The organism is Mesorhizobium ciceri biovar biserrulae WSM1271 (assembly GCF_000185905.1).
GTDB classification, from domain to species: Bacteria; Pseudomonadota; Alphaproteobacteria; order Rhizobiales; family Rhizobiaceae; genus Mesorhizobium; species Mesorhizobium ciceri.
This window is the reverse complement of record NC_014923.1, coordinates 2775593-2886005: the sequence shown is the minus strand read 5'-3', so window position 1 is coordinate 2886005 and position 110413 is coordinate 2775593. Positions and strand designations below refer to the sequence as shown.

Here is a 110413-nt window from a genome sequence, read left to right as displayed (position 1 = left end):
CCGTCAGCCGCACGCCGTTGGCGATCGGCAGATAGCGCGAGCGGTAGCCGGCGATGAAATGCTCGACGAAATCGCGCAGGAATTTCGGCAGGCCGGCATAGCGCTGGCCGGCACGCTCCAGCCGGCCGTGCACGCGCATCAGGGCAGCATCGTCGCGCACATCATAGCCGTAGATCAGCGCCGCCATCACCAGCCAGATCAGCGGCAGGAGCATGAAGAAGAACAGGTTGATCGCAGCCGTCGACGGCGCGATCGAGGAGATCTCGACCGGCACCATGGGTGCGGCCGAGGCCATCGGCACCGGGTTTGCCAGCCCGTCCACCGATGCCTGCAGGACCGACCAGAAATTGCGGCTCATCAGCCATTGCAGCGCCGAGTCCTTCCAGCGGCTGATCACGTAGAGACCGACGAAAATCCAGTTGGTCTCGCAGATCACCACCACGATCTGCCAGAACGACTCCGCACCTGTCTTAGCCTGCATGAATTTGGCCAGCCGGCGGATCAGCCAGGACACCGCCACGGAGACCAGCAGCCAGCGCGAGTCGAGCACGTCGAGCACATCAGCGCTCTGGCCGAAATCGGCCTGGTCGAGTGTTTCGCGCGAATACTGCCGCACGACGTCGCCCAGAAATCCCCAGGCGGCATAATAGGCGAAGAACGGCAGAAGCGCGATGGTGATCATCCGCACCAGCCGCGAGCCGCGCCGGTCAGCCTCGGCACCCGGCTTCGTTTGCGTCTCGGTGGTTGCGGCCTTGTCGGCGCCGCGCTGCGCGGCCACCACATGCGGCAGGCCGGGGCGCAGCACGTGGAACATTGCCACCGTCATCACCAGCTGCGCCAGCGCCACCAGCGTCAGCATCGCCAACCCGGCGAAGTGATTGGCCAGCGCCACCTTCGCCGCCAGCAGCATGAGGAGATCGCCGACCAGCACGCCGGCCAGCACGAGTGCCATGAGCTGCGGCCAGAACCGCCGCAGCAGCGAAAAACCTAGGGTGATCGGTCTGATGATATCGGCAAACATGAGGTTCTCTCACGATGCCACCCGCCAAAACCTTTCTAGCAAAGCATGATTGTTTTGCAAGGAATGGGGCTCCCTTCTCCCACTGTGGGAGAAGGGAGAACCGTCCCCCTCACCTTCTTACCCTCGACTTCAGCCACCGATCAAACGCCACCGCCAGGATCAGGATGAGCCCGATGACGATGCTTTGCGTGTAGGACGAGACATTGTTGAACTGCAGCCCGTTCTGCAGCACGCCGATCAGCGCCGCGCCCACCACCGTGCCGCCGACCGAGCCGATGCCGCCGAACAGCGAGGTCCCGCCGATGACGACGGCCGAAATGACGGTCAGTTCGTAGCCGATGCCCGCCACCGCTTCCGAGGAGTTCAGCCTGGCCGACAGCACGAAGGCCGCGAGCCCGGCGAAGAAGCCGACAATGACGTAGACCGAGACCAGGATGCGGTCGACGCGCAGGCCCGACAGCCGCGCTGCTTCCGCATTACCGCCGACGGCATAGACGGCGCGGCCATAGCGCGTGTAGCGCAGCACGATGTGGCACAGGATGGCGGCCGCCGCGAAGATCAGCGCCGGCACCGGCACCGGGCCGATCAGCCCGGTGCCGAACCAGCGCATCGAGGCGTCGAAGCCCGAGATCGGGCCGCCATTGGAGATGGTCAGCGTCAGCCCGCGAAACACCGTCAGCCCGCCCAGCGTGACGACGAAGGGCGGCACTTTCAGCCGGGTGATGACAAGTCCCTGCACGCCGCCGGCAGCGGCTCCGACGATGATGGCGGCCAGCAGCGCGGCGAACCAGCCGAACCCTTGCGTGCCGCTCGTCGACAGCGACAGCGTGTTGGCCGTGCCGCCCTTGGCGACCACGGCGGCGACCATGCCGCAGAAGGCGAGCAGCGAGCCGACCGACAGGTCGATGCCGGCGGTAAGGATGACGAAGGTCATGCCGAGCGCGATCAGCCCGGTGATCGAGATCTGCCTTGTGATGTTGAACAGGTTGATCGGGTCCATGAAGCTCGGCTTCAGCACCGTGAAGACGATGATCAGCGCCACCAGGAACAGCAGCGGCCCGAAGCTCATCAAAAGCCGCGCGAAGTTGATGCCGCCGCGCTGATCCTGCTCCCCCGCCACGCTCATAGTGTCTCCTTGCGGTCGAGTGCCATCAGTTCCATCAGTCTTTCCTCGTTTGCTTCGACGCCCGGCATCTGGCCGGTGATGCGTCCGCGGCGCATGGTGACGATGCGGTCCGAAACCGCCAGCACCTCGGGCAGTTCGGACGAGATCATCATCACCGCAATGCCGCGCGCCGCAAGCTGCACCAGGATCTGGTGCACCTCGGTCTTGGCGCCGACATCGACGCCGCGCGTCGGCTCGTCGACGATCAGCACTTTCGGATCGCGCGCCAGCCAGCGCGCCAGGATCACCTTTTGCTGGTTGCCGCCCGACAGGCCCTCGATCGCCTGCTCGGCCGAAGCCATGCGGATCGACAGCATCTTTCGAAACCCGGACAGCGCATCGCGCTCGCGCCGCTCGGCCATGAAGCCGAAACCGTTGCTGAAGCTGCCCAGCGAAGCGATGGAGAAATTCGGCAGGATGCCCAGCGCGGCAAAGATCGCCTGGTGCTTGCGGTCCTCCGGCACCAGGCCGATGCCGAGCGCAATGGCGTCCGCGGGTGATGACGGGGCGATCGGCTTGCCGTCGAGCGTGATGGTGCCGGCCGCGATGCGGTCGGCGCCGAAGATAGCGCGCGCCAGTTCGGTGCGGCCTGAGCCGACAAGCCCGGCAACGCCGAGGATTTCACCGGCCTTGAGGTCTATGTCGACGCCGTCGAGCACGATGGCGTGCGGCGCCTCGGGGTCGCGCACGGTGCGCAGGCCGCGCACCGACAGCACGACATCGCCGGCCACCGCGCGTTGCGCCGGCCGGGCGTAGAGCTCGGACGCCGCGCGGCCGACCATCTTCTCGATGATTTTGGGCAGCGCGATCGGCCCGCCTTCACGGTTAAGGTGGCCGGCAAGCCTGCCGTCGCGCAGCACCGTCATGCGATCGCATATGGCGGACGCTTCCTCCAGCCGGTGGGTGACGAACATGATGGCGACCTTATCCTTGCGCAGCCGGTCCATGATCGACAGCAGCCGCTGCACCTCGGTCTCGGTCAGCGCCGAGGTCGGCTCGTCCATGATGATCAGCCGGCTTTCCAGCGACAGCGCCCGAGCAATCTCGACCAGTTGCTGCTCGGCCACCGACAGTGCCGAGACCGGCGTCATCGGATCTATGGAGAGACCGACGCGGGCGATGATCGTGCGGGAATCTTCCTCCATCTTGCGCCAGTTCACCAGCCCGAGCGGGCCGATCGGCGCGCGGCCGATGAAAATGTTCTCCGCCACGGTCAGCGTCGGGATCAGGCTCAGTTCCTGATAGATGGTGACGATGCCAAGCCGCTTGGCATCCTGCGGGCTGGAGGGATGATAATCGGCACCGTCGAAAGTGATGCGGCCGCCCGACGGCGGCATCACACCCGAGAGGATTTTCAAGAGCGTCGATTTGCCGGCGCCGTTTTCGCCCAGCAGGCCGAGGATCTCGCCGGGGCGGATATCGAGCGAGACATCGCTGAGCGCCGTGACGCCCGAGAAATGCTTGGTGATGCCTTCGACGGCAAGCAGGATGGGTTCGGGCGAGGCGGCTTCAGCGGCTGGCGGCAAGGGTGGCTCCTTCCATGCAGTTGATGTCGCCTGTCAGCGCTTGAACGCCCCCCTCTGTCCTGCCGGACATCTCCCCCTCAAGGGAGATTGGCTGTGTCACCGGCGACACCTTTTCTTTCAACATTTGGGAACTGGCGAAAGCAGGAGGAACAGTCGATCTCCCCCCTTGAGGGGGAGATGTCCGGCAGGACAGAGGGGGGCGCTGTCCCGCCGGCTTTGCCAATCGGCCGATCCCCGCCAAACCCCTACTTCGTCTCGCCAATCCGCTCCGCCTTGTCGAGATTGTCCTTGCCGATGACGATTGGCGTCAGCAGCACCAGCTTCTCCTTCGGCTCGGTCTTGTCCTTGGCAAAGGCCACCGCGATGCGCACCGCAGTGCGCGACTGCTCGCCGGGGAATTGCTCGACCGTGCCCGCAAGCTTGCCGTCGCGCACGGCGACCAGCGCTTCGGGCAGTGCATCGAAGCCGTAGATCTTGACGTCGGTGAAGTTGCGCGCGGCACAAGCCTCCATGGCGCCCAGCGCCATGTCGTCATTGGCGCAGACGATGGCGTCGGGCTTGCCGTTGGCGGCAAGGCCAGCCTCGGTCACCGACAGCGCCTCGGCGCGGGCGAAGTTGGCGGTCTGCTCGAAGACGATCTGATACTTGTCCTTCAGAGGATCGAGGACATTGTGCACGCCCTTGTTGCGGTCGATCGCCGGGCCGGCGCCGGGCTGGCCCTGCAGATGGAACAGCTTGGCACCGTTGGGAAACGCCGCCACCACGGCGTTGGCTTCCGCCTCGCCGCCCTTCACATTGTCGGCGCCAACATGGGCGAGGATGCCCTCGACGCCGTCTACGCGGCGGTCGATCGTCACCACGGGAACGCCGGCCTTGACCGCTTCTTCGATGGCCGGCGCCAGGGCGTTGACGTCGAGCGGCGAGATGACGATGGCGTTGACCTTCTGCACCAGGGCGGCCTCGATGTCGGCGGTCTGCTTGGTGGCCGAGTTCTGGCCGTCGCTTTCGGTCAGATTGACGCCTTGCGTGGCGGCTTCCGCCTTGATCTCGTTCAGCATGTGCACGAAGAACGGAAAGCCGAGACTGGGCACCGAGCCAAGGATAGTGAGCTTGTCCTGCGCAAACACAGAAGGCGCGGCAACCATCATGGCGCCGAAAGCCGCGGACGACAGCAGGAATTCACGTCTGTTCATGGGATCCTCCTCCACAAGAACGCACGACCCGAAAACCGGGATCGGTTTCAGGAAGGATCATGCGTCGGTTCAAAGTGTGGAGCATCCTCCTTGCGCCCGAAAACGCATGCCGCTCCAGCTGGCCGCCGCTGTAAAAAGAGCCTCCCACCGACGCCTGCGCAGGGATGCTAACCCAGGGCCAACCATTTGTGCAACATCGATATAACAGCGGTGCCAGGCAAATTATCGGAATTGTCGGATTTTCGATTTCCGGCGTGGGGGCCGCTTGTCGGAAGACCTCCAATGCAAGGCCGCCCCCTCTGCTTCTCAATCCAGGAACGCCAGAACACGCTGCCAAAGCAGCGCCGCGGCTGTGTCGTTGTAGTCGGGCAGAGCTGGATCCGAGAAATAATGTCCCGAGTTTGGATAGCGGAAGATCCGCACATCGGTTTGCGCGGCCTCGGCGGCGTGCTGCCAGGCGCGGACATCCGGCTCGGGGAAGAACGGATCGGTGTCGGCGACATGCAATTGAACCGGCAGGCCGGGCCGGATGTTCGCAGGCACGGTTGCCAGCCCATGCAACAGCAGCACCTTGGCCGTCAGCGGCCGCAAGGCCCAGACTGACGCGACCACGCCTGCACCCATCGAAACCCCCGCCAGCACCGTATCGCCGGGCGTCGAGGCCAGGGCATCGCGCGCCCTTTGGCAAATGACCTCCCAGCCGATCCGCGCCTTGATCGCGAAGCCTTGCTCGAGATCGTCCGTCGCCACGCCCGCATAGAGGTCCGGCAGCGAAACGGCGTGACCGGCGGCGCCCAGCTTTCCCGCAAGATGCCGCTCGTGCTCGCGCAGCCCCAGAACCGAATGAAACAGGATTATGTTCGCGGACATCCGGTCATGATACCTGCCGGCACATGCCGTCTCAACGGCTGGGTACGTCATGAGGCGTGCGGCTTCCATTCTCCCGGCGTGGCACTACTTTGGACTGAACCCAAAGCACTCGACTGGAGAACAACATGAAGCCGCAAATCATCTGCCATATGCTGGCATCCCTTGACGGCAGCCTCCACCCCAGCCGCTATACCTCGAGCCCCGATGGCACCCGGGCCGAGTGGTCGAGCCTCTACGAGCATATCCATAATGATCTCGCGGCTGATGCCTGGATCGTCGGGCGCGTCACCATGGCCGAGATGAGCAAGGCCGGCGCGCATCCGCCGGCCAATGCCGGCAAGGTCGACCGGCCCTATCATTTCGCGCAAATAGGTGCGGGCAGTTATGCCGTGGCGCTCGATGCCTCGGGCAAGCTTCACTTTTCCAAACCCGACATCGGTGGCGACCATGTCGTGGTGCTGCTTGGGCGCGACGTTGCCGACAGCCATTTGGCAGAGCTTGCCGCCGACGGCGTGTCCTATATCGTCGCGGAAACCGGCGATATCGATCTCGCCGCCATGCTTGAGGTCCTCGGACGCGAACTCGGCATAAGCCGGCTGCTGCTCGAGGGCGGCGCCAGCATCAACGGTTCCTTCCTCGCCGCCGGGCTCGTCGATGAATTGAGCCTTCTCGTTGCACCCGCGATCGACGGGCGGGCCGCCAATCAGGGTTTCGTCGAGTTCGGCGAGAGCGGCCTGGCGGGCAAGACGCAGCTGTCCCTGAAGAGCTGCGAGGCGCTGGCGCATGGGCTCGTCCATCTGCGCTACGCGGTCAGCCCTGGAGCATAATCCCGAAAGGTCGCGGCGTGGCCCAGGGTCTCCGCGACGGAGCTGCGCTCCTGCTTCGTCCAGGGATGACGAAGTCAGAGACTTCGGCTCACCTCGAGCGTTGCTAAGCGCATCAATACCGCATGGCGTCGAGATCGGCGATCAGCGTCGGGCCGGTGGGGTGCCAGCCGAGCCGTGCCTGGGTCAGAGCGCTGGAGGACGGCAGATCCATCGGCGCGAACATCGCCATCCAGCCGAAATGCTCCGCCGCCTTTTCCGGCGCAATGGAAACCACCGGCAATTTCAAACCCCGGCCGAGCGCCTCGGCGATAGCGCGCACTTCGACACCTTCCTCGCCGACCGCGTGATAGCGCGCGCCCGGCTGCCGCTTTTCCACGGCGAGCCGGTAAAGCCGCGCCGCATCGAGGAGGTGGCCCGCGGAGTAGCGATTGCGGCCGTCGCCGACATAGGCCGAGACGCCCCTTTCACGCGCGATCTCGATGAGCGGCGTGATAAGGCCTTGCTTGACCGGATTGTGGACCTGCGGCAGCCGCACCACCGACACATTGATGCCGGCGTCCAGCAAGGCATTGCCGGCCAGCTCCGAGGCGATGCGCGGATTGGGATGACTGGCGTTGAAGACGTCCTCGATCGCCAACTGGCCATGCCCGGGGCTGCCCATGCCGACGCCGGAGGTGATCACCAGCGGCCGGCCGGAGCCGGCGAGCGCGGCGCCCAGTGCCGCGATGACGCGTTTGTCCTTTTCGCAATTCTCGGCAAACCGCGAAAAGTCGTGGTCGAATGCCGTGTGGATCACGCCGTCCGCCTTGGCCGCGCCATCGCACAGCCCTTCGGGCTCCTCGAGCGTTCCGCGATGCACTTCAGCACCGGCGGCGGCCAGCGCCTCGGCGCCGGCGTCGGAGCGGGTCACGCCGACCACCTGGTGGCCTGCCTTGATGAGTTCGGGAACGATCGCCGAACCGATGAAACCGGTCGCGCCGGTGAGAAAGATACGCATGCAAAATCTCCTGTACAGTTGCCTGCGTAATATTGCTGGTCTATTATTCTATTAAAGTAGTGATCTTATCGTGGTATAATGGCTAACAGGATGCCCTCCAATTCCGGCTCACTAGCAGCGTTCCTCAAAGACCGGCGCACCCGGCTTGATCCCGCATCATTCGGGTTTTCCGGACGCAGACGCACGCCGGGGCTGCGCCGCGAAGAGGTCGCGCAGCGCGCCAACATCAGCCCGACCTGGTACACATGGCTGGAACAGGGCCGCGGCGGCGCACCCTCGGCCGATGTCCTCAACCGCATCGCCAAGGGGCTGCTGCTGACCGAGGCGGAGCGCGAACATCTTTTCATGCTCGGGCTGGGGCGCCCGCCCGAGGTCCGCTACAGGGGCGTCGAAGGCGTCAGCCCCCGGCTGCAGCGCCTCATCGACACGCTCGATGCCAGCCCCGCCATAGTCAGGACCGCCACCTGGGACGTCGTTGCCTGGAACCGTGCCGCGAGGGTCGTGCTGACCGACTACAGCACCCTGCCCGAGGGCGAGCGCAACATTCTGCGCTTCATGTTCCTCAGTCCCCATATCCGCGCCAGGCAGCACGACTGGCAAAACCTCGCCCGTTTCGTGGTGGGCGCGTTCCGGGCCGATGCGGCACGCGCCGGCGCTGTCTCCGAGGTGCGTGAACTCGTCGACGAACTCTGCAGCGCCAGCCCCGAGTTTGCCGCCCTGTGGCGGGAAAACGGCGTGCTCAGCCATGGCGACGGGACAAAGCGCCTGAAGCACCCGGAACTTGGCGATATCGAACTGGAATATTCGGGCTTCGCGGTCGACGGCCGGCCGGATTTGAGCCTGACCGTCTACAACCCGGTCGACAGCGCCGTCGCCGACCGCATCCGCGCGCTGGCTCTCGCCCGATACCCCAAAGCGTAAGGGCGGGACGACCTATCCGCTGCGATGACTCCCGCCCGCCCTCAAGCGCGCTCGCAGACCGCCTTCAGGATCTGCAAGGTCGGCCCCCAGTAGAGATCGGCATGCGGCCGGATCGCCGGTTCGGCGAAGTCGCTGAGCGTCAGTGTCAACAGTGTTCCCCCATCCGCCGGCGCCAGGTCGAAGCTGACCACGGTGTGATTTTCGGGCACGTCCGCCAGACGCGAGGCCGACAGTGTGCTCCAGTAGCTGTAGGCGAAGCTCATTCCCGGCTCAAAAGTGCGGATGGTGCCGTGGTTTTCGAACGGCATTCCGTGCAGCAGTCCGCGCATCACGATCGCGCCGCCGGCCTGCCCTTGCAGGCTGACGGTCAACTCCTCGTCGGACATCCATTGCGGGATCATTTCTGGCGTCGTCAGTATCCGCCAGACCTTGGCCGGCTCGGCACCGATGACGACGGTCTTGGTTATCGGCGCAGCGGACTCACTCATGGGGTGCAGATTATAGCGGATGCGGCGGCGACAATATCGCTGTTCCAGGCGGTACGGATGCCGCCATTGCCCCTTGCCCTGTATAGGAAGACAGCACCACGCTTGCGAAGCCATTGCAGCCCGTGGCATCTGTCGGCTCCACCAGCGCAGACGGCACCATGACACCACGGCAGACACGGCAGAGCGGCAGGCAGGCGGCGCCCGGCGTCAGTCTCAACCGGGCGCTGTCGAAGCTCGGCCTGTGCTCGCGCACGCAGGCCGAGGTGCTGATCGCCGAAGGCCGCGTGCGTGTCGGCGGCAAGGTGGTGCGCGATGCGGCGCTGCGCGTCGACCTCGACCGCGACCGCATCGTCGTCGACGACAGGCCGGTGGTTGCCGAGCGCAAGGTCTACCTCATGCTCAACAAGCCGCGCGGGCTGGTCACCACCCGCGACGACCCGCAGCAGCGCGACACCGTCTATGCCTGCCTGGAAGGGCTCGACTTGCCCTTCGTCTCCCCGGTCGGCCGCCTCGACAAGGCGAGCGAAGGCCTGCTGCTGATGACCAACGACACCCGGTTTGCCAACCGGCTGATGGACCCGGCTTCGCATTTGCCGAAAACCTATCACGTGCAGATCGGCACGGTACCGGATGCTCCGATGCTGGAGACGTTGCGCGCCGGCGTGATCGTCGACGGCGAGGTGCTCACCGCGAACGCGATCGAACTTTTGCGCAGTGGCGGCCGCACCGCCTGGCTGGAGATCGTGCTCGACGAAGGCCGTAACCGCCACATCCGTCGCCTGCTCGCCGCGCACGGCGTCGAGGTCCTGCGCCTCATCCGCATCGCTATCGGCCGCCTGCCGCTCGGCGACCTCGCCAAGGGTACGGCACGGCATTTGACAGCAGAAGAGTTGGCGCTGCTGAGGGGGTAAGCAGGGCGTGCCGCTGGTGCAGCCGCACGGCGATCCTTCCTGACGGAAAGCTGTCAGGAGGCCTGGCCTATAGGTCGGATGGGAGCCGGCCACGGCTTCAACGATCAGGGAGCCAATGCAATGAATTTCGTCTCCGTCCGCATCATCACGTCGGACGTCCAGCGTCTCGTTCACTTCTACGGTGAGATCACCGGCATGCCCGTGACGGTATACACGGAAGACTTCGCCGAACTGGCGACGCCGACCTGCACGCTGGCGATCGGCAGCACACGCACCTTGATGCTGTTCGGCGGCGACATCGCCCGCCCCGCCGACAACCACACCGCCATCATCGAGTTCCGCGTCGGCGACGTCGATGCTGAATTCGCCAGGCTCTCGGACCTCCTCAGGAATATCACTGTGCAGAAGCCGACCACCATGCCCTGGGGCAACCGCTCGCTGCTGTTTCGCGACCCTGACGGCAATCTGGTGAATTTCTTCACGCCGGTAACCGCTGAGGCGATCAGGAAATTCGACAGATAGGCGTAAGCGGCGCCGCTGCCGAAGCTGCTCTATTTCTGGTTCCATTTCCGGATGACCGGCTCGCTCAAATCATGCTCGTAGCCGAGCACGCTGATGCTGGCCGTATCGAGCACCAGCAGCGCGCCGCCCTCCGGCGGCAGCCCGATCCAGCGCGCCGCCAGCACGCGCAGAAAATGCGCGCTGGAAAACACCAATATGCTGGCATTGGCCTCGCGCAGCCCAGCGATAATCCTGTCGGCCCGCGCGCCGACATCGGCCGCCATCTCGCCCTTTGGACACCCATCGCGAAACACATTCCAGCCGCGGCGCTCGGCCAGGATCTGTTTTGTCGTCAGCCCCTCATAGGCGCCATAGTCCCACTCCTGCAGATCGTCCTTCTTGACGCTCTGCGCGCCGAAGCCGGCCAGTACGCTGGTATTGTAGGCGCGCTGCGACGGGCTCGACCATACCGCCGAAAAAGACAGGCCCTCGAGCCTGTCCGCGACACCCCGCGCGGCGGCCTCGCCAACCGGGGTCAACGGCATGTCGGTGCGGCCGGTATGCTGCCCCGAAAGGCTCCATGCCGTCTCACCATGCCGGACCAGATGGATTTGCGGATACGAGTTGCTCATGGACTGCCTTTCAATGTCACCGGCACCTTAGGCGACGATGCGGCAAAGGGGAATCCGCTTGGTACAAGACTGCGTGGTCGCCTGGCCTTGATTCGCGGCGGGCCGGCCCTGTGATCGGCCCGAGGCCGCAACTATATCAAGGCCAGCCTCCACAAGGTTCCCGCCACCTCAAGGGCATTGGTCCTTGCGCAACAGGTCATGTCATCATGTACAAACATTTGCTCATCGCCACGGACGGATCGGAACTGGCCGACAAGGGCGTTACCCACGGCCTGACATTGGCCAAGGGTCTCGGCGCCTCTGTTACTTTCATCACCGTCTCCGAACAATTCCCGATCTTCGCCTGGGGCGGCGCCATGGCCGGCTACGCCGCCGGCGATGAACTGGCCGCCTATCAGGAAGAGGCGCGCAAATACGCCAAGGAAGTTCTCGACAAGTGCAAGGCATCGGCCGACGCCGCCGGCGTCTCGGCGGAGGTCGTGCATGTCGAGGACAAGCGGCCCGCCGAAGCCATTCTGGAACTGTCGCAGGCCCGGGGCTGCGACCTGATCGTCATGGCTTCGCACGGCCGCCGCGGGCTGGGCAAGCTGCTCCTCGGCAGCCAGACGGCGGAAGTGCTGTCCTACACGGAGATCCCGGTGCTGGTCGTGCGCTAGGGCTACTACGGATCGCATGCTCCATCGAACCGGGTAATGACAATGTCGTTACGCTGTGCTAGATATGTGCAACGAAGGAGCCGTCCATGCCAACGTCACATCATCCGGTGCCGAAGAGCGTTCCGCTCAACATCCGCGTCAAGCCGGAAGTTCGCAATCTGATCGACCGCGCAGCCGAATTGCTCGGTAAGAATCGCACCGACTTCATGCTTGAAGCCTCGCAACGCGCCGCTGAGGAAGCGTTGCTCAACCGTCTCGTGTTTACCGTCGAACCGGATGTCTACGCTGCGTTTCTGGCACGCCTCGACGCGCCGCCGCAGCCCAACGACCGATTGCGCCGCACGATGACGACAAAGGCTCCGTGGGAAGCTGCGTGACGCTGTCGGTCCCGGTTCCACTCGCGGATCATCACGAACTCGGGGAATTTTCGTCGGGCATTACAGCGCTCGACGATTGGTTGAAAAAACGTGCTCGCACCAATCAAGCGGGCGGTGCATCCCGGACCTATGTGACTTGCAAAGGCAACCGTGTGATTGGCTACTATGCCGTTGCCAGCGGCGCCGTGAAAATGGTCGAAGCTTCCAGCCGTTTCCGGCGCGACATGCCCGATCCGATCCCCGTCGCAGTGCTAGGCAGGTTGGCCGTAGACCAAGCCTATCACGGTCGGGGCATCGGTCGGGCGCTGGTAAGGGATGCCGGTCTACGAATTCTCCAGGCTGCTGAAATACTGGGCATCAAAGGCATAGTGGTGCATGCGATTTCCGACGATGCCCGAGCTTTCTACATCACCATCGGGTTCGAGCCCTCGCCGGTCGAGCCGTTGACACTCATGGTCACGCTCGCTGATCTCAGCGAAAGCATTGGCTGACGACTTCCTGCCAGTGCTCTGGGGAAGTCCGGCGCCTAGAACACCAACTCCCCCACGAGATAGACCCCAAGCGCCAGCAACCCCGCGAAGAACACTTTGCGGAAGGTCTCGACGCTCATCTTCTGGCGCAGCGCCTGGCCGGCGAACACGCCGGCCAGCGCCGGCACAAGGGCTGCGACCGACCCCACCAGTTGCGCACTCGGCGACGCCAGGGCGCCTGCCTTGAACAACCCGATGGCGAGCGCCGCCGTAGACACAGTGAAGGACAGGCCGAGCGCCTGGATCAGGTCTTCTTTCTCCAGCCGCAGCGACTGCAGATAGGGCACCGCCGGGATGACGAAGACGCCGGTGGCGCCGGTGACCAGCCCGGTCGCCACCCCGACCAGCGGTGACATCAAGGCTTCGCGGCGCGCCGGCGTGGTGAAGCCGGCTTTGGCGAGGCCGAAGATCGCATAAAGCACCAGTGCGGCGCCCAGCCCCGCTGAGGCCGCGCCCGTATGCGTGCCGGTCAGCAGGCCGGCGCCGGCAACGGTGCCGAGCATCACGCCGGCCATCATCGTCCACAGCCGCTTGCACAGCCGGCCGAAGGACGGGCCGGTCAGCAATTGCCAGAGGTTGGTAACCAGCGACGGGATCAGCAGCAGTGCCGCGGCCTGTGCTGGCGGCATCGTTACCGCCAGCAGGCCCATCGCCACGGTCGGCAGCCCCATGCCGACGACACCCTTGACGAAGCCGGCGGCGAGGAACACGGCGCCGATCCAGGCGAGGATGCCGGCGCTCAGCATGATCGTATCTTCAGGGCCGGATCAGTCATGCAGCAGCATATCGGTTGCGTCGGCATCCGGGCTGGCGGCCTTTGCCGGCGCCGCATCGCGGCTGGTGGATACGACCGTCGCCGCGCATCCCCGCAGGCCTGATCCCGCTCGCGCCATGGCAAGGCCGGCCACGGCAATGGCCAGCACGATCGCCGTGCTTTCAAGAATGCCTAGCCGGCCTGATGTTCGTTCGTTCATCACAAGATCTCCTTCGAAACTGTTTGACGAAGATCCCGGCCGATCACAATGTGGAAGTTGCGCTGCCAGCCTTCGGCCAGGGCGAAGGCTGGCTGGCCGACCGCCTTCCCGGCGCTGAATATTCGCAGGAGCAAGAGAATGCGCTTCGATCTGGTCGATCTCCGCCTGTTCCTGCTGGTGGCCGAACGCGGCAGCATCACCCATGGCGCCGAGCTTGCCGGACTGGCCCTGGCGTCGGCCAGCGCCCGCATCAAGGGCATGGAGGAGCGGCTTGGCGCGCCGCTGCTGGAGCGCCGCCGCCGTGGTGTGGTGCCGACGGCGGCGGGACAGGCGCTGCTGCATCATGCGCGCGCGGTGCAGAACCAGATCGAAGCGATGGCCGGCGACCTCGCCGCCTATGCCACCGGCCTGCGCGCCCGCGTCCGGCTGATGGCCAACACCGCCGCCACAGCCGAGTTGCTGCGCGAGATCCTGCCCGCCTTCCTTGTCGCGCACCCCGGCATCGACATCGAGCTCGACGAGCGCCCCAGCCATGAGATCGCGCAAGCCGTGGCCAGTGGTGCGGCCGATCTCGGCATCGCCGCCACCTGGGCCGGCCTTGCGCACCTCGAGCAGAAACCGTTCTTCATAGACCGGCTGGTGGTGATCGCCGCGCGAAACCGGCCCGGCCTTGAAGGCCGCACCGTCAACCTCACTGAGCTTCTCGGCGAATCTTTCGTCGGCCTCAGCACCGGCCATGCGCTGCAGGAGCACATCGCCCGCCAGGCGGCCCGCCTTGGCGGCCATCTGCATGTCCGCATCCGCGTTCCCGGCCTCGACAATGTCTGCCGGCTGGTCGCGCAAGGTGCCGGCATCGCCATCGTGCCGGAAAGTGCCGCCCGCCGCTCGGCGCGGACGCTACGCACACTGCGGCTGACCGATGACTGGGCAACGCGCCAGCTCAACCTCTGCGCCCGCCGCTTCGACGAGTTGACACCGCAGGCAAAATTGCTCGCGACAGCGCTGGCGTGAGCCGGACAGCGAGCACCTATCCCCATCAGCGCTGAATCATTGCCTTGCTTTTCAAATATTCGTGACGTAGCTTGTTTACACATTGGCAAAAAAATCGCCAAAGTTTTTTCCTTTTGTGAAAGACAGGGACTTTGCGGGAACATCTCGATCTGACCGATCGGCGGCTGGTCAAACAGCTGTCGCAGGACGCCCAGCCGGGCATCAACCGGATCGCCGAGATATTGGCGATTTCGGTGCCGACGGTGCGCTCGCGGCTGCGCAACCTGCTCGACCGCAACCTGCTCAAGATCGTCGGGCTGCTGAACCTGACCGAGCGCCCCGAGCTGATCTCTGCCATTGTCGGCATCAATGCCCAAGGGCGCGGCCGGGCCCGCGAACTGGCGCAGCGCATTTCGGAACTGCCTTTCGTCAATTCGGCCTCGGTGGTCACCGGACGCTTCGACATCATCGTCGACGTGACGGTGGCCGGTGACGTCGCCGATCTCTACCGCGTCACCAGCGAACTGATCCCCGGCGCCGGCGAGCCGGGCGAAGTGGTGCGCAGCGAGACCTTCGTCGTCATGGCGTCCTGCAACAAATGGGTCAGCCTGCCGGAAGGCTGCTGGTCGGATGACCGCAAGGAGCCGGCATGAAGATCGCGGTTCTCGGCGGCCTCGGCCTGCAAGGCCGGGCGGCAATCGCCGACCTCGTCGCCAGCGACGGCGTCGAGGAAATTGTCTGCGTCGACACCGCGCCGGACGGCCCGGCCCGGCTTGCCGGCCTGACCGATCTTGCCCGCGTGCGCTTCGTGGTGCCTGAGGGCGCGATCGGCCAGGCCCTGGCCACTGTGCTTGATGATGTCGACGCCGTCATCGACCTGTTGCCGCAGCCGCTGATGCGCGAGGCGGTAACGGCCGCGATTGCCACGCGCACGCCGCTGGTCACCACCAATTACGCCAAGTCGATCGCCGACCTGGCGCCGGCCGCCGAACAGGCCGGTGTCTCGATCATGACCGAATGCGGGCTCGACCCCGGCATCGACCTCGTGCTCTACGCGCGCGCCGCCAGGCAGTTCGACTCGATTTCTTCGATCGATTCCTATTGCGGCGGCATCCCCGAGCCGAAGGCGATGGCCAAGCCGCTGTGCTACAAGGTGAGCTGGAATTTCGACATGGTCCTGGTCAGCCAGAACCGCGACAGCGTGATGATCGAGGACGGGAACCGTGTCGCAGTGCCTGCCGGCCAGCAGCACGACAATCCGTTCATCCATGAAATCGAGGTTGCCGGCCTCGGCAGGCTCGAAGCCTTCCCCAATGGCGACGCGCTGCACTATGTCGAGATGCTGGACGCCGCAAAAGGGCTGCGCCGCTCCGGCCGCTACACACTGCGCTGGCCGGGATGGTCGGCCTTCTGGGCGCCGTTGAAGGAACTCGGTTTCCTCTCTGAGGACAAGGTGCCCGGCACCTCCAACAGCCCGCGCGAATTCCTTGGCCGGCTGCTCGGCCCGCAATTGCAATACGGCCCCGGCGAAAAGGATCTTTGCGTGATGCGCAATGTCTTTTCCGGCCTCGAAGGCGGCCGCGCCAAGACGGTGACGTCGGACCTGATCATCGAACGCGATCTCGTTTCCGGCCTGTTCGGCATGAGCCTCGGCGTCGGCTATCCCGCCAGCATCGTGGCGCAGATGCTGGCGAGGGGCGAGATCACCAGACCCGGCTTTTTGAACCCGCTGCTGGATGTGCCCGACATCAGGTTCTTCGATGAATTGGCCAGGCGTGGCATCACGGTTTCCGAGACGGTGGCACGGGACTGAGGCGAAAGATTTTCGAACGGTGGCTGCCGCCGGCAACGGCGCTGCCGCTCAAAAAGGAGCCCAAGGAGAACCGCGGGCACACATTAACGACAACAGGGAGGAATACCGAAATGAAGATTGCCAGACTTTTCATCGCCGGAAGACTTTTCATCGCCGGGCTTGCGCTCGCCGGGCTCACCGCTGCGGCCAGTGCGGGTACGCTCGACGACATCACCAAGCGCGGCGAATTGCGCGTCGCCGTGCAGACCCAGGGACCGCCCTTCTCGCTGGTCGGCGCCAATGGCGAACGCACCGGCAGTTCGGTCGAACTGGCCGAACTGATGGCCAAGGAAATGGGTGTGAAAATCACCTTCCTCGACTTCGACTGGGATGGTTTGATCCCGGCGCTGCTGTCGGGCAAGGCCGACCTGCTGGTCGCCGACATGACACCGACGCTGGCGCGCGGCATGAAGGTCGCGTTCACCACGCCTTACATGTACACGGGCAGCACCGTCTTCACCAAGGCCGACAGCAAGTTCAAGACCACCGAGGACTGCAAGGCCAAGGGCACCAAAATCGCCGTGCTGCTCGGCGCCACCGGCGAGAAGGAAGCCAAGAACGCCTTCCCCGATGCCGACATCAAGAGCTACAAGGGTGGCGGTCCGCTGCTACTTGACGCCGTCAACAACGGCCAGGCCGACTGCGGCGTCAACGACGTCTCGGCGGTCAAAGGCCAGTCGACCGCCTATCCGGCCGGCACCTTCACCATCATGCCGGACCTTCTGTCGAAGGAGCCGCTTGCCTTCGCCACCCGCTATGATGAGCCGGACCTGTTGATCTGGATGAACCTGTTCCTCAACCAGGTCACTATCGACGGCCGCCTGCAGAAGAACCTCGACTACTGGGTCAATTCCGACGCCTGGAAGAAGGATCACTAAGCAGCGATAAATCCAGGCGGTTTCGCGCGCATCTTAAACGCCGCGAAGCCGCCCGGAATTTCGTTTCATCTGTCGTTGCCTGCGCTCTGGGGATTTCACCCAACGATGCTCGAAAATTTCAGTTTCCGCACCATCGTCGAATACCTGCCGTTGTTCGGACAGGGCCTGGTCACGACCGTTTGGCTGTCGGCGCTGTCCTTTGTCGGCGCGCTCATCGTCGGCATCGTGCTGTGCGCCATGAATCTGCAGCGCGGCTGGCTGTTTCGCGCCCCGGCCAAGGCCTATATCGATGCGGTGCGTGCCACGCCCTTGCTGGCGCAGCTCTATTTTCTTTATTTCGGCCTGCCCCGGCTCGGCTTCGTTCTGCCGGAACTCGTCGTCGGCATCCTCGCGTTGTCGCTGAACAGCGGCGCCTATATCGCTGAAATCATTCGCGCCGGCATCCTGTCGATCCCGCGCGGCCAGGTCGAGGCCAGCGTCGCTTCGGGCATGACCTATGTCCAGCGCATGCGCCTTGTCGTCCTGCCGCAAGCCTTCAAGGTGACGATCCCGCCGCTGCTCGGGCAGGCGATCGTGCTGGTCAAGGATTCCGCCCTTTTGTCGCTGATCTCGGTTTCGGAACTGACACGCGCCGGTCAATTGCTCGCCTCCGACCGCTTCATGCCGGCGGAAGGCTTCCTCACCATCGCCGCCTTCTATCTGCTGCTCTATTACGGCCTGAAAGGACTGGCTGGGCTCTCCAGCCGCTGGCTCGGCACAGCGGGGGCGCGGACATGATCTGGCAACAACTGCAAAGCCTCGCCGGCTCCTATCCACTGGCCCTGCGCGGCCTCGGCATGACCGTGTTGCTGTCGCTGATCAGCCTGGTGCTCGGCACGCTGCTCGGCTTCGCCCTCGGCATCCTGCGCACCGGCGGCAACCGTCTGATCTCGGGCTTGATCGGCGCCTGGGTCGACCTGATCCGCGGCACGCCGTTCCTGGTGCAGATCTTCCTGATCTTCTTCATCCTGCCGGAGTTCGGCATCGAGCTCGACGCCTTCACCGCCGGCATCATCGCGCTGACCAATCTGGCTGCCTGCTTCATCTGCGAGATCGTCGTCGCCGGCATCCGCTCGGTGCCGACCGGCCAGGTCGAGGCGGCACTGGCGTCCGGCCTGTCGCGCTGGCAGCGCATGCGCCAGGTGGTGCTGCCGCAGGCCATGCGCATCGTGCTGCCGCCGCTGGTCGGGCAGTATGTGCTGCTGATCAAGGATTCTTCCGTCGTCTCGGCCATCGGCCTCACCGACCTCACCCGCGTCGGCTGGCTGGTGGTGCAGCGTGTGCCCAACGGCCTGCTGGTCTTCTTCCTTGTCGGCGCCGGCTATTTCATCGTCTGCTATCCGCTGATCATGCTGGCCCGCCGGCTGGAGCAGCGCATGGGCGCGGCGCATGGCGAGGTGCAGTTGTGACTTCCAACCCCAAAGGTCCAGAAAACATGACCAAAACGGGCCTTGCCAAAACCGGCATGATCGACTTTCGCGGCGTCAACAAATGGTTCGGCTCGCTCAATGTGCTCAAGGACATCACGCTCAGCGTCGAACCGCGCGAAGTGGTCGTCGTCTGCGGCCCGAGCGGCTCGGGCAAAAGCACTCTGATCCGCTGCGTCAACGGCCTGGAGGCGATCAAGAACGGCGACCTCGTCGTCGACGGCCAGCGCCTGGGCGACCCCGCCACCAACATGACTCAGCTGCGCACCGAGATCGGCTTCGTCTTCCAGTCGTTCAACCTCTACCCGCACAAAACCGCGCTCGAGAATGTGACGCTCGCTCCTATCCATGTCCGCAAGATCCCGCGCGCCGAAGCCGAAAAGGCCGGCCGCGAATTGCTGGCCAAGGTAGGCCTCGCCGACAAGGTCAATGCCTATCCAGCACAGCTCTCCGGCGGCCAGCAGCAGCGCGTGGCGATCGCGCGTTGCCTCGGCATGCGGCCCAAAATCATGCTGTTCGACGAGCCGACCTCGGCGCTCGATCCCGAGATGATTTCCGAAGTGCTCGACGTCATGGTCGCGGTCGCCGAGGAAGGCATGACCATGATGGTGGTGACGCACGAGATGGGCTTTGCCCGCAAGGTCGCCCAGCGCGTGGTGTTCATGGACGCCGGCGCCATCGTCGAAAGCGGCACGCCCGACGAGTTCTTCTCACACCCCAAGACCGACCGCAGCCGCGCTTTCCTGAGCAAGATTCTGCGGCACTAAAGGCGGGCGGTCAGGTCGCCTCTTCCGCGCTGCCGCCAATCGCAAACGCTGCCGGGCCACCGCGCCGCCTGAGCAGCGCGATGGCGAGGAAGGCGATGACCCCGCTCGCGGCGACGACCACCAGCACCCACAAGGAATTGGCGACCGATGTTCGTGTCATCATGAAGGCGAGCGCGAACGGCGCGAAGGCCGAGGTGAACTGACGGGCGGCGCTCGCCCATCCCAGCCGCGCGCCATAGCCTTCGCGGCCGAAGAGTTCGAGCGGCAAGGTGCCGCCGACGATGCTGGTGAGGCCGGAGCCGAGGCCGAACAGGAACACGAACACGAAGGCGCCGGGCAGCCATGGCGTGGTCAGCAACAGCGCACACAGCCCGGCCGTGAGCAGTGACGCGGCAATGACGGCAAGGTGCGTCTGCTGCAGCCGCCCGCCAAACAGCATGTTGATCAACCGGCTGGCGACCTGCGCCGGCCCGAACAGGGTCGAGACGAACAGGCCTGCGGTGCCGAGCCCAAGGGCCGCCGTCAGCGGCACCATGTGGATGAGGATCGCCGACAGCACGAAGCCCTCGGTGGCGAACCCCGCCAGCATCAGCAGGAATGCGGCCCGGCCGCGCCGCGCATCGAGCGGCATTCCCGCTTCATCGGGAGCGGAACCGCGCTCATGCGGCGTGACCGTTGCGTGGCGACGCGACAGGCGCATCAGCCAGGCGTGGATCGGCAGGCATAGGCCGAGATTGAGAGCGGCGAACAAAAGGTAGACCTCGCGCCATGTGAGATGCGCATGCAGCGCCGAGGTCAGCGGCCAGAACAGGGTAGAGGCAAACCCGGCGATCAGCGTCAGATGGGTGATGCTGCGTTGCGGCCGGGGAACCCCGACCTGCACGATCGCCACGAAGGCAGCGCTGTAGAGGACGAAGCTGGAGGCCAGTTCCATCGCCAGCAATCCCAGAACGAAGCTCACGCGGCCGGGTGCGACGGCGCACAGCGCCAGCGCCACAGCCGCCGCGACCGAGCCGACGGTCATGATGCGACCGGCGCCGAAGCGGTCGGCCCACCGCCCGGCAGTCGGCGCGAACAGGCTGCCGGCAAACAGCGAGGCCGACAGGGCTGCGAATACCCAGCCTTCCGTGAGCCCGAACTCGCGTGCCATTGCCGGCGCCAGCATCGAGAAGCTGTAATAGAGCGTGCCGTAGCCGATGATCTGGGTCAGCCCAAGCGCCCAGATCGCCTTGCGCAGGACGGACCGGTCAGGCATCGATGCCGGCCGATACGGCTCTTCTCGGCTCGGCATCGGTTGCGCAGCCGCAACCCGACGCGCCCGTTGCCTTGGCGGCCGCATCCCTGACGCAGCAGGCATCGACAGCGGCGGGAGCAGGCCCGCCACAGCAGCCGGCGCTTTCCGATACCGTCGCGACACCGACGGCGCTGCACACGCCGGTCTCCGGCAGCATCAGCCGCACCTCGCGGGCCGCGGCATGGTCTCCGGCAATATCGGCCACCACCGAGCGGACCTGCTCGTAGCCGGTCGCCATCAGGAAGGTCGGGGCACGGCCGTAGGATTTCGAGCCGACGATGGTGAAACCGGGTTCGGGATGCGCGAGTTCCGCAATGCCATGCGCGGGAACCGTGCCGCATGAGTGGAAGTTCGGATCGATCAGCGGCGCCAGTGCCGGCGGCGCTTCGACGACGGGATCGAGCGCGATGCGGATTTCGCCGAGGAACGACAGGTCTGGCCTGAAGCCGGTGGTGACGACGATGCGGTCCACGGCCATGCTGAACGGCTTGCCGGCGAGGTGGGCGTCGACGGCAAGCTTCTCGCCTTGCGTCTCGATGCGGTCGACGGCGAAGCCCGTCAGCATGTTCAGCCTGCCGTCCGCCATCGCCTGCCTTGCGGCCAGCCCAAGCGCACCACGTTCCGGCAACTGGTCGTTCAGCCCGCCGCCGAGCAATCTCTCGATGTTGGCGTGCCGCAGCGCCCAGAAGATTTCGGTGCCAGGCGCGCCATCCTGCAACTCCATCAGCGCCAGCGCGACGTTGATGGCCGAGTGCCCGCCGCCGATGACCAGGATGCGCTTGCCCGCATAGTCTTCTCTCGCCTTGCCGACCACGTCGGGAATGCCATAGGCGATGCGTGCCGACGCCTTGCCTTCGCCGGCAACCGGCAGCCCGTCGATGCCGATCGGGTTTGGCCGCCACCATGTTCCGGATGCGTCGATGACGGCGCGTGCGAGAAAGCGGTGCTCACCGCCGCCATCGCGGTAGCGGATGACGAAGGGCGCGTCCTTGCGGCCCTCATTGGCGACCTTGTCATGCCCCTGACGGGTGATCGCGGTGACCTCGGCGCCGAGCTTCAGATTGGCGGCGATCGCCGGAAGCCGGCCAAGCGGCGCCAGATAGTCGCGCACGATCTCGCCGCCGGTCGGCAGGCCCTGGCTGTCCGGCGCCGTCCAGCCGGAGCGGTCGAGCAGCGCCCGCGCCGCCGCGTCGATGTTGTATTCCCAAGGCGAGAACACCCGCACATGGCCCCATTCGAGCAGTGCGGCCCCAACACTTTCGCCGCGCTCCAGGATGAGTGGACGGATGCCGCGCTCGACCAGATGCGCCGCGGCGGCAAGGCCGACCGGGCCGGCGCCAATTACCGCGACGGGAAGGTTTGCCATCATGTCCATAGATTCGATCCTTCCGGTATGTTCGAATTATAAGCGCAAAAAAATCAGGCCAGTGCTTTGCCGACGGCGGGCGCGCAGACAGCATCCGCGCAGCACTCGTCGGCGAGATAGCCGATCAGCGCATTCATGCCGGGATAGTTGGCGCGGCAGATCAGCGTCGTCGCTTGCCGTTCCTGCGTGACAAGCCCGGTATCGACCAGCCGTTTGAGGTGATGCGACAGCGTGGAGGACGGAATGTCGAGCCTGCCCTGGACGCTGCCGACGGCAAGCCCGTCATCACCGGCCCGCACCAGGATGCGATAGAGCTGAAGCCGCGTCGGATTGCCGAGCGCTTCAAGCTGCGCGGCTGCTTTTTCGAGTTTCATGGAAATAAGCTACGCGGCACTTTTCGCGCCGTCAACCCAATTTCGAAAATTATGGAAATAGCATCAGCCGGCGCGCTTGCCCGAGGCGTAAATGACCACCTCGCCATCCTCCTTGGTGAACGCGCCGATCTCCGGGTTGGGCAGGATGTCCAGCACCTTTTCCGACGGCCGCGCCAGCACGACGCCGAGCGGACTGACCACGATCGGCCGGTTGATCAGGATCGGATGTGCCAGCATGAAATCGAGGATCTGCTGGTCGGACCATTTCGGGTCGGCAAGGCCGAGTTCGGCATAGGGTGTGCCCTTCTCGCGCAGCAGGTCGCGCGGTGTGATGCCCATCGCCGCGATCAGTTCGACCAACCTTTCGCGCGATGGCGGCGTCTTCAGATATTCGATCACCTCCGGCTCCTCGCCCGACTGGCGGATCATGGCCAACGTGTTGCGCGACGTGCCGCAATCGGGATTGTGGTAGATGGTGATGGTCATTTCGAGGTCCTCTCAGCCGACATGGTATTCCGGACGGCGCCGCCCATCTCGTACCAGCCCTTGCTGCGGTTCACGATCCACACCACCGACAGCATGACCGGAACCTCGATGAGCACCCCGACCACAGTGGCAAGGGCCGCGCCAGAATTCAGCCCGAACAGCGCGATCGCGGCGGCCACCGCCAGCTCGAAGAAGTTCGACGCGCCGATCAGCGCCGATGGCCCAGCCACGCAGTGCCGTTCGCCGCTGAGGCGGTTGAGCAGATAGGCAAGACCGGAATTGAAATAGACCTGGATCAGGATCGGCACCGCCAGCAGCACGATCACCAATGGTTGCGCGATGATCTGCTCGCCCTGGAAGCCGAACAGCAGCACCAGTGTCGCCAGCAAGGCAACCAGCGACAGGGGCTGCAGCGTGGCAAGCAGGGCCTCAAGCCCGGCCTGTCCCCTCGCTGCCAGCAGCCGGCCACGAACCAGTTGCGCGACGATCACCGGCGCGACGATGTAGAGTGCGACCGACAGCATCAGCGTGCCCCATGGCACGGTGATCGCCGACAGGCCGAGCAGCAGGCCGACGATTGGCGCGAAGGCGACGATCATGATAGCGTCGTTGAGCGCCACCTGCGACAGCGTGAAATTCGGCTCGCCGCGCGTCAGGTTCGACCAGACGAAAACCATCGCCGTGCAGGGCGCCGCGGCAAGGATGATCAGCCCGGCAATGTAGGAATCGATCTGCACGGCGGGCAGCCACGGCCGGAACAACCAGCCGATGAACAGCCAGCCCAGCAGCGCCATCGAGAACGGCTTCACCGCCCAGTTGATGAACAGCGTCACGCCGATGCCGCGCCAATAGGTGCCGACCTTGGCCAGCGAGGCGAAATCGACGCGCAAGAGCATCGGCACGATCATCAGCCAGATCAGTACGGCGACAGGAATGTTGACCCTGGCGATCTCGGCCAACGCGATGGCGCCGAACACGCCCGGCAGCAGATGGCCAAGCGCGATGCCCGCGACGATGCACAGTGCCACCCACACCGTCAGATATTTCTCGACGAAGCCGATGCCGGGCCGCACCGCCTCAGCTGCGTTCAGAGCATGATCGGTCATGATGGCTTCCTTGTTCGAACGGCGCGCGGCGGACAGTCACAAGCCCCTCAGCAGTCACAGGTCACGGCATTGATGACCGGGCGGCAGAGCTCCGGCGCGCCATTGCAGCAATCTTCCATCAGATAGGCCAGCAGGTCGCGCAAGCCGGTCATGTCGGCGACATAGCGCACGGTCCTTCCGTCGCGTTCGGGACGGATCAGCCCGGCATGGGCGAGCACCTTCAGATGCGCCGACATGGTGTTCTGGACCGTGTCCAGCCTCGTTGCGATCTCGCCGGCTGGAATGCCTTCCGGGCCGGCACGCACGAGCAGCCGGAAGACATCCAGCCGCGTCTCCTGGCCAAGTGCGGCCAGCGCGTTCAAAGTACCCTTCCTATTCATATATCCGAATCCTTGGATTTATGGATTCGTGAATACCGACTCCCCCACGATCTGTAAAGGGTCCGCCCACCATCACGTGACGGCCAGCACCTTTCCCGTATCGTGCTGGCGCACGAAGTCGACGCGGGCGCCGTCCCAGTGGTAGCTGTAGTGGCGGCCCTGCACTGGAATGGCAATGACATCGGGCCAGAAGATGCCGATGCAGCCGCCGCCCGGCATGCGCACGCTGTTCCACACCAGCCCGTCGCTGCCGGCTGCCCGCAGCGCCCGCCCTTCCTCCTGCGAGGCGGAATAGTCGTCCGGGTCGAGCACGCCGGGCACGGCGTTGACGTCATCGAGGTCGCGGTCGACGTTGCCGATCAGCACGCGGAAATCCGCCGTCCAGCCCGGCCCTTCGTTTGTGGCGCGCATGAATTTCTGATGGTGGTGGATGGTCTCGGCAAGCGCGACGTCCTCGCTGTCGCCGGCATAGTAGATGCCGTAGCTGCCATCCGAGAAGCGTCCCGGCCGCAGCGTCGAACAGTGCACGAAAGGCGCCATCACGAAGCTGGCGCCGGGGCCGGAAACCCGCCTTGCGGCCGAAACCTTGCCGAGATCGCCAATCTCGAACCTTATGCGCGGGTTGGTCTTCGCCTCGACGGCGGCCAGCGCCTCCCAGTCGCGCGGGTCGGCAATGTCTTCGAACAGGTCGATCGGTGGGTGGATGGAACGGATGATGCGGAAGGTCTGGTGCCAGTCGACGCGGCGACGGACCGCAAGCCCACTCACCATGCACCACGCTCCGCATCGAGCCATTCGCGCATCGCCGAGAGATCGGAGATTTCGCCGCGCAGCATCAGGTCGAGCGCCGACTGGCCGCCAAAGGTGGCATTGGGCTTGCGGATCCAGGCATAGCCGCGCGCCGGCTCCGTGAAAAGGTAACGCAGGCCCTTATGGATGCCCATCAGGTGCGCCATGCGGGTGCGCAGGTCGCGGTCGATCCTGCCGATGCCACCTTCCTTCGCCCCAGTCTTCCAGCGTGCCCAGGTGCGCGCCGACATACCGCCAAGCAGGATGCAGGCCTCCAGGTCGGTGAGGTTCCAGGCCTTGAACAGATTGACCGTGGTGCGCGCCAGCGCGCCCGCTTCTTCATCCGAGATAGCGGCTCCGAACGTGGCCGGCGTGGTGACGATGGACTGAAGCTGCATTGCGTTCACCTTGCTGATTGGCAGATATATAGCATGTATTTGCCAATTGGCAAGAATGCGGGAGATGGCAAGGCTTGGCTGCAAAATGAAAGGGCGCGGCCCACACCGCAGGCCGCGCCCTTTATTGCATCACACTGTACGGTGCCTACTCCGCCGCCTCATATCCCGCGATGCCCTTGATCTCGAGGAAATCCTCAAGTCCGTATTCGGCATATTCGCGGCCATTGCCCGACTGCTTGTAGCCGCCGAACGGCAGGCCGGCGTCCCACTGGGGATAGTTGATGTAGACATTGCCGGTGCGCATGCGCGTCGCGACTTCGCGCGCCTTCTTCATGTCCTTGGCCTGGATGTAGGAGGCGAGGCCATAGACGGTGTTGTTGGCGGTCTCGACCACCTCGTCGACGCTGTCATAGGGCATGATCGCCAGTACCGGCCCAAAGATCTCCTCGCGCGCGATGCGCATGTCGTGGGTAACGTCGGCGAACACTGTCGGCCTGACATAGTAGCCGCGGTTGAGTTCGGCCGGACGGCCGGGGCCGCCGGCGACCAACGTCGCACCCTCGTCGATGCCGGCCTGGATCAGGTCCTGGATCTTGTCGAACTGAACTTGGCTGACGACCGGGCCGAGCTTGGTGCCGGCAGCATCGGCCGGACCGACGGTGAATTTTTCCGCCGCAACCTTGGCATAGCCGGCCGCCTCGTCATGGCGCTCGCGCGGCACGAACATGCGCGTTGGCGCGTTGCAGGACTGGCCGCTGTTGCTGAAGCAACCGGCCACGCCCTTGCTGACCGCGCTTGCGAGGTCGACGTCGGGGAACAGAATGTTGGCCGACTTGCCACCAAGCTCCTGATGCACGCGCTTGACCGTGTCGGCGGCGGCCTTGGCCACCAGGATGCCGGCGCGGGTCGAACCGGTGAACGACATCATGTCGATGTCAGGATGGCTGGACAACGCCTGGCCGACGCCCGGTCCGTCGCCATTGACGAGGTTGAAGACGCCCTTCGGCACGCCGGCCTCGTCGAGGATCTCGGCGAAGATGATGGCGTCGAGCGGCGCGATCTCGGATGGCTTGAGCACCATGGTGCAGCCGGCGGCGAGCGCCGAACCCACCTTGCAGGTGATCTGGTTGAGCGGCCAGTTCCACGGCGTGATCAGCCCGACGACACCGATCGGCTCCTTGACCACGAGATGATTGCCCTTCACGTGGCGGAATTCGAAAGCCTTCAGCGTCTCGGCCATTTTGGTCAGATGCGCCAGCCCAATGCCGACCTGGCTGTCCAACGCCATCTGGCGCGGCGCGCCCATCTCGCGCGACACGGCAACCGCAAGATCGCCACTGCGCTTCTTGTAGACCGCGATGATGCGATTCAACAGGTCGAGCCGCTCGCTAACTTCGGTGAAACCAAAGCTGTTGAAGGCGCGCTTGGCGGCAGCCACCGCCTTGTCGACATCGGCCTTTGAGCCGAGCGAAATCTGCGCAAAAGCGTCCTCATTCGAGGGATCGATGACGTCCAATGTGTTGGGCACAACAGGATCGACCCACGCGCCATCGATGTAGAACTGCAGATTGTGTGACATGGTTTTCTCCTTGGCCGCATGGTCGCGCCGGGCCGTCATATCTGGCTGGAGATAACGATGCACAAACGCCGCTGTCAAACACAACCCCCGAAGTGGTTGAGCCAGTGCGGCAGTGATTGAGCCAGAGCGGTTGGGCAGCAACCGGCTTGGTGAGGATGGACTACAGCAAGGTATGCCCGGCCTCGACCAGAAACCGCCTCGCCGCGGCCTGATCCGTGGCTTTCACCAGGAGATGGTCGCCATCGAAAGTGGACACCACGAAGATGCCCAACCCGTTTTCCGACAACGGCCTGATGACCGACAGCACGATACCGGTTTCGTCGAAGGCGAACGGGCCCAGGAGCTTGAGGGCCACCCAGTCGATATCCTGCTTGACGGCATGCGGCACGCGGTCCTGCAGGCAAACGATCGAAAGCTCGTCGTCGGTCCTTGTGATGCTGACGAAGCCTGGTCCGTCCGCCCAACCGGGAATGGTTTCGCCCGCCGCCAGCCGGGAAACCGCGTAAGACCCCGGGAGTTGCTTAAGCCTGACCTTGGCAGCCATTATCGAAATCCTTCCTCAGATCGCCGGTGATCCCGCTAGCCTCTTGCTCATATAGACCGTCATGCCGCCCATGAACGGCTCGTCCCGATCCACGATATAGCCCTGCCTCTTGTAGAGCGATACGTTCGCCTCGAACGCGCCATTGGTCAGCAGGCGAAGCTCGTCGCGGCCCGACTCGATCGCCTTGCGCTCGGCCCACTCCAGCAACAGCCGGCCAATCCCCCTGCCCTGCGCATCCGGTGCGACACAGACATTCTCGATCCACAGGTGATCCTCGGCCAGCATGGTTTCAATCAGTCCCACGATCCGATCATCCTCGACGGCGAGATCGAACGGATGCTCGGCAACAGCCTTCTCGTAGTCGGCGCGCATCGGCAGAGGCTCGCGGCCGATCACCGCTACCCATTTGGCATAGGCGGCGCGCACGATATCCCGGATCGCGGCGGCGTCAGCGGGCGCGGCCGGCCGAAGCCGGATGGAAGAATTGTTTGTCATCAAACTGCTCCAGACATGAAAAATCCCGCCGGCGGTTTCGCGGGCGGGGCTGGAAACGAAAGAACCGGGTCTATCCTGCCGGTCTTTGTCGTCGCGCAGTCAGCTTGCCGCTCCGCACTGTGCAGGGGCGACGTCGCTTGGTGTTGGCAGGCGCGAAAACGAACATGGCGCCAAGTTGGAACAGGAAGCGCGGCGATGTCAAGGCGACCGCTCGATCGACAGTGTCTCGCATGGCGACAAGATCCTGGTCCTCGCGCCGCAGGGCATAGAATCGCTATATGCTTTGTGCCAACGGCAGCTAATCGATGGGCGAACTATGACCGGGACGCTGAACAAAGCGGTGCGGATGGTGGCCATCCTGAACCTGGCCTATTTCGGGATCGAATTTGCCGTAGCCGTTTGGATCGGATCGGTATCGCTGTTCGCGGACAGCATCGATTTTCTGGAGGACGCATCCGTCAATCTCCTGATCATGGTCGCGTTGGGCTGGACCGTCCGCAATCGAGCGCGGCTCGGAATGGCGCTGGCCGGGATACTTCTGATCCCCGCTTTGGCGACCCTTTGGACAGCCTGGGAGAAATTCAACATTCCAATTCCGCCAGCTCCCGTTCCGCTAACGCTCACAGCGGCTGGCGCGATGCTCGTCAACCTGTCGTGCGCGCTCATGCTCGCTCGCTATCGCCATCACAGCGGCAGCCTCACCCGCGCCGCCTTCCTGTCGGCGCGCAACGACGTCCTGGCCAATGCGGCAATCATTGCCGCCGGCCTGGTCACGGCATTTGTGTGGAATTCGGCTTGGCCAGATATTGTCATTGGGCTGGCAATCGCCATCATGAATGCCGATGCTGCCCGCGAGGTTTTCACGGCCGCAAGACGCGAGTTCGCAGAAGGCCAAATTTCAAACTGAAACGCTGCCACCCGATCCGCGCACGATCCCCTCAACTCCTGCGCCGTCGGCCGGAATGGCTACCCGGTCGTCGAGTGCCCTCAGCCTGCGCCTGGCTCTAGCGATCGATCCTTGCTTCCTGTTGCGGAGAATAGCGCGCTCCCTGTACGGCGATCGCCGAGACCGCGTCCTCGATGTCGGCAAGATCGTTCGCCGTCAGCGCGACAGTGACCGATCCGATGTTCTCTTCGAGGCGATTGAGCTTGGTGGTGCCGGGGATCGGAACGATCCAGGGCTGTATCTGCCAAGCGCGGGAGCGATATCGGAGAATGGGCTTTTCAGCCTTGGAACATCGGTCATGGTGGTCTCCTTCGTAGAGTTCGGGCGTTGAACTCGGCGCCACGCGCCGATACCTGGTCAAATCCCGTATTGTTCGTCGCTGACATGCTCCAACCAGTCGACGACCTTGCCGTCGAGCGCTTCGGCGATAGCGATGTGGCTCATCGCCGTGGTCGGCGCGGCGCCATGCCAATGCTTCTCTCCGGGCGCGAACCAGACGATGTCGCCGGGCTGGATCGATTCGATCGGGCCGCCCTCGCGCTGCGCCAAGCCGGCGCCCGAGAGGACGATCAGCGTCTGGCCGAGCGGATGCGTGTGCCAGGCGGTGCGCGCGCCGGGCTCGAAAGTCACGGTGGCGCCGCCGACCCGGGCGGGCTCGCTGCCCTTGAACGGCGCGTCGATGCGCACCACACCGGTGAAATAGTCGGCCGATCCCTTGGCCGAGGCCTGAGAGCCGTTTCGCGTGATGTCCATGGTTTTGTCCCTTCCTGGCAACAGCCATGACACGACCGCCCGGCTTTAGAGACGGCCGGAGGTGCCCGGTGTGATAACGCCTATCTAGGGTCTGCGATTGGTGCCGATTAGGTGCTATATCCAGCATGATCTTATGAAGGGGGCTCATGAATGCCACGTGACAACCTGAATGAGCTAACCGCCTTCCTCGCTGTGGCGCGCGAGGAAAGCTTCACCAGGGCGGCGGCCAAGCTCGGGGTTTCCCAATCGGCGCTCAGCCACACGGTGCGGGCGCTGGAGGAGCGGCTGGGTGTACGGCTCCTGACCCGCACCACGCGCAGCGTGTCGCCCACCGAAGCCGGGGAGCGGCTGCTTCGCACCGTCGGGCCGCGGCTGGACGAGATCGAGACCGAGCTCATTGCCTTGAGCGCATTGCGGGAAAAACCCGCCGGCACCATCCGCATCAGCGCCGGTGAGCACGCCGCCGATGCGGTCCTGTGGCCGGCGATCGCCCCGCTGCTGCCCGACTATCCCGACATCAAGGTCGAGATCATCGTCGACTATGGACTGACCGACATCGTCGCCGAGCGCTTCGACGCCGGCGTGCGGCTGGGCGAACAGGTGGCGCGCGACATGATCGCGGTGCGCATCGGCCCCGACATGCGCATGGCGGTGGTCGGCTCGCCAACCTATTTCGCTACCCGACCAAAGCCGCGCACGCCGCAGGACCTGACCACCCACAATTGCATCAATCTGCGGCTGCCCACCTATGACGGGCTCTATGCCTGGGAGTTCGAGAAGGCCGGACGCGAGCTGAAGGTTCGGGTCGAAGGCCAGCTTGTGTTCAACACGGCCGCGCTGCGCATGAACGCGGTGCTCGCCGGCCTCGGCCTTGCCTATCTGCCTGAGGAGCAGGTGACGGCCCATCTGGCCAACGGCCGGCTGGTGCGTGTGCTCGCCGACTGGTGCGGGCCCTTCCCCGGCTACCATCTCTATTACCCCAGCCGCCGGCAAGCCACGCCGGCCTTCTCGCTGCTGGTCGAAGCGCTGCGCTACCGGGGCAAGGAGTAAGTCGGTGAGCAGCTTCCACCCGGCTTTGACTCGCCGCCGCCTGCGGTGACTATCCCCGGAAATGGTCGCGGAACCATTTCCGCGGCACCGCGTTCACTGCGGTTAACTGGAACTCCTATACGTGGCGCAAGTGACGAAAACCTCGAGCTCGACCTTTGATCTGCCCCACCAAATCCTCGATAATCTTCCCGTAGCAATCTACACCACCGACACCGAAGGCAAGATCACCTATTTCAATCGGGCCGCGGCAGATTTCGCTGGGCGCGAACCCGAGCTCGGAAAAGACCAATGGTGTGTGACGCACAAGCTGTTCACGACCGACGGTGAAGTGTTGCCGCATGACCAATGCCCGATGGCTGTCGCGCTAAAGGAGAACCGGCCGGTCAGAAACCAGTCGGCTATCTCCCAACGCCCGGACGGCACGCGTGTGCCGTTCCTTCCCTATCCCACGCCGCTTCATGACGAGCAGGGCAGACTGGTCGGCGCCGTCAATATGCTGTTCGATCTCACTGACCGCCATCATGCCGACGAGGCCAGGCATCATCTGTCAGCCATCGTGGAGTCTTCCTTCGATGCCATCGTCAGCAAGGATTTGAACGGAGTCATCAGGAGCTGGAACTCAGCCGCCCAACGTCTGTTCGGTTACACCGCCGACGAAGCAATCGGAAGGTCGGTAACTATGCTGATACCGGACGACCATTTGGACGAAGAGCCGCGCATATTGGAGCGCATCCGCAAAGGCGAGCAGGTCGAGACCTACGAAACCATCCGCCGCCGCAAGGACGGCAGCCTTGTGCCCGTATCCCTGACAATCTCGCCGGTGCGCAACGCCGTCGGGCAGATCGTCGGCGCCTCGAAGATCGCCCGCGACATATCAGTAGCCAAGGAGAACGAATATCGCATCCGCATGCTGATGCGCGAGGTCAACCACCGGGTCAAGAACCAGTATTCCGTCATCATCTCGATGATCCGGGAGACCAGCAAGCGGTCATCGACGCCGGCCCAGTTCGAACGTCAGGTGCGCGAGCGCATCATGGCGTTGTCGCTCTCGCATGACCTTCTGGTTTCCGGCGACTGGAAGGGCGCCACGATCTTCGAACTGCTGCTTGCGCAGGCCAAACCGTTCGGCAACGAGGAGCGGATCTCAATGTCGGGCCCTTCCCTGACGCTGAGCCCCAATGCCGTCCAGTACCTCGGCATAGCGTTTCATGAACTCGCGACCAATTCCGCTAAATACGGCGTCCTTTCGGCCGCAGAGGGAACGATAACGGTGCAATGGAAGGTAACCGGACTGGTCGGCCAGAAACAGTTCCAGCTGATCTGGAAAGAGAGAGATGGTCCTGAAGTACAGACGATCGGCCATGGTGGTTTCGGCAGCGTGGTGCTGCGGCGCGTCGCTCCAGCCGCGGTGAGCGGCACCGGTGTTCTCGAGCATGATAGCCACGGTGTCACCTGGACGCTGCAAGCACCGTTGACCCAACTTGAGGCCTCGGTTGACAGCGAGCACGTTGATCAGCGTGCATTGGACCAGGTGATGAGCGGACACGAATTCGGAATTGTTCCCTGAACTTGGGCACTGGCAACAGGACTACGGCCCGCTATGTGTTGCTTTTATTGTACGTCCTGGCCTTCAGCCCTGTCGCAATATGGCGGGCATCAGCACCGGAGCCATCGCCGTGACCGTGACCGACCTCTATCGAGGCTACATCGCCTGCCTCAACAATCAGGACTGGCAGAAGCTGCATCGCTTCGTTCATGACGAGGTGCACTACAATGGCGACCGCGTCGGACTGTCGGGTTACCAGGACATGCTGGAGCGCGATTTTCGGGAAATCCCAGACCTCTATTTCGATATCCAGTTGCTGATCGCCGAACCGCCGTTCCTAGCCAGCCGGCTTCAGTTCAACTGCACGCCGAAGGGAACCTTCTTCGGGCTCCCTATAAACGGCAGGAAGGTGTCCTTCAGCGAGAACGTCTTCTATGAATTCCTCGACGACCGAATCAGGAACGTCTGGTCGGTGATCGACAAGGCCGCGATCGAGGCGCAGCTTTAATCCAGGTCGCCCAGAAAGCGACGTCTGCGCGGCAGCGTCCGTGGATCGTTCGTAAAAATCGATCATTCTAACGAAAATAATTCGTTGGAAAGATTGGTTTAGGAATGGCATTCTCCCGGCATACTCGCCTGGAGCATTGCATTGTCTTCCGTTTCCCACTTCGCGAACGATATTCCAAAAAGCGCGTTTCCTGCCGATGTCGCGCAAGGGCGAAAATCCCTTAGCTGGAATGGCATCGTCCCCGGCATCGTGCTGGTCACGATGATCACTGCCGTCGCCTTCTCGGCGCGCAATGTTTCCGGCTTCGCGCTGTTCAGTCCAATGATCCTCGCCGTCGTCGCCGGCATGATCTACTCCAACGTGCTCGGCACGCCCGTGCACGCCAAAGCCGGTATCGCATTCTCGCAAAAGCGCCTGTTGCGCTTCGCCATCGTGCTGCTCGGCTTCCAGCTGACGCTCGGCCAGGTGGTCTCGATCGGCGCTGGCGGCGTCGGCATTGTCGCGGCGACGCTTGGCGCCACCTTCGTTTTCACCATCACGCTTGGCCGGCTGATCGGCGTCGACGCCAAGCTGGCGCAGTTGATCGCCGCCGGCACCTCGATCTGCGGCGCTTCGGCCATCGTCGCCACCAACATCGTCACCGATGCGCGCGACGAGGACGTCACCTACGCCGTCGCCTCGATCACCTTGTTCGGCACCGTCGCCATGCTCGGCTTCCCGCTCATGGCGCCCATGCTCGGCCTCGACCAGCACGCTTTCGGCCTGTGGGCCGGCGCCTCGATCCACGAGGTGGCGCAAGTCATCGGCGCCGGCTTTCAGAACGGCACCCAGTCCGGCGAGATCGCCACCGTCGCCAAGCTGACCCGCGTCGCCATGCTGGCGCCGACGGTCGTCGCGCTCGGCCTGATGGCGCGCGGCAGGAGCAGCAGTGAGGTGGCGGCGCGGCCGCCCATGCCGTGGTTCGTCGCCGCCTTCGTCGCTGTCGTGGCGTTGAACAGCTTGGTCACGGTGCCCATCGAGGTGAAATCGGCAATGGCGCTCGCCACCACCATCATGCTGACCATGGGCCTGGCCGCCATGGGCCTGCAGGCCGACATCTCTCAGTTGCGCTCGCGCGGCCTGCGCCCGCTGGCGCTCGCCTTCTCGGCCTTCCTGTTCATCGGCTGCTTCAGCCTGATGCTGGTGAAGTTCGCCTGAGCTTGATCGCCGGCACGCAGACGGCACAAGCGAGTTTGGGAATCAAATCACATCGGCTACGGTCTGCCGCGCATCACCACGCGAGCCCGCACCCGATCCATGCCGTTTGTTCCCTTACCCTTCGTCGTCGCCCTGTCGCTGTTCATCCTGCTTTGGGTCGTCGCCAGCCGCCAGGATGAGGCAGCACCGAACCTGCCGTTTCTCGCCCTGATCCTTGTTGCAGCGTTGCAATCGGTGCTCACCGGACTGCGCTGGGGCTATGGCATCAGCGAAGTCGGCTATATCGCCCCCGTATCCGCCGCGATCATGCCGTCTCTGCTCTACGCCGGCGTATCGAGCCTGGTTCGCACCAGCGACCGCCGGTGGCCGGCCCTGCTGGGGCTCCACGCGACACCCGCGGTCATCATCATCATGCTGATAATCTTTTGGCGCGAGGCGATCGACGTGGCGCTGACATCAATCGATTTCACCTACGCCGCCGCCATTCTCTGGCTGCTTCGCTCCGGCGCCGACGGGCTTCGCCTTGCGCCCTTCGACGGCGCGGTCCCGGTCTACAGGGCCATCCTTTTCGCGGCAGCTACGCTGTGCCTGTCGGGAGCCGTCGACATGCTGGTGTCCTTCGATCTGGCGTCGGGACATGGCGCTCGCGCGGCAACCGTGATCGGCATCGGCAATCTTTTCATGCTCGTCATTGTCGGCGTGGCGGCGGCTGCGGCCAGCCAAAGCCATGTCCCGCTCAATGCCGCCGAGCCCGTCGAGAGTCCGTCCCCACCCGACGCCGGCGAGAACGCCGATGCGATCGCCAGGGTCAACGAGTTGATGCAGGAGAAAAAACTATATCGCGACGCCAATCTCAACCTCAACCGGCTTGCCCGCCGCGCCGGAATTCCAGCACGGCAGATCTCAATGGCGATCAACCGGGCCACGGCCAGGAACGTCTCGCAATATGTCAACGGACACCGCATCACCGAGGCCTGCCGGCTGCTGAGCGAGACCGATCAGTCCGTGACGGAGATCATGTTTGCGGTCGGCTTCCAGACCAAGTCGAACTTCAACCGCGAATTCCGCCGCGTCACCGATATGACCCCGCTCGCCTGGCGGGACCGGAACGCGCCTGACGCGGCGCCCTCGCTTGCGAACCGGCGGGCGGCTGAAATCGGCAGCGCCGTTCCGCACTGAACGGTACTCAATCGCGATAAAGCACGTCCTTGATCGCGATCAAGGTCGCGGACCTCGCTCCGATCCGCTGACATCGGGTCGCTAACACTGCAATCGAACATGACCGCCAGCTTGCCCGGACGCTGTAGCCTCCGGCCTTGCCACCTATAGGGCGCGTTCGACAACGGAGATTTCAATGAAATTCTGGACTATGCTCTGCGCCGTCGCTGTTTCCACGGCGCTCATCCAACACCCCGCAGACGCCGGCGACAATGTCGGCGTTCGTCAGTTGCCTGCCCCATCCAAGGAGCGCGGCATCGATCTCGATGTGACGGTCTGGTATCCCGCGCAACCGGGCGGCGAGATGGTTATATCAGGCGACACCGCGCTTTTCGCCGGAACGGCCGCCATGCGCGATGCGCCTATCGCTGGCGGAAAATTTCCGCTTATCCTGCTTTCGCATGGCGCTGGCCTGGCGGGAACTCCACACGCCCTGAGCTGGATTGCAACGCCTCTGGCCAGGCAGGGATTCGTCGTCGCCGCTCCCACACACCCGGGAAATACGGGGAAAAACAGATCCGCCGCCGAGACGATGAAACTCTGGTTGCGGCCCGCCGATCTCACGGCTGCCCTGACCGCGACGGCGAAGGACGCTTTCTTCGCAGGGCACCTCGAACAAGGCAAAGTAGGCGTCCTCGGTCTTTCCATGGGCGGCAACACGGCGCTGGCGATAGCCGGTGCCCGCATCGATCCGAAATTGCTGGCGGCCTATTGCGATACGGACCTGCTCAATGCCTCGCTCTGCGACTGGGTCAGGCAAAGCGGCGTCGATCTTCACGCCATGGATTTGCAGGCCGCCGGTCGGGACAACCGGGATGAGCGCATTCATTTCGCCATGGCGATCGATCCTGCCCCATCCGATGTCTTCGATGTCAAAAGCTTTGCCGGTATCAAAATTCCGGTCGCTATCGTCAATCTTGGCCGACCAGGAAAGATTCCCGTGACCGCCGACGCATCCGAGATCGCAAAAGCAATTTCAAAGGCGAGCTATGCGACGATCGCGGATGCGAGCCACTACAGCATGTTCGGCGAATGTAAGCCCGGCGCTGCCGGCATCATTGCGGCCGAACAGATCGGCGACCCGGTTTGCGATGACGGTGGAGCACGATCGCGCGGTGATATTCACGCGCAACTGATCGACATGACGATTGCAGCTTTCAATCGCGCGCTGAAGACCGAGCCGTAGGACGCAGCTCAGTCCTCGAACGAACTCGCCGCGGCATAGATCGCCGCCAGCGTCTCGATGCCGGCCTGGTCGGCCTTGTCGAAGCGGCCGGGCAGCGGGCTGTCGAGATCGAGCACGCCGAAGACGCCTTCATCGTCCTCGAGCAGCACCACCAGTTCCGAGCGCGAATCGGCATCGCAGGCGATGTGGCCGGGAAAATCATGCACGTCCTTGATCAGCATCGAGGTGCCGAGTTCGACCGCCGTTCCGCACACGCCCTTGCCGACGGCGATGCGCACACAGGCCGGCTTGCCCTGGAACGGCCCGAGCACCATTTCCTCGTCCGACTGCAGGAAATAGAAACCGGCCCAGTTGAGGTCCGGCACCATCTGGAAGATGAGTGCTGCGGTGTTGGCGGCGTTGGCGATCGAATCGCGCTCACCCTCGAGCAGCGCCTTCAATTGGGTGGCGAGGTCGCGGTAGAACGTGGGCTTGTCTGAGGTGTCGATGGCCTTGGCCGCAAACATGAACGTGTCTCCGTGTCGGGGATGGCGGTTCGTCCGATCGCTTGCCAAAGTCCGGCGAGCTCCGCAACCAGACGGCCGCCTGGACAGTCTAGCGTGGATTGCGTCCCCTTCGAAAGCCGCAAGATCATGATTGCCTCCCGGGATTGAGCCGGGCGACTGCGTAAACTTTGCGATGATCATCTTGAGAATCGTAGCGGCCCCGATCGGGGCCGCCATTCACATCTCCGACAGATCGGACAAATCCTGGGTTTTAGTAGCCGCCCATGCCGCCACCGCCGCCACCCGCAGGTGCTGCATCCTTGGCCGGAACGTCGGTGATCATCGCTTCGGCGGTGATCAGAAGGGCTGCGATCGAGCCGGCATCCTGGAGTGCGGTGCGCACCACTTTCGCCGGATCGACGATGCCTGCCTTGATCATGTCGACATAGACCTCGTTCTGGGCGTCAAAACCCTGATTGTGGTCCTTGCTGTCGGTGAGCTTGCCGACGACGATTGAGCCTTCGACGCCGGAATTCTCGGCGATCTGGCGGATCGGCGCTTCGAGCGCCCGCAGCACGATCGTGATGCCGGCCGTGACATCGGCATTGGCGCCGGTCAGGCCGCCAAGCGCCGAGCGGGCACGCAGCAGAGCGACGCCGCCGCCGGGCACGATGCCTTCCTCGACCGCCGCGCGGGTGGCGTTCAGCGCATCGTCGATGCGGTCCTTCTTTTCCTTGACTTCCGACTCGGTGACGCCGCCGACGCGGATGACGGCAACGCCGCCGGCGAGCTTGGCCAGCCGCTCCTGCAGCTTTTCCTTGTCGTAGTCTGACGTCGTCTCCTCGATCTGGCCCTTGATCTGGGCGACGCGCGCCTGGATGGTCGCCTTGGTGCCGGCACCGTCGATGATCGTGGTGGTGTCCTTCTCGATCAGCACGCGCTTGGCGCGGCCGAGCATCTCGATGGTGACGTTTTCGAGCTTGATGCCGAGGTCCTCGGAGATCATCTGGCCCGACGTGAGCACGGCGATGTCTTCCAGCATCGCCTTGCGGCGATCGCCGAAGCCAGGCGCCTTGACGGCCGCGACCTTGAGGCCGCCGCGCAGCTTGTTGACGACCAGCGTCGCCAGAGCCTCGCCCTCGACGTCCTCGGAGATGATCAGCAGCGGCCTGCCGCTCTGCACCACCGCTTCGAGGATCGGCAGCATCGCCTGCAGATTGCCGAGCTTCTTCTCGTGGATGAGGATGTAGGGTTCTTCCAGCTCGACGCGCATCTTGTCGGCATTGGTGACGAAATAGGGCGAGAGATAGCCGCGGTCGAACTGCATGCCTTCGACGACGTCGAGTTCGGTCTCTGCGGTCTTGGCTTCCTCGACGGTGATGACGCCGTCATTGCCGACCTTGTCCATAGCCTTGGCGATCATCTCGCCGACGCTGGCATCGCCATTGGCGGCGATGGTGCCGACCTGCGCGATCTCGGCCGACGACTTGACCTTCTTGGCGCGCGCCTGGATTTCCTTGACCACGGCGGAAACCGCCTGGTCGATGCCGCGCTTCAAATCCATGGGATTCATGCCGGCGGCGACCAGCTTGGCGCCTTCGCGCAGGATCGAGGCGGCCAGCACCGTGGCGGTGGTGGTGCCGTCACCGGCGAGGTCGTTGGTCTTCGAGGCCACTTCGCGCACCATCTGGGCGCCCATGTTCTCGAACTTGTCGGCAAGCTCGATTTCCTTGGCGACGGTGACGCCGTCCTTGGTGATGCGCGGCGCGCCATAGGCCTTGTCGATGATGACGTTGCGGCCCTTGGGGCCGAGCGTGACCTTCACAGCATTGGTAAGGATCTCGACGCCGCGCAGCATGCGGTCGCGCGCGTCGGTGGAGAATTTGATTTCCTTGGCAGACATGATTTTTATCCAGTACGTTCGGAGAAAATAAGGTCAGGCAGCTTTCTTGGCGGCCACGGTCTTGTCGGTTGCAGCGGTCTCGCCCTTGTCGATGATGCCAGTCTCGTCCTTGTCGATGACGCCCATAATGTCGGCTTCCTTCATGATCAGAAGGTCCTCGCCGTCGATCTTGACCTCGGTGCCCGACCATTTGCCGAACAGGATGAAGTCGCCGGCCTTGACGTCGAGCGGAACAAGCGCGCCGTTTTCGTCGCGTGCGCCAGGGCCGACAGCGATGACTTCGCCCTCCTGCGGCTTTTCCTTGGCAGTGTCGGGGATGATGATCCCGCCCTTGGATTTGATATCGCCTTCGGCGCGACGAATGACGACGCGGTCGTGGAGTGGCCGAAATTTCATGGGAACTTTCTTTCTGGGGGCCGGCACAGGCGGCCACGCCCCTCCTCTATAGACGCGTTGGCACTCGATAGATAGGAGTGCCAAAAATTATTCGCGTACCAAATTAAATATTCAAAAGTATTATTTCAGCTGGCCGTTTCGTGATATCCGCAGAATGTCAAATAATTCAAAAGATTGAATTTTGCCGATCGAGTGCCTATTTATCGGACAAGTTCACTTTCACGATTTCAGGCGCAAGGGAGATTTCTTCGATGGCCGAAGGCAATCAGACGATCATGGAAAAAGCTGAAGCCCGCTTTGTCGACAAGCAGAAGAAGACAGCGGAGAAAAACAAGGCGACCGCCGAATATATGTCCGAGGCAAGAGCCAGGGAGATCAAGACGGCAAGGCTGAGGGAGCTTCGGCTGGCCAAGGAAGAGGCCGATCGTGTCGCCGAGGCCCTCAATCCGACGCCGAAGAAGAAGCGGGTGACCAAGAAAGTCACGGAGGCCAAGACATGAGCCTCACCTTCCCCAACCGCAGCCGCAGCTATGACGAGGCGGGCCAGCGCATTCGTTTCGTCGGCCATGACGGCATGTTCCAGATCTCGTTCTCCGTCGCCGCCGACGCCATGGCCAAGATGCGGCCGGGAACCGCGGCCGATGAAGCCGGTTATCTCCAGACATTCGACACCGAGAGCAGCGCCATCCGCGAAGTGGCGTCGAAGGCCTACGACCGCACCCACAAGAGCATGTATGTGCTGACGGCGTCCGATTTCGGCTGATCAGTCCATTGCATGTCGCTCAAAACGACGATTAAAGATCCATCTCCTCGACCATCGCGCGTATCTTCGCAGCCTTTTCGAAATGGTCGAGGCGGTGGGTTCTGATCCACCATTCGGCGGCTTCCATCAGGAGTTCGGGGTTGTCGTTTCTGTTGGCGAAAAACGCATAGAACGACACGCCGACGCCGGCCCCCTTCTCGGAGATCTTGCGGTCGCAAATCTCCAGTATCTTCTGCTTCAGGCTGGCTCTCACGGGAATCCCTTGATTTGCGGTGCGGCAGGCTTCCGCCGGCGGGCCGCTACGGATCAGGCCTTGCGCTCGGCCCGTTCGCGGCGTTTGACATCGCGGACATTCATCTGCACGATCATGTCCTCGGCCTCGCGCGGCCCCATCCCGACCATCACCTTTTGCCGGACCACCGCAGGCTGGCCGGTGAAGACATCGATGATGCTCCAGCTCTGGGGAAGCTCCATACGCAGCGTGTAGCGGTTGGCCATGCCGGTCAGCCTTGCATCGTGAAAAACACGGCGCCCAGGATCAGCACCGTCCAGGCGACGACCGACAGTTTCAGCACCATGCCGCTATGCACGGCCAGAAGCTTCCGCAGGTGCGACACACCTGCCGACGAGGCCGGTGCCGCCGCCAGGGCGGCAGGAGCCTTGAGGCCAAGTTTTCCAAAGACGGGCAGCAGCGACGGTTCACGCACGAAAGGCCTCGAATGTCAGGAAAAAGCGAAGCAAGAACGCTCGGCTCCCTTCCATACCACTCTTTTCGCGCGTGCCGGCATGCCAAATGCAAGACAGGACTGCTTTAACGTCCGGTCCGCACCGCCTTCGTAACGCACAAATCTATTCGTGGGGACTGACTGCCCTTGGGGCAGATTGGGACTGCTGTTCGACGCGAAATTTTGGAGGCCTCGCCTCGGAATCGAACCGAGGCTTCAGAGATTTGCCGTCTCCAGCGTAGCCGCTCCGCCACGAGGCCATGGCTGTTGAAGTAGCGGCCAAATATTTACGGAAAGGTTAATCCCGAGGGACTGTTCAGAATTTTCGGCACGATCTTCAGACCGTCCGCCAGCACATATTGCGGCCAGGTTTGCTGCCCGGCAGCGCCAACCCTTTGCCGGACCTCGCATCCCGCGCACGCTGCGATCCTTCACGCCTCAAGCGGCAGCCCGCCCCGTCTCGACCGAGGGCCTCCAGCACTGCGACTGGCGCTCTTCCCCTGAGCTAAGTGCTGCCGGCGCTGCTTTAACCCGCGTTTGCATTCGAAGGAAGAGAGCCGAGGCCCAACCAGCTTTTCCCTTGAACGGCGATCCAATCTGGTCTAGCCTCAGCTGAGAAAAGGTTTTCTCAAACAATTTCAGTCGGGCTCGGCCACCTGCCGGGCCTCTTTCAGATCGGTAAGAGAAAACCTTTTTCCAACTAAGGACTCTCGGCGCGATGCCATCGGACGATCTGCCTGTTCCGGTCTTTTCCAAGCCAGTCACCTTGCGTGACGTGGCCGCGCAGGCCGGAGTCAGCGTCGCTACCGCATCCAAGGCGCTCAACAGCCAGGGCCGGATGACAGCCGAGACGCGCGAACGCATTCGCGAGACCGCCCGGCGGCTTGGCTTCCGGCCCAACAGCCTGGCGCAAAGCCTGCTCCGACGCCGCAGCTTCACCGTCGGCCTGCTCACCAACGATACCTATGGCCGCTTCTCGCTGCCGCTGATGTCGGGCATTTCGGACGCGCTGGTCGACAATGGCGTCTCGGTGTTCCTGTGCAATGTCGAGGAGGACCCGCGGCTGGGCCAGATGCATGTCGACGCCATGCTCGACAAGCGCGTTGACGGCATCATCGCCACTGGCAAGCGCATCGATCGTCATCTGCCCGTCGACCTCTCCAATCTGCGCGTCCCGGTGATCTATGCCTTCACGCAGCCCGACCCCGACGCCGTTGCCTTCGTCTCGGACGATGTTGGCGGCGCCCGGCTGGCCGTCGAGCATTTTTGCCGGCTTGGCCGCAAGCGCATCGCCCACGTCACCGGGCCGGCGAGCTTTGCCGTGGTACACGCGCGCGTTCAGGCTTACCGCGACGTGCTCGCCGAAAACGGCCTGACGGTCAGCGAGCCGCTGCTCGGCTCCTGGTCGGAAGCCTGGGGTCACCAGGCGGTTGCGCAACTGTTCGACGGCAAAAGCGAAAGGCCGGACGCGGTCTTCTGCGGCAACGACCAGATCGCGCGCGGCGTCATCGATGCTCTGCGCGAACGCGGCCTCGACGTCCCCAGGGATGTCGGCGTCATCGGTTTCGACAATTGGGAGATCGTGGCCGAGGCGACGCGCCCGCCGCTGACCTCTGTCGACATGAACCTGGTCGCGCTCGGGCGCGAGGCCGGGTTGACCCTGCTTTCGCTGGTCGGCGGCAAGCCCGCCGCGCCCGGCATTCGAAAACTGCCGTGCCGGCTGGTGGTGCGGCAGTCATGCGGCCATCCGCCGGGTGGCTGAAAACGAAGCGCCGCGCAATCGGCGCCAAGCCGCGGACCGCGGCCAACCTTGGAGGAGGAGAACATGAGGAACCTGATTGCCAAACTGGCCCTGGCCGCTGCCGTTCTGGGCGGCGGTCTCGGCACTGCCGCCGCCGAGACGGCCAACATATGGGTGCGCGCCGACGGTTCGAATTTCATGCCGAGGATCGTCGATGCCTACAACAAGGCGCACACCAACCAGGTCAAGCTCGATATCATCCCCAATGCCGAGATCATCCCCAAATACGGTGCCGCGGCCGCCGGCGGCACAGCGCCCGACGCGCTGTCGCTCGACCTGATCTACACGCCCTCCTTCGCCGCAGCCGGCCAATTGGAGGACATCACCGACTGGGCAAAGTCCCTGCCCTATTTTGCCAGCCTGTCGCCGGCGCATGTGAAGACCGGCACCTACAAAGACCACATTTACGGCCTGCCCTTCTCCGCCGACGCCTCGGTGCTGATCTGGAACAAGAAGCTGTTCAAGCAGGCCGGCCTCGATCCCGAAAAAGGTCCGGCCAACTGGGCCGAGATCGCGGCCGATGCCGAGAAGGTCAACGCGCTCGGCGGCAACATCAAGGGCTTCTACTTCTCCGGCAATTGCGGCGGCTGCAACATCTTCACCTTCACGCCCCTGATCTGGGCGTCTGGTGGCGACATCCTGAGCGAAGACGGCTCGAAGGCGACGCTGGACAGCCCGCAGCTGCGCGGCGCCATCGATCTCTACCGCTCGATGGTCAAGAAGGATCTGGTACCGGCAGGCGCACAGACCGACACCGGCGCCAATTTCTTTGCCGCCTTCGCCGCCGGCAATATCGGCATCTCGCCGTCCGGCGCCTTTGCCATCGGCGCGCTCAACACCCAGTATCCCGACATCGATTACGGCGTCACCTTCCTGCCGGGCAAGGACAGCGGCTGGTCGTCCTTTGCGGGCGGCGACAATTTCGTCGTCACCAAGGGCACCACGAAACTGCCCGTGGTGAAGGAGTTCCTCGACTTCGCCTATTCGCTCGAGGGCCAGACCATCCTTGCCAAATACGGAAGCCTGCCGGTGCGCGGCGACATCGCCAAGGACGCGTTGAAGGATCTCGATCCGCGCTACCAGATCGCCGCCGAAGCCATGGCCAAGGGCAAGACGCCCTATTCGGTGGTGTTCAACGACCTGATCAACTCCGCCAACGGCCCGTGGACGCAGATGATCAACGAGGTCTTCTTCGGCGACGATGTCGATGGCGCGATAGCCAATGCGCAGGAAACGATGCAGTCGATCATCGACCAGGCGCCGCAGAAGTAGCGGACGCCTGCCGGCCGCCCGCCTGTCTCCCTGGGCGGGTGGCCGGATACCGCATCGCCAACGGCAGGGCTATCGCGTTGAGAAAAGACCCCCTCATCCGGCCGCTTCGCGGCCACCTTCTCCCCGCTGGGGAGAAGAGGCTGGCACCATCCCCGGCAACCTCCTCTCCCCTCGGGGAGAGGTCGGATTGCCCCGAATTGCTCTCTTCAATTCGGTTGGCAATCCGGGTGAGAGGGTTCTTTGCCAATGTCCCAATAGCACCGAGCGCGCAGCCATGACCGTCATCACCGCAGCAACCCCTGCCCCGCCCCGCACCCGCAAGGTCGCCAGCCGCCACCAATGGATCGGCCTGCTCTATGTCGCGCCGGCTGTCGCGCTGGTCGTCGTCTTTTTCCTGATCCCGCTCGGCATGACGGCGTGGATGTCGCTGCACAACTGGCCCCTGATGGGCGAGCACAGCTTTATCGGCCTCGGCAACTATGTCGCCATCCTGCGCGACACCCGGTTCTGGAACGCGCTGCGCTTCACCGCCTACTACACCGTGATCGTCACCATCGCGATCTTCGTGGTGGCGTTTCCGCTGGCGCTGTTCGTCGAGCGGCCGCGGCCGCTGACCAATCTTTACCGGACGATGTTCTTCATGCCGGCGGTTGTCGGCTTTGCCTCGGCCAGCCTGCTCTGGTCATGGCTGTTGAACGTCGATTCCGGCCTGTTCAGCCCGGCCGCCTACGACCTTGGCCTGATCGACAGGAAGTTCAACCTTTTGGCCACCTTCCAGCCGGCCTTCTGGTCGATCATCGCCATGGTCGTCTGGAAGGTCGCCGGCTTCACCATGATCATTCTGATGGCCGGCCTGCAATCGATCCCGCAGGATCTGCAGGAGGCGGCCGTCATCGACGGCGCCGGTCCGTTCGCCAGGTTCAGGGCGATCACTTTGCCGCTGATGCGCCGCACGCTGGCGCTGGCCCTGATCCTGTCGGTCGCCGGCTCGATCCTCGCCTTCGACCAGTTCTACATCATCCTGCGCGGCGGCCCACGCAACCAGACGCTGACGGCGGTCTACTGGATCTTCAACCAGTCCTTCGTGTCGTTCAAGCTCGGCTACGGCGCGGCTTTGTCGATGGTGCTGCTGGTGATCCTGGTGGCGCTCAGCCTCGTCCAGCTGTGGCTGCTGCGCAAGCCGGAGGGGCTCGACTGATGGCGCAGGCCGCTTCCCGCAACCGCCGGCTCTTGAGCCGCATCGGCGAGCATTCGACCGGCATCGTCGCCTCGGTGCTGTTTGCCGCGCCGATCGTGTGGGCGGTGCTGTCGGCGTTCAAGCCGGCGGCCGAAGCGCGCCTGCCGCCGCTGCCGCCCTGGCCGACATCAGGCTTCTCGCTGGAGAACTACGCCACGCTCAACAGCTTCGGCGACGGGCTGTGGGTCTCGGCGCAAAACAGCATCTACGTCTCGGTGATGACCGTCGTGCTGTCGGTCGCCGTCAGCGTGCTGGCCGGCTACGGCTTTTCGCGGTTCCGGTTTCCGTTCAAGGACCTGTTCTTCATCCTCATCCTGTCGACGATCATGATCCCGTTCCAGTCGATCCTGACGCCGATCTTCCTGGTGCTGACCAAGCTTGGCCTGCACAACACGCTGACCGGCCTGGTCGGCGTTTATGTGACGCTGCAACTGCCGTTTTCGATCTTCATGATGCGCAACGCCTTCGACGCAGTGCCGCGCGAGATCGAGGAAGCCGCCCGCATGGACGGCGCCGGCAATCTCACCATGCTTTGGAAGGTGATGCTGCCGCTGGTCTGGCCGGGCGTCGTCACCATCGCCCTGTTTGCCTTCCTCGGCGCCTGGAACGAATTCCTCGCCGCCCTCGTGCTGATGACCGACCAATCCAAATTCACGCTGCCAGTGATGATGACCGCACTGCAGTCGGGCCGCTTCGGCGCCATCGACTGGGGCGCGGTGCAGGCGGGCGTCACCGTGATGATGGTGCCGTGCCTCATCCTGTTCCTGGCGCTGCAGCGCTTCTACATCCGCGGCCTGATGGCCGGGGCCGTCAAATAGAATGGAGTAAATTCATGACCGCATCGCCATCCGCAAAAACCGGGAAACCGAAGCTCGCCTTCCGCCCGCTGCCGGTGCCGCAGGTCGACGTGCACGGCTTCTGGGGCGATCGCGCCGACGCTGTCGCCGCCCGCACCGCCGATATCCTTTACGAGCGCTGCGTGGAGGCCCGCATGCTGGAGCAGATCGATCCGGACCGTCCCTCGCCCGGCATAGTCATCCCCTTCCACTCGCCCTCGCCCGACGAAGCCGACCGCCAGGGCGCGGAATTCACCGGATCGACGGTGACCACGCAGATGTTCTGGGATTCCGATCTCGGCAAGACGATCGAGACCGCGGCCTATTCGCTGTACCGGCGCAAGAATCCCGAACTGGAGAAGAAGATCGACGCCGTCATCGACATGTATGGCAGGCTGCAGCAGGAGGACGGCTATCTCTCCAGCTGGTACCAACGCATCCAGCCCGGCAAGCGCTGGACCAATCTGCGCGACTGCCACGAGCTCTATTGCGCCGGCCATCTGATCGAGGGCGCGGTCGCCTACTACCAGGCGACGGGAAAACGCAAGCTGCTCGATATCATGTGCCGCTATGCCGACCACATCGCGTCGGTACTCGGCCCGGAGCCCGGCAAAAAGAAGGGCTATTGCGGCCACGAGGAGATCGAGCTGGCGCTGGTCAAGCTGGCACGGGTGACCGGCGAGCGGAAATATATGGAGTTGGCCAGATACTTCATCGACCAGCGCGGTCAGCAGCCGCATTATTTCGACGAGGAGGCCCGCGCCCGCGGCGCCGACCCGAAGGCCTATCATTTCAAGACCTATGAATACAGCCAGTCGCATATCCCGGTGCGAGAACAGAACAAGGTCGTCGGCCATGCTGTCAGGGCGATGTACCTCTATTCCGGCATGGCCGATATCGCGACCGAATATGGCGATGATACGCTGCGAGCAGCACTCGACCTTCTGTGGGACGATCTCACCACCAAGAGTCTCTACATCACTGGCGGACTGGGGCCGTCGGCGCACAATGAGGGCTTCACCAGCGACTACGACCTGCCCAACGAAAGCGCCTATGCCGAGACCTGTGCGGCGGTCGGCTTGGTGTTCTGGGCCAGCCGCATGCTCGGCATGGGGCCGAACGCGCGCTACGCCGACATGATGGAACGCGCCCTCTACAACGGTTCGATCTCGGGCCTGTCGCTCGACGGCTCGCTGTTTTTCTACGAGAATCCATTGGAAAGCCGGGGCAAGCACAACAGGTGGAAGTGGCACCGCTGCCCGTGCTGCCCGCCCAATATCGGGCGCATGGTCGCCTCGATCGGCAGCTATTTCTACAGCCTGGCCGACGATGCGCTGGCCGTCCACCTCTATGGCGACTCGACCGCGCGCTTCGATATATCGGGCGTCCCGGTGAGCCTGACGCAGGTCAGCAGCTATCCCTGGGACGGCGCCGTCGACATCATGCTCGAACCGCGGGCGCCGGTCGAGTTCACTTTGCACCTGCGCATTCCCGCCTGGAGCGCCAGTGCCGGGTTGAAGATAAACGGCGAAGCCATCAGGCTGGCGGATATCACCAGCGACGGCTACGCCGCGATCAAGCGGACATGGAAAAAGGGCGACAATGTCCGGCTCGATCTCGAAATGCCGATCGAGCGGCTTTATGCCAACCCGCAGGTGCGCCAGGATGCTGGCCGCGTCGCGCTGTCACGCGGCCCGCTGATCTATTGCGTCGAGGCATCAGACAATGACAGCCAGCCGCATCGCCTGACGCTGCCGCGGACGGCCACCATCGAAGCGCAGCACCGGCCGGAACTTCTCGGCGGCGTGGTGACGCTGTCGACCGCGGCACTTGCCGATGTCTCCGACGGCTGGCAGGACGGGCTCTACAGGCCCGAGCCGCCGGCCACCGCCGAGACGCGACTGACCGCCATTCCCTATTTCGCCTGGGACAACCGCGAGCCCGGCGAGATGCTGGTATGGCTCAGGGACGGCTGAACGAGGTCGGTGTATCGGCAATGACCGATCCAAGCTCAGCCGCGGTCGATGCCGCGGTTTCGGGCTTTTGGTCCATATAGCGCAGACGCAGGCGCAGGAATGGCGCCTCGACGCAGGTATAGCTGAGATAGCCGATCGGGATCGTCGCCACGAAGCACAATGCGGACCAGAGGCATGCGACGTAGAAATTGCTGACGCTCATGACATTCGTGTCTATGAACGCTGCCAATTGCATGACGAAGAACAGGTGCAGAAGATAGATCGAATAGCTGTAGGCCCCAGCCTTCTCCAGTACCCTGAACGGCGGGCTTGTTCGCTTTCTCGAAAAGCTCGTGTCGTAGTAGGCGATGCCGAATGAATAGGCTGCCGCCTCCAGGGTCGGCAGGATGATCCATATCCAATGAGGCGACGGATAGCGGCCCAGTTGGTAAAATCCGCCGGCTGCATCGAACCACCAGAAGAACCCCGAAAAAGCCATGAGAACGGCCAGCGCCAGCCAGTGTTGGTTCTTCGCGTGGGCACGCAGGTGAAAGGCAAGAATGCCGGCCAGGAACTGATCCGCATGGCCTATGATGGTTGCGGACGCCGCCGACTGCACTTCGCCGATCTGCACATACAGGACGGATCTCAGCACAATGGCTGCCGCGATGAACAGCAAGGGCGCGAACACAAACCGCCTGGATACCATAAGCAAGAACGGCAGCAACAGGTAGAAGTGCGCTTCGATCGTTATCGACCAGCCGCCATTCGGGAGGGTGGGAAAAAGAAACCCCAATCCGACGCCCGTGAAATACCCGTCGAGGGACTGGCCGGCCACGTACCTGCGGCAGGCCTCGATGCATAGCATGGCCAGGAGAAGCGGAAGCAGCCTGAGGGCCCTGTTGGCAAAGAAGGGTAGATAGTTGATCTGCTTTCCATCGAGCAGCTTGGCGAACAGGTAGCCGGAAAGCGCCATGAACAGGGAAACGCCAGTATGCCCTTCATCCAGAACGCTGAAGATAGGAAGAGCCGGCACGAAGTCATAAGGCACGGGGCCTTCAGGAGAAGCATGAAGGAAATGCCAGGTAAAGACAAGAAAGGCCGCCAGGCCACGAACATGATCCAGCGCTGGGTAGTGCTCTCCGGTCGAGGATTTCATGATTGGCCCACGCGCACCGTGTCCTGCGCCGGTGTTCAGGTCATCGTTGGCCCAGAACTGTTTTCAATTCATTAAACCTTCACTGCGGAGACTTACGAAATCAGAGATTTGCTTCGCAAGGTGCTGTGGCCTGCAAGCATCCGGAGCCAAACACGACTGAAGCGTGCCGCGTCTGAGCGGATCACTTCTGGGCGGATCACTTCTGGGCGACGGTCAGCCCGATCTCTTCCGCCACCAGTTCCTGCAGCCGCCACAGATTGCGGTCGCGGATGCCGCAGGCTTCGAGGTGGCGGATCGTCTCGAATAGATATTGCGCGCCCGAGCCCCAATGACCGACGGCTGTCACCAGCGTCGCCGCGATCGCCTGCTTGTCGAGCTTGCCGGCATAACGCGGATTGGCGGGATCGACGACGAAACCAATCGCGCGACATGGGCCGCCTTCGGTCCTGACCTGCAGCCAGCGCGGCACGTTGACGGCGGGCAGGATGGTCATTTCGCGGCGCAGCAGCGCTTCGAGGTTGGCCGCCACCGGTTCCGCGATCTCGAACACCATGCCCTGGCACTGGCCGCCGCGATCGAGCGCCATCATCAAGCCGGGCTGCTCGACCGTGCCGCGAAAACGCTGCACCGTGAAGCAGAACGAACGATGCCAGCCGCTGGCCACCGCGCGTTCTCCGCCCCTCACCTCGCCGGCGGGCTTCCACAGCAGCGAGCCATAGGCAAATAGTTTCAGCGGCCCGGCCGGAGCGCCGGCCAGCACCTCGTCGCGGATGCGCGCATAGTCGGCGTCGGTCATGTGAACCATGCCCGGCGTCGGCCCGGCATCCTCGACAGCACGCATAGTGCGCGCGACCAACGCCTCGGTCAGCGCCATCGGCGTGTTGCGCGGCACGGACTTGCGCGGCGATATGGCAGAAATCGGCTGGTTCATTTCATACCCTCTACCGTCGCCGTCATGTTGCCGAAGGCAGAGGGATTCTCAAGGGTCCATGTGACCGGCGCAAAATTCGGCCGATGCCGGGCGGGTGACCCTCCCGCCCGGCCCCAATCATTCTAGTGCTTGGTGCTCTTGCCGCCGATGGGGATGCGCCTCATCTTGTTCTGTGCCTTCTCGGATTTCGGCAAGGTGACGAACAGCACGCCGTTGCGGAAATCGGCAGCGACCTTGTCTTCTTCGACTTCGAAGCCGATCGGAATGCGACGTTCGAAGCGGCCGTAGAATCGCTCGGAGAACTGACGTTCCTTGTCGTCGGTTTCGGCGTGTTTTTCACCGCGCAACGTCAGGACGCCGTCATCGAGCAACACCTCGATGTCCTTTTCCTCCATGCCGGGTATCTCGGCGGTCACGCGGATTTCCTTGTCCGTTTCCGAGATTTCCACGCTAGGCCAGCCACCGCCCGCCGAAGAGAGCCTGCCCAAGGATGGAAGACGTGAACCGAAACCGCGGAACATGTCGTCAACAAGGCGGTTCATCTCGCGATGCAGGCTCATGAATGGGTCCTGATCGCGGTCGCCTGAGAGGGTCTGAACCTGGTTCGGATCGCGACCCCATGGCATCAGATCACGAATGGTCATTGCATTTGCTCCTTTCTTGATCCTGTCTATCGTTCGTTTGCATGCTCTGGTTGCCATGCTCGGACGATGCGCGTCTGCGCCATTGGCGCTCCGGTCCAGTTGGAAACGCCTGGATCAGTGGCGGGGGCTCGCGCACCTGAGCCTGCCCGAGGGCCACCGCCCCTGACCCGCGCGGCGCCCGTGAAGCCGGCGCCTCGTCGGCACTGGTGCGGAGGATTTTGGACTCCGTCGCGGGTGGGTCAAGACCTCGTAATGTAATGTGATTGGTGCATGCAGGTGCCTGCGTCACCGGTGCTGTCCACATCAGTCGTGCCCTTCGATCGGCATGTCGCGAAACAGTGGTCAACCGCCAGCTTGATGTCTGCTGGACCGGAGCCGCCTCGGCGTCAACGCGCGGCTGGTCGGCTGGATCGGCGGTCTCGAGGACAGGGAACAATGCCGCTGGCAGGCCGTTCTGTTCCTTGCCGGAGGATGCCATGAACGACGCGTCGGCACAGCCCGCTGGCCCCGTCCTTTCATCGGCGGAGCGCGTCAACACGCTGTCGCATTTTCACCGCGCCGAGATCGCTCGCATGGCGGGATGGCGCGACCGGCTGGACAGGACAACCAACTGGGCAATCACGGTGGTGGCGGCGCTGCTTTCGGTATCGCTGTCGACGGCCAGTGCGCATCACGGCGTGCTGCTTTTCGCCATGCTGCTGATCCTGCTGCTGCTATGGATCGAGGCGCGCCGCTATCGGTTCTTCGATTTCTATCGGGCGCGCGTACGCCAGTTCGAGCGCCACTATTTCGCGCAGATCTTTTCCCCACAGCCCGACTTTGCCTCGGACTGGCTGCTCATCGTCGGGGAAGGCCTACGCGCGCCGAAGTTCCTGCTGTCGCAGCGCGTCGCGCTGGCCCGTCGGCTGCGGCGAAATTACATCTACCTGTTCCTGATCCTCTTGCTGGCCTGGGTGCTCAAGATATCCACCCCCAGCCTTCAAACCGTGGGCGTCAGGACCGGCTTTGCCGGTTCGCTTCGCGAAGCCGTAGACAGCGCCGCCCTTGGCCCCGTTCCCGGTGTGGCGATCGTGGTTGTCGTGGCCGCATTCTATGTCGGGTTGCTTGCCATCGTCTTTTTCACGGCCGATAACGACGGCGAACTGTCCTTTGGCGACGTGCATGTTTGACGTTGATGCCCGGCAACACGCCGCTGCAACGCAAACGGCGGCCCGCGCGCTGAGATGGTCGGTCCGCCGAGACGTTTGAGGGAACGGAACTTCGCGCCTAGATGCCGAAGAACTGCTTGCCAACCATGTAACCCAGTGCCGCCACGACCAGCGGAAACAGCGCCGGCGCGGCTTTGCCCAGAAGGGAGACCTGCGGGTCCTTCGCCGGCGTATGACGTGCATTGCCGAGATTCTTGGTCATTGCTTGCCTCAGGTTCGAAAGACTCATTAGCAAATGCTGATTAACAGCATGGCCGCATTAACGGCTTGATAGGAAATCAACTCTGATCAGATGCAAATTCTAATGATCGGCACATGGACGGCAAAGACGCGCTGCCCTATTTGGCGGCGTTCGAAGCATTGACGGGGACGCGCGGCCGTTCGCGGCAATCGACAAAAACACGCCCGAACAACAAGATGGCTCAGGAACTCGATTTAGCAGGTGAGCGCCAGCTCCGAAGCCGGTGCAGTTCATCCGCCGCCTCGCCCGAGCTTCGTGTTGATAGCTCGGGGTCGAACGCATGTCCGCGGCGTAGGCAGGCCGCCTCCCGTCAAAAAATTCGCAAACCAATGTCGGACTGGCTAGGCTTCGTCCGTCCTTGGGGTATCGAACAGGCATTCATGAAAGGATCCAGCAATGCCCGGCACCGTACGTTTGCACCGCGTTCTGACGACCAGCCCTGAAAAGGTCTATCGCGCCTTCGTTGAAGCGGACGCGCTGGCCAAGTGGCTTCCGCCAAACGGCTTCACCTGCACGGTCCATAATTTCGAGGCAAAGGTCGGAGGCACGTTCAAGATGTCGTTCCGCAATTTCACCACCGGCGACAGCCACGCCTTCGGCGGCGAATACCTTGAACTCGTTCCGGGCGAGCGCCTCCTCTACACCGACAGGTTCGACGATCCCAACCTGCCCGGCGAGATACGGGTGACCGTGGTCTTGAAAAAAGTGTCGGTCGGCACTGAAATCGACATCACCCAGGCCGGCATTCCGGACGTCATTCCGGTCGAGGCCTGCTATCTCGGCTGGCAGGAATCGCTCAGAAATCTGGCAAAGCTCGTCGAGCCCGAGATCAATCAATAGGCTGCGGATGGCCGGGGAGAACGGCCGTTTCTGGCCTGCCGAAGCCTGAAACTTGGACTGTGGCGGGAACTGCCCTTTGTCGCTAGCAATTCATCATTGCGGCACCCCTGTGCCTGGACGTGTCGATGAAGAATGCAGCGGAGGTTGAAAAAGCATGACTCTGACCAACCGAGACATCGTCGAGTTGACGGCGTGGCGGCGCCAGCTGCACCAGTATCCGGAAATCTCGAATGAAGAGGAGAAGACGGCAAAGGAGGTCGTCGCCTTCCTCGCCGATACGGGGCCGGACAAGGTGCTGACACAGCTCGGCGGGCACGGCGTCGCGGTCACATATGACAGCGGCAAAGCAGGGCCGACGGTGCTGTTCCGTTCGGAACTCGATGCCTTGCCTATCGAAGAACTTTCAGGCGTGCCGCATGCGTCGCGCGTGCCGGGCAAGTCGCATATGTGCGGCCATGACGGACACACCGCCATCCTGGCATCCCTCGGCCGGCAGTTGGGGCGCGAGCGGCCTGCAAGTGGCCGCGTCGTGCTGATGTTCCAGCCGGCGGAGGAAACCGGCAATGGCGCAGCCGGCGTCGTTGCCGATCCCCGCTTCGGCGAGATCGCGCCGGATTTCGCTTTCTCGCTGCACAACCTGCCTGGCGTGCCGTTCGGCGAGGTGCGGCTCAAGCCCGGCGTGGTCAACTGTGCGTCACGCGGCATGCGCATCGTGCTGGAGGGCAAGACCGCCCATTCATCCATGCCGGAGACCGGCACCTCGCCGATGCTGGCGATCAGTGAGCTGATGCCGGCGCTGCCGGCGCTCGGGCGCGGAACCTTCGCCGACGACGACTTCTCCATGCTGACCGTCACCCATGCCGCGATGGGCGAAGCCGTGTTCGGCATCGCGCCGGCTCATGCGCAGGTGTGGGCAACGCTGCGCACCCGGCGTGACGAGCGCATGGCGAACCTTTGTGCTGCTGCCGAAGCACTGGTCGCCAGGATCGCCGGCGAGCATCGCCTTACCGCCCGCTGGGACTATCACGAGATCTTCGTCGCCAGCGTCAACGCGCCGGACGCGGTGGAGCATCTGCGGCGCGCGCTCGATGAAGAGGGCGTATCGCACGGCGAAGAGGCCCTGCCGATGCGCGCCTCGGAAGATTTCGGCCTGTTCGGCCATAGTGCCAAGTCGGCGATGTTCTTCCTCGGTGCGGGCGAGCGGCACCCCGCCTTGCACAATCCCGACTATGACTTTCCCGACGACCTGATCCCGATCGGGTCGAGGATCTTCATGCGCACGGCACGCAATCTCCTGGGTTGACCTCCGCCAACTCCAACGCCGAAAGGAACATGCAATGCCAAAGATACCGAAGAACACGATTTGCCTTTGGTTCGACAAGGACGCCGAGGCTGCGGCGCGCTTCTACGCAGAGACCTTTCCCGACACCAGCGTGGGCGCCGTTCACCGTGCGCCGAGCGATTTTCCGTCCGGCAAGAAAGGCGACGTGTTGACGGTCGAATTTACCGTCGCCGGCATTCCCTGCATCGGATTGAACGGCGGCTCCACATTCAAGCAGAACGAGGCCTTCTCGTTCCAGATCGCCACCGACGATCAGCAGGAAACCGACCGCTACTGGAATGCCATCGTCGGCAATGGCGGCCAGGAGAGCGTGTGCGGCTGGTGCAAGGACAAATGGGGCGTGTCCTGGCAAATCACGCCGCGCACGCTGACCGAGGCCATGGCGGCCGGCGGCGAGGAAGCCAAACGCGCCTTTGATGCGATGATGGAGATGACAAAGATCGACGTCGCGGCGATCGACGCAGCCCGGCGCGGCTGACCTCGATCGCGGCTGAGTTGCTATCTGACCTTGATGACGACCTTGCCCTTGGCGCGTCCTGTTTCGACATAGGCCAGCGCCTCATTGGTCGCCTCGAAGGGAAATATCCGGTCGACGACCGGGCGGATCGCGCCGGATTCGATGAGCGATGCGATCTTGCTCAGCTGCTCGCCCTGCGCCCACATGAAAAGGAACGAGAACGTCACGCCACGGCGCTTGGCTTTCGCTCGAATACCGCGGCTCAGCAGGCGAAGCACCAGCCTCAGCACCACGTTCAGTCCCTTTTCCCTGGCAAATTCCGGATCCGGTGGGCCGGAGATGGAGATGAGCTTGCCACCCGGTTTCAGCACATTCAGTGATTTTTCAAGTGTCTTGGCGTCTTGGCTGTTCAAGACGACGTCGTAGCCCGAAAGGACTTTCTCGAAATCGTCTTTCCTGTAGTCGACTACGATATCGGCGCCGAGCCCCTTGATCAGACCGGCACTCGCCGCGCTGGCGGTGGTCGCAATGGTCGCGCCGAGATGCTTTGCCAGTTGGATGGCGAATGTCCCCACGCCGCCGGAACCGGCTTGAATGAAGACCTTCTGTCCCTTCTTCAGCTTGGCCCTTTCGACGAGCGCCTGCCAGGCGGTCAGGCCGACCAGCGGGATCGAGGCCGCCTCCTCCATGCTGAGGTTCCCGGGTTTCAGGGCCACGTCGGCTTCATCCAGGGCTATGAACTCGGCGAACGTCCCGATCCGGCCATCGCGCGGCCGCGCATAGACGTCGTCGCCGAGTTTGAATTTGCGGACTTTCGATCCCACGCGCACAACCCTCCCGGCCACGTCGTGACCCAGGATGAAGGGCCGGCGATAGGGCAGGATCAGCTTGAACTCTCCGGTTTTGACCTTGGAATCGAGCAGGTTCACCGCCGCTGCGTGGACCTCGACCAGGACATCGCTGTCCCCGAGTTTCGGCTCCGGCATTTCGGCTAGCCGCAGAGTGCCGTTCTTGCTGTACTTGTCGACGACGAATGCCTTCATGGCAGTGACTTTCTGAGAGTGATTTTGGTGTGTCGCATGTGCGTGAAATCCTCTGCTCGCTGCGTTCAAACGGGCAGGCGGAATTGTTTCCGCAGGCTCTTGTCGAATATCCCCGCGGGAGCAAAGCGACGCAGCAGGCTGACCTGGCGCGCAGCCTTGCCGGCGGTGTAGCGCCGTTGCGGACGGGCATCGGTCGCTGCCTTGACGACCACTTGCGCCACCACTTCCGGCCGGTCGGCGACAGGCATCACGTCGCGAAGCAGCGCTTCCAGCGTAGCTCGGGCTTGATCGTATTCCTGCAACGGCGAATCCGGCTGGATCCCGTTCTGGTCGAAGACAGTACGAACGAATGCCGGCTCGATGACCGAAACGCGGATGTTGAAGGCGCGAACCTCGTGGTCGAGCGATTCCGAATAGCCCTCGAGCGCGTGCTTGACCGCCGAATAATGCGCTGAATACGGCGCCGGCACCAGTCCCAGCACAGAGCCGATATTGATGATGCGCCCCTCGCCACGCTGCCGCATCGACGGCAGCACCGCATTGGTCATGCGGATAACGCCGAACAGATTGACGTCGAACAGGGCCTGCACCTGGGCAATCGAGAATTCCTCGGCGCCTCCAAGCTGGCCGACGCCGGCATTGTTGACCAAGAGGTCGATCCGGCCGGTCTGCGAGAGCACCGTCGAAACGAGTGCGGCAACGGCCTCACTGTCGGTCACGTCGCAGATCAGCATGGTCACCCCGTCCGGATCGTTGCCGGCCTTGCGCCGGCTGGTTCCGAAGACGGTGAACCCGGCCCGCGCAAGAGCTTCGGCACTGGCGCGGCCAATGCCCGAAGAGGCCCCGGTCACAACGGCGGTTTTTCCGGCATTCGTTTTCATTTCGTGCTCCAAACTCATGGGGGGCTAGCTTTTTTTCATCCGTTAAATTACAGTCGTAATATCAGATTATGACCATAATGCAATAGCAGAAAGGAATAGCAGCCATGCGCTACGAAAAGGGCAGGAAGGACGCCTCGCGCGGCCGGATCCTGGAGGTCGCCGCGGAACGCTTTCGGAAAAACGGCATAGCGGCGTCCGGACTGGCAACCATCATGGGCGACGCCGGGCTGACGAACGGGGCTTTCTATCCCCACTTTCAATCAAAGGCGGCGCTTGTCCGTGAAACGGTCGCTGCAGCTCTCGAGGATCAGTCCGACGAGATACGGCAAGCATTGGCCTCCGGCGGCTTGGCAATGGCCATAGACACATATCTGTCGGCGGCGCATCGGGATAACCCCGGGAAGGGCTGCGCCTCTGCCGCCTTGCTGGCGGAAATCGCCCGTGAGCCACCCGAAACGCGTCAGCTTTATACCGAGCGTTTGCTGACCCAGGTGCACCAGGTGTCGGTAGAGCTGCCGCCGCAAACTCCTGATCCGGAGGGCGTTGCGTTCGCTATCTTTGCGACCCTCATTGGCACGCTTCAGCTGGCCCGTGCCGTGGAGGGAACGGAATTGTCGGATCGTATCCTTGCGGCAGGGAAAGCTGCGGCGCGCGCGCTGATCGAGCAGAGTTAGGGGATGTCACGCGTGGGCACGTCAAAGACATCCTCAGGCGGTGCGACGCCCAGCCCCGCATCGGCCCCTTGGGCAGGAACAGCACCGCCCGTATGATGGTCAGATGCGCGCCCGCTCTTCAATGCCCGGTGCCGCGACCGAAGGATCTGGCGTCCTTGGCCAGCACCAGTTCGGCATCGTCGGTAACATAGCTGACATAGCGATAGTCGCGGATGAAGCTGATCTGACCTTCCCGCCACTCCAGCCACATGAAATGATGCGGTTTCTGGTCGGCATGGCTTTCGAACACAGCGATCACCTCGCGGCCGTCGAGCCAGGCCGGCGTCAGCCACACGCGGTCGCTTTTGGCGTAGATCGTGAAGAACATGCCGACATCCGCCGCACCCGAGCGCGTCGCATGCAGGGACTGATGAAGCCTGACGTCGTCGGCAAGCAGGGCGCGCAAGCCGTCCCAATCCCGCTGGTTGAACAGGGTCGCATAACGGACCACGGCGGCCGACGCGATACGCGCATCGGGAGCCGAACTGGCCTGCGCACTGACTTCCCTAAGCCGGGCGCGGCCGCGCGCCAAGTGCCCTTTCACCGCATCGACGGTGATGCCGAGCAAAGCAGCGATCTCGGCCAGCGGCTCGTCGAGCACATCTCTGAGGATGACGACGCTGCGCTGGAGCAGCGGAAGCTCCGCGAAGCGCGACACTGCGGTCTGTATAGCTTGCCTGCGCATCAGCATCTCCACCGGGTCGGCTTTGGTGTCGTCGGCAATTTCAAGCGCCGCCTCGATAGGCTCCGCCGCGCGGATCGCGCGGCTGCGCAGCAGGTCCAGCGCACGGTTGTGGGCGACGCGGAACAGCCAGGGCCTGAGCTGCGGCACCTCGCCCAGCTCATTCAGCGCAACGAAGGCTCGCGCAAACGTGTCCTGCACGACATCCTCCCCGTCGATGACCGAGCCCATCAGGCGCGCGCAATAGCGGTGCAGCTCTGGCCGCATCGCGGCGGCAAGGGCAAGCAGCCCTTCCCGTCGGTCGCGGTCCACGGCAGGATCTCGTTCGCTCAAGCCGCAGCCCCCTCCATCACGGTTACGCCCGCGTCGCCATTGAGGCCGAAGACGATGCCCTCCGCATATTGCGGGTCTTCCAGCACGGAAACCACCCTGTCGCCGAAGGTCCGGGGCGGCATCGGCGCACCGAAGCGGGTGACGAATTGTTCGGGCGTGATGCCCATGGATCCGGAATAGGCGCCGGCCGCCGCATCGCCTGTTCCGGTGCCGAGGATCATCTGCCGCGGCACGATCGCCTGAAAGCGGATGCCGAGCTTCTTCTCCAGCGAAACGCCATTGGCGTACTTCGCCATGAACCACAGCATGCGCTTGGCGCCGCCATAGCCCCCCGACAACTGCGACCCGGTGACGGCGGCACCGCTCGATCCCACCAGAACACGGCTGCCCGGCTTGAGCGGCAGGTTGAGCGCCGCCTGCAGCCAGTATAGCCCGGCCTTGACGTCGGTTTCCCAGGCGATGGAAAAATCTTCCCAGCTCAGTTGATCCAACCGGCCCATCCGGGGCGTGGCACCAGCATTCAGGACCACGACGTCAGGACGAACCTCGCTAAGAATGCGATAGGCCGCGCCCTCCTCCGCAACGTCGGCGCGGATAGTGGCGACCCCAAGCCGCGCACCGACCGCATCCAGCGCCTCGACGCCACGGGCAACGACGGTCACGCTGGCGCCCTGTTCGACCAGCGCCTCGACCAATCCGAGGCCAAGCCCACGGCTGCCACCGGTGACCACGATTTTTTTATTCCTGAGGCTCATCGACCCTGCTCCTTAGCTTCACTGTAGTTAAGACGTTTGAGGGTCGGAAAAAGAGCCAAGGTTTGGCGAGGCGCGCTGTCGCGGCGACGATCCGCGACATGCCGGCAATGCTGGCGATCGGGCGGAAAGCTGCCTGTCCGCTTTCGGCCTAAAATGCGATGCCCGATATTGGACGCAGTAAGGTTAGAGGCTGCCGGCGATGAAAGCGCTGCCGGTCCATGCTGCGGCATCCCAGCCGGATATGTTCAGAAGTCGAGAGCGACCATCATGCCGCGGACTTCGGCCATTTCCAGCAGCAGGTCTTGGAGTCTTTCGTCCAGTGCGGCACCGGTCAGCGCCAGAAGCTCGGTGACGCTCTCTCTCATCGATATGACGGCGGCGCCTGTCTTCTCGGCGAGCAGCCGTCCGATGGCAGCTCGGATCAGGTCGTCCTGATCAGACATTGCTTCACCTCCCAACGCACTGCAACCTCCCCTTGCTTTCCATGCCTCACCGCCGCTTTCGACAACAGGACGTGATTTCCCATACCGTATGATTTTTGATGCGACATCGGGCAGCTTTGCTCATGCCAGCAGATCGTCTCGATGAGCCCGCCAGTCGTTCAACACCGACAATGAGGGCAGGAGCGAAAAATGGCCGGGCTGGACCGTTTCAACCGCCGCAAGCAGTGCCAGAGGCACTTCGTGCCGATAAAGCCCAATGCACACGCCCCCTTTGGCCGTTGCCGGCAATTCCGTGACGGTGTCGAAAATCGAAAACGTACCCGTTGGCTCTTCCACGATTTCGAAACGCCCCACCCCAAACCTCCCTCTGCACAAAAGTAGCGACCAACGCGGACATCCCCCTAGTGGTTCCCTAGGCCGGCAGTTTTTTTCGCGCCTTGGTTGTAGCGCATGCCGGCAGGACAGTCATGCCCGCAGGGCGCGCAATCAAAAATCGCTACGCACATTTTAAATCTTGACGCGTGTCAATTTTTTATAAAACATGCGCAAATGCCGGCATGGCATCGGCCGGCGCTCTGGGAGGAGCAATGCCTGACATCGAAAAGCGCCCGAACCGGGCCTGCAGTCCGCACATCCGCAGGCTGGCAGCAGTCCGTTGGCGGATCGTCGCGCCAGGGGCCGGGGTCGCTTGCGCGCCGTCGGACATTGCAGTCGCCGGACGGCGACATTGATGCAGCCCATAAACAATCAGGAGGAGGAAAAACCATGCGCATGTTCAATTGCCTGAAACTCGGCACGAGCCTGCTTGGCGCCGGCATGCTTGCAACCATCGTCTCGGCACCCGCCCAGGCCGAGGATACGGCGAAAGTCGCGGCCATCGTCAAAGGCCTCGACAATCCATTCTTCCAGACCATGCAGAAGGGCATCGAGGAGCAGGCCAAGGCCAACGGCGTCAGTGTCAGCGTCCAAGCCGCCGCCAACATGGGTGACGCCACCGGCCAGGCCGACCGCCTGACCGCCATGGCCATGCAGGATTTCGATTGCTACCTGGTCAACCCGATCAGCGTCTCCAACCTCGTCCAGGCGCTGGTGCCGGTCGCCCAAAAGAAGAAGCCGATCGTCAACATCGACTCGACCATCGACCCCGAGCAGGCCAAGGCCGCCGGCTTTGCCGTCTCGACCTATATCGGCACCGACAACGTCGCCGCAGGCGTGCTGGCCGGCGAAGAGATGCTGAAGCTGGTGCCTAAGGGTTCCAAGGTCGCGCTGGTCGCCGGCATCGTCGGCGATGTCGGCTCCAACGCCCGCATCAAGGGCTTCAGGCAGGCCGTCGAAGGCAAGCTCGAAATCGTGGTGATGGTCAGCGCTGACTGGGATCGCGAAAAGGCGTTGACCGCCGCCACCGATATCCTCGCCGCCCATCCGGACCTCGCCGGCTTCTTCGCCGCCAACGACATCATGGCCCTTGGCGTCGAGCGCGCCGTGCGGACGTCGGGCAAGGACGTCAAGGTGATCGGCCTAGACGGCATTGTCGATGCGCTGAAGTCGATCGCATCAGGCGAACTCACCGCCACCGTCGCCCAATACCCCTATGTCGTCGGCGCCATGGGCGTCGAAGCCTGTGCGGTCGCGGCCAAGGGCAAGGAACTGCCGGCCAACGTGCCGGCACCTGTGCTGTTGATCAACAAGGACAATGCCGAAGCGTCGCTAAAGAATTTTCCGCGTCCCGGCGGCGACTATCCCGATCCCTTCCGCGAGATGCTGAAGTGAGCACACCTGCAGACAACGCACCCGCCGCCCATTCGGCGGGTGCGGAGGAGAGCCGTCCCTCCCTGGCGGCTCTCCTCCTCGATCCCTCCTTCTGGGCCGACTGGGCATCCGTCGTCGGCCTGGTCGGCCTCGTCATCGTCTTCGGCATCGCCCAGCCGGTCTTTCTCAGCGTCGCCAATCTGCAGGCGCTGCTGCTGGCGGCTGCGATCCTGGTCGTGCTGTCGATCGGCCAGACCTTCGTCATCGCCACCTCGGGCATCGATCTGTCGTTGGCGGCAGCCGTCATGCTCGGCGCCATCATCCTCGGCCTCGTCAATGCCGCCGGCTACGGCATCTTCATCGCCTGCGTGCTCGCGGTTCTCGCCACCAGCGCGGTGGGCTTCCTCAACGGGCTGATCATTACGGCAGGCAAAATCCCCGATTTCGTGGTGACGCTCGGCACGCTGTCGGGCATCACTGGCCTTGGCCTCATCCTGTCGGGCGGTGAACCGACCATGGTCGGCTCGACCTTCCTGCTCAGGCTCGCTTCCGGCTCGTTCGGACCGTTCGGCTATCCCGTATGGGTGGCGATCGCAGCCGTCATCGTCGCCCATATCGCGCTCTACCACACGCGTTTCGGCGTGCATCTGCTTGCCACCGGGGGCCAGGCCGAAAGTGCCGGCGCGCTCGGCATCCGCACCAACCGGGTCAAGATCGCCGCCTATACGATTTCCGGTCTCTGCGCCGGCGTCGCGGCCATTCTCCTGGTCGCCCGCATCGGCTCGGCCGAACCGCAGATCAACACCAGCCTGCTCTTGAATTCGGTGGCGGCGGTGGTGCTGGGCGGCGTCAGCCTGTTCGGCGGCCGCGCCAGCATTCTTGGGCCCGCCATCGGCGCGCTGATGCTCACGGCACTCGTCAATGGCCTGACCTTGCTCAATGTGTCGGCTTTCTACCAACCGCTTGCCGTGGGAGCCATCGTGGTGCTGGCGGCGCTGATCATGCGGTATCAGAAATGAGCGCTCCCCATCACATCCCCGCCGCTGAGGCGATCATCGCCTGCGAAGGGCTGAGCAAGCATTTCGGCGGCATCCGCGCCTTCACCGACGTCGCCTTCCAGGCCCGCCGCGGCGAGGTCACCGCCGTGATCGGCGACAATGGCGCCGGCAAGTCGACGCTGGTCCGCAGCCTGGTCGGCGTGCATCAGCCCGACGCCGGCGATCTGTTCTTCGACGGCCAGGCGCGGCCCTTCGCCAATCCCGACGAGGCGCGCAAGGCCGGCATCGAGACCGTGCACCAGAACCTGGCGCTGATCGACGAACTGACGGTCGCACAGAACCTGTTCCTCAACCGCGAGATCGTGCGCCGCATCGGTCCCTTCGCTTTCCTCGACCGCAAGGCGATGAAACGCGAGGCCCGTTCCATGCTGTCGCGCCTGTCGATCAACGTGCCGTCGATCAACCAGCGTGTGCGGCGCCTGTCGGGCGGCCAGCGGCAGGCGATCTCGATCTGCCGCGCTGTCGGCTCCGGCGCCAAGCTGGTGGTGATGGACGAACCGACGGCGGCGCTCGGCGTGCAGGAGACGGCCAATGTCGAGGCGCTGATCCGGCGCCTGCGCGAGCAGTCGGTCTCAGTCATCCTGGTCAGCCACAATTTCGATCAGGTCCGCCGCCTGTCCGACCAGATCTGGGTGATGCGGGCGGGAAAGATGGCGGCGACCGTGCGCGCCTCGGAGACATCAGGCAACGAGCTCGTCGCGCTGGTCACCGGCGCGGCATAGTCCTGCAGCATCAGACTTGAAATCAAAGGGAGTTTGCCGGTGGCACCAATTCGTGTCGGACTTATAGGTCTTGGAGAGGTCGCCCAGTCGATCCATCTGCCGGTGCTGAGCGATCAGCGCGAGCGCTGGGTGATCGCGGGCGTGTACGACGTGTCGCCCAGCCTGGTGGCGCTGTGCACCTCGCAACACCCGACGGCAAGAACCTTCGAGACGGCCGAGGCGCTAATAGCGTCACCCGACATCGACGCGGTGTTCGTGCTGTCATCCGACGACACCCACAGCCGCTTCGTGCACGCGGCGATTGCCGCCAACAAGCACATCCTGCTGGAAAAGCCCGCCTGTCTGACGGTGCGCGAGATCGACGATCTGCTGGCGCTGATGCCGGGCTACGACAAGATCCTGTTCGTCGGCTATATGCGCCGCTACGCGCCGGCATATCTGGCCGCCAGGGACGAGCTGCCGGCCTTCGCCGACATCACCCATGTCCGCATCTTCGACCTGATCTCGGAGGGCCGGCATTTCCTCAAGAAGAGCCAGAACGTCCTCTATCCCAACGACATAGACCCGGCCCTGCTGGCGCGTGGCGCCAAGGAGCGCGACGCGCTGATCCGCGAAGTCGTCGGTGCCGACGCGCCGGCCGACCTGGTGCGCGCCTATCGCGGGCTGACGGCGCTTTCCTCGCACCACATTTCGGCGATGCGCGGGCTGATCGGCGAGCCGGCGCGCGTGCTGGCCGCGCACCGCACCAATGGCGGCGCCAACACATCGGTCACCTTCGACTATGGCCATTTCGCTTGTCTCTACGACGCGGTGGTCGACGATCTCGGCCTGTTCGACGCAATGATCGAGGTGCGCTCCAACACCAGGCGCGTGCGCATCATCTACGACACGCCCTACATCCGCAGCCTGCCGACGCGGCTGGAGGTCACCGATGCCGGCCCGCTCGGCCCGGTGACGAAAGCCTTCGGCCCTCTCTACGGCGATGCTTTCTCGAATGAACTCGAGATTTTCCACCGCCACATCGCCGAAGGAACAAAGCCGCTGACCGACCTCGCCGATTCCCGCCACGACCTGGCGCTGATGGCCGAAATCATCGAGCGTATGAAGGAGAGCGGCCAGCGTTGAGGCGCTCCCTACTGCCCTACTGCCCTACTGCCTTATTTCCCGCAGTGATGATCGTTGATCTTGTTCAATGCATTCGCGTCGGGTCCAACGCGATGGTAGGAGCACGCGCCAGCCGCCGTCGTCACCAACTGCTGATCGTAGTAGTGCGGGCCGCCGAACAGGATATCGATGAGATCGCCTTCGGCGGGAACGTAGCGTTCGGAGTGGACCCGGCGGTCGTGATGCCGGTCGCCAGCCAAGGCCGGGGCGCAAAGACTCGCGCCCGTAGCAACCGCGAGAGCTAGGATCGCAACGCATTTCGTGGTCATCGGCACACCCTTCTGGCCATTCCGGAATCGCACCATACATCCAAAACCGCCAGCCGGACAAAAGTTCCGAGAAGACCGCGATAGGCTCTTGCCGAAGCCTGCGGCCTCGCTCATCCATGGTGCGTGGAAATGTGGGATCCGTGATGACCGACGCCAGCCTTCACCTCGTCGAAGCGACGATCGACCAACTGCGCCGCGCGCTCGATGACGGCACCGTCACCAGCGTCGAACTGGTCGGGGCGTATCTGAGGCGCATCGCGCATTTCGACAGGCACGGCATCAGCCTCAATGCCGTCCCGGTGCTCAACCCTGACATGTTCGAGGAAGCCGCCGCCTCCGACCGGCGCCGCCGCAATGGCGCCGTGCTCGGACCGCTCGACGGCATCCCCTACACCGCCAAGGACAGCTACAAGGTTGCAGGCCTGACGGTGGCCGCCGGCTCGCCGGCCTTCGAGCATCTCATTGCCAATGAGGATGCCTTCACCATCGCCCGGCTGCGCGCCGGCGGCGCGGTGCTGATCGGGCTGACCAACATGCCGCCAATGGCCAATGGCGGCATGCAGCGGGGCGTCTATGGCCGCGCCGAAAGTCCGTACAATGGCGATTATCTCACCGCCGCCTTCGCATCGGGTTCGTCCAATGGCTCCGGCACGGCGACAGCGGCCAGCTTCTGCGCCTTCGGGCTTGGCGAGGAAACCTGGTCGTCCGGCCGCGCGCCGGCCACCAACAATGCGCTGGTCGCCTACACGCCGTCGCGCGGCGTCATTTCTGTGCGCGGCAACTGGCCCCTGGTGCCGACCATGGATGTCGTCGTGCCGCATACGCGCAGCGTGCCCGACATGCTCGAACTGCTCGATGTGATCGTCGCCGACGATCCCGAGGCGCGAGGCGATTTCTGGCGCGCGCAGCCTTGGGTCAAGCCGCCGAAAAGCTCCGATGTGCGGCCGCCCCGTTATACCGATCTCGCACTGGCGGGGTCGTTGAAAGGCAAGCGCCTGGGCGTGCCCAGAATGTATATCGGCCGCGACAGCGAGGCCGATGCGCCGATCGAAACCCGCGCCTCGGTGCTTGCCCTGTGGGAGCAGGCAGCGGCCGATCTCAAGCGGCTTGGCGCCGAGGTGATCGAGGTCGATTTCCCCGTCGTCTCCAACTACGAGCGCGACCGCCCCGGGGCGCGCACCATGGTCGAGCGCGGGCTGGTGCCGCAGGACTTCGCCGAGCGCGAACTCTGGGATCTCAGCATCTGGGGCTGGGACGACTTTTTGCGCGCCAATGCCGACCCGGCCGTGCCCGATCTCGTCTCCGTCGACGGCCCAAAGATCTTCCCGCAGCCGCCCGGCACGCTGCCCGACCGCTATGAGGGCGGCTTCGATCTGAGAGAATATGTGGAACGGGCCCGGTCCGGCGTCACGCCGTTCGCAGACATTCCAACGCTGGAAGACGGACTGAAGGGCCTCGAAGCAACAAGGCGGATCGATTTCGAGGACTGGCTGGACGGCCAAGACATCGACGCCGTGGCGCTGCCCGCCGCCGCCGATGTCGGACCGGCCGATGCAGACATCGACGAGGCATCTGCCGCCCTTGCCTGGCGCAATGGCACCTGGGTCGCCAACGGCAATCTGGTCTGGCGCCATTTCGGCATCCCGACCGTCACCGTGCCCATGGGAACCATGGCCGATATCGGCATGCCGGTCGGCCTGACCTTCGCCGGTAAGGCCTATGACGACGAAAGGCTGCTGCGCATGGCCGGCGACTACGAACTGTCGACCCGGCGCCGCACCCTGCCCCCACGCACGCCGGAACTGACTGAAGATGTATTTTCCCGCCGGCCCACGCAAACCGGTAACGGCAAGGCACCTCCGCTCGTCATCGCGCTTGCCGCCGAGACGCGCACGACCGGCGATCAGGACGAGATCACCATCACCCTCGACCTGCCGATCGACGCCGAGGCGGAAAACGCCAGCGTCAAGGTGCATGTCAACGGCGAGCCTGTCGCCATGCAGCGAAGCGGAGCGCGCTGCTGTGGACAGGCATTGGTTCCGGCCGCAGAGCACCAGCGGTTCCACAGCGTCTGGCGTGGCTCGTATGGCTCGATCGTGACGGCTATTGTGCGGCTGGAGGATGGGCGCAGCGCCGGCGCCTATCTGGTTACGGGCGGGATTGGATGAACGCCAGCAGCTAGGAAGGCAGCGAAGTCAGCCATTCTTCCCAAAATTCCTGCTGCATATGGACGAAAACCGGAACCACGTCGACGCCATCATCAAATATGTCGACCAGATCGCTCTCTTGCGGAAATTGCCCCGTCTTCACCTTGCAGGCTATCAATCCGCGACTTTTCTCCATCACGGTATTTTCCGGATAAACATTGGTGCTTGCTCCGTAACAGAAGGGTAGCAGGCCATCGACTTCGAGTGCCTGACGGATTTGGAACAGAGCCTCGAAAAAGTCTTCCTCTTCTGCCTCGATCACCTTGTCCCGATAACTGCATTTCAGATTGCAGGCAGCGCCGTTCACGTGCAGCGTGAACACGGCTTGCTCGTCGTCACCAACGGAACCTGCTCCGATCAGAAAAACAGTACGCTGATGGTCCATCTCATCCCCCTCGCCATGTGACGGGATGGTAGTACGACAACGGCCGCTTTCCAGCATGGCAGGGATTGGGACGCGGCCGCACTCCCTGCCGTCGTCATCCGCTGGCCGGGCGTCCCGCCGCAAAGGCAAGGTCCCGCCGAATGACATCCCGCTTGTCTTGCGACAGACCGGCAAGCAGCTTTTCATCGAGGCAGCCTGCTCGGATGAGATGAGTGAAGACATAAAGGAGCTGCGAATAGCGGTAGTCGAACGTCCGATCGATATCCCGCCGCTGTTCACGCAAATAGGCTTCCAGCTCCCACATCTGGGAGGGAACCGTCACCGCACTGGCCTTGCTCTTGAATTCGGCCATCGTCTTTGCGAGGGCCGCCTCAAGAGCCTTATCGAAGGCGTGGCGGGCGAGCTTCTTTTCGGAAGCGGACCAACTGGAATCGTTCATTGGATATCTCCGTAGATTTCCTGTGAATTCCATCAGATTTTCACGAACTTCGCCTGCTTCTACCCCCGCGCCGCCCAAAGCAAACCCCGCTCCACCATCAGCGCCATTTCCGGCACCGCGAACTCATCCGCCGTGTGACCAAGGGAACTGTAGAAAACCTTCCCCGCCCCATAGCGCCGTTTCCAGACGACCGGCATGACGACGCCGCCTATCCCCGGAAAATGCGCGTCGGTGAAGGTGGTGGTCGCCAGCACCTCATTGCTTGGGTCGACATGCATGTAATATTGCTCCGACCGGTAGGCGAAATCGCTGATGCCTTTTGTGATCGGATCGTCCGGCCGGGTGATCGCGACAGTGTAGTCGATGATGTTGCCGGGATGCGCCACCCATTGGCCGCCGGTCATGAACTGATAGTCAGGCTCATTGCGGAAACTGTCGCCCATCGTGCCGTGGAAACCGCCGAGCCCGCTTCCCCCGCGAACCGCAAGCGTCAGGTTCTGCAACTCGGCCTTTTCGATCGTCGACATCGTGATGACAGGCACGATGAGATCGAAGGAAGCAAGCTCCGGACCGGCGAACATCGCCGTGCCCTCACCCAGCGTGACGTCGAAGCCGTTTCGCTCAAGCAAGGTGCGAACGAGCTTCGCGCTCTGCTCCGGCGTATGGCCCTCCCAGCCGCCCCAGGCGATCAAGGCCTTCTTTGGCATTGTGTACCTCCCTGGAAAACTCGGCCCTGATCGATCCGGCGTCAGCGCCAGCCCAGCGCTGGAGCGACATGGGTCAGGATCGCCTCGATGACATGCGCGTTGTAGTCGACGCCGAGCTGGTTCGGAACGGTGAGCAACAGCGTATCCGCCTCGGCGATCGCCTCGTCCTGCGCCAATTCCTTGATCAGCACATCCGGCTCGGCCGCGTAGCTGCGCCCGAAAATCGCCTTGGTGTTCTCCTCGATGAAGCCGATCTGGTCGCGGCTCTCATTGCCGCGGCCGAAATAGGCGCGGTCGCGATCGTCGACCAGCGCGAAGATGCTGCGGCTGACCGAGACGCGCGGCTCGCGCTTGTGGCCGGCTGCCTTCCAGGCCTCGCGATAGATGCGGATCTGCTCGGCCTGCTGGATGTGGAACGGCTTGCCGCTCTCGTCGAATTTGAGCGTCGAGCTCTGCAGGTTCATGCCGAGCTTGGCTGCCCATTCCGACGTGGCGTTGGTGGCCGCACCCCACCAGATCCGCTCGCGCAAACCCTCCGAATGCGGCTCGAGGCGCAAGAGGCCGGGCGGGTTGGGGAACATTGGCCGTGGATTGGGCTGGGCGAACCCCTCGCCGCGCAGCGTCTCGAGGAAGACCTCGGCGTGGTGCCTTGCCATGTCGGCGTCGCTCTGCCCTTCCGGCGGCGCGTAGCCAAAATGGCGCCAGCCATCGATCACCTGCTCGGGCGAGCCACGGCTGATGCCGAGTTGCAGGCGCCCGCCGGCGATGATGTCGGCGGCACCGGCATCCTCGGCCATGTAGAGCGGGTTCTCGTAGCGCATGTCGATGACCGCGGTGCCGATCTCGATGCGGCTGGTCCTGGCGCCGACCGCCGCCAGCAGCGGGAACGGCGACGCGAGCTGGCGGGCGAAGTGATGCACGCGAAAATACGCGCCGTCCGCGCCCAGCTGCTCGGCGGCGACAGCCAGCTCTATGGATTGCAAAAGCGCGTCCGAAGCCGAGCGCACTTGCGATTGCGACGAGGGCGTCCAGTGCCCGAACGACAGGAACCCGATTTTCTTCATAATCATGCGATATAAGGATGCGCGTCAGGCTTCAATGCAAAAGAGATTTTTTGGCGCCCGGATCAAGGCTCATGCATCGCTATTCTCGAAGGCGCCAATGCCTTGTGCGATCAGGTTGGTCGCCATCACCAGCGAGACGATTGCCCCGGAATTGAAGACGACGACCCACCATTTTCCGCCGGTCAGGAAGCCATAGCCGTCGGCGACGGCCAGTCCCCAGTCGGCCGATGGCGGCTGAATGCCGAGGCCGAGAAAGCTCAGCGTCGCGATCGAGAAGAACGCGTAGCCCAGCCTTGTGACGAGTTCGATGAGGATCGTTTCCCTGATGTTGGGCAGGATCTCCAGGAACATGATGGCGAGCGGGCCTTCACCGCCAAGCCGCGCGGCGCTGACATAGTCGCGCTGCTTCTGCTCACGCACGGCGGCGCGAACGGTGCGCGCCACCAGCGGCGCGTAGGCGATGCCGATCACCAGGATGACGGTCAGGTTCGACGGGCCGATCGCCACCAGCGTCATGGTGACGAGAACGATGAACGGAAACGCCATCAGCGTATCGAGCAGCCGCGCGCCGATGGCATCAGTGAGGCCCTCGAAATAGCCGAGCACCAGGCCGATGATGCTGCCGGCGGCAACCCCGGCCAGCGTCGCCAGCGGCGCAACCAGCAGGATGTCGCGCGAACCGACGATGATGCGGGACAGCACATCGCGGCCGAGCTGATCGGTCCCGAACCAGTGCAGCGCATCGGGCGGCGTCAGCGTCGCCAGGAAATCCTCGGCATAGGGATCGTAGGGAACGAAGAGGTTGCCTGCTATGGCGCAAGCGACCCAGAACAAAAGCAGCAGCAATCCGACCACGACCGACGGCGGCAATCCGGCGAAAGCACTGCGAATCCGGCGCACTGCCGAAAAGCCCGCCACGGCGCGCTGCAGTGCGGGAAACTCGGCCAGATCCGTCATGGCGAGGTCCGGCGGCGTTGCCGCGGATCGAGCAGCGCCAGCAAGAGGTCGCCGGCCGCCGCCGACAGCACGAAGATGGCCGCCATCACCAATACGCCTGCCTCCAGCATCGGGAAATCACGGGCCTTGGCCGCGTTCAGGACCAGATTGCCAAGTCCCTGGATGCCGAACAACGCCTCGATCACCACCAGCCCACCCAGCATGTATCCGGTCTGCGTCGCCAGCACCGCGACGGTCGGCGTCAGCGCATTGCGCAGCACGTGCCGAAAGATGATCTCGCGCCGCTCGAGCCCTTTCAGGACGGCGGTGCGCGTGTAATCGGCGGCGATCGCCTCGATCACGCCTGCTCGCGTCATCCGGGCGATATAGCCGGAAAGGTTCAGCACCAGCGGCAGCGCCGGCAGGATCAGATAATAGCCATGCGTCCAGAAGCCCGCGCCATCGGGCGCAACTCCGGAGATCGGGAACCAGTTCAGCCACAGGCCGAAAACGATGAGCAGCATCAGGCCGGAAACGAAATCAGGCACAATGCCGAAGGAGACGCCCGCCATCACGATCAGCCGGTCGATGAGGCGGCCCGCATTGAGACCGGCGATGACGCCGGCACCAACGCCGAGCGGAACGAGGAAGAGCAAAATAATCCCGGCAAGCGCCGCGGAGCGCTTGAGGCTTTCCAGCACGAAGGGCGCCACCGGCCCGCGCATCGACAGCGAGGTGCCGAAGTCACCGGTGACCGCTTTGCTGAACCAGAGCCAATACTGGACGAGAACCGGCTGGTCGGCGCCTAGCCGCTTGTTCAGTTCCGCCACCGCTTGCGCGTCGGCAAAAGGCCCGAGCATGACACGGCCCACATCGCCGGGCAGGACCTGCCCGGCGAAGAACACCAGAATGCTGACCAGCCACAGGGTGAGGACAAGTGTGCCCACACGCGCTGACAGAATGCGACCGGTCAGCATGTCGCGATCATGCCTGGACGAAGGAAACGCGGTCGAGCAGGAGATGCGAAATCGCGGTGAAGCGTACGCCCTCGACCTTGGAGCTGACGATGCGGCTGTATTGCGAGAAGTAGCTGATGATCGCCGGCGTCTCGTCGAGCAGCAAGGTCTGGATCTTGCGGGCAACAAGGCGCTGTGCCTGCAGGTCGCGCGCCTTCGAGTAGTCAAGCAGCAGCGCGTCATAGGCCGGGTTGTTGAAATGTGCCGCGTTCCAAGCTCCCGAACTCTTTAGCGTGGCGTTGAGGAAGATGTCGGGCGTGCCGCGGTGGCCATAGTCGGTGATGCCGAGCACCGAATCCAGCCATGGCGAACTGCCGAACGTCGCCGAGCCGTAATAGGCGTCCTGCGGCAGGACTTTGAGCTTGACGTCGATGCCGGCCTTCTTGGCGAAGTTCTGGATGATGACCGCATAGTCGGGAATGTCATAGGCGCGTTCGGTGGTCAGCGTCACCTCGAAGCCGTTGGGCACGCCCGCCTCGCCAAGCAGCCGCTTGGCCTCGGCAATGTCCTGCTTGCGCTGCGGCACCGATGGATCGGCCGAGGGGAAGATCGGCGCGAACGGCGTGTCGTTGCCGACGATGGCGCGGCCCTTGAGCAGGCCCTTGACCACAGCCTCTCGGTCGATCGTGAGCGCCAGCGCGCGGCGGATGCGCTTGTCGGTAAACGGCGCCTGGTCGGTCCTGAGATGCACCTGGTCGTGCGAGCTCGCCTGCACGCTCAGCAGCTTGAAGTTGGGATTGCCCTCGATCGCCAGCTCCAGCCGCGTCGTGCTTGGGATCACGTCGAGCTGGCCGGCCTGCAAAGCCAGCACCTGTGCCTGCTCGTCGTCGAAGAACTTGATCTCGATCCGGTCGGGCAGCGCCTTGTCGCCCCAGTAATTCTCATTGCGCACGAAGCTGGCGCCTTGCTTGGGACGGAAGGATTCGAGCTTGAACGGGCCGGTGCCGTTGAAAGTCTTCTCGAAATCACCGGCATAGTCGGCAGGCAGGATGACGGCATTGTAGACGTCGGAGGAGACATAGAACGGGAAGTTGCTGTTCGGACCGTCGAGATCGAAGGCGACGGTTTCGTCGTCGACCAGCTTGGCGCCGCCCTTGGACAGGATGCCCTTGTAGGCGGACAACGCCGACGAGCCGCTGGCCGGATCGACCAGCCGCTCGAAGCTCGCCACAACGTCTTTGGCGGTGACCGCGCGGCCATCGTGGAATTTTACCCCTTGCCGCAATTTGAAGGTCCAGCGGCTGGCCGTCTCGTTGGCCTCCCAGGACAGAGCCAGCTTCGGCTGCAGACCATCCTTCGGATCGTCGAGGATCAGATACTCGCCGACCTGGCTGATCACCCCGATGCTGGCCGGATCGGTGACCGAAACCGGATCGATCGCCTTGGTCGGCTGGCCGAGCCCGACGCGAACCGTGCCGCCGCCGGCAGCCGCGGCGCGCGCGCCTCCCAATCCCTGCGAGGCGGCAAAGCCGGTCAGGCCGAGCAGTGCGGCATATCTGAGGAGATCGCGGCGCTTGAGAAAGCCGCCCTGATGTTCGTCGACGGCGACATTCCAGATGTCCCCCGACAGATTGCGAACTGCGTCGATATCTCTGCGTCTGGTCATTTTGAAACCCCTGCTTTGAAATGAAGATTGAAAATCTATGCGACGGGCTCGCCGTCGAGATGGATGCGTTCGACGGCCTGCGGATAGAAGGCGATGAGGCCCTTGATCTTCGGCATTTCCTCAATGGGATCCCGGTAGCTCCAGGCGATATCAGGGCGCACCGAACCGTCGCTCAGCAGGCCGGACCAGTAAGAGGCGATGCCCTTGTAGGGACATCGCGTCGTGGTGACGGACGCTGTCAGCCGCTCCAGCCGGATGTCTTCCGCGGGCAGATAAAAACGCGTCGGCAGATGCGTCTCGAACAGCAGCACCGGGCGGTGGCTGTCGGCGATCGGCTCGCCGTCGAACCAGATCTGCAAATGGCTCGAGCTTTGCAGAACATCGATGCGTGCATAGGGATCGCGGGCGTGGACGAAGACTTCCTCTTCCTCCTCGAACCACTGGTCGACGGCCTTCCAGGTGAATGCAATGCGGCCGGCCAGCGGCGCCAGGTTTTCATCCGGCGGCGACACGAACGACCACGCCGCGTTGGCGCTGCGCCTGTCGCCGCTGTCGATATCCCAATAGGCGGTCTCGCCACCGACCGGATGCGGCTCGCGATGCAGCGAAGGTTTCAGCACCGATGGGTCGACCGCTGACGGCGGGAAGAAATAGATCGGCAGGAAATGGTTGGAGCGCAGCACCAGCACGTTGCGGCTGTCGGCGATGGTGCGGCCGCCGAATTTGACGCGCACACGCTTGGGGCTGTGCAGGACATTGACGAGCTGCGGCGCGGTCGCTTCGCGCGGCTGCAATCTTGGTGCGACGGTCATGATCGTTCTTCCGGTCAGGACACGGCACGCGCATTGTCGCGCTGGTCGGCGAAGCGGTTGGCGGGCCGCGCCAGGCCGAAACGCTCGCGCAGCGTTCCCGGCCCGTATTCGGTCGGGAAGACGCCGCGCCGCTGCAGCTCCGGCACCACCTGTTCGGCAAAATTCACCCAGTCTTCTGGCAGCAGCGGGAACATCAGGTTGAAGCCGTCAGCGGCACCCGAAACGAACCAGTCCTGCAACTGGTCCGCGATCTGTATCGGCGTGCCGGCAACCGTCGGCACCGAACCGCTGTTGGCGAGCTTGCGCGCGATCTCGCGCAGGCTGAGATTCTGCTTCGCCCACTGCTTGACCCGGTTGAGCGATGTGCGCCCGCCATTGAACGTGCTTTCGTCCGGCAGTGGCGGCAGCGGCCCGTCCGGCGGGAACAGCGACAGGTCCAACCCGCTCCAGCTCGACAGAAGGTCGATGCCGACCTGATCCGGCAGCAAGGTCTGCAGGTATTCCTGCTTTTCCCGGCCTTCCGCTTCGGAGGCGGCGACGATCGGCAGGATGCCGGGCAGGATCTTGAAGCTCTCCGGCCGCCTGCCGTGGCGGGCCAGCCGCTCGTTGATGTCCTGACGGTATTTGATGCCATCCTGCTTGGTGCTGTAGATGGCGAAGTGCGCATCGGCCTGGGCGGTGGCGAAGTTCTTGCCATCTTCGGACGAGCCGGCCTGGACGATTAGCGGATGGCCTTGCGGCGGCCGCGAGACGTTGAGCGGCCCACGCACCTTGAAGTGCTTGCCCTTGTGATCGATGGGATGGACCTTGTCGGGGTCGGCGAAATGGCCTGACGCCTTGTCGATCAGCAGCGCCTCGTCTTCCCAGCTGTCCCACAGCGCCTTGACGATATCGAGGAATTCGGCCGCGCGCTCATAGCGGAAAGCATGCTCGATATTGCCGTCGCGGCCGAAATTGCGCGCCTCCTCATCCATGGCCGAGGTGACGACGTTCCACGACGCCCTGCCCTTGCTGATATGGTCGAGCGAGGCGAACATGCGCGCCACATTGTACGGCTCGCTGTAGGAACTCGACGCCGTGGTGATCAGGCCGATATGCTTGGTCACGCTAGCCAGCGCCGATAGCAGCGTCAGCGGTTCGAGGCGGGCATTGGCGTAATGGGCGACGCCGCTCTTGACTGAATCCCAGATCGACACGTGGTCGGCGACGAAGATGGCGTCGATCCTGGCGCGTTCGGCCGCCTGCACGAGATCGCGGTAGAATTCGAAATCCAGCACCTCCCGCCCCGGCGCCCTCGGGTGGCGCCACGACATCCGATGATCGCCCTGCGGGTTGAAGAAGAATGCGCTGAGGATCATGTGGTCTCGAGCCATGCCGGGCCTCCTTCCAGATCTGCTCCGGAGACCGTCGCGCTGCCTCGGCAGATGGCGACAATCTCTGCTGATGCGAGAAAGGTAGATTGCGCTCCGGCTTAATCCGAGTAATTTTATAGAGATAATGCATTGCGAAAGCGGAAGCGATTGCCCTCGATGGCGGCGCTGGAAGAAAGTGGTTTCAAGTCCCCATGTCCTCCTCGGTTCTGAACGTAGACCAGCTGTCCGTGGCCTATGACGGGCGCAAGGGATCGCATCCCGCCGTCAGCGGCGTGTCACTGCACATCGGCGAAGGCGAAGCGCTCGGCCTGGTTGGCGAGTCGGGATCGGGCAAAAGCTCGGTGGCGCTCGCCATATTGCGCTATCTGCCGAAAAACGCCTGCATCACTGCGTCGGCGCTGGAATTCCAGGGCCGCGAAATCCGCGACCTTTCCGCCGAGCAGCTGCGCCGGCTCAGGGGAAATCATATCGCCGCCGTCTACCAGCATCCCGGTGCTGCCCTCAATCCAAGCATGACGATCGGCCGCCAGATCACCGAGACGGTCATGCGGCATCGCCCGGTTCGCCTCGAAGAGGCGCGCGGGCGCGCCGCCGAACTGCTCGGCCGCGTCCGGGTCAGCCATCCGGAGCGGGTGCTGGATCTCTATCCGCACGAACTCTCCGGCGGCATGCAGCAGCGCGCCAACATCGCCATTGCCATTGCGCTCGACCCGTCGCTGCTGGTGCTGGATGAGCCGACGACGGCGCTCGACGCCAGCGTCCAGTCCGAGATCATCGCCATCCTCTCCGACTTACGCAAGGATCACAAAACCAGCATCCTGCTGATCAGCCACGACATCAATATGATCCGCCGCTCCTGCGACCGGGTGGCGGTGATGCAGGCGGGAACCGTGGTCGAAAGCGGCGTTGCGAGCGATGTCTTCGACAACCCCTCTCACGCCTACACCAAGGCGCTCATCGCCTCGATCCCGGCGCTCAACTACACCAAGCGGGACGGAAGACTGGCGGAGACGGACGGCGTGCCAGCGCACCCAATGGCCCAAGGCGAAGACGCCGGCCTGCCAAAAGAACGCCGCATCGCGATCGCCTGCAAAGGCATCAGTCATGCCTTCGGCAGCCAGCCAGTGCTGCACCACGTCGATCTCGACATCGGCCAGGGCGAGACCTTCGGGCTGATCGGCGAGTCCGGTTCTGGCAAGTCGACCCTGGCACGGATCGTCACCGGTCTGCAGACGCCAAGCGCCGGATCGGTCGAACTGTTCGGCAGGACGGTCGCGCCGCGCGTCGAGAAGAGAAACCTTGCCGAACGCCGCGACGTGCAGATGGTCTTCCAGTCGCCGGATCGCACGCTCAATCCGCGCCAGCGGATCGGCACGATCCTCGGCCGCCCGCTGCGCAGGCTCGCCGGCCTGCGCCGCAGCGAAGTGAGAGCCCGCGTCGGCGACCTGCTGCAATCGGTTCGCCTCGCCGGCGCCACGGCCGAGCAGAAGTCGCGTTCGCTGTCCGGCGGCCAGCGGCAGCGGGCGGCAATCGCGCGCGCCTTCGCCGGCGTGCCGAAGGTCGTCGTGCTCGATGAACCGACCTCCGCGCTCGACGTCTCCGTCCAGGCGACCGTTCTCAACCTGCTCAACGACCTGCAGCGCGACAAGGACACGACCTATCTGTTCATCAGCCACGACCTCAGGGTGGTGCGCTACATGGCCGACAGGATCGGCGTGCTCTATCGCGGACGCCTGGTCGAAACCGGATCCTCCGACCAGATTTTTCGCGGCCCCAACCACCCCTATACGGCCCTGCTTTTGGCTGCGTCCTCCGACGAAGCTGCGCCGAGACTATCCGCTCCAATCGAGATCGAGGCAGCCGGCGTCCCGAATACGGGGTGCTCCTTCGCCGACCGCTGCCCGCTGGTCCTGCCCGACTGCCGAAAGGCGGAGCCGCCGGCCCGAGAGGTCGCGGCCGGCCACCGGATCGCCTGCTGGCGGCACGGCCAGGGTTTTTGAGCGGCTCAACAGCAGTCCGAAGGTCCGCCGCGGCGGGGTTTTTGCGGCAAGCAGATGGTCGATGTACGAACCTCTCTGACGGCTGCCGCCAAGTTCACGCGGCTATGCCGGGGTTGGGAGCTTCCTCGCATACAATTACATTCGTTTATGCTAATATATTTCAGCCATGCACATTCGTTCATGGCGAACATGTGGGAGGATGCGATGAAAACCATGAATCGCAGGTCTGCAATTGCTCTCGGTGTGACGGCTGCCGCGATAACGCCTCTGTTCACCCTGGCGGCATCAGCGAAGAAATACGGCCCGAAGGAAGGCAAGGAGATTGCGCCCGGTGTCAGGATGGTTGAGGTCAGCACCGGCAACTCCGACATTCCCGCCTACAAGAGCATCGCAATTGTCGACGTGGTGTTTCAGCCCGGCGCACACGCGCCTAAGATGGTGATGGACAACGATATGGTCTGCACCATTGCTTCAGGTGCGTTCACGATCAAGAAGGCCGACAAGGAATTCAAGCTCAAGACGGGTGACATGTACACCTGCGCCAAAGGCAAGACCGACGAGGCGACAAATACAAGCAAGGAGGTCGGCGTGCATCGGATCGCCGTCCTGATACCTGCCTAGCAAACCGGATTCCGGCCGGATGGAAGGTCGCATGCCGTCCGGCCGGCGCTTGCGTACAGCCGGGCGCTGGCCTCGTCCGGCCAACGCCCTTCGGCAAGATCGGCAGGATTCCGCCGCTGGTGCCAGCCGGGTCACAGCCGCATGTTCGCTTTCCTTCAGGCACAGTGCGATGCCGGCATTGGCTCTTGAAGGGCCAAGCCAGACCCGCGTAACATAGCGCCAAGTCAACCGCTCACATTGAGTCTGCTTTATTAGTCCGGGCTAACGTCCGGATTGGTTTGGATATTTTCCTTGAACACGCAAGCAACCAGCAGCGCGCCGGAGCGCGGCAAATCGTTTGCTCACGTTGCGGAAGCGTCCTGGGGCAAGGGCCTCAGCACCTTGCTTCGCATCGTGCGCATGACACTGCGCCATCCCTGGCAGGTCGCCATCACCATCGTCTCGACCTTCATTGCCGCGACGCTGCAGCTTTTCATTCCACGCCTGCTGGGACGCGCCATCGACCAGGCGCAAGGTGTGATGGCCGCGGGTGCCGGCGCTGCGGCGGAACAGGCGCTGTGGAACACGGCGCTGACGCTGCTCGTCGTCTCGATCCTGCGCGGCCTCTTCACCATGGCGCAGAACTACTATGGCGAGGCCGTCGGTCATCGCACCGGCTATGAACTGCGGCTCGCCTTCTACGAGAAGATCCAGCGCCTGAGCTTCGCCTACCACGACAGGGTCCACACCGGCGATTTGATCACGCTCGGCCTGCTCGATCTCGACGGCGTGCGCATGTTCTTCTCCACCGGCATCCTGCGCGTCGTCCTGCTCGGCGTGCTGATCGGCGTCGGCGCCTATCTCCTGATCAGCACCGATCTCATGCTCGGGCTGCTCAGCCTGAGCTTCGTGCCGTTCGTTGCCTGGCGGTCCTCGGTCACCCAGCTCAAACTGCGCAGCACCTGGCTGACGTTGCAGGAGCGGTTGTCTGTGCTGAGCCGGGTGATGGATGAGAACCTCGGCGGCATCCGCGTCGTGCGGGCCTTTGCGGCACAGCGGCATGAGCTCGACAAATTCGACCGCGCCAAGCTGTCGGCGCTGGAGCTTGCCAATCGGCGCGTCGACATCCGCGTCTCCAACACCAGCGCCATGAATTTTTCCTTCCTGGTCGCCATGGGGCTGGTGCTCTGGTTCGGCGGCCAGAAGGTGATCGCGGGTCAGATCAGCGTCGGCACGCTCGCCCAGTTCCTCACCTTCATGACCATCCTGCAGATGCCGGTGCGCCAGCTCGGGCTGATGGTCAATTCCTTCGCGCGCGCCTCGACCTGCGGCAGCCGGCTATTCGAACTGCTCGACGCCGAACTCGACATCGAGGACGCGCCCGGCGCCAAGGATCTCGTCGTCACCGATGGCGTGCTGCGCTTCCACAATGTCGGCTTCCGCTACGAGGGCGCGGGCGACCGGCCGACTCTGTCGGGCATCTCCTTCGAGGCGAGGTCCGGCGAGACCATCGGCATCGTCGGCCCGCCAGGCAGCGGCAAGTCGACCATCGCGCACCTGATCCCGCGCTTCTACGACGTCACCTCAGGCGCGATGACCATCGACGGCCAGGACATCCGCAAGGTGACGCTGCAATCGTTGCGCAAGGCCGTCGGCGTCGTGCAGCAGGACGCGTTCCTGTTCACCACCTCGATCGAGAACAACATCGCCTACGGCAATCCCTGGGCGCGCGAGACCCGCATCGGGCAGGCAGCCGAGTACGCGCAGCTGCACAACTACATCATGGGCCTCCCAGCCGGTTACACCACGGTCGTCGGCGAACGCGGCGCGTCGCTTTCCGGTGGCCAGCGGCAGCGCCTGACCATCGCCCGCAGCCTGATGCTGCGGCCGTCCGTGCTGGTCTTCGATGATTCCACCGCGGCCATCGACGCCGGCACCGAACAGCGGATCCGGGCAGCGATGAAACGCTTCGCCAGGGATCGCGTGACACTCATCATCTCGCACCGGCTGAGTTCGCTGATGCATGCCGACCAGATCCTGTTCGTCGAGGGCGGCCGGATCGTCGAGCGCGGCACGCATGAGGAGTTGCTGGCGCTCGGTGGACGCTACCGCGCGCTCCATGACCTGCAGTTGCGGCCGGACGATGAGCGGCCCGTGGCGGGAGCCGCGTGATGCAGACACCGGCCGACGACGAGAAGGAAGACACCAGCGGGCCACCGACAAAGGCGGTCGTGGGCTCGCACCGCGACGACGAAGAGGTCTTCGGCAAAGCTTATGACCCGCGCATCGTGCGGCGTATCTGGAGCTTCGTGAGGCCGTATCAGAACCGGATTTTCATCTCACTCGCCGCGGTGCTGGTGTTCACGCTGACGCAACTGGCGATCCCGCTGGTCATCCGCTACGCCATCGACCACGGCATGACGGCTGGCAAGCTGGACCAATCGGTGATGATCGCCGCGATCAGCGCTTTCGCCGTGATCATCCTGATCAACTATGCCGCCAGCTATGTGCAGGAAAGAGTCGTCGGCAAGGTGGCCGAAAACGTGCTGTCGGACCTGCGCCGCGCCATGTTCAGCCATCTGCAACGGGTCTCGCTGAGCTTCATGGACAAGACCGAGGTCGGGCGGCTGATGTCGCGCCTGCAGGGCGACGTCAATTCGATGCAGGAATTCCTCGAAACATCGGTGATGTCGGTAGGCGACATCGTGCTGTTGTTCGGCATTGTCAGCGTGCTTTTGTGGCTCGATTTCCGACTGGGCCTGCTGACGCTGTCGACCATGCCGGTGCTGTTCATCGTGCGCCTTTTCTGGCTGCCGCGCGCCAAGGTCGCCTTCATGGCCGCGCACGAAACCAACTCGATCGCCAACGGCGCACTGGCCGAAGGCATCCATGGCGTGCGCACGGTGCAGAGCCTCGAGCGCCAGCACGTCAATTTCGACCTCTACGACGAAAAGGTGCTGGCCAACCTCAATGCCCATTTGAGGTCGGCGAAATACGCGCAGGTAATGGTGCCGATCGTCGACACGCTGACCGGCATCGCCATGGCAACTGTCATCGTCGTCGGCGGGTCGATGGTGCTCTCGCACAGCCTCGACATCGGCGTCATGGTGGCGTTCCTGTTCTACATCCAGCGCTTCTTCGACCCGATCCGCTCGCTGACCATGCAATACAGCGTCATGCAGCGAGCCATGGCTTCGGGCCAGCGCATCTCCGAAGTGCTCGACGTGCCGGTCGACGTCAGCGACAGGCACGGTGCCGTGGCGCTGTCGCGCGACATGGACGGCTCGGTCGAGTTCAGGAACGTCACCTTCGGCTATAGGCCGAACCAGCCGGTGCTGAAGAACATCTCCTTCCGCGTCAACCCGGGCGAGACCGTAGCCCTTGTCGGCCCGACCGGGTCGGGCAAGTCGAGCTCGATGGCGCTGGTGCACCGCTTCTACGATGTCTGGTCGGGTGAGGTTCTGGTCGGCGGCCATGATGTGCGTGACCTCACCCAGGATTCGCTCGGCGATCAGGTGGCGATGGTGCTGCAGGAGCCGTTCCTGTTCTCCGGCTCGGTGCTGGAAAACATCCGCTACCACAAGACATCAGCCAGCCGCGAGGAGGTGGTCCGCGCCGCACAAGCCGTCGGCGCGCACGATTTCATCGAGAACCTGCCAGATGGCTACGATACCGAACTCGAGCAGCGCGGCGGCAATCTCTCGCTGGGCCAGCGCCAGCTGATCAGCTTCGCGCGCGCGCTGGTGGCGGATGCAAAGATCCTGGTGCTCGATGAAGCCACGGCCAGCATCGATTCCTACACCGAGATGCTGATCCAGAAGGCGCTGATCACGCTGCTGGAAGGCCGCACCGGGCTGGTCATCGCCCACCGTCTGGCCACTATCCGCGGCGCCGACCGCATCATCGTGCTGCAGAACGGCGAGATCGTCGAAAGCGGCAACCACGAACAGCTGATGGCAAGAAAAGGCCTCTACGCCCGCCTCTACAACATGAACTACGCCTCGTTCGACGACATTTCCGAAGGCGAGCTGGAACTGGACGCGGCAGTCGGCAAGGCGACGTGATTGGACCTGCAAACGACCGCAAGCGCCTAGGCCATTTCGGGGCGTCTTGACCCCTCGCGGATGGCCTTGTGCACGCCGCGTTGCAGATCCATGAATGCAGGGCTTTCCATCACCTCTTCGCGGCGCGGGCGCTCGATATCCACGTTGAATGTCTGCGTGATACGTCCCGGGCCGATGCCCATGACGACGATGCGGTCCGACAGATAGACGGCCTCCTCCACATCATGGGTGACAAACAGGACGGTCAACCTGTGTTCCTCCCAGATCTGGGTCAGCAATTCCTGCATCTGATGCCGGGTCAAGGCATCGAGCGCGCCGAAGGGCTCGTCCATCAACAGCATCTTGGGCCGGTAGGAAAGCGCGCGCGCAATGGCGACGCGTTGTTTCATGCCGCCCGAGAGTTCGGCCGGATAGCGGTCCGCACTACCAGACAGCTTGACGAGTTCGAGATGCTCCAGCGCGATCCTGCGGCAGGTCGGGCGATCGTAACCAGCGGCCTTGAGGGCAAACTCGATGTTCTGCCGCGCCGTCAGCCAGGGAAGCAGCGTGTAGGACTGAAAGACGACGCCACGGTCGAGACCAGGCTGCAGGATCGGCGCGCCATCGATGCTGAGATCGCCCGCGTCGAAGTCCTGCAGTCCGGCCACGATCGACAGCAGCGTGCTCTTGCCGCAGCCCGACGTGCCGACCAGGGAGACGAACTCGTTGTCGGCAAGATCGAGGTTGATATCGCGCAGTACTTCCGTGCGCCGCTCGCCCGTGCCGAAGCTCTTGTGGAGACCGGCGATCCGCAATTTGGGGCTCATCGGCTGGACCTCATTGCGAGCGGCCCTCTTGCTTGAACAGCACCTTTTCCAGCGCCTTCATCACCTGGTCGGTGATGAGGCCGAGCAGGCCGAGCAGCAGGATGTAGCCGATGATGGTGTTGGTCTGGAAATAGCGCTGGGACACAGTGATGCGATAACCGAGCCCCGAAGTGGCGGCGACGAGTTCGGCCAGCACCAGCCAGGTCCATGCCCAGCCCAGGCTGATGCGCAGCGTATCCCAGATGCCCGGCAAGGCACTGGGCACGACGATGCGCGTCAGGATCTTGCGATCCGGCAGGCCTAGCGTGCGCCCAAGGCCGATGAAATCGGCTGGAACCCGTTTTACATTGTCCATGATCATCAGCACCTGCTGGAAGAACGTGCCGATAAAGATGATCAGGAATTTCTGCGAATCGCCGGTGCCGGCCCACAGGATGGAGAGCGGCACGAAAGCGACGACCGGCATGTAGCGGATGAAATCCACCAGCGGCTCGATGGCCGCTTCCCAGGAACGGAAACTGCCGATCAGCACGCCGATCGGTATCGACAGGGCCGAGGCGATGAGGAAGCCGATGGAGATACGGTACATCGAGGCTTTGAGGTCCAGCCACAACGTGCCGTCGGCCGCGAGCTTGGCGATCTGCATAGCGACGCTGCCCGGCGATGGCAGGAAGATCGGCTTTACCAACCCCAGTCCGGTCGCCGCCCACCAGGCAAGGCCGAGCCCGACGAACACGGCCACCGCGATCACCAGGAAGCGCGACCTGGCGATGGGCACGCCGATGCCGGAGGATCGGCGACGCCTCGCCTGTTTCGTGGGACGAGCCGGATCCGTTTGAGCGGGACGCTCCCCGGGCATCTGCGTCACCACCGCGATCCGGCCTTGGTCATTCCGCCGCCTTGACGAATGACGGGTCGATCATCTGCTCCGGCGTCACATCGGCCTGCAGCAGCTTGGCGTTCTTGGCGGCGGCTTCGACATCGGCGAAGGTCTTGGTGGTGAAATCACCGGTCAGCGCCGCCTTGTTTTCGGCGAGTGAGTAGTAACGCACGCCGTCAAAGGCGGTGTTGAGGTCCTTGACGTCCGAACCGACAGCCTTGGCGATGATGGCGCGCCCACCGGGCGTATCGGCATTGTAGTCCTTGAGCGCTGCGTCCCAGCTCTTGATCATGGCCAGCACTTGGCCGGGCCGCGACTTGATCACCTCGTCACGCACCACCAGCACGTCGCTGATCAGGCCGGGATCCTCGCCGGCGGTGAACAGCAGCTTGAGGTCCTTGTTCTGCGCCATGGCGACGGTGAGGTACGGTTCATACGTCACCGCGACCGGCACCTGGCCGGCGATCAAGGCGCTGCCGGCGTCGGACGCAGGCATCGGAACCGGTTTCACATCGTCGATCGACATGCCGTTCCTGGTGAGCGCGTATTTGAGCAGGATGTCGCTCGTCGTGCCTTCCTCGAAGGCCACCTGCTTGCCCTTGAGGTCTGCGATGGAGGTGACGTCCTTGCCGGCGATGATCGCGTCGGCGGTCATGGAGACGTCGAGCAGCAGCACGATCTTCACCGGCAAGCCGGCCGCAACCATGCCCATCGCCGTGTGGGTGGCGATGTTGGCGGCGTCGAGCTGGCCGCTTGCAAGTGCTGCATTGATGTCCTTGTCCTCGGCGAAGTTGACGATCTGGACGTCGCTCAGCCCGTTCGTCTTGAACAGGCCCTTGGCCTCGGCGACATGCCACTGGCCATAGCCGAGCCAGGGCTCGATGCCGATCTTGAACGCTCCTGCCTCGGGCGTGGTGGGAATGGCCGCATCGGCCGCGTAGGCCGCCGGGGCGGCGGCGAGCCCGATGGCGGCGGCCATCACGAGCGCGCGAAATTGTCCTGTTAGGTTACGCATCATCCTTGTTCCCCTTGATGATCGGACCGCTTTTTCTGACTGAGGTAGCCGGTCCGGTGAGACTGCGGGTTTCTGCTCTTGCGGCACTGTGCCTCGGCGTCTTACCTGCCACTTCATGGTGAAGTGCGCGGATATTTCAGCGTCAGCGGGAGCGGATGTCAAGACTAAAATACATACATGCATATACAAGTTGGAAAGACTCAATTTTTACGCTCTCCGGGATCGATCCGGTCTAGAAAATCGGTCACCCGATCGGTTCCGGCAACAGGTTCGCTGCCGACCATGACCGCCACCGAAAAGGCAATAAGGGAAGAAACCGGCGTGTGGCTGCGTGCGCCGGCGCGCAGGTTCATGACCAGCGTCGGCGACAGGAAGAGACCGGCCCGGAGCACCGCGCGCCAATCGGCCGGCAGCATGCCGCGCCGTTTGAGCTCAAGCAGCAGTGGCCGCCACAGCGCTGTGGCCTTGACCTCCAGCAGGTCGCGGCGGACGGGGCTCAGGTCCCAGTCCGTGTCGACATGGAGCAGGTTTCCGTCCAGCCGCGCATGGGCGCGAAAAGCCTCGGTCGCGGTCGCCGGATCATAGAGCCAGAACGGGTGGGCGAAGATGTTGTGGAACGTCGCCTTCACCTCCGCCAGCAGCGTCGGGATATGCGAGCCTGCAAAGGCAGGATCGAAGAAGGACAGCTCCGCCCTCCCCGCCTTCGCCATGTACCAGACATTGGCGTTGTGGGCGTCGCCATGCGCGACCACGCCGCCTGCATCGGTAAGCCGGTCCGGCCGCAAGCGCACAGCGGCGGCATCGAAAAGCTCACCGACGCTGTCGGTGTACTGCTCGCCATTGATGACGAATTTCAGCCGGGAAAACCTATCCCAATCCAGCTCGGCACCGGGAAAGACGAACGGCTTGCCGACATAGAAATCGGCCAGCCGGCCGCCTGGCGGCAAGCGCGTGTCGGCATCGATCAGCCGCTCATGAAACAGCCTGTGGATCGGTTCCGCCGCCACGTCCTCGACGGTTACCGGATGCAGCGTTTCGAGATAGACCTTGAGCAGCCTGGCCGACAGGTCGCGCTCGGCAAGAACGGCTTCTCGCCGTTTGCCGGCGTCGTCCTGCGCATCCAGCGCGAACAGCACATCCGAAAACCTCGGATCCGTGCGCCGGCGATAGACAAGGATCTGCTCGCCCGGTTGGACCGACATATGCACGGGTTGATCAACCGGCAGGCCGGCGCGCGACAGAATCTCGGCGCGGTAATACTCGCCCGTCATCGCCTCTTCCCGCTCCTCCTGATGGAACTTGAAGAAGTAGGCCTTGCCGTCGTCCTCGAAGAAGCCGTTCAACGAATTGAGGCTGTATTTATCGAAGTTGATGCGGACATTGCGGGGGCGCATCGCGAACAGGTCGCCCAGCAATGCCGCCAGCGCGCTTTGTGCTTCGGCAACATCATGCTGCGCGAGTGCCCGGATCCGCGCCGTGCGGCTCGGTGCCGGCGTCATCTGTCGCTCTTGCATTCGACCTGCTTCCGTCAGCTGCTTTTTGAAGGGGAATAGCGGCTGCCGAGCGAGTAGCGGCTGCCGGCATAAGTCAGCTTGCTGATCGTCGCCACCACCGCGCCCGTCCATGTCCGGCGGTGCAGGAAAAGGCAGCAGGCGCCGACATCGATGCCCAGATGCCGCGCCGTCTCGGCATCCGCCGGGATGGCGGAAATGATATGCTCGACCTCGGTCACCGGGGTTTTCTGCATGAGGTAGTCATAGGTCGCCGTCTTCGAAAAATCCTGCTTGTCATAGTCGGGGATGAGGCTCGGATTGACGAAGCGCTCTTCGAGCTGCACCGGCAGATCGTTCTCGAAATTGACGACGACGGAATGATAGATCGAGACGCGCTTTGGAAATTCGAACGACAGCGCCAGCTCTTTTGTCGGCATGATGGTTTCGAGGACGAGGACTTCGGAACGATGCCTGTTGCCGCGCTCGACGATCTCGGCTGCGATGTTGTTGATCTCGATCAGCGTCGACTGTGGCCGCGGTGGCGCGATGAAGGTTCCCACACCTTGCAGGCGGATCAGAAACCCGGCCGAGGTCAATTCTCTGAGCGCCCGGTGAACCGTCATCCGCGAGACGCCGAGTGAAGCGACCAACTCATTCTCGGACGGCAGCTTGCGATCTTTGCCCCACCGGCCCGTTCCGATGTTTGCCAGGATGTAGTCCTTCACCTTCTCGTAAAGAGGGCTGGCGGTGTCGGGCAAAGTGATCATTTCAAAAGTCCTTTCCGGCGATTCATCGGAAATCACGACTCGACAGGTTGCCGCATGCGGATGATTGTTTTCAAGCCGTCGCTGCGCCCCGCCAACAGCCGCTCATAGGCAGCCGGAATGTCATCCAGGCCGATCTCCTGGTCGATCAGCGCCAGCAGCGGTTCGCTCAATTCACCCAGCATCCGCACGGCCTCGGGCAGTTCGCCGGCAAAGGCATGGCATCCCAGCAACCCGATTTCGCGTTCGACCAGCGTATTGGGATCAATGTCGAGGCGGCCGTGGAAGATGCCGACCATGGCGATCGTACCGCCGGGATCGAGAACGCCGAGCATCTGATTGAGCGCCGCGACGCTGCCGGTCGCCTCGATGGCCGCGAGCAGCGGGGCATTGGCAGTTGCGGCGGCAACGGCGTCCCGGCTCAGATCGACGATCCGGGCACCCGTCACCCGCGCCACCCGGGCGCAGCGGCTCTGGTTGCGGTCGGCGATCAGCACGGTGCCGGCGAAGGTCCGCGACAACAGCAGGGCGGCAAGACCGCCGATAGGCCCGCAGCCGACGACCAGCACGAATCCTGTCGTTTTCGGCAGGCGCCGCACCGCGTGCAGCGCCACCGCCAGCGGCTCGGCCATTGCCGCGACCCGCTCGTCGAGCCCGGCATCGATGATATGCAAAAGCCGTGCGGGCAGCACCGCCTGTTCGGCAAAACCGCCGTCGCAGACCTCTCCGACGAAGCCCAGTGACGCGCAGAGATGATGCCTGCCGGCTTGGCATTGCGCGCAGTCTCCGCACCAGAAGCGGGAATCGGCGACAACCCTGTCACCGATAGCGAAGGCGTCGACGCCCGCGCCGGTGGCGGTCACCGTGCCGGTGAGTTCATGGCCGGCCGTCGAAGGCGACCGGCTTATCCACTGTCCCGTGCGGAAATTATGCAGGTCCGAACCGCAGATGCCGGCGGCATCGACCCTGAGCTTCACCCAGCCTGCATCCGGCGCGCCCGGCGTCGCGATGTCTTCGACGCGCAGATCGCCGGGCCCGTAAAGTCGTGCCGCCTTCATCGCGATCGGTTCCGCTCAGCCGGCAAGATAGCGGTCGCGGATCTCCGAGACCGCGTTCTCATGCGAGCTGAAGCCCTCGTAGCGGGCGAGCCTGCGGGCGTGCAGAGCGAGTTCCGGATAGGCCACCGAGGTGACATAGCCGACCGACGAGCGCTTGACGAAATCCGTCACCGAAAGCGGCCCGTAGGTCCGCGCCCAACGGCTGGTCGGCAGCACCGCATTGGGTCCAAGCACGAAATTGGCCAGCGTCACCGGCGTGTGCGGCCCCATCAGGATTTCAGCCGCCTCCGTGATGCGCCCGAGATGCGCGAACGGCTCCTTCGACAGGATCTCGAGATGTTCGGGCGCATAGTCGTTGATGAAGCGGTAGCTGTCCTCCAGCGACGCCGTCAGCACGATGCCGCCGCGGTTGCCGGTCAGCACCGCGCGTGAAAACTCGACACGCTGCTCGGTCATCCGCGACCAGTGCTCCGGGATTGCAGCCAATGCGGCTTCGGCGACCTTGCGGCTGTGCGTCACCAGATAGGCCGAGGAATCCGGCCCGTGCTCGGCTTCGATCAACAGGTCGAGCGCGGCAAGCCCGCCGTCGACGCTGTCATCGGCAAAGATGATCGCTTCGGACGGCCCGGCCGGAAGGCCTGTGTTGATGACCGAAGACAGCACGCTCTTGGCCGCCACCACCCAGGGGCTGCCGGGGCCGACGATCTTGAGCGCGGGCTTCACCGTCTCCGTGCCGTAGGCGACGGCGGCAACTGCCTGAGCGCCGCCGCATTTGTAGACGGTTCCGACGCCGGCGAGGCGTGCGGCGACGAGCGTTGCCGCGTCCACCGAACCATCCGATGTCGGCGGCGTCACGATGGCGATTTGCGGCACGCCGGCAATCACCGCCGGCACCGACGTCATCATCGTCACCGATGGGAAAGCACCCTTGCCGCGCGGCACGTAGAGCGCAACGGAAGCGATCGGCGTGTACCGGTCGCCGGCATAGGCGCCCGGCCGGACTTCCTTGAGCCACATCGTTTCCGGCTTCTGCTCCTCATGGAAATGCCTGATGTTGTCGATGCCGAACTGGATGCTCTCGACGACGTCCTTTTCCACCTTGTCGAACGCCGCGTCGAACTCGGCTTCCGACACCTGCAGTTCGCCCTCGGCGACATTGGCCTTGTCGAGTTCCCTGGCGAAGCGGATCAAGGCGGCGTCGCCTTCGTCCTTGACGGCCTGGATGATCGGCCGGACCTTTTCGACGAAGACCGTCAGATCGGCCTCGGCGCGCTTCAGCAGACTGGCGCGCTGGTCGGCATCGATGGATGACAAATCGTGGAAGCTGATGTCGGACATGGCTGCTCGTTCTCCTGGAACTCTTGGAACGCAATGACGGCTGGCGCAGGCCGGCCATATGCTGCGGGCCGACAGGTCGACCCTGGACAAGGATCAAAGCCGTCGAGAGGCTTCACTCGGGCAAAAGTATATACATGTCTATGTGACGGTCGCCAGCGATTTTTCCATCATCCTTCCCGTCGAAACTACCGAGATAAACCTGCCTCATCAGATCGAGGCGAGAAAGCCGCCATCGACCGGAATGGACTGGCCGGTTATGTAGGCCGCCGCATCCGAAGCGAGGAACACGGCGATGCCATGCAGGTCGGAGAGATCACCGAAACGCCGCTGCGGAATCTTGGCCAGCATGGAGTGCTGCCATGCCTCGTTGTTGTAAAAAACGTCCGTCATCGCCGTCCTGAAATAGCCCGGCGCGATGGCGTTGACCCTTATGCCAAGCTCCGCCCACTCGGCCGCAAGCGCCCGCGTCATGCCGAGCAGGCCGGACTTCGACGAGCCATACGGCACCGCGGTTGGGATTCCGACTTCCGACGTCAGCGAGCACAGGTTGATGATGGTGCCGGGACGGCCGGCGTCGCGCATCTGCCGCGCGGCGGCCTGGGCGCAGAAGAACGCTCCCTTCAGATTCGTGTCGACGATCCTGTCCCACAGCGCCTCGTCGACATCGAGCGAGGGCCGCACCTCCTCCATCCCGGCATTGTTGACGAGAATGTCGAGACCACCAAGCAGGCTGGCAGCCTCGTTGGTGGCTGCGCGGCAGCGGCCGACATCGGTGACGTCGAGAGCGACGGCATGCGCCACCCCACCGGCCGCGCGGATGGCGACCGTCGTGTGCTCCAGCGCGGCCAGGCTGCGCGCCGTGACCGCGACGTCGGCGCCGGCAGCGCTCAGCGCTTCGGCGATGCTGCGCCCGATGCCACGGCTGGCGCCGGTGACAAGCGCCTTCCTGCCGGAGAGATCGAAGAGAGAAGCGTTGCGCATGTGATCCTCCTGGTCGGTGTCGGTTTCCGCTTCGGCGTAGAGACTATCAGGTCAGCTTACATATACAAGCATATACAAAGCATTTCAGCTGCGGTACGGATGACGAAATCCACCGCAGAGGAGCCAGCCCGTGTCGAAAGCCTCGGATATGGTCCGCACCGAAGTCAACCGCCTGTCGCCCTACAATTCCGGACTGACCATTGACGAGGTGCGGAAACGATACGCACCGGCCAGAATCGCCAAACTGGGCTCGAACGAAAACCCGCTCGGGCCCAGCCCGACCCTCGCCACGACGATGCATGCCGGCTCCGAGATGTTCCGCCTCTATCCGGACCCTGCCGGGCGCAAGCTGCGCCAGGCGATCGGCGACAAATATGCCGTCGCCGAGGACCAGATTATCCTCGGCAATGGTTCCGAAGATCTTCTCTCCGTCATCAGCCGCGCCGTGTTGCGGCCGGGCGACGCCGTCGTCACGCTCTATCCGTCGTTTCCGCTGCATGAGGACTACACGACGTTGATGGGCGCTACCGTCAAGCGCGTTGTCGTCAACGACGATCTGACCATCAATGTCGATGCGCTGGTCGAGGCGGTGCGCGAACGGCCGCGCATGCTGCTGTTCTCGAACCCGATGAACCCGGTCGGCAGCTGGCTCTCCGGCGGCGATCTGTCGAGGGTTCTGGATGCGACGAGCGACGAGACGCTGATCGTCATCGACGAAGCCTATGCCGAATATGCCAAGGGCGACGACTATGCGTCATCCCTGCCCTATCTGGGAAAGCTCGACCGGCCCTGGATCGTGCTTCGGACCTTTTCCAAGGCGTTCGGCCTGGCCGGATTGCGGATCGGCTTCGGCATCGTCGGCGACCCGGAGCTGCGCGCGCTGCTGGACCGCGTCCGCACGCCTTTCAACGCCAACGGCATGGCCCAGGCCGCAGCATTCGCGGCGCTGGCCGATGAAGAACACCTCGCCAGGGTCGTAGCTCTGGCCAGGGCGGAGAGAAAACGCGTCGAGACTTTCCTGGCAAGCAAGGGCCTCGACGTCGCCGCCTCCAGAGGCAATTTCCTGTTCTTCAACTGCCGGCAGGATGCCTCCGTCTTCGTCGAAGGCCTGCTGCGGCAAGGGGTCATCGTCAAACCGTGGAAGCAGCAGGGCTTTGACACCTATGTGCGTGTCAGCATCGGCTCGACTTCGGAAAACGACCACTTCATGGCCGCTCTGTCGGCGCTGTTATGAATGCACGTCTGGGCGGATCGCTCCGCGCTTGGGAGCCGATCGCTGCCGCCCTATTTCGCCCAAGGCCTTGACCGACGCTTGGCTTGGCTGCCGTGCGGATCGTCGATGACCACAGCGTATTTATTTGGCTTCGGACCAGCCGCAGGCCTTAACTTTCGCAGCGTGGGTTTTTACATCCGAGGGGTCTGCAAACGATCGACGCTTGAGGAGGCTCCCTTGCAGCAGCCAGATGACATAGCCGCCCGCCGATTGGGCATTCTCATCGAGCAATATGTGGAAGCGCGTAAAAAGCGCTATGACTATGTGTCGACCGAGCAGGCCTATCGGGCCATCCGGCAGGTCCTCAAACCCGCCATTCCCGATCGCGAGCTCGACGACATGGTCGCCTCACTTGCCGTCAAGAACGGCCTGGCGGTCGTCTTCGATCGTCAAACCAAAGCATCGGCCGATGATGTTCCGAGGCCAAGCCCCTAGATCGACGCACATCTGCCGGCGCCGGGCGCCATATCAACGCGGGGCCAAACGCATCGTTCGACCCCGCATCGATGTGCATCGCCGGAGGAACCTGCGACACACCTGCGCCGTGGGCCTGTGTGCCGCAAGCCGACGGGCGTGGCGGCTTCAAGCGGCGGTGCTGACCTGGCCCGGCTCGAGGATCGACTTGACCTTGTCGGCGACGGCGCGTCCCAGATCGGCGTTGTTTGCGGCGGTGAAATGAATTCCGTCGACACCGTCCGTGGTGAGGTAATCGCCGGCATTGAGGAAATCGATCTTCATGAAATCCGCCATCGCCTTGTACTGCCTGGCCAGGTCCCTGGATTTTTCGTGCCCGCCGCCGAACATGCCCTCGAACCATGGATCGGGCATCGGGGTCAGCGGCGGCGGCGCAATGACCAGCGCCTTGGGGGCCGGATAAGGGGTGCCGATGCCGCCGGCACTGGTCAGGATCTGCCCGACCAGTTTCGCCATTCCATTGGCGATCTCATAAGGCGTCCGGCGGAAATAGGACTTGGTGTCGTTGGTGCCGAGCATGACGATGACCAGGTCCAGCGGCAGATGGCTGGCGATGGCCGAGGGCAGGTAGTTCGCCCCGTTCAGGCGCGGATCGTTGGGGTCGTCGAGACATGTCGTGCGCGCGCTCAGGCCTTCCTCGATGATGTGGTAGCCCCCTCCCAGCGCCGCCGCCATCACACCGGTCCAGCGCTGGTCATAGGGGTAGCGGTAGGTCGGCGACCCCTCCTTGACCGGAACCCAGCCCCAGGTCAGCGAGTCGCCATAGCACATGATGTTTTTTGGCGGTGACATCCATGTTTCTCCATCTGTTTGCAATTGTCTGAACGCGTGGATTTGTCGGTCCCGGCGAACACCGGTCGGCTTGCTTTCGCCGTCTCAGGTCAGGGGTTTCGCACCCGCACTCCGTAGAAGATCGCGGCACCCAGGATGATGACGCCCTGCGCGATGAGCTTGCCGGGCTCGTCGATGCCGAGCACGGTCATCACCACGAACAGCAGCGCAAAGCACAACGCCCCGAAGAAAGGTCCCCAGACGCCACCGTCGCCGCGACCGAAGACGACGCCGCCGAGGATCGTTGCCGCGACCGCCAGGATCGGCAGGTCGAGGCCGACACGGACGCTGCCGACGGCGATCGAACCGGTCTGTACCAGGGCCGCGATCGCCGCGATCAGGCCGGCGAGCGTGTGCGCAAGGATCACCGTGCGCTGGACCGGCACGCCGGAAAAATGCGCGGCTTCGGCATTCTCCCCGACCGAGGCGACGTAGCGGCCAAAGACGGTCCGCGACAGCAGCAGCCACACCAAAGCGGTCAGCAGGACCCAGAACAGCACCGGCGTCGGAACCGACAGGAATTTCGTGTTGTAGAGGTCGTTGAACAGCTTCGGCACATCGCCGGGCGGATTGCCGCTCGACAGGAACTGCACCAGCCCGACCAGGATGATGCTGACCGCCAGCGTGACGATGACCGCCGACACCCGCCGGCTCCCTATCATGAAGCCGTTGAACAGGCCGATGACGAGGCCGGTACCGAGCGCCAGCACGACGAAGAAAGGCATCGACGCGCCGGGGAAAGTGCCCGACGAAATGAAATAGTTGATGAGCAGGATGATGCCGCCGCCGGAAAGGTCGATCGACTTCACCCGCATGACGACGAGCTGCCCCAGAACCAGGATGCCGAGCGGGACGATCTGCCTGACGAAGATACCCATGATGTTGAGGTTGAGCATGTTCGGCCGTGCGACCCACAGCGTGGCCAGCAGCACGAGGAAGACAAAATAGGACGGCGGTATGCGCAGCAGGCGCCGGGCGATCGGATTTGCGAGAACGGCAGCCATCTTTCAGAGCCCCATCTTCTTGCGGGATTGCAGCCCGACCACCGCCAGCAGGATGCCGCCCTTGATCGCGGTCTGGACAAACGGCGAGACGTTGGCGAGGTTCATGCCATTGGCCAGCAGCGCCATGACCAGCGCGCCGATCACGGTGCCGTGCAGGCTGCCTATGCCACCGGAAAGCTGGGTGCCTCCAAGCGCCACGGCGGTGACGGTATCGAGTTCGAAAAGCAGCCCGACATTCGGATCGCCCGACACGATGCGCCCGGCCAGGAAGACACCGGCAACGGCTGCGAAACAGGAACAGATCACATAGGCGAGGATGATGTTGCGGCGGTCGGAGACGCCGAAATTGCGGGCAGCACTCTCGGCGCCGGACGCGATGCCGCCGCCGATCGCAAACAGATGCAGCCCATACCGGGATCCGTAGAGCAGTTTCCACGCTGCCAGGATCACGACGATGCCCCAGAAAACCGGATAGGGAATGCCGAGGAAACTGCCCGAGACGGCATCGATGACGATCTCCGGCACCGTGCCGCCGGAGACGGGCCGCAGGATGCGCGTGATGCCGAGCACGATGTACTGCGTCGACAGCGTCGCGATGATCGGATGGACGTTGAAACGGGTGATCGCCAGACCGTTGATCAGCCCGATGACTGCCGCCAGCACGAAGACCGCCGGGATCAACACAATCGCTGGCTGGTCGAGCGCCAGCACCGCGGTGGTGAAGCTGATGACCGAGCCGACCGACAGGTCGAGCCCGCCGATGAGCACGACGACGAGCTGTCCGATCGCCGCGATGATCAGCGGCATCGCCTGGGCAACCAGGTTGAAGAGGTTTTCGGCCGTGGCGAACTGCGTCGTCTCGACGGTCAGCCACAGCGAAATGAGCAAGGCGACCAGCAGCGGCAGGCCCCACAGGCCCTGCCGCGTGTTCCGGCCATTCAGGATGTTGAAAACCGAACGAACCATGGCAGGCCCCTAATGCTGGCGCGTGGAGCCGCCCATGAGGGCCGCGTCGAGAATCTTGTGTTCGCTCGCCTGCGCTGCCGGCATTTCGGCCACGATCGTGTCGTGATGGACGACGTAGATGCGGTCGCAGAGCCCGATCAGCTCGATCGTCTCGCGCGACAGCACCAGCACCGCGCCGCCCTTCGCGGTGAAGTCCCGCAGAAGATGGTAGATCTCGGACTTGGCGCCGATGTCGACGCCGCGCGTCGGCTCTTCGACCAGCAGAAGATCGAGATCGGCGGCAAGGTAGCGGCCGAGCAGAACCTTTTGCTGGTTGCCGCCCGACAGCGAACCGACCGCAGCCGACAGGCCCGCCGCCTTTATGTTCATGACCTCCATCATGCGGGCGATGACGTTTCGATATGGCCGCGCCGGCGCAAGTTCCGGGCGCCTCGAATGCAATCCGATGGCGATGTTGTGGGCGATCGGCAAAGCGAGGAAGAGCCCCTCTTCCTTGCGGTCCTCGGGAACGAAGCCGACCTTCAGCTGCTGCAAATACCGAACGCCCGCCGACGCCGGGAGCGGCATCTTCAGCGCCTTGCCGTTGATGGAAATCGTCCCGGCGAAGGGATGGTAGCGGCCAATCAGCGATCGCAGGAAGCGCTGCTGGCCCTGCCCTTCCAGCCCGGCCAGGGCGACGATCTCGCCCTTGTGCAAAGTCAGCGACAGCGGCTGCGATGTCTCGGTGATCTTGAGGTTTTCGACGCGCAGTATCTCATCGCCTACATCGCCCGTACGATCGGGAAAAAGGTCCTGGAGTTCGCGTCCGACCATCATGGCGATGAGTTCGTCGGTGGTGATCTCGGGCACCGTCCTTGTGCCGACCAGTGCGCCATCCTTCAGCACCGTCACCGTGTCGCACAACTCGAAGATCTCCTCCATGCGATGCGAGATGTAGACGATGGCTTTTCCCTTGTCGCGCAGCCGGCGGATGTTGCGGTTGAGCACATCGACATCGGCCGCGTTGAGCGCCGCCGTCGGCTCATCGAGGATGAGCACGCTGGCGTCGGCCTGGATGCAATGCGCGATCTCGACGAATTGCCGCTCGGCTATGGTCAGGTTGGAAACGAGTTGCGACGGGTCGAGCGTGAGGCCGAGTTCGCCAAGCGCCCTGGCGGTCTGGCTTTTCATCGCGGGATAGTCGATCGAGCCGAACCGGGTCGTCGGCTCCCGGCCGAGGAACATGTTCTCGGCGATCGACAGATTGGGCAGCAGCGAATGCTCCTGGAAAACGGTCGAAATGCCGGCATCGAGCGCGGCGCGCGGCGACTTCAGATCGAGCTTCTCGCCGCTCATGAAGATCTCGCCGGAATCGGGCTGATGCACGCCCGCCAGAATCTTCATCAACGTCGATTTGCCGGCACCGTTCTCGCCCATCAGGGCGTGGATGCTGCCCGCCTTGAGGTCGAGGGAAACGGAGTGGAGCGCCTTGCTCCCTCCGAATGCCTTCGAAATGTGGGACATCTCGACAAGATTGGTCACGAAACCCTCGAACGAACCGGATTCGACACATGGAACGGCCTGCGGGGAATGTTTGTCCACTCCCCGCCAGCCACGGCGCCGTCACTTCTTGCCGTAATATTCCTTGAGCTTGTCTTCCGGCAGTTCGCTTGGCCACCAGACATTGGCGGTCAGGTCATCGCGATAGTATTTCTTGGCCTTGTCCTGGTCCCATCCGTCGGGATTGTAGACATAGCGCTTGTAGAGCTGCTTGCCTTCCAGAAGGGCAACGGCAGCGCGCACGCCGGCAGCGCCCTGGGCGGGACTGTATTCCGGAGAGATCGACTTGAACCCATCCGTAATCCACTGGCCGAAATAGCCATTGTTGCCCTCGCCCGAAATCGGCGGAATGGGTGTGCCGAACTGCTTGAAGACATCGACGCAGGCGCGCGTCATGTCGGCGCCGGACGACCAGATGCCGTCGACCTGCGGATTGTTCAGATAGAGCGTCTCGCACAGCTTCTTGGCCTTGTCGTACTGCCAGTCGCCATGCTCCTCGGCAATGATCTGCACATGCGTGCCCTTGAGCGATTCCAGGAGGCCGTTATAGCGGTTGGTGTCTTCCGGATGGCCGGCCAGGCCACGCAGGACCCAGATCTTGCCGTTGTCGCCGACGGTCTTCACCAGCCAGTCGCCCATGACCTTGCCGAAGTGCTCGGCGCCGCCCTGGATTTCGGTGGTGTAGGCGTCGGAATCGATACGCCCGGTGTGAAGGATGACCGGGATGCCGGCGGCGACCGCCTTGGCGATGCTGGCATTGGCCGACGTGCTGGTCACCGGTTGAACGATGATGGCGTCGACATGCTGTGCGATCAGGTCCTCGATATCGGCCACCTGCTTCTTCTGGTCGAAGCCGGCATCGAGCAGGATGAATTTCGAGATGCGCTTGTCCTTGGCCGCGGCGTTCTCCGCCTCATGCGCCACCTGCACCGTCCAGGTGTTTGCGTTGACACCGAAGTCGCTCATGCCGATGACCCAGGGCGGGTCCTTCTTGAACGCACCGGCGGCGGTCATGCGCGTGTCGTCGGGGCGCGGCGCCACGCCGTCCATCAGCTTGACGTCTTGCGCATGCGCCAGGGACGTCACGGCAAGCGTGGACGCAACGAGCATCCCCAGGCCGACGGTTTTCAGCAATCCTAACATTGAACACTCCTCCTTGTGGTTGCTCCGGCCTACAAATTCGTATGGCCACGAGACGCTCTCCCAATGCATGCCCCCGTCACAAACCGACCGATGCGCGCAATTCTCCCGCCCCCGAACACATGCGTGTCGAAGCCCAACTTCTGCTGGACGATGATGACGGTCGAGAACTCCTCCGGGCACTTTAGAAGCACAGCGGATTCGCCCTGTCAATAGTTAGTCAGGTTGAATGACTATTCCCTTGCTTGCCTTTCGCCGCTCCACTATCCATCATGAATGGCGCTCGCCGGCTTCGGCGCGCAGTCTGTCCCGGCGGGAAAAACATGCGATCAGTCTTGTGCTACGGCGACTCCAACACGCACGGCCAGATCCCCGGCAGGGGGCCGCTCGAGCGCTATGGTCCGGGTGAACGCTGGCCGGGCATATTGCGTTCTCAGCTGGGCCCTGACTGGTATGTCATCGAGGAGGGGTTGAGCGGCCGCACCACCGTCCACGACGACCCGATCGAGGGCGCCCACAAGAACGGCCGAACCTATCTTCGTCCTTGCCTGCAGAGCCATGCGACGCTCGACCTCGTCATCATCATGCTCGGCACCAACGATCTGAAGATCCGCTTCAACAAGCCGCCGTCGGAAGTGGCGATGGGGATCGGCTGCCTCGTCTACGACATCAAGGAGCTGGCGCCAGGTCCGGGCGGCTCGACGCCCGAGATCATGATCGTGGCGCCACCGCCGATGCAGGACGACGTCAAGGAATGGAAGTCCATATTCGCCGGCGCGCCGGAGAAATCGCGCCTGCTCGCGCTCGAGTTCGAGGTTCTGGCGGACTCGCTCGAACTGCACTTTTTCGATGCCGGCTCGGTGGTGTCGTGCAGCAAGGCGGACGGCTTTCACATCGATGCCGAGGCGCACAGATTGCTGGGCACCGCGCTCGCCCGCGCGGTCGATGCCATCGGCTGGAGCCGCTCGACATGAGCAACCATACCGCCGCCAGGCAACGCGCTCTTACCGACGGGGCGACCTTTGCCTGACATGAGATTCGCACCACCCAATCCCTTGCGCATCGCCGATCGTGCGAGCGGGCTGAATGCATTGAGCGTCCGCAGCTACAACGAGCGGCTGGTGCTGTCCCTGCTGCTTCAGAACGAAGGCATTTCGCGGATGGAAATCGGCGAGAAGACCGGCCTGTCGGCGCAGACGGCTTCAGTCATCGTTCGCTCGCTCGAGCAGGAGGGCCTGGTCTCGCAGGGCGAGGCGCAGCGCGGCCGCGTCGGGCCGCCGACGATCCCGCTTTCACTCAACCCGGAGGGCGCCTATGCGGTTGGCGTCGGCTTCAGCCGGCGCAGGATCGACATCGCGCTCATCGACTTCATCGGCACGGTGCGCTTCCACACGCAGTTGCCGGCGGATGAAGCCAATCCGTTTCCGCAAAGCAGCGATCTGTTCGGCGCGATCGGGCAAGCCATGACCAGCCTGCCGGTCGAGGCGCGCAGCCGGGTTGCCGGCATCGGCCTGGCGGTTCCCGACGATGTCGACACGATGGCTGCAACCCGCAACGGATCGAGCACCTCGCTCAAGGCCTTGCAGGCCGAGATCGAGGAACAGATCAAGCTGCCGGTTTTCGTGCAGAACGACATCACCGCTGCGGCCGGCGGCGAGAGTATGTTCGGCGTCGCAAAGCCGCTCAACGATTATCTGTTCTTCTATCTCGGAGCACGGCTGCAGAGCAGGCTCATCCTCAACCACCAGATCTACAAGGGAAACTCCAGCGCCAGCTTCGATCACGGCCTGATGCGCCTGGAGAGCGAACTGGCCATGCGCGGGCGCCCGTCCGAAATCATCTGGAGCAGCAGCCCTGAGTGGCCCGATCTGGGCGAGGCCTACAGCGCATGGCTGGGCGAGTGTTCCGACCGCCTGAAAGCGTCGATCTCCGCGCTGACCCAGTTTGTCGAGTTCAGGACGGTCGTCCTGTCCAGCTATGCGCCGCAAAAGATTGCCGAGGCCTTGTGCGACGACATCGGCCGGGAATTCCCCGGCATCGAAGCGCTGCCGGCGCGCGTCACCATCAGCCCGAAGGCCGTCGGCGCGGCAAGCCTGCCATTCAGTTCGCGCTTCATGATCCAGTGATCGAGCTGAACCGGGTTGCCGGTCGGCCGATCATGCCCTCTGCAGGTCCATCGATGATTTTCAGGTGACCAGGCGAATCCGCTTGCCAGGACGCCCCACTTAATAGCATGTTAAGTGAACCCTGAGATCGCCATGAAAATCGCTGCGGATCACGCACTCAACGACAATGCCGCGACCAGCGCCGAAGCGCGCCGCTCGACGGTATTGGGCGATCGGATCAAGGCCTATCGCACCACGCGGCGCCTGACGCTGCGCCAGCTCGGCGACATGATCGGCACCACCGCCAGTTTCCTAAGCCAGCTCGAGCGCGGCCTTTCCGGCGCCAACACCAGCACGCTGATGCTGATTGCCAATGCGCTCGGCATCAGCCTCGCCGATCTTTTCGACGAATGCGAAGTGTCGCCGCACGCGGTGCTGACACGCAGCGAGCGGCCGGCGCTGCCGACCAGCGAAGGCTACCGCAAGACGCTGCTGTCGCGCCGGCCGATCCGCGAGATGGAAGTCTATTGCGGCGAGTTCGCCGTCGGCGGCTCGACCGGCGACGTGCCCTACACGCACGGCAACGCGAGCGAGATGTTCCTCGTGCTGCGCGGACGCGTGCAACTGACGCTCGGCGAGGAGAGCTTCACCCTCGAAGAGGGCGATAGCATCGAATATTCGACCTCGACGCCCCACCGGACGATCAATGTCGGCGATACGGTGGCCGAAGTGCTGTGGATCATTGCGCCGCCGACCAGCGGCGCCGTCGACCTCGACCAATATGTAGCCCGGAAAACGCTCGCGCCCGGCCTACCAAAATCAAACAGCAAGCCATCGGAGGGTTAGAAAATGGGAAGCAGATCAAGATTGGCCGGGTTCGTCGGCGCCGCCGCACTGGCCTTGCTTGCGGCCGCCGCTCACGCGCAGAACGCGCCGCCGGCCGGGACCGTGGTGGACGGCTCGCTGAAGGGAAAGACGCTGACCTTCGTCTCCTATGGCGGCATCTACCAGGACGGCCAGGTCGCCGCCCTCAAGGAATTCGTCGACAAGAGCGGCGTCAAGCTTTTGAATGATGGGCCGACCGAAATCGCCAAGCTCCAGGCGCAGGTCGAATCAGGCAATGTGACCTGGGATGTCGTCGATACGGACGATTTTCCGCCCTTCGTGCATTGCGGAAAACTGTTCCAGAAGCTGGATTTGACCAAGCTCGACATCTCGCACATCCCGCCCGGACAGGTCGGCGAGTGCAGCGTGCCGGCGATGAACTACCGCATGGTCCTGATGTACAAGAACGACACGTACAAGGACAATCCGCCGAAGGACTGGAAGGACTTCTTCGACACCGCGAAATTTCCCGGCACCCGCGCCATCGACGGCAGCGGCAGCCCGCTCGGCGGCCTGATCGAACAGGCCATCCTGGCAGACGGCGGCAAGGTCGACGCCATGACGCCGGCCGATATCGACAAGGGCATCGCCAAGATCAAGGCGATCGGTCCCGACACGATCTTCTGGAAGACGGGCGCAGAATCCCAGCAGCTCGCCGAATCCGGCGAGGCCGACATGATCATCATGTGGACCGGCCGCGCCATGACGGCGGTCAAGAACGGCGCTGCCTACACGCCGGTGTGGAAGGACTGGCTGGTCGTCATGGACCAGCTGACCATCCCGGTCGGCGCCAAGGACACCGACGCTTCCTACGCGCTGATCAACGCCTATCTCGGCAAGAAGTCGCAGGAGATCCTGACCGAGCAGACCTCCTACTCGCCGATCAACAACGAGGCACAGCCGAAGGTCGACGCATCCGTCGCCGCCTTTCTGACCAACACGCCGGACCACGCCAAGCTCGGCTATCAGCAGAACATCAAGTTCTGGGTCGCCAACTTCGCCGCCGCGTCCGACAAGTGGACAGCGCTGATGGCCGGCAACTGAGCCGGCTACCGCTGAGGTGACGGCGTGAGCCAGACATCGCATACGCCGACGGCCGGGGGTGATCATCCTCGGCCGCCAGGTGCCGTGCGGGCGCCGCAGCGGCGCCTGCGCCTTGCTGCCTATCCTTCGCTGCTGGCGATGCCCGCCTTGGCTTTGCTCATCGCCGCGATGGGCTATCCCTTGCTGACCGTCACGCTGCGCAGCTTCTCGGACCCATCTTGGGGCTTGCAGAACTATGTCTGGTTCTTTTCCACCCCGGTGAACGTCACCGTCCTGTGGCGCACCTTTTCCATCGCAGCCTGGGTCACCATCGTTTGCGTCATCGCCGCCTACCCCTATGCCTATCTCATGACGGCGGTCGGACCGCGCCTGCGGCTGGTCCTCATCCTGTGCGTTTTGGTGCCGTTCTGGGTCAGCGGCGTGGTGCGCACCCTGGCCTGGGTCATCCTGCTGCAGGATTCCGGCATCATCAATTCGGTCATCAGGCTGCTCGGCTTTGACGGCGTGAAGCTGATCCGCACGCAGACCGGCGTCGTCATCGGCATGGCGCAGGTGCTGCTGCCGTTCATGATCCTGCCGCTCTATTCGGTCATGCGCGGCATCGATCTGCGCCTCGTGCAGGCGGCGCGCAGCCTTGGTGCGCGCCCGGCACGCGCCTTCCTGCAAATCTATCTGCCGCTGTCGCTTCCCGGCGTTTTCGCCGGCGCCATCATCGTCTTCATCCTGTCGCTCGGCTTCTACATCACGCCTGCCCTGCTCGGCGGCCCGCGCAGCACCATGCTGTCGACGCTGGTGCAGAGCCAGGTGCTCAGCCTGCTCAACTGGGGCCGCGGCGGCGCCATGGGCGTCGTGCTGCTGGTCGCGACCTTCGTGCTTCTGGCGCTCGCCGCCCCGCTGATGCGCCAGCGCCACAAGCAGGCGTCCAGATCATGAGACTGGCACCATCCCGCCTTCTGCTCGGTCTGTTCTGCCTGCTGGTCGCCGTCTGGCTGGTGATGCCGACGCTGGTCATCATCCCGATGTCATTCAACGAGAAGAAGTCGCTCGCTTTCCCGCCGTCCGGCTTCTCCTGGCAATGGTACGAGAATTTCTTCACCAACCCCGATTGGCTGTCGAGCTTCTTCAATTCGCTGAGGGTCGCGGGCCTCGTCGCCGTCGCCGCCACGCTGATCGGCACGCTGGCGTCGCTCGGCCTCAGCCGCATGAAACATTCCGGCGCCGGCCTGCTGCGCGCCATCCTGATCACGCCGATGATCGTGCCCGGCGTGGTGCTGGCCATCGGCATCTACGCCGTCTATCTCGACTACCAGCTCGTCGGCACTACCACCGGCTTCGTCATCGCACATACGATGCTGGCGATCCCCTTCGTCATCATCGCCGTGTCGGCAAGCCTCGAAGTCTTCGACGCGCGGCTGGAGACGGCGGCGGCAAGTCTCGGCGCCAACCGCTTCACCACATTCCGCACCGTGACCTTGCCGCTGATCGCGCCCGGCATCCTGTCCGGGCTTTTGTTTGCCTTCGTCACCTCCTTCGATGAGATCATCGTCGCGCTGTTCATCACCAGTCCCTACCTGAAGACCTTGCCGGTGCAGATCTTCACCAGCATCACCCGCGACGCCGATCCGACGGTGACGGCCGTCGGAACCATCATCTTCATTGCCACGACGCTGGTCATCAGCGCCGGGCTGATCATCAGCTCGAAATCGACGAGGAGTTGAGATGACTGCGAGGAAACGCGGCGCGGCCATCGACATCAAGGGCGCAACCAAGCGCTACGGCAATTTCACCGCACTCGACGATGTCAGCCTGCATATCGAGCCGGGCGAGTTCATGACGCTGCTCGGCCCCAGCGGCTCGGGCAAGACCACGACGCTCAACGTCGTGGCGGGCTTCACCGACCTCACCTCCGGCGACCTCGCCGTTGGCGGCAAAAGCATCGTCGCCCTGCCGGCCCACAAGCGCAACATCGGCGTTGTCTTCCAGCACTACGCGCTGTTTCCGCATATGACGGTCGGCAAGAACGTCGCCTATCCCCTCACCTTGCGCGGCATGGACAAGCAGGCGCGCGACCGTCTCGTCGTGCGCGCGCTGGACATGGTCAAGATGTCCGACTTCGCGCATCGCTATCCCTCCGAACTTTCCGGCGGCCAGCAGCAGCGCGTAGCGCTGGCGCGCGCCATCGTCTTCGATCCGCCGCTGCTGTTGATGGACGAACCGCTCGGCGCGCTCGACAAGAAACTGCGCGAATGGCTGCAGCTGGAGATCAAGCGCATCCACCGCGAACTCGGCACCACCTTCGTCTATGTGACGCACGACCAGGAAGAGGCGCTGGTCCTGTCCGACCGCATCGCCGTCTTCAATCAGGGCCGCATCGAACAGGTCGGAACCGGCCGCCAGCTCTACGACGAGCCAACGACCCTGTTCGTGGCCAAGTTCATCGGCGAATCGACCAGTTTGCGTGGCACCGCCCTGACGTCCGGAAACGAAACCAGCCTGACGATCGCCGGCCAGAAGATCGTGGCCAACGGCAAGCTCGCCAGCGGCAGCAAACCGGTGGTCCTGCTGCGGCCGGAGAAGCTTTTGCTTGCCGGCACCAACACGCCTCCCGCCGCCGGGCAGAACAGCCTCACCGGTCAAGTCAGCGAGGCGATCTATCTGGGCTCCGGCTCGAAATACCAGGTGACGTTGCGCGACGGCTCGGTCGCCATCGTACGCTCGTCGCTGGAAGCCACACCGTTCTCGATTGGTGACACGGTCGATCTGCGCTGGTCGGTCGTCGATGCAAAACTTCTTGCCGACGACGATCGCGCCGACATGACGATGACCTGATCGCTCTTTCCCCGCAGGATTTTTAGACATGGACGCCAAAGTCAACGGCAACGTCTCGTTCTGGTATGCCGACATCGGCCTGCCGGCCTATCGCGCGCCGCTTCCGGGCGATCTCGAAGCCGATGTCTGCATCGTCGGCGCCGGCTACACCGGCCTGTGGACGGCTTATTACCTGAAGAAGGCCGATCCATCGATCCGCATCGCCATCGTCGAGCGGGAGTTCGCCGGCTTCGGCGCGTCGGGCCGCAATGGCGGCTGGTTGTCCGGCGGCTTCAGCTGGTCGCGCGAGAAATATCTGCAGACCTCGACGCGCGGCGCTGTCATCGACATGGAAACGGCCATGCATGGCACGGTCGACGAAGTGATCAAGGTGACCGAAGCCGAAGGCATCGATGCCGACATCCGCCGCGTCGACAATCTGACGGTGGCGACGAACCCGCCGCAGCTCGAACGGATCAACGCCGCCTATGCCGATGCGATCGGCTGGAGCGTGCCGAGCGAGCGTGTCAGCCTGATCGGCCAGGCAGAGGCCAAGGCCCGCATCAACATCAGGAATGTGCTTGGCGGTTATATCCACCACGGCACCGCGCGTGTGCAGCCGGCCAAGCTGGTGCGCGGCCTGTCCGAAGCCGTCGAGCGGCTCGGTGTGCCGATCTACGAGCAGACCACCGTGACCGGCATCGAGAAGGGCAAGGTCACGACGAACCGCGGCACCGTGCGCGCGCCGATCATCATCCGTGCCACGGAAGGGTTCACGGCCGGCATACCAGGCAATGAACGGCTCTGGCTGCCGCTCAACAGCGCGCAGATCATCACCGAGCCGCTGCCGCAATTACTGTGGGACGAGATCGGCTGGGAGGGCCATGAGCTTCTGGGCGACTCCGCGCACGCTTATTGCTATGCGCAGCGCACCAGGGAAGGCCGCATCACCATGGGCGGACGCGGCGTACCCTATCGTTACGGCTCGCAAACGGATGTACGCGGCCAGACGCAGCAGGCGACGATCGAAAGCCTGCACGCCATCCTCACCCGGCTGCTGCCGCAGACAGCCAGGCTTCGCATCGACCACGCCTGGTGCGGCGTTCTGGGCGTGCCGCGCGACTGGTGCACGACGGCAGGGCTCGATCCGCAGACCGGCATCGGCTGGGCAGGCGGCTATGTCGGGCTCGGCGTCTCGAGTTCCAACCTTTCGGGCCGCACGCTGCGCGACCTTATCCTGCGCCGCGACACCGAACTGACCCGCCTGCCCTGGGTCAACCGAAAGGTCAGCAAATGGGAGCCAGAGCCGATGCGCTGGCTCGGCGTCCACTCGATGTATCAGCTCTATCGCGTCGCCGACGAGCGCGAGGAAGCCGGCCTCCAGCACACGTCGAAACTGGCCGCAATCGCCGACCGCATCACAGGACATTGAGAGACTGCCATGACCGACTTCCAGACCTTCGCCCACCTCGCCTCCATCGACCTCGGCGAGCCTGAGCCCAAGCCGACCTCGATCAGCGGCGATCAGTTCGAAGCCTCGACGACGCTGTGGACCTCGCCGGATGGCGCACTGGAAGTCGGCGTCTGGGAGTGCACGCCGGGCCGCTTCACGGCCTCGCGCGAGACCAATTCCGAAACCTGCCACATCGTGTCAGGCCGGGTCTCGCTGCATGGTCCCGATGGCCGCAGCGAGGACGTCGGTCCGGGCGAAATGCTGGTGCTGCCGAAAGGCTGGAAAGGCGAATGGACGATCCACGAGAAAACGCGCAAGCTCTATATCCTGCACTTCGAAGCGTGAGCCGGCTGGAACAGCCGCTACTCGTCGTCTGAACGATCACCCCCGGTAACGATCGGCTTGCCTTCTATCACACGCCGCAAGGCGTCGTTGATGCGGTCCTGCCAGCCGGGTCCATCCTCCTGGAAATGGTCCAGCACGGCGCGGTCGATTCGGATCGAAACAAGCTCTCTGACGCCTGGAGCGGCCGTGGGCTCTCGGACCGGGGCAGCCGGCCTCTTCATCGGCTTGAAAGCCGCCTCGGCGGCCGCCATCGGATTTGTCGGTCGGCGCGGAGGATTTGCCATTGGATGACCCTGACTGAGGATGATTCGTGCGCGACGTAGCACGCCTGAGCCACCATAGCCCAACCAGCACCGTCGCGCAGGCCCCTTTGGTCAGGACGATCACTCGGCTGCTTGGAGGCTCTGTGCGTCGATGATGACCCTGATCTCGGCGCGGCAGGAGCCGCAATTCGTGCCGGCATTCAGGGCCGCGCCGATTGCCGCAACGCTGCCGCAGCCGCGGCGTACCGCTTCCGCGATCTGGTTGGCGCCAACGCCGAAGCAGGAGCAGACGATGGCGCCGCGATCGACGTCGATCCCGCCCGGCCGCCCGGCCACGATCGCCAGCCTGCTGCGCCGATCAACATGATCGGCACTCAACTGTTCCGCCGCCCAGCCGCGCGACACGGCGACCGGGCTGGGCGCGACGAACAAGGCGCCTGACAGTTGGTCGTCGTCGAAGGCGGCGATGCGGTGCTGGCCGGCGTCGCGGTCGTGATAAGCTGATATTTCGGCACCCAATGACGTACCGAACAGCGACCCGGCAAAGCCCGCCCAGTCGATGTCGTCATCGGCAAAGGCAAGCTCGACCCGCCAGCCGCCCTTGCACTTGGCCACGGCCCAGTAGGGCGCAGTATTAGGCTCCGGCCGCTGCCGAGCCACCGCAAAGCCAAAGGCCTTTGCCGCGAATTTCTCGATGCGGACGGCGACATGTTTCAGCGCCGGCTGACCGGAAATGGGATCGGTCAGCGGCGCGGTCAGCGTGTCGAGCCGGCCCTTTGCCGAGAACTGATCGGTCCAGTGCATCGGCGCAAACAGGCTGCCCTGGCGCTGGCGCGCCGTCACCAGCGCGCGCACCAGCACATCACCGCGCGGGCTGGAAACGCGCGCTATGTCGGCGTCACCGATGCCGAAGCGCTGCGCATCCGCCGGGTGGATCTCGACGAAGGGCTCAGCGATATGCTGCGACAAACGCGGGCTTTTCCCCGTCCGCGTCATGGTGTGCCAATGGTCGCGGATCCGGCCGGTGTTGAGGATCAGCGGATAATCGGGGCTGGTGCGGATTTCCGTGGTGGGACGGATGGCGATGAAGCGCGCCTTGCGGTCGGGTGTGAAGAAGTTGCCGTTGGCGAAGAAGCGAGCCTGGAGCCCAGTCGTGCCGACCCCTTCTGGCCAACCTCCAGCTTGAGCGCCCCCCTCTGGCCATTGGAACGGCTCAAGCGCCTCATATCCCTCCCCATCAACCCCGGCATAAGCCCCGATGTCGAAATCCCGCGCACCATCATTCTCGAACCCCGACAGCGCGGCATGCTCGGCAAACACCTCCGCCGGCGACGCGTAGGAAAACGCCTCACCAAACCCCATCCGTTTGCCCACCTCGGCAACAATCCGCCAGTCAGGCAGCGCATCTCCGGGCACGCGCAAAAACGCGCGCTGGCGCGACACACGGCGTTCGGAATTGGTGACGGTGCCATCCTTCTCGCCCCAGGCGGCGGCGGGCAGCCGGACATGGGCGTGGCGGACGGTATCGGTCCGGGCCAGCACGTCCGACACCACCACGAACGGGCACGCCTTGATCGCCGCTTCGACGGCATCGGCGTCCGGCATCGAATCGACCGGGTTGGTGGCCATGATCCACAGCGCTTTGATGTGCCCGTCGGCAACCGCCTTGAACATCTCGACTGCCTTCAGGCCGGGCTTTCCGGCAACGGCCGGCGCGTTCCAGAAGCGCTGCACGCGGTCGCGATGATCGGGGTTTTCGATCTCCATATGGGCGGCCAGCATGTTGGCCATGCCGCCGACCTCGCGCCCGCCCATGGCGTTGGGCTGGCCGGTCACCGAAAACGGCCCTGCGCCGGGCTTGCCGATGCGGCCGGTGGCGAGATGACAGTTGATGATGGCGTTGACCTTGTCGGTGCCCGAAGACGACTGGTTCACCCCCTGGCTGTAGACGGTTACCGTCTTGGAGGTCGCCGCGAACAGGCTGTAGAACCGGCCAAGCTCGTCCTCGCTCAGGCCCGTGGCGGCGGCGACGCCGACCAGGTCGAGCGCCGATGCGGCGAAAAGCGCTTGCCCGAAGCCGGTCGTGTGCGTCGTGATGTAGGCGCGGTCGAGCGCGTTGTGCTGGCCGAGATAGGCGAGCAGCCCGGTGAACAGAGCGACGTCGCCATCCGGCGCGATCGCCAGATGCATATCGGCAATGTCAGCGGTCATGGTGCGACGCGGGTCGACCAGAACGACTTTCATCTCCGGCCGCTTTTCCCGCGCCGCCGCGATGCGCTGGTAGAGCACGGGATGGCACCAGGCGAGGTTGGAGCCGACCAGCACGATGAGATCGGCGAACTCCAGATCGTCATAGGTTCCCGGCACGGTGTCGGAGCCGAAGGCACGGCGATGGCCGGCGACCGAGGAGGCCATGCACAGGCGCGAATTGGTGTCGATATTGGCCGATCCGACAAAACCCTTCATCAGCTTGTTGGCGACGTAATAATCCTCGGTCAGCAATTGGCCGGAGACATAGAAGGCAATCGCATCGGGTCCGTGTTCGGCAATGGTTTGCGAAAAGGTCGAAGCGACGAGGTCGAGCGCCTCATCCCAGCCGGCGCGGCGGTCGTGGATCTCGGGATGGAGCAGCCTGCCGTCGAGGTCGATGGTCTCGGCCAGCGCCGAGCCCTTGGAGCAGAGCCGGCCGAAATTGGCCGGATGGTCGGGGTCGCCGCGGACGGACACTTGCCCGTCCGCAGCGACCTTCGCCAGCACGCCGCAGCCCACCCCGCAATAGGGGCAGGTGGTCCTCACCTCGCGCGCTTCCTCAATCTCCATGGTTCAGGCCGCGCGGCTGGCCAGCGCTTCCAGCGCGATGAACAGACGCTCGCCCTCGACCCGCACCGGGATGGTGCGCACCGCGCCCTCGTCGGCGCCAAGCGCCTTGCCGGTCTCCAGCGAAATGACCCAATTGTGCAAGGGACAGGTCACCGCCGTGCCGTGCACGATGCCCTGGCTGAGCGGCCCGCCTCTGTGTGGGCAATGGTCGTCGATGGCATAGACCTGATCGTCCGCAGTGCGGAAGACGGCGATCTTGCCCTCCGGGGTGGCGACGCAACGCGCGCCGCGGCGCGGGATGTCGGAGATGGAGCCGATTGCTATCCAGTTCATCTCCATCACTCCGCCGCCTGCGCAAACCCGACCGAAGCCATCGGCCGGAATTCGTGCTTGTCCTTGCCGGAAACGCGTTCCGACCACGGGTCGACCTGGGCGAATTTCTGGCTGAAGACGAAGCGGTCGTAATAGGCCTTGCGCTTCTCGCCATCGTCCATGATCTGGCGCTTGATCTCGGGGATGCCGATGCGCTTGGCCCATTTGTAAATGCGCTCGAGATAGCGGCCCTGCTCGCGGTACATCTGCGTCAGCGCCACGATGTGCTCCAGCGCCTCGTCCTCGGTCTTGACCATGCCCAGCACCTCGGTGCCCTTGATGTCGAGGCCGGCCGCGCCGGCGAAATGTATCTCGTAGCCGGAGTCGACGCAGATGACGCCGACATCCTTGCAGGTCGCCTCGGCACAGTTCCTCGGACAGCCCGACACCGCCATCTTGACCTTGGCCGGCGTCCACGAGCCCCACATGAATTTTTCGATGCGCACGCCAAATCCCGTCGAATCCTGCGTGCCGAAGCGGCACCAGTCCGAGCCGACGCAAGTCTTCACCGTGCGCAGGCCCTTGGCGTAGGCATGACCGGAGACGAAGCCGGCCTGGCCGAGATCGGCCCACACCGCCGGCAGGTCTTCCTTGCGGATGCCGAGCATGTCGATGCGCTGGCCACCGGTGACCTTGACCATGGGGATTTCGAACTTGTCGACGACGTCGGCGATGGCGCGCAGTTCGGCGGCGTTGGTGACTCCGCCCCACATGCGCGGCACCACCGAATAGGTGCCGTCCTTCTGGATGTTGGCGTGGACGCGCTCGTTGATGAAGCGCGAC

General features: G+C 63.7%; 120 protein-coding genes and 1 tRNA gene (2 of these 121 cut by a window edge). 54 read left to right on the top strand and 67 right to left on the bottom strand.

The genetic code is table 11. From position 1 onward, the window contains the following. The 5 genes from MESCI_RS13895 to MESCI_RS13875 form a co-directional block, all read right to left on the bottom strand. Positions 1 to 1021, bottom strand: the 5' portion of a protein-coding gene (locus tag MESCI_RS13895; RefSeq protein ID WP_013530577.1) for a hypothetical protein. It extends 269 nt beyond the left edge of the window; 1021 of the gene's 1290 nt are visible here — the first part of the coding sequence; it begins with the start codon at positions 1019 to 1021; its stop codon lies beyond the left edge, outside the window. 109 nt (positions 1022 to 1130) lie between these two features. Continuing rightward, the gene (locus tag MESCI_RS13890) at positions 1131 to 2147 is read right to left on the bottom strand and encodes an ABC transporter permease (protein ID WP_013530576.1); all 1017 of its coding nucleotides are present in this window, start codon (positions 2145 to 2147) and stop codon (positions 1131 to 1133) included. Beyond that, the gene (locus tag MESCI_RS13885) at positions 2144 to 3712 is read right to left on the bottom strand and encodes a sugar ABC transporter ATP-binding protein (RefSeq protein ID WP_013530575.1); all 1569 of its coding nucleotides are present in this window, start codon (positions 3710 to 3712) and stop codon (positions 2144 to 2146) included. Before MESCI_RS13885 ends, MESCI_RS13890 begins: the two co-directional genes overlap by 4 nt. 245 nt (positions 3713 to 3957) lie before the next feature. After that, positions 3958 to 4905, bottom strand: a complete 948-nt coding sequence (locus MESCI_RS13880; protein ID WP_013530574.1) for a substrate-binding domain-containing protein — start codon at positions 4903 to 4905, stop codon at positions 3958 to 3960. A gap of 306 nt (positions 4906 to 5211) precedes the next feature. Further along, on the bottom strand, positions 5212 to 5844 hold the full coding sequence (locus tag MESCI_RS13875) for a dienelactone hydrolase family protein (RefSeq protein ID WP_338048521.1): 633 nt from the start codon (positions 5842 to 5844) through the stop codon (positions 5212 to 5214). Positions 5845 to 5900: 56 nt separating this feature from the next. Between MESCI_RS13875 and MESCI_RS13870 the strand changes: the two genes are divergently transcribed. Further along, positions 5901 to 6602 (top strand): RibD family protein, encoded by a 702-nt coding sequence (locus MESCI_RS13870; protein WP_013530572.1) that lies wholly within the window; start codon positions 5901 to 5903, stop codon positions 6600 to 6602. A 112-nt stretch (positions 6603 to 6714) separates the two neighbouring features. Here the strand turns inward: MESCI_RS13870 and MESCI_RS13865 are convergent, their stop codons facing one another. After that, positions 6715 to 7599 (bottom strand): SDR family oxidoreductase, encoded by an 885-nt coding sequence (locus tag MESCI_RS13865; RefSeq protein ID WP_013530571.1) that lies wholly within the window; start codon positions 7597 to 7599, stop codon positions 6715 to 6717. A gap of 78 nt (positions 7600 to 7677) precedes the next feature. Here MESCI_RS13865 and MESCI_RS13860 point away from each other — a divergent pair, with 78 nt between their 5' ends. Further along, positions 7678 to 8520: a helix-turn-helix transcriptional regulator gene (locus tag MESCI_RS13860; RefSeq protein WP_013530570.1), complete on the top strand. Its 843-nt coding sequence runs from the start codon at positions 7678 to 7680 to the stop codon at positions 8518 to 8520. Positions 8521 to 8561: 41 nt separating this feature from the next. Here MESCI_RS13860 and MESCI_RS13855 read toward each other — a convergent pair whose 3' ends face one another. Then, positions 8562 to 9008: an SRPBCC family protein gene (locus tag MESCI_RS13855; protein ID WP_013530569.1), complete on the bottom strand. Its 447-nt coding sequence runs from the start codon at positions 9006 to 9008 to the stop codon at positions 8562 to 8564. Positions 9009 to 9166: 158 nt separating this feature from the next. Here MESCI_RS13855 and MESCI_RS13850 point away from each other — a divergent pair, with 158 nt between their 5' ends. Continuing rightward, entirely contained in the window at positions 9167 to 9919 is a 753-nt protein-coding gene (locus MESCI_RS13850; RefSeq protein WP_013530568.1) for a pseudouridine synthase, read from the top strand. A 120-nt stretch (positions 9920 to 10039) separates the two neighbouring features. Beyond that, a complete protein-coding gene (locus MESCI_RS13845; protein ID WP_013530567.1) occupies positions 10040 to 10441 on the top strand; it encodes a VOC family protein in 402 nt (133 codons plus the stop codon). Between the two features lie 29 nt (positions 10442 to 10470). Here the strand turns inward: MESCI_RS13845 and MESCI_RS13840 are convergent, their stop codons facing one another. Further along, positions 10471 to 11052 carry a histidine phosphatase family protein gene (locus tag MESCI_RS13840; protein WP_013530566.1) on the bottom strand — a complete coding sequence of 194 codons (582 nt, stop codon included), beginning with the start codon at positions 11050 to 11052 and terminating at the stop codon, positions 10471 to 10473. A gap of 206 nt (positions 11053 to 11258) precedes the next feature. On the opposite strand from MESCI_RS13840, the gene MESCI_RS13835 reads away from it, so the two are divergent. From MESCI_RS13835 to MESCI_RS13825, 3 genes are all read left to right on the top strand, one after another. After that, positions 11259 to 11708, top strand: a complete 450-nt coding sequence (locus MESCI_RS13835; protein ID WP_013530565.1) for a universal stress protein — start codon at positions 11259 to 11261, stop codon at positions 11706 to 11708. Positions 11709 to 11794: 86 nt separating this feature from the next. Continuing rightward, positions 11795 to 12085, top strand: coding sequence for a type II toxin-antitoxin system TacA family antitoxin (locus MESCI_RS13830; RefSeq protein WP_013530564.1), 291 nt, complete (start codon positions 11795 to 11797; stop codon positions 12083 to 12085). Beyond that, positions 12082 to 12576 carry a GNAT family N-acetyltransferase gene (locus MESCI_RS13825; RefSeq protein ID WP_013530563.1) on the top strand — a complete coding sequence of 165 codons (495 nt, stop codon included), beginning with the start codon at positions 12082 to 12084 and terminating at the stop codon, positions 12574 to 12576. The genes MESCI_RS13830 and MESCI_RS13825 overlap by 4 nt, the downstream gene beginning before the upstream one ends. Before the next feature lie 35 nt (positions 12577 to 12611). Here the strand turns inward: MESCI_RS13825 and MESCI_RS13820 are convergent, their stop codons facing one another. Then, positions 12612 to 13361 carry a sulfite exporter TauE/SafE family protein gene (locus MESCI_RS13820; RefSeq protein WP_013530562.1) on the bottom strand — a complete coding sequence of 250 codons (750 nt, stop codon included), beginning with the start codon at positions 13359 to 13361 and terminating at the stop codon, positions 12612 to 12614. 21 nt (positions 13362 to 13382) lie between these two features. After that, on the bottom strand, positions 13383 to 13589 hold the full coding sequence (locus MESCI_RS13815; protein ID WP_063168653.1) for a hypothetical protein: 207 nt from the start codon (positions 13587 to 13589) through the stop codon (positions 13383 to 13385). 138 nt (positions 13590 to 13727) lie between these two features. Here MESCI_RS13815 and MESCI_RS13810 point away from each other — a divergent pair, with 138 nt between their 5' ends. From MESCI_RS13810 to MESCI_RS13780, 7 genes are all read left to right on the top strand, one after another. Then, entirely contained in the window at positions 13728 to 14600 is an 873-nt protein-coding gene (locus tag MESCI_RS13810) for a LysR substrate-binding domain-containing protein (protein ID WP_013530561.1), read from the top strand. 131 nt (positions 14601 to 14731) lie between these two features. Then, complete coding sequence (locus MESCI_RS13805; RefSeq protein ID WP_013530560.1) at positions 14732 to 15232, top strand: Lrp/AsnC family transcriptional regulator; 501 nt, start codon at positions 14732 to 14734, stop codon at positions 15230 to 15232. Further along, positions 15229 to 16392 carry a saccharopine dehydrogenase family protein gene (locus tag MESCI_RS13800; protein ID WP_013530559.1) on the top strand — a complete coding sequence of 388 codons (1164 nt, stop codon included), beginning with the start codon at positions 15229 to 15231 and terminating at the stop codon, positions 16390 to 16392. Before MESCI_RS13805 ends, MESCI_RS13800 begins: the two co-directional genes overlap by 4 nt. Positions 16393 to 16502: 110 nt before the next feature. Then, positions 16503 to 17309 carry an ABC transporter substrate-binding protein gene (locus tag MESCI_RS13795; RefSeq protein ID WP_013530558.1) on the top strand — a complete coding sequence of 269 codons (807 nt, stop codon included), beginning with the start codon at positions 16503 to 16505 and terminating at the stop codon, positions 17307 to 17309. 105 nt (positions 17310 to 17414) lie between these two features. Further along, positions 17415 to 18086, top strand: a complete 672-nt coding sequence (locus MESCI_RS13790; RefSeq protein ID WP_013530557.1) for an amino acid ABC transporter permease — start codon at positions 17415 to 17417, stop codon at positions 18084 to 18086. Then, complete coding sequence (locus MESCI_RS13785) at positions 18083 to 18757, top strand: amino acid ABC transporter permease (RefSeq protein WP_013530556.1); 675 nt, start codon at positions 18083 to 18085, stop codon at positions 18755 to 18757. The genes MESCI_RS13790 and MESCI_RS13785 overlap by 4 nt, the downstream gene beginning before the upstream one ends. Before the next feature lie 26 nt (positions 18758 to 18783). Then, positions 18784 to 19542, top strand: coding sequence for an amino acid ABC transporter ATP-binding protein (locus tag MESCI_RS13780; protein ID WP_013530555.1), 759 nt, complete (start codon positions 18784 to 18786; stop codon positions 19540 to 19542). 10 nt (positions 19543 to 19552) lie between these two features. Here the strand turns inward: MESCI_RS13780 and arsK are convergent, their stop codons facing one another. The 11 genes from arsK to MESCI_RS13725 all read right to left on the bottom strand — a co-directional run bounded on the left by arsK (position 19553) and on the right by MESCI_RS13725 (position 28353). Beyond that, complete coding sequence (gene arsK, locus MESCI_RS13775; protein ID WP_013530554.1) at positions 19553 to 20797, bottom strand: arsenite efflux MFS transporter ArsK; 1245 nt, start codon at positions 20795 to 20797, stop codon at positions 19553 to 19555. Next, positions 20790 to 22205 carry an NAD(P)-binding domain-containing protein gene (locus MESCI_RS13770; RefSeq protein WP_164920032.1) on the bottom strand — a complete coding sequence of 472 codons (1416 nt, stop codon included), beginning with the start codon at positions 22203 to 22205 and terminating at the stop codon, positions 20790 to 20792. The genes arsK and MESCI_RS13770 overlap by 8 nt, the downstream gene beginning before the upstream one ends. 50 nt (positions 22206 to 22255) lie before the next feature. Then, positions 22256 to 22576 (bottom strand): ArsR/SmtB family transcription factor, encoded by a 321-nt coding sequence (locus MESCI_RS13765; RefSeq protein ID WP_013530552.1) that lies wholly within the window; start codon positions 22574 to 22576, stop codon positions 22256 to 22258. A gap of 63 nt (positions 22577 to 22639) precedes the next feature. Beyond that, entirely contained in the window at positions 22640 to 23062 is a 423-nt protein-coding gene (arsC, locus tag MESCI_RS13760; RefSeq protein ID WP_013530551.1) for an arsenate reductase (glutaredoxin), read from the bottom strand. Then, a complete protein-coding gene (gene arsB / locus MESCI_RS13755) occupies positions 23059 to 24168 on the bottom strand; it encodes an ACR3 family arsenite efflux transporter (protein ID WP_013530550.1) in 1110 nt (369 codons plus the stop codon). The genes arsC and arsB overlap by 4 nt, the downstream gene beginning before the upstream one ends. Before the next feature lie 47 nt (positions 24169 to 24215). Further along, complete coding sequence (locus tag MESCI_RS13750) at positions 24216 to 24548, bottom strand: ArsR/SmtB family transcription factor (RefSeq protein ID WP_013530549.1); 333 nt, start codon at positions 24546 to 24548, stop codon at positions 24216 to 24218. Positions 24549 to 24620: 72 nt separating this feature from the next. Next, entirely contained in the window at positions 24621 to 25319 is a 699-nt protein-coding gene (locus MESCI_RS13745) for an RES family NAD+ phosphorylase (RefSeq protein ID WP_013530548.1), read from the bottom strand. Further along, positions 25313 to 25735: an MbcA/ParS/Xre antitoxin family protein gene (locus tag MESCI_RS13740; protein ID WP_013530547.1), complete on the bottom strand. Its 423-nt coding sequence runs from the start codon at positions 25733 to 25735 to the stop codon at positions 25313 to 25315. The genes MESCI_RS13745 and MESCI_RS13740 overlap by 7 nt, the downstream gene beginning before the upstream one ends. 145 nt (positions 25736 to 25880) lie before the next feature. Beyond that, the gene (locus tag MESCI_RS13735) at positions 25881 to 27314 is read right to left on the bottom strand and encodes an aldehyde dehydrogenase family protein (RefSeq protein ID WP_013530546.1); all 1434 of its coding nucleotides are present in this window, start codon (positions 27312 to 27314) and stop codon (positions 25881 to 25883) included. A gap of 160 nt (positions 27315 to 27474) precedes the next feature. Beyond that, complete coding sequence (locus MESCI_RS13730) at positions 27475 to 27858, bottom strand: ACT domain-containing protein (protein WP_013530545.1); 384 nt, start codon at positions 27856 to 27858, stop codon at positions 27475 to 27477. Positions 27859 to 27873: 15 nt separating this feature from the next. Next, the gene (locus MESCI_RS13725; protein ID WP_013530544.1) at positions 27874 to 28353 is read right to left on the bottom strand and encodes a GNAT family N-acetyltransferase; all 480 of its coding nucleotides are present in this window, start codon (positions 28351 to 28353) and stop codon (positions 27874 to 27876) included. A gap of 316 nt (positions 28354 to 28669) precedes the next feature. On the opposite strand from MESCI_RS13725, the gene MESCI_RS13720 reads away from it, so the two are divergent. After that, positions 28670 to 29260 carry a cation efflux transmembrane domain-containing protein gene (locus MESCI_RS13720; RefSeq protein ID WP_013530543.1) on the top strand — a complete coding sequence of 197 codons (591 nt, stop codon included), beginning with the start codon at positions 28670 to 28672 and terminating at the stop codon, positions 29258 to 29260. A gap of 97 nt (positions 29261 to 29357) precedes the next feature. Here the strand turns inward: MESCI_RS13720 and MESCI_RS13715 are convergent, their stop codons facing one another. After that, a complete protein-coding gene (locus tag MESCI_RS13715) occupies positions 29358 to 29642 on the bottom strand; it encodes a hypothetical protein (RefSeq protein ID WP_063172672.1) in 285 nt (94 codons plus the stop codon). Positions 29643 to 29656: 14 nt separating this feature from the next. Beyond that, the gene (locus MESCI_RS13710) at positions 29657 to 30052 is read right to left on the bottom strand and encodes a (R)-mandelonitrile lyase (RefSeq protein ID WP_013530542.1); all 396 of its coding nucleotides are present in this window, start codon (positions 30050 to 30052) and stop codon (positions 29657 to 29659) included. A gap of 150 nt (positions 30053 to 30202) precedes the next feature. On the opposite strand from MESCI_RS13710, the gene MESCI_RS13705 reads away from it, so the two are divergent. The 6 genes from MESCI_RS13705 (at position 30203) to MESCI_RS13680 (ending at position 36757) form a co-directional block, all read left to right on the top strand. Continuing rightward, complete coding sequence (locus MESCI_RS13705; protein ID WP_013530541.1) at positions 30203 to 31102, top strand: LysR family transcriptional regulator; 900 nt, start codon at positions 30203 to 30205, stop codon at positions 31100 to 31102. Positions 31103 to 31223: 121 nt separating this feature from the next. Next, a complete protein-coding gene (locus tag MESCI_RS13700) occupies positions 31224 to 32669 on the top strand; it encodes a sensor histidine kinase (RefSeq protein WP_013530540.1) in 1446 nt (481 codons plus the stop codon). Positions 32670 to 32778: 109 nt separating this feature from the next. Beyond that, positions 32779 to 33156, top strand: a complete 378-nt coding sequence (locus MESCI_RS13695) for an ester cyclase (protein ID WP_024501791.1) — start codon at positions 32779 to 32781, stop codon at positions 33154 to 33156. A 141-nt stretch (positions 33157 to 33297) separates the two neighbouring features. Next, positions 33298 to 34353 carry a YeiH family protein gene (locus tag MESCI_RS13690; protein WP_013530538.1) on the top strand — a complete coding sequence of 352 codons (1056 nt, stop codon included), beginning with the start codon at positions 33298 to 33300 and terminating at the stop codon, positions 34351 to 34353. Positions 34354 to 34452: 99 nt separating this feature from the next. Beyond that, entirely contained in the window at positions 34453 to 35532 is a 1080-nt protein-coding gene (locus MESCI_RS13685) for a helix-turn-helix domain-containing protein (protein ID WP_013530537.1), read from the top strand. Between the two features lie 175 nt (positions 35533 to 35707). After that, the gene (locus MESCI_RS13680) at positions 35708 to 36757 is read left to right on the top strand and encodes an alpha/beta hydrolase family protein (protein ID WP_013530536.1); all 1050 of its coding nucleotides are present in this window, start codon (positions 35708 to 35710) and stop codon (positions 36755 to 36757) included. An 8-nt stretch (positions 36758 to 36765) separates the two neighbouring features. Here the strand turns inward: MESCI_RS13680 and MESCI_RS13675 are convergent, their stop codons facing one another. The 3 genes from MESCI_RS13675 to MESCI_RS13665 all read right to left on the bottom strand — a co-directional run bounded on the left by MESCI_RS13675 (position 36766) and on the right by MESCI_RS13665 (position 39541). After that, complete coding sequence (locus MESCI_RS13675; RefSeq protein ID WP_013530535.1) at positions 36766 to 37263, bottom strand: GAF domain-containing protein; 498 nt, start codon at positions 37261 to 37263, stop codon at positions 36766 to 36768. 250 nt (positions 37264 to 37513) lie between these two features. Further along, the gene (gene groL / locus MESCI_RS13670; RefSeq protein ID WP_013530534.1) at positions 37514 to 39145 is read right to left on the bottom strand and encodes a chaperonin GroEL; all 1632 of its coding nucleotides are present in this window, start codon (positions 39143 to 39145) and stop codon (positions 37514 to 37516) included. Positions 39146 to 39178: 33 nt separating this feature from the next. Then, a complete protein-coding gene (locus MESCI_RS13665; RefSeq protein ID WP_013530533.1) occupies positions 39179 to 39541 on the bottom strand; it encodes a co-chaperone GroES in 363 nt (120 codons plus the stop codon). A gap of 251 nt (positions 39542 to 39792) precedes the next feature. Between MESCI_RS13665 and MESCI_RS13660 the strand changes: the two genes are divergently transcribed. After that, the gene (locus MESCI_RS13660) at positions 39793 to 40041 is read left to right on the top strand and encodes a hypothetical protein (protein WP_013530532.1); all 249 of its coding nucleotides are present in this window, start codon (positions 39793 to 39795) and stop codon (positions 40039 to 40041) included. Continuing rightward, positions 40038 to 40304, top strand: coding sequence for a DUF1488 family protein (locus tag MESCI_RS13655; protein ID WP_013530531.1), 267 nt, complete (start codon positions 40038 to 40040; stop codon positions 40302 to 40304). The genes MESCI_RS13660 and MESCI_RS13655 overlap by 4 nt, the downstream gene beginning before the upstream one ends. A gap of 31 nt (positions 40305 to 40335) precedes the next feature. On the opposite strand, the gene MESCI_RS13650 is transcribed toward MESCI_RS13655, so the two are convergent. The 4 genes from MESCI_RS13650 to MESCI_RS13635 form a co-directional block, all read right to left on the bottom strand. Continuing rightward, entirely contained in the window at positions 40336 to 40557 is a 222-nt protein-coding gene (locus MESCI_RS13650) for a DUF6500 family protein (RefSeq protein WP_013530530.1), read from the bottom strand. 53 nt (positions 40558 to 40610) lie between these two features. Beyond that, on the bottom strand, positions 40611 to 40802 hold the full coding sequence (locus MESCI_RS13645; protein ID WP_013530529.1) for a hypothetical protein: 192 nt from the start codon (positions 40800 to 40802) through the stop codon (positions 40611 to 40613). A gap of 5 nt (positions 40803 to 40807) precedes the next feature. Beyond that, positions 40808 to 41011: a hypothetical protein gene (locus MESCI_RS13640; protein WP_013530528.1), complete on the bottom strand. Its 204-nt coding sequence runs from the start codon at positions 41009 to 41011 to the stop codon at positions 40808 to 40810. Positions 41012 to 41213: 202 nt separating this feature from the next. After that, positions 41214 to 41289: transfer RNA gene (locus tag MESCI_RS13635), tRNA-Cys, on the bottom strand. Between the two features lie 458 nt (positions 41290 to 41747). On the opposite strand from MESCI_RS13635, the gene MESCI_RS13630 reads away from it, so the two are divergent. The 5 genes from MESCI_RS13630 to MESCI_RS13610 all read left to right on the top strand — a co-directional run bounded on the left by MESCI_RS13630 (position 41748) and on the right by MESCI_RS13610 (position 48151). Beyond that, positions 41748 to 42791, top strand: coding sequence for a LacI family DNA-binding transcriptional regulator (locus tag MESCI_RS13630; protein ID WP_013530527.1), 1044 nt, complete (start codon positions 41748 to 41750; stop codon positions 42789 to 42791). Positions 42792 to 42854: 63 nt separating this feature from the next. After that, a complete protein-coding gene (locus MESCI_RS13625; protein WP_013530526.1) occupies positions 42855 to 44102 on the top strand; it encodes an ABC transporter substrate-binding protein in 1248 nt (415 codons plus the stop codon). A 274-nt stretch (positions 44103 to 44376) separates the two neighbouring features. Continuing rightward, positions 44377 to 45300 carry a carbohydrate ABC transporter permease gene (locus MESCI_RS13620; protein WP_013530525.1) on the top strand — a complete coding sequence of 308 codons (924 nt, stop codon included), beginning with the start codon at positions 44377 to 44379 and terminating at the stop codon, positions 45298 to 45300. Continuing rightward, positions 45300 to 46157, top strand: a complete 858-nt coding sequence (locus MESCI_RS13615) for a carbohydrate ABC transporter permease (RefSeq protein WP_013530524.1) — start codon at positions 45300 to 45302, stop codon at positions 46155 to 46157. The genes MESCI_RS13620 and MESCI_RS13615 overlap by 1 nt, the downstream gene beginning before the upstream one ends. Positions 46158 to 46171: 14 nt before the next feature. Further along, on the top strand, positions 46172 to 48151 hold the full coding sequence (locus MESCI_RS13610; RefSeq protein ID WP_013530523.1) for a glycoside hydrolase family 127 protein: 1980 nt from the start codon (positions 46172 to 46174) through the stop codon (positions 48149 to 48151). Here MESCI_RS13610 and MESCI_RS13605 read toward each other — a convergent pair. The 3 genes from MESCI_RS13605 to MESCI_RS13595 all read right to left on the bottom strand — a co-directional run bounded on the left by MESCI_RS13605 (position 48138) and on the right by MESCI_RS13595 (position 50864). Beyond that, the gene (locus MESCI_RS13605) at positions 48138 to 49289 is read right to left on the bottom strand and encodes an acyltransferase family protein (RefSeq protein WP_013530522.1); all 1152 of its coding nucleotides are present in this window, start codon (positions 49287 to 49289) and stop codon (positions 48138 to 48140) included. The two genes, MESCI_RS13610 and MESCI_RS13605, sit on opposite strands and share 14 nt — an antisense overlap. 196 nt (positions 49290 to 49485) lie before the next feature. Continuing rightward, positions 49486 to 50220, bottom strand: a complete 735-nt coding sequence (locus MESCI_RS13600) for a gamma-glutamylcyclotransferase (protein ID WP_013530521.1) — start codon at positions 50218 to 50220, stop codon at positions 49486 to 49488. A 122-nt stretch (positions 50221 to 50342) separates the two neighbouring features. Then, complete coding sequence (locus MESCI_RS13595) at positions 50343 to 50864, bottom strand: Hsp20/alpha crystallin family protein (RefSeq protein ID WP_013530520.1); 522 nt, start codon at positions 50862 to 50864, stop codon at positions 50343 to 50345. 476 nt (positions 50865 to 51340) lie between these two features. On the opposite strand from MESCI_RS13595, the gene MESCI_RS13590 reads away from it, so the two are divergent. Continuing rightward, positions 51341 to 52033: a DUF2270 domain-containing protein gene (locus tag MESCI_RS13590; protein ID WP_013530519.1), complete on the top strand. Its 693-nt coding sequence runs from the start codon at positions 51341 to 51343 to the stop codon at positions 52031 to 52033. A 97-nt stretch (positions 52034 to 52130) separates the two neighbouring features. On the opposite strand, the gene MESCI_RS32260 is transcribed toward MESCI_RS13590, so the two are convergent. Next, positions 52131 to 52274, bottom strand: coding sequence for a hypothetical protein (locus MESCI_RS32260; protein WP_013530518.1), 144 nt, complete (start codon positions 52272 to 52274; stop codon positions 52131 to 52133). Between the two features lie 113 nt (positions 52275 to 52387). On the opposite strand from MESCI_RS32260, the gene MESCI_RS13585 reads away from it, so the two are divergent. The 4 genes from MESCI_RS13585 to MESCI_RS13570 all read left to right on the top strand — a co-directional run bounded on the left by MESCI_RS13585 (position 52388) and on the right by MESCI_RS13570 (position 54973). Then, positions 52388 to 52756 carry a hypothetical protein gene (locus tag MESCI_RS13585; protein ID WP_164919897.1) on the top strand — a complete coding sequence of 123 codons (369 nt, stop codon included), beginning with the start codon at positions 52388 to 52390 and terminating at the stop codon, positions 52754 to 52756. Next, positions 52710 to 53153, top strand: coding sequence for an SRPBCC family protein (locus MESCI_RS13580; RefSeq protein ID WP_013530517.1), 444 nt, complete (start codon positions 52710 to 52712; stop codon positions 53151 to 53153). The genes MESCI_RS13585 and MESCI_RS13580 overlap by 47 nt, the downstream gene beginning before the upstream one ends. Before the next feature lie 154 nt (positions 53154 to 53307). Continuing rightward, positions 53308 to 54456 (top strand): amidohydrolase, encoded by a 1149-nt coding sequence (locus tag MESCI_RS13575; protein ID WP_013530516.1) that lies wholly within the window; start codon positions 53308 to 53310, stop codon positions 54454 to 54456. Positions 54457 to 54499: 43 nt separating this feature from the next. Continuing rightward, a complete protein-coding gene (locus tag MESCI_RS13570) occupies positions 54500 to 54973 on the top strand; it encodes a VOC family protein (protein WP_027160885.1) in 474 nt (157 codons plus the stop codon). Between the two features lie 20 nt (positions 54974 to 54993). On the opposite strand, the gene MESCI_RS13565 is transcribed toward MESCI_RS13570, so the two are convergent. Then, positions 54994 to 55995 (bottom strand): NADP-dependent oxidoreductase, encoded by a 1002-nt coding sequence (locus MESCI_RS13565; RefSeq protein ID WP_013530514.1) that lies wholly within the window; start codon positions 55993 to 55995, stop codon positions 54994 to 54996. 65 nt (positions 55996 to 56060) lie between these two features. Continuing rightward, positions 56061 to 56876 carry an oxidoreductase gene (locus tag MESCI_RS13560; protein WP_013530513.1) on the bottom strand — a complete coding sequence of 272 codons (816 nt, stop codon included), beginning with the start codon at positions 56874 to 56876 and terminating at the stop codon, positions 56061 to 56063. 104 nt (positions 56877 to 56980) lie between these two features. On the opposite strand from MESCI_RS13560, the gene MESCI_RS13555 reads away from it, so the two are divergent. Continuing rightward, the gene (locus MESCI_RS13555; protein ID WP_013530512.1) at positions 56981 to 57550 is read left to right on the top strand and encodes a TetR/AcrR family transcriptional regulator; all 570 of its coding nucleotides are present in this window, start codon (positions 56981 to 56983) and stop codon (positions 57548 to 57550) included. A 118-nt stretch (positions 57551 to 57668) separates the two neighbouring features. Here the strand turns inward: MESCI_RS13555 and MESCI_RS13550 are convergent, their stop codons facing one another. The 4 genes from MESCI_RS13550 to MESCI_RS13535 form a co-directional block, all read right to left on the bottom strand. Next, positions 57669 to 58604 (bottom strand): sigma-70 family RNA polymerase sigma factor, encoded by a 936-nt coding sequence (locus tag MESCI_RS13550; protein ID WP_013530511.1) that lies wholly within the window; start codon positions 58602 to 58604, stop codon positions 57669 to 57671. Beyond that, positions 58601 to 59359: an SDR family NAD(P)-dependent oxidoreductase gene (locus tag MESCI_RS13545; protein WP_013530510.1), complete on the bottom strand. Its 759-nt coding sequence runs from the start codon at positions 59357 to 59359 to the stop codon at positions 58601 to 58603. The genes MESCI_RS13550 and MESCI_RS13545 overlap by 4 nt, the downstream gene beginning before the upstream one ends. Before the next feature lie 245 nt (positions 59360 to 59604). Beyond that, the gene (locus MESCI_RS13540; RefSeq protein ID WP_013530509.1) at positions 59605 to 59802 is read right to left on the bottom strand and encodes a hypothetical protein; all 198 of its coding nucleotides are present in this window, start codon (positions 59800 to 59802) and stop codon (positions 59605 to 59607) included. A 120-nt stretch (positions 59803 to 59922) separates the two neighbouring features. Continuing rightward, positions 59923 to 60156 (bottom strand): hypothetical protein, encoded by a 234-nt coding sequence (locus MESCI_RS13535; RefSeq protein ID WP_013530508.1) that lies wholly within the window; start codon positions 60154 to 60156, stop codon positions 59923 to 59925. A 411-nt stretch (positions 60157 to 60567) separates the two neighbouring features. Here MESCI_RS13535 and MESCI_RS13530 point away from each other — a divergent pair, with 411 nt between their 5' ends. Genes MESCI_RS13530 through MESCI_RS13515 form a run of 4 tightly spaced genes read left to right on the top strand, consistent with a single transcriptional unit; the run spans position 60568 to position 64456 of the window. Then, positions 60568 to 61572: a sugar ABC transporter substrate-binding protein gene (locus MESCI_RS13530; protein ID WP_013530507.1), complete on the top strand. Its 1005-nt coding sequence runs from the start codon at positions 60568 to 60570 to the stop codon at positions 61570 to 61572. Next, positions 61569 to 62570, top strand: coding sequence for an ABC transporter permease (locus MESCI_RS13525; protein ID WP_013530506.1), 1002 nt, complete (start codon positions 61569 to 61571; stop codon positions 62568 to 62570). Before MESCI_RS13530 ends, MESCI_RS13525 begins: the two co-directional genes overlap by 4 nt. Next, the gene (locus MESCI_RS13520) at positions 62567 to 63331 is read left to right on the top strand and encodes an ATP-binding cassette domain-containing protein (RefSeq protein ID WP_013530505.1); all 765 of its coding nucleotides are present in this window, start codon (positions 62567 to 62569) and stop codon (positions 63329 to 63331) included. Before MESCI_RS13525 ends, MESCI_RS13520 begins: the two co-directional genes overlap by 4 nt. A 39-nt stretch (positions 63332 to 63370) precedes the next feature. Further along, positions 63371 to 64456 (top strand): Gfo/Idh/MocA family protein, encoded by a 1086-nt coding sequence (locus MESCI_RS13515; RefSeq protein ID WP_013530504.1) that lies wholly within the window; start codon positions 63371 to 63373, stop codon positions 64454 to 64456. A gap of 32 nt (positions 64457 to 64488) precedes the next feature. On the opposite strand, the gene MESCI_RS13510 is transcribed toward MESCI_RS13515, so the two are convergent. Continuing rightward, a complete protein-coding gene (locus tag MESCI_RS13510; RefSeq protein ID WP_013530503.1) occupies positions 64489 to 64764 on the bottom strand; it encodes a hypothetical protein in 276 nt (91 codons plus the stop codon). Between the two features lie 143 nt (positions 64765 to 64907). On the opposite strand from MESCI_RS13510, the gene MESCI_RS13505 reads away from it, so the two are divergent. Beyond that, positions 64908 to 66932: an amidase gene (locus MESCI_RS13505; RefSeq protein WP_013530502.1), complete on the top strand. Its 2025-nt coding sequence runs from the start codon at positions 64908 to 64910 to the stop codon at positions 66930 to 66932. 10 nt (positions 66933 to 66942) lie between these two features. Here the strand turns inward: MESCI_RS13505 and MESCI_RS13500 are convergent, their stop codons facing one another. The 9 genes from MESCI_RS13500 to MESCI_RS13460 form a co-directional block, all read right to left on the bottom strand. Continuing rightward, the gene (locus MESCI_RS13500) at positions 66943 to 67356 is read right to left on the bottom strand and encodes a hypothetical protein (RefSeq protein ID WP_013530501.1); all 414 of its coding nucleotides are present in this window, start codon (positions 67354 to 67356) and stop codon (positions 66943 to 66945) included. A 94-nt stretch (positions 67357 to 67450) separates the two neighbouring features. Next, complete coding sequence (locus MESCI_RS13495) at positions 67451 to 67828, bottom strand: hypothetical protein (RefSeq protein WP_245268615.1); 378 nt, start codon at positions 67826 to 67828, stop codon at positions 67451 to 67453. Positions 67829 to 67854: 26 nt separating this feature from the next. Continuing rightward, positions 67855 to 68502: a ThuA domain-containing protein gene (locus MESCI_RS13490; protein WP_013530499.1), complete on the bottom strand. Its 648-nt coding sequence runs from the start codon at positions 68500 to 68502 to the stop codon at positions 67855 to 67857. Positions 68503 to 68543: 41 nt separating this feature from the next. Beyond that, positions 68544 to 69566, bottom strand: coding sequence for an LLM class flavin-dependent oxidoreductase (locus MESCI_RS13485; protein ID WP_063168683.1), 1023 nt, complete (start codon positions 69564 to 69566; stop codon positions 68544 to 68546). A 69-nt stretch (positions 69567 to 69635) separates the two neighbouring features. Next, positions 69636 to 70523, bottom strand: a complete 888-nt coding sequence (locus tag MESCI_RS13480) for an ABC transporter permease (protein WP_013530497.1) — start codon at positions 70521 to 70523, stop codon at positions 69636 to 69638. After that, positions 70520 to 71479 (bottom strand): ABC transporter permease, encoded by a 960-nt coding sequence (locus tag MESCI_RS13475; RefSeq protein ID WP_013530496.1) that lies wholly within the window; start codon positions 71477 to 71479, stop codon positions 70520 to 70522. The genes MESCI_RS13480 and MESCI_RS13475 overlap by 4 nt, the downstream gene beginning before the upstream one ends. Positions 71480 to 71486: 7 nt before the next feature. Then, positions 71487 to 73124, bottom strand: a complete 1638-nt coding sequence (locus tag MESCI_RS13470) for an ABC transporter substrate-binding protein (RefSeq protein ID WP_013530495.1) — start codon at positions 73122 to 73124, stop codon at positions 71487 to 71489. Between the two features lie 35 nt (positions 73125 to 73159). Next, positions 73160 to 73936, bottom strand: coding sequence for a DUF427 domain-containing protein (locus tag MESCI_RS13465; protein WP_013530494.1), 777 nt, complete (start codon positions 73934 to 73936; stop codon positions 73160 to 73162). A gap of 14 nt (positions 73937 to 73950) precedes the next feature. Next, positions 73951 to 75309: an LLM class flavin-dependent oxidoreductase gene (locus MESCI_RS13460; protein ID WP_013530493.1), complete on the bottom strand. Its 1359-nt coding sequence runs from the start codon at positions 75307 to 75309 to the stop codon at positions 73951 to 73953. 191 nt (positions 75310 to 75500) lie between these two features. Here MESCI_RS13460 and MESCI_RS13455 point away from each other — a divergent pair, with 191 nt between their 5' ends. The 4 genes from MESCI_RS13455 to MESCI_RS13440 all read left to right on the top strand — a co-directional run bounded on the left by MESCI_RS13455 (position 75501) and on the right by MESCI_RS13440 (position 81973). Continuing rightward, entirely contained in the window at positions 75501 to 77309 is a 1809-nt protein-coding gene (locus MESCI_RS13455; protein WP_013530492.1) for a dipeptide ABC transporter ATP-binding protein, read from the top strand. A 180-nt stretch (positions 77310 to 77489) separates the two neighbouring features. Continuing rightward, positions 77490 to 77930 carry a hypothetical protein gene (locus tag MESCI_RS13450; RefSeq protein WP_245268614.1) on the top strand — a complete coding sequence of 147 codons (441 nt, stop codon included), beginning with the start codon at positions 77490 to 77492 and terminating at the stop codon, positions 77928 to 77930. Positions 77931 to 78221: 291 nt separating this feature from the next. Next, the gene (locus tag MESCI_RS13445) at positions 78222 to 80081 is read left to right on the top strand and encodes an ABC transporter ATP-binding protein (protein ID WP_013530490.1); all 1860 of its coding nucleotides are present in this window, start codon (positions 78222 to 78224) and stop codon (positions 80079 to 80081) included. Then, positions 80081 to 81973: an ABC transporter ATP-binding protein gene (locus MESCI_RS13440; RefSeq protein ID WP_013530489.1), complete on the top strand. Its 1893-nt coding sequence runs from the start codon at positions 80081 to 80083 to the stop codon at positions 81971 to 81973. Before MESCI_RS13445 ends, MESCI_RS13440 begins: the two co-directional genes overlap by 1 nt. Before the next feature lie 26 nt (positions 81974 to 81999). Here MESCI_RS13440 and MESCI_RS13435 read toward each other — a convergent pair whose 3' ends face one another. From MESCI_RS13435 to MESCI_RS13400, 8 genes are all read right to left on the bottom strand, one after another. Then, a complete protein-coding gene (locus MESCI_RS13435) occupies positions 82000 to 82779 on the bottom strand; it encodes an ABC transporter ATP-binding protein (RefSeq protein ID WP_013530488.1) in 780 nt (259 codons plus the stop codon). A gap of 10 nt (positions 82780 to 82789) precedes the next feature. Beyond that, a complete protein-coding gene (locus tag MESCI_RS13430) occupies positions 82790 to 83638 on the bottom strand; it encodes an ABC transporter permease (protein ID WP_013530487.1) in 849 nt (282 codons plus the stop codon). 28 nt (positions 83639 to 83666) lie between these two features. After that, positions 83667 to 84674: an ABC transporter substrate-binding protein gene (locus MESCI_RS13425; protein WP_013530486.1), complete on the bottom strand. Its 1008-nt coding sequence runs from the start codon at positions 84672 to 84674 to the stop codon at positions 83667 to 83669. A 200-nt stretch (positions 84675 to 84874) separates the two neighbouring features. After that, positions 84875 to 86173, bottom strand: coding sequence for a hypothetical protein (locus MESCI_RS13420; RefSeq protein WP_164919895.1), 1299 nt, complete (start codon positions 86171 to 86173; stop codon positions 84875 to 84877). A 29-nt stretch (positions 86174 to 86202) separates the two neighbouring features. Next, the gene (gene hutC / locus MESCI_RS13415) at positions 86203 to 86934 is read right to left on the bottom strand and encodes a histidine utilization repressor (RefSeq protein WP_013530484.1); all 732 of its coding nucleotides are present in this window, start codon (positions 86932 to 86934) and stop codon (positions 86203 to 86205) included. A gap of 32 nt (positions 86935 to 86966) precedes the next feature. Next, entirely contained in the window at positions 86967 to 87989 is a 1023-nt protein-coding gene (locus tag MESCI_RS13410; RefSeq protein ID WP_013530483.1) for a zinc-dependent alcohol dehydrogenase, read from the bottom strand. A gap of 15 nt (positions 87990 to 88004) precedes the next feature. Then, positions 88005 to 89327 (bottom strand): histidinol dehydrogenase, encoded by a 1323-nt coding sequence (gene hisD / locus MESCI_RS13405; RefSeq protein WP_013530482.1) that lies wholly within the window; start codon positions 89325 to 89327, stop codon positions 88005 to 88007. Between the two features lie 207 nt (positions 89328 to 89534). Continuing rightward, on the bottom strand, positions 89535 to 90308 hold the full coding sequence (locus MESCI_RS13400; RefSeq protein ID WP_013530480.1) for an SDR family NAD(P)-dependent oxidoreductase: 774 nt from the start codon (positions 90306 to 90308) through the stop codon (positions 89535 to 89537). A gap of 130 nt (positions 90309 to 90438) precedes the next feature. Between MESCI_RS13400 and MESCI_RS13395 the strand changes: the two genes are divergently transcribed. Both MESCI_RS13395 and MESCI_RS13390 read left to right on the top strand, forming a co-directional pair. Then, positions 90439 to 91542: a histidinol-phosphate transaminase gene (locus MESCI_RS13395; RefSeq protein ID WP_013530479.1), complete on the top strand. Its 1104-nt coding sequence runs from the start codon at positions 90439 to 90441 to the stop codon at positions 91540 to 91542. Between the two features lie 105 nt (positions 91543 to 91647). After that, positions 91648 to 92016: a hypothetical protein gene (locus tag MESCI_RS13390; RefSeq protein WP_224620654.1), complete on the top strand. Its 369-nt coding sequence runs from the start codon at positions 91648 to 91650 to the stop codon at positions 92014 to 92016. A gap of 147 nt (positions 92017 to 92163) precedes the next feature. On the opposite strand, the gene MESCI_RS13385 is transcribed toward MESCI_RS13390, so the two are convergent. The 5 genes from MESCI_RS13385 to MESCI_RS13365 all read right to left on the bottom strand — a co-directional run bounded on the left by MESCI_RS13385 (position 92164) and on the right by MESCI_RS13365 (position 97505). Then, the gene (locus tag MESCI_RS13385) at positions 92164 to 92847 is read right to left on the bottom strand and encodes an SGNH/GDSL hydrolase family protein (protein ID WP_013530477.1); all 684 of its coding nucleotides are present in this window, start codon (positions 92845 to 92847) and stop codon (positions 92164 to 92166) included. Between the two features lie 89 nt (positions 92848 to 92936). Continuing rightward, entirely contained in the window at positions 92937 to 93890 is a 954-nt protein-coding gene (locus MESCI_RS13380) for an ABC transporter permease (RefSeq protein WP_013530476.1), read from the bottom strand. Between the two features lie 3 nt (positions 93891 to 93893). Then, the gene (locus MESCI_RS13375; RefSeq protein WP_013530475.1) at positions 93894 to 94856 is read right to left on the bottom strand and encodes an ABC transporter permease; all 963 of its coding nucleotides are present in this window, start codon (positions 94854 to 94856) and stop codon (positions 93894 to 93896) included. Positions 94857 to 94865: 9 nt separating this feature from the next. Beyond that, entirely contained in the window at positions 94866 to 96377 is a 1512-nt protein-coding gene (locus MESCI_RS13370) for a sugar ABC transporter ATP-binding protein (RefSeq protein WP_013530474.1), read from the bottom strand. 81 nt (positions 96378 to 96458) lie between these two features. Continuing rightward, positions 96459 to 97505 (bottom strand): substrate-binding domain-containing protein, encoded by a 1047-nt coding sequence (locus tag MESCI_RS13365; RefSeq protein ID WP_395316698.1) that lies wholly within the window; start codon positions 97503 to 97505, stop codon positions 96459 to 96461. 353 nt (positions 97506 to 97858) lie between these two features. Between MESCI_RS13365 and MESCI_RS13360 the strand changes: the two genes are divergently transcribed. The 9 genes from MESCI_RS13360 to MESCI_RS13320 all read left to right on the top strand — a co-directional run bounded on the left by MESCI_RS13360 (position 97859) and on the right by MESCI_RS13320 (position 106175). Then, positions 97859 to 98509 (top strand): SGNH/GDSL hydrolase family protein, encoded by a 651-nt coding sequence (locus MESCI_RS13360; protein WP_013530472.1) that lies wholly within the window; start codon positions 97859 to 97861, stop codon positions 98507 to 98509. A gap of 57 nt (positions 98510 to 98566) precedes the next feature. Then, positions 98567 to 99661 (top strand): ROK family transcriptional regulator, encoded by a 1095-nt coding sequence (locus tag MESCI_RS13355; protein WP_013530471.1) that lies wholly within the window; start codon positions 98567 to 98569, stop codon positions 99659 to 99661. A 132-nt stretch (positions 99662 to 99793) separates the two neighbouring features. Further along, the gene (locus tag MESCI_RS13350) at positions 99794 to 100486 is read left to right on the top strand and encodes a helix-turn-helix domain-containing protein (protein WP_013530470.1); all 693 of its coding nucleotides are present in this window, start codon (positions 99794 to 99796) and stop codon (positions 100484 to 100486) included. A 3-nt stretch (positions 100487 to 100489) separates the two neighbouring features. Further along, positions 100490 to 101569: an extracellular solute-binding protein gene (locus MESCI_RS13345; RefSeq protein ID WP_013530469.1), complete on the top strand. Its 1080-nt coding sequence runs from the start codon at positions 100490 to 100492 to the stop codon at positions 101567 to 101569. Positions 101570 to 101593: 24 nt separating this feature from the next. Further along, positions 101594 to 102502, top strand: a complete 909-nt coding sequence (locus MESCI_RS13340) for an ABC transporter permease (protein ID WP_013530468.1) — start codon at positions 101594 to 101596, stop codon at positions 102500 to 102502. After that, complete coding sequence (locus MESCI_RS13335; RefSeq protein ID WP_013530467.1) at positions 102499 to 103287, top strand: ABC transporter permease; 789 nt, start codon at positions 102499 to 102501, stop codon at positions 103285 to 103287. The genes MESCI_RS13340 and MESCI_RS13335 overlap by 4 nt, the downstream gene beginning before the upstream one ends. A 1-nt stretch (position 103288) precedes the next feature. Next, positions 103289 to 104398, top strand: coding sequence for an ABC transporter ATP-binding protein (locus MESCI_RS13330; RefSeq protein ID WP_013530466.1), 1110 nt, complete (start codon positions 103289 to 103291; stop codon positions 104396 to 104398). Positions 104399 to 104426: 28 nt separating this feature from the next. After that, positions 104427 to 105809, top strand: coding sequence for an NAD(P)/FAD-dependent oxidoreductase (locus MESCI_RS13325; protein ID WP_013530465.1), 1383 nt, complete (start codon positions 104427 to 104429; stop codon positions 105807 to 105809). 9 nt (positions 105810 to 105818) lie between these two features. Next, a complete protein-coding gene (locus MESCI_RS13320) occupies positions 105819 to 106175 on the top strand; it encodes a cupin domain-containing protein (RefSeq protein WP_013530464.1) in 357 nt (118 codons plus the stop codon). A 17-nt stretch (positions 106176 to 106192) separates the two neighbouring features. Here MESCI_RS13320 and MESCI_RS13315 read toward each other — a convergent pair whose 3' ends face one another. The 4 genes from MESCI_RS13315 to nirB all read right to left on the bottom strand — a co-directional run. Beyond that, positions 106193 to 106459, bottom strand: coding sequence for a BrnA antitoxin family protein (locus MESCI_RS13315; protein WP_013530463.1), 267 nt, complete (start codon positions 106457 to 106459; stop codon positions 106193 to 106195). A gap of 99 nt (positions 106460 to 106558) precedes the next feature. Continuing rightward, a complete protein-coding gene (locus MESCI_RS13310; RefSeq protein ID WP_013530462.1) occupies positions 106559 to 109258 on the bottom strand; it encodes a nitrate reductase in 2700 nt (899 codons plus the stop codon). 3 nt (positions 109259 to 109261) lie between these two features. Then, entirely contained in the window at positions 109262 to 109591 is a 330-nt protein-coding gene (gene nirD / locus MESCI_RS13305; protein ID WP_013530461.1) for a nitrite reductase small subunit NirD, read from the bottom strand. 5 nt (positions 109592 to 109596) lie between these two features. Further along, positions 109597 to 110413, bottom strand: the end of a protein-coding gene (nirB, locus tag MESCI_RS13300) for a nitrite reductase large subunit NirB (RefSeq protein WP_013530460.1). 1634 nt of this gene lie beyond the right edge of the window; only the last 817 of its 2451 coding nucleotides appear in the window; its start codon lies beyond the right edge, outside the window; its stop codon occupies positions 109597 to 109599.

Bases quoted from the DNA above. Each gene is read 5' to 3' on its own strand.
- MESCI_RS13890 (WP_013530576.1), bottom strand. From the start codon at position 2,147: ATGAGCGTGGCGGGGGAGCAGGATCAGCGCGGCGGCATCAACTTCGCG.
- MESCI_RS13880 (WP_013530574.1), bottom strand. From the start codon at position 4,905: ATGAACAGACGTGAATTCCTGCTGTCGTCCGCGGCTTTCGGCGCCATG.
- MESCI_RS13875 (WP_338048521.1), bottom strand. From the start codon at position 5,844: ATGGAAGCCGCACGCCTCATGACGTACCCAGCCGTTGAGACGGCATGT.
- MESCI_RS13870 (WP_013530572.1), top strand. From the start codon at position 5,901: ATGAAGCCGCAAATCATCTGCCATATGCTGGCATCCCTTGACGGCAGC.
- MESCI_RS13865 (WP_013530571.1), bottom strand. From the start codon at position 7,599: ATGCGTATCTTTCTCACCGGCGCGACCGGTTTCATCGGTTCGGCGATC.
- MESCI_RS13860 (WP_013530570.1), top strand. From the start codon at position 7,678: ATGGCTAACAGGATGCCCTCCAATTCCGGCTCACTAGCAGCGTTCCTC.
- MESCI_RS13855 (WP_013530569.1), bottom strand. From the start codon at position 9,008: ATGAGTGAGTCCGCTGCGCCGATAACCAAGACCGTCGTCATCGGTGCC.
- MESCI_RS13850 (WP_013530568.1), top strand. From the start codon at position 9,167: ATGACACCACGGCAGACACGGCAGAGCGGCAGGCAGGCGGCGCCCGGC.
- MESCI_RS13845 (WP_013530567.1), top strand. From the start codon at position 10,040: ATGAATTTCGTCTCCGTCCGCATCATCACGTCGGACGTCCAGCGTCTC.
- MESCI_RS13840 (WP_013530566.1), bottom strand. From the start codon at position 11,052: ATGAGCAACTCGTATCCGCAAATCCATCTGGTCCGGCATGGTGAGACG.
- MESCI_RS13835 (WP_013530565.1), top strand. From the start codon at position 11,259: ATGTACAAACATTTGCTCATCGCCACGGACGGATCGGAACTGGCCGAC.
- MESCI_RS13830 (WP_013530564.1), top strand. From the start codon at position 11,795: ATGCCAACGTCACATCATCCGGTGCCGAAGAGCGTTCCGCTCAACATC.
- MESCI_RS13820 (WP_013530562.1), bottom strand. From the start codon at position 13,361: ATGCTGAGCGCCGGCATCCTCGCCTGGATCGGCGCCGTGTTCCTCGCC.
- MESCI_RS13815 (WP_063168653.1), bottom strand. From the start codon at position 13,589: ATGAACGAACGAACATCAGGCCGGCTAGGCATTCTTGAAAGCACGGCG.
- MESCI_RS13810 (WP_013530561.1), top strand. From the start codon at position 13,728: ATGCGCTTCGATCTGGTCGATCTCCGCCTGTTCCTGCTGGTGGCCGAA.
- MESCI_RS13800 (WP_013530559.1), top strand. From the start codon at position 15,229: ATGAAGATCGCGGTTCTCGGCGGCCTCGGCCTGCAAGGCCGGGCGGCA.
- MESCI_RS13795 (WP_013530558.1), top strand. From the start codon at position 16,503: ATGAAGATTGCCAGACTTTTCATCGCCGGAAGACTTTTCATCGCCGGG.
- MESCI_RS13790 (WP_013530557.1), top strand. From the start codon at position 17,415: ATGCTCGAAAATTTCAGTTTCCGCACCATCGTCGAATACCTGCCGTTG.
- MESCI_RS13785 (WP_013530556.1), top strand. From the start codon at position 18,083: ATGATCTGGCAACAACTGCAAAGCCTCGCCGGCTCCTATCCACTGGCC.
- MESCI_RS13780 (WP_013530555.1), top strand. From the start codon at position 18,784: ATGACCAAAACGGGCCTTGCCAAAACCGGCATGATCGACTTTCGCGGC.
- arsK (WP_013530554.1), bottom strand. From the start codon at position 20,797: ATGCCTGACCGGTCCGTCCTGCGCAAGGCGATCTGGGCGCTTGGGCTG.
- MESCI_RS13770 (WP_164920032.1), bottom strand. From the start codon at position 22,205: ATGATGGCAAACCTTCCCGTCGCGGTAATTGGCGCCGGCCCGGTCGGC.
- MESCI_RS13765 (WP_013530552.1), bottom strand. From the start codon at position 22,576: ATGAAACTCGAAAAAGCAGCCGCGCAGCTTGAAGCGCTCGGCAATCCG.
- arsC (WP_013530551.1), bottom strand. From the start codon at position 23,062: ATGACCATCACCATCTACCACAATCCCGATTGCGGCACGTCGCGCAAC.
- arsB (WP_013530550.1), bottom strand. From the start codon at position 24,168: ATGACCGATCATGCTCTGAACGCAGCTGAGGCGGTGCGGCCCGGCATC.
- MESCI_RS13750 (WP_013530549.1), bottom strand. From the start codon at position 24,548: ATGAATAGGAAGGGTACTTTGAACGCGCTGGCCGCACTTGGCCAGGAG.
- MESCI_RS13745 (WP_013530548.1), bottom strand. From the start codon at position 25,319: ATGGTGAGTGGGCTTGCGGTCCGTCGCCGCGTCGACTGGCACCAGACC.
- MESCI_RS13740 (WP_013530547.1), bottom strand. From the start codon at position 25,735: ATGCAGCTTCAGTCCATCGTCACCACGCCGGCCACGTTCGGAGCCGCT.
- MESCI_RS13735 (WP_013530546.1), bottom strand. From the start codon at position 27,314: ATGTCACACAATCTGCAGTTCTACATCGATGGCGCGTGGGTCGATCCT.
- MESCI_RS13730 (WP_013530545.1), bottom strand. From the start codon at position 27,858: ATGGCTGCCAAGGTCAGGCTTAAGCAACTCCCGGGGTCTTACGCGGTT.
- MESCI_RS13725 (WP_013530544.1), bottom strand. From the start codon at position 28,353: ATGACAAACAATTCTTCCATCCGGCTTCGGCCGGCCGCGCCCGCTGAC.
- MESCI_RS13720 (WP_013530543.1), top strand. From the start codon at position 28,670: ATGACCGGGACGCTGAACAAAGCGGTGCGGATGGTGGCCATCCTGAAC.
- MESCI_RS13710 (WP_013530542.1), bottom strand. From the start codon at position 30,052: ATGGACATCACGCGAAACGGCTCTCAGGCCTCGGCCAAGGGATCGGCC.
- MESCI_RS13705 (WP_013530541.1), top strand. From the start codon at position 30,203: ATGCCACGTGACAACCTGAATGAGCTAACCGCCTTCCTCGCTGTGGCG.
- MESCI_RS13685 (WP_013530537.1), top strand. From the start codon at position 34,453: ATGCCGTTTGTTCCCTTACCCTTCGTCGTCGCCCTGTCGCTGTTCATC.
- MESCI_RS13680 (WP_013530536.1), top strand. From the start codon at position 35,708: ATGAAATTCTGGACTATGCTCTGCGCCGTCGCTGTTTCCACGGCGCTC.
- MESCI_RS13675 (WP_013530535.1), bottom strand. From the start codon at position 37,263: ATGTTTGCGGCCAAGGCCATCGACACCTCAGACAAGCCCACGTTCTAC.
- groL (WP_013530534.1), bottom strand. From the start codon at position 39,145: ATGTCTGCCAAGGAAATCAAATTCTCCACCGACGCGCGCGACCGCATG.
- MESCI_RS13665 (WP_013530533.1), bottom strand. From the start codon at position 39,541: ATGAAATTTCGGCCACTCCACGACCGCGTCGTCATTCGTCGCGCCGAA.
- MESCI_RS13660 (WP_013530532.1), top strand. From the start codon at position 39,793: ATGGCCGAAGGCAATCAGACGATCATGGAAAAAGCTGAAGCCCGCTTT.
- MESCI_RS13655 (WP_013530531.1), top strand. From the start codon at position 40,038: ATGAGCCTCACCTTCCCCAACCGCAGCCGCAGCTATGACGAGGCGGGC.
- MESCI_RS13645 (WP_013530529.1), bottom strand. From the start codon at position 40,802: ATGGCCAACCGCTACACGCTGCGTATGGAGCTTCCCCAGAGCTGGAGC.
- MESCI_RS13630 (WP_013530527.1), top strand. From the start codon at position 41,748: ATGCCATCGGACGATCTGCCTGTTCCGGTCTTTTCCAAGCCAGTCACC.
- MESCI_RS13625 (WP_013530526.1), top strand. From the start codon at position 42,855: ATGAGGAACCTGATTGCCAAACTGGCCCTGGCCGCTGCCGTTCTGGGC.
- MESCI_RS13620 (WP_013530525.1), top strand. From the start codon at position 44,377: ATGACCGTCATCACCGCAGCAACCCCTGCCCCGCCCCGCACCCGCAAG.
- MESCI_RS13615 (WP_013530524.1), top strand. From the start codon at position 45,300: ATGGCGCAGGCCGCTTCCCGCAACCGCCGGCTCTTGAGCCGCATCGGC.
- MESCI_RS13610 (WP_013530523.1), top strand. From the start codon at position 46,172: ATGACCGCATCGCCATCCGCAAAAACCGGGAAACCGAAGCTCGCCTTC.
- MESCI_RS13605 (WP_013530522.1), bottom strand. From the start codon at position 49,289: ATGAAATCCTCGACCGGAGAGCACTACCCAGCGCTGGATCATGTTCGT.
- MESCI_RS13600 (WP_013530521.1), bottom strand. From the start codon at position 50,220: ATGAACCAGCCGATTTCTGCCATATCGCCGCGCAAGTCCGTGCCGCGC.
- MESCI_RS13595 (WP_013530520.1), bottom strand. From the start codon at position 50,864: ATGACCATTCGTGATCTGATGCCATGGGGTCGCGATCCGAACCAGGTT.
- MESCI_RS13590 (WP_013530519.1), top strand. From the start codon at position 51,341: ATGAACGACGCGTCGGCACAGCCCGCTGGCCCCGTCCTTTCATCGGCG.
- MESCI_RS32260 (WP_013530518.1), bottom strand. From the start codon at position 52,274: ATGACCAAGAATCTCGGCAATGCACGTCATACGCCGGCGAAGGACCCG.
- MESCI_RS13585 (WP_164919897.1), top strand. From the start codon at position 52,388: ATGGACGGCAAAGACGCGCTGCCCTATTTGGCGGCGTTCGAAGCATTG.
- MESCI_RS13580 (WP_013530517.1), top strand. From the start codon at position 52,710: ATGCCCGGCACCGTACGTTTGCACCGCGTTCTGACGACCAGCCCTGAA.
- MESCI_RS13575 (WP_013530516.1), top strand. From the start codon at position 53,308: ATGACTCTGACCAACCGAGACATCGTCGAGTTGACGGCGTGGCGGCGC.
- MESCI_RS13565 (WP_013530514.1), bottom strand. From the start codon at position 55,995: ATGAAGGCATTCGTCGTCGACAAGTACAGCAAGAACGGCACTCTGCGG.
- MESCI_RS13560 (WP_013530513.1), bottom strand. From the start codon at position 56,876: ATGAAAACGAATGCCGGAAAAACCGCCGTTGTGACCGGGGCCTCTTCG.
- MESCI_RS13555 (WP_013530512.1), top strand. From the start codon at position 56,981: ATGCGCTACGAAAAGGGCAGGAAGGACGCCTCGCGCGGCCGGATCCTG.
- MESCI_RS13545 (WP_013530510.1), bottom strand. From the start codon at position 59,359: ATGAGCCTCAGGAATAAAAAAATCGTGGTCACCGGTGGCAGCCGTGGG.
- MESCI_RS13540 (WP_013530509.1), bottom strand. From the start codon at position 59,802: ATGTCTGATCAGGACGACCTGATCCGAGCTGCCATCGGACGGCTGCTC.
- MESCI_RS13530 (WP_013530507.1), top strand. From the start codon at position 60,568: ATGCGCATGTTCAATTGCCTGAAACTCGGCACGAGCCTGCTTGGCGCC.
- MESCI_RS13520 (WP_013530505.1), top strand. From the start codon at position 62,567: ATGAGCGCTCCCCATCACATCCCCGCCGCTGAGGCGATCATCGCCTGC.
- MESCI_RS13510 (WP_013530503.1), bottom strand. From the start codon at position 64,764: ATGACCACGAAATGCGTTGCGATCCTAGCTCTCGCGGTTGCTACGGGC.
- MESCI_RS13505 (WP_013530502.1), top strand. From the start codon at position 64,908: ATGACCGACGCCAGCCTTCACCTCGTCGAAGCGACGATCGACCAACTG.
- MESCI_RS13500 (WP_013530501.1), bottom strand. From the start codon at position 67,356: ATGGACCATCAGCGTACTGTTTTTCTGATCGGAGCAGGTTCCGTTGGT.
- MESCI_RS13495 (WP_245268615.1), bottom strand. From the start codon at position 67,828: ATGGAATTCACAGGAAATCTACGGAGATATCCAATGAACGATTCCAGT.
- MESCI_RS13490 (WP_013530499.1), bottom strand. From the start codon at position 68,502: ATGCCAAAGAAGGCCTTGATCGCCTGGGGCGGCTGGGAGGGCCATACG.
- MESCI_RS13485 (WP_063168683.1), bottom strand. From the start codon at position 69,566: ATGAAGAAAATCGGGTTCCTGTCGTTCGGGCACTGGACGCCCTCGTCG.
- MESCI_RS13480 (WP_013530497.1), bottom strand. From the start codon at position 70,523: ATGACGGATCTGGCCGAGTTTCCCGCACTGCAGCGCGCCGTGGCGGGC.
- MESCI_RS13475 (WP_013530496.1), bottom strand. From the start codon at position 71,479: ATGCTGACCGGTCGCATTCTGTCAGCGCGTGTGGGCACACTTGTCCTC.
- MESCI_RS13470 (WP_013530495.1), bottom strand. From the start codon at position 73,124: ATGACCAGACGCAGAGATATCGACGCAGTTCGCAATCTGTCGGGGGAC.
- MESCI_RS13465 (WP_013530494.1), bottom strand. From the start codon at position 73,936: ATGACCGTCGCACCAAGATTGCAGCCGCGCGAAGCGACCGCGCCGCAG.
- MESCI_RS13460 (WP_013530493.1), bottom strand. From the start codon at position 75,309: ATGGCTCGAGACCACATGATCCTCAGCGCATTCTTCTTCAACCCGCAG.
- MESCI_RS13455 (WP_013530492.1), top strand. From the start codon at position 75,501: ATGTCCTCCTCGGTTCTGAACGTAGACCAGCTGTCCGTGGCCTATGAC.
- MESCI_RS13450 (WP_245268614.1), top strand. From the start codon at position 77,490: ATGGCGAACATGTGGGAGGATGCGATGAAAACCATGAATCGCAGGTCT.
- MESCI_RS13440 (WP_013530489.1), top strand. From the start codon at position 80,081: ATGCAGACACCGGCCGACGACGAGAAGGAAGACACCAGCGGGCCACCG.
- MESCI_RS13435 (WP_013530488.1), bottom strand. From the start codon at position 82,779: ATGAGCCCCAAATTGCGGATCGCCGGTCTCCACAAGAGCTTCGGCACG.
- MESCI_RS13430 (WP_013530487.1), bottom strand. From the start codon at position 83,638: ATGCCCGGGGAGCGTCCCGCTCAAACGGATCCGGCTCGTCCCACGAAA.
- MESCI_RS13425 (WP_013530486.1), bottom strand. From the start codon at position 84,674: ATGCGTAACCTAACAGGACAATTTCGCGCGCTCGTGATGGCCGCCGCC.
- MESCI_RS13420 (WP_164919895.1), bottom strand. From the start codon at position 86,173: ATGACGCCGGCACCGAGCCGCACGGCGCGGATCCGGGCACTCGCGCAG.
- hutC (WP_013530484.1), bottom strand. From the start codon at position 86,934: ATGATCACTTTGCCCGACACCGCCAGCCCTCTTTACGAGAAGGTGAAG.
- MESCI_RS13410 (WP_013530483.1), bottom strand. From the start codon at position 87,989: ATGAAGGCGGCACGACTTTACGGGCCCGGCGATCTGCGCGTCGAAGAC.
- hisD (WP_013530482.1), bottom strand. From the start codon at position 89,327: ATGTCCGACATCAGCTTCCACGATTTGTCATCCATCGATGCCGACCAG.
- MESCI_RS13400 (WP_013530480.1), bottom strand. From the start codon at position 90,308: ATGCGCAACGCTTCTCTCTTCGATCTCTCCGGCAGGAAGGCGCTTGTC.
- MESCI_RS13390 (WP_224620654.1), top strand. From the start codon at position 91,648: ATGACCACAGCGTATTTATTTGGCTTCGGACCAGCCGCAGGCCTTAAC.
- MESCI_RS13385 (WP_013530477.1), bottom strand. From the start codon at position 92,847: ATGTCACCGCCAAAAAACATCATGTGCTATGGCGACTCGCTGACCTGG.
- MESCI_RS13380 (WP_013530476.1), bottom strand. From the start codon at position 93,890: ATGGCTGCCGTTCTCGCAAATCCGATCGCCCGGCGCCTGCTGCGCATA.
- MESCI_RS13375 (WP_013530475.1), bottom strand. From the start codon at position 94,856: ATGGTTCGTTCGGTTTTCAACATCCTGAATGGCCGGAACACGCGGCAG.
- MESCI_RS13365 (WP_395316698.1), bottom strand. From the start codon at position 97,505: ATGCTCGTTGCGTCCACGCTTGCCGTGACGTCCCTGGCGCATGCGCAA.
- MESCI_RS13360 (WP_013530472.1), top strand. From the start codon at position 97,859: ATGCGATCAGTCTTGTGCTACGGCGACTCCAACACGCACGGCCAGATC.
- MESCI_RS13355 (WP_013530471.1), top strand. From the start codon at position 98,567: ATGAGATTCGCACCACCCAATCCCTTGCGCATCGCCGATCGTGCGAGC.
- MESCI_RS13350 (WP_013530470.1), top strand. From the start codon at position 99,794: ATGAAAATCGCTGCGGATCACGCACTCAACGACAATGCCGCGACCAGC.
- MESCI_RS13345 (WP_013530469.1), top strand. From the start codon at position 100,490: ATGGGAAGCAGATCAAGATTGGCCGGGTTCGTCGGCGCCGCCGCACTG.
- MESCI_RS13335 (WP_013530467.1), top strand. From the start codon at position 102,499: ATGAGACTGGCACCATCCCGCCTTCTGCTCGGTCTGTTCTGCCTGCTG.
- MESCI_RS13330 (WP_013530466.1), top strand. From the start codon at position 103,289: ATGACTGCGAGGAAACGCGGCGCGGCCATCGACATCAAGGGCGCAACC.
- MESCI_RS13325 (WP_013530465.1), top strand. From the start codon at position 104,427: ATGGACGCCAAAGTCAACGGCAACGTCTCGTTCTGGTATGCCGACATC.
- MESCI_RS13320 (WP_013530464.1), top strand. From the start codon at position 105,819: ATGACCGACTTCCAGACCTTCGCCCACCTCGCCTCCATCGACCTCGGC.
- MESCI_RS13315 (WP_013530463.1), bottom strand. From the start codon at position 106,459: ATGGCAAATCCTCCGCGCCGACCGACAAATCCGATGGCGGCCGCCGAG.
- MESCI_RS13310 (WP_013530462.1), bottom strand. From the start codon at position 109,258: ATGGAGATTGAGGAAGCGCGCGAGGTGAGGACCACCTGCCCCTATTGC.
- nirD (WP_013530461.1), bottom strand. From the start codon at position 109,591: ATGAACTGGATAGCAATCGGCTCCATCTCCGACATCCCGCGCCGCGGC.